The organism is Rhizobium sp. WW_1, from assembly GCF_003610155.1.
Taxonomy (GTDB): Bacteria; Pseudomonadota; Alphaproteobacteria; order Rhizobiales; family Rhizobiaceae; genus Rhizobium; species Rhizobium tropici_A.
Genome location: NZ_RAIN01000021.1, coordinates 1 through 103784 on the forward strand (window position 1 = coordinate 1; position 103784 = coordinate 103784).

103 protein-coding genes and 2 pseudogenes are annotated in these 103784 nt (G+C 59.0%); 64 read left to right on the plus strand and 41 right to left on the minus strand.

What is annotated here, in order from left to right; all coding sequences use genetic code 11:
- Positions 1–82 precede the first annotated feature (82 nt).
- Both BJ928_RS33310 and BJ928_RS33315 read left to right on the plus strand, forming a co-directional pair.
- Positions 83–505 carry an ABC-three component system middle component 2 gene (locus tag BJ928_RS33310; RefSeq protein ID WP_052227965.1) on the plus strand — a complete coding sequence of 141 codons (423 nt, stop codon included), beginning with the start codon at positions 83–85 and terminating at the stop codon, positions 503–505.
- Positions 505–2352, plus strand: coding sequence for an AAA family ATPase (locus BJ928_RS33315; RefSeq protein ID WP_047636071.1), 1848 nt, complete (start codon positions 505–507; stop codon positions 2350–2352). Before BJ928_RS33310 ends, BJ928_RS33315 begins: the two co-directional genes overlap by 1 nt.
- Positions 2353–2477: 125 nt before the next feature.
- Here BJ928_RS33315 and BJ928_RS33320 read toward each other — a convergent pair whose 3' ends face one another.
- The 3 genes from BJ928_RS33320 to BJ928_RS33330 form a co-directional block, all read right to left on the minus strand.
- The gene (locus BJ928_RS33320) at positions 2478–3005 is read right to left on the minus strand and encodes a hypothetical protein (RefSeq protein ID WP_047636070.1); all 528 of its coding nucleotides are present in this window, start codon (positions 3003–3005) and stop codon (positions 2478–2480) included.
- The gene (locus BJ928_RS33325; protein WP_015633362.1) at positions 3002–3280 is read right to left on the minus strand and encodes a DUF1778 domain-containing protein; all 279 of its coding nucleotides are present in this window, start codon (positions 3278–3280) and stop codon (positions 3002–3004) included. The genes BJ928_RS33320 and BJ928_RS33325 overlap by 4 nt, the downstream gene beginning before the upstream one ends.
- A gap of 93 nt (positions 3281–3373) precedes the next feature.
- A complete protein-coding gene (locus BJ928_RS33330) occupies positions 3374–4231 on the minus strand; it encodes a hypothetical protein (RefSeq protein ID WP_245432695.1) in 858 nt (285 codons plus the stop codon).
- Between the two features lie 324 nt (positions 4232–4555).
- Between BJ928_RS33330 and BJ928_RS33335 the strand changes: the two genes are divergently transcribed.
- On the plus strand, positions 4556–5662 hold the full coding sequence (locus BJ928_RS33335; RefSeq protein ID WP_052227964.1) for a DUF4062 domain-containing protein: 1107 nt from the start codon (positions 4556–4558) through the stop codon (positions 5660–5662).
- 304 nt (positions 5663–5966) lie between these two features.
- Here BJ928_RS33335 and BJ928_RS33340 read toward each other — a convergent pair whose 3' ends face one another.
- The gene (locus BJ928_RS33340) at positions 5967–7103 is read right to left on the minus strand and encodes an RHE_PE00001 family protein (RefSeq protein ID WP_052227963.1); all 1137 of its coding nucleotides are present in this window, start codon (positions 7101–7103) and stop codon (positions 5967–5969) included.
- A 510-nt stretch (positions 7104–7613) separates the two neighbouring features.
- On the opposite strand from BJ928_RS33340, the gene BJ928_RS33345 reads away from it, so the two are divergent.
- Positions 7614–8531, plus strand: coding sequence for a recombinase family protein (locus tag BJ928_RS33345; protein ID WP_047636069.1), 918 nt, complete (start codon positions 7614–7616; stop codon positions 8529–8531).
- A 74-nt stretch (positions 8532–8605) separates the two neighbouring features.
- Here the strand turns inward: BJ928_RS33345 and BJ928_RS33350 are convergent, their stop codons facing one another.
- From BJ928_RS33350 to blh, 5 genes are read right to left on the minus strand one after another with little or no spacing between them, the layout of a single operon-like run.
- Positions 8606–9388, minus strand: a complete 783-nt coding sequence (locus BJ928_RS33350; protein WP_183079491.1) for a sulfite exporter TauE/SafE family protein — start codon at positions 9386–9388, stop codon at positions 8606–8608.
- Complete coding sequence (locus tag BJ928_RS33355; RefSeq protein WP_047636067.1) at positions 9385–9816, minus strand: YeeE/YedE family protein; 432 nt, start codon at positions 9814–9816, stop codon at positions 9385–9387. Before BJ928_RS33355 ends, BJ928_RS33350 begins: the two co-directional genes overlap by 4 nt.
- On the minus strand, positions 9813–10223 hold the full coding sequence (locus BJ928_RS33360) for a YeeE/YedE family protein (protein WP_047636066.1): 411 nt from the start codon (positions 10221–10223) through the stop codon (positions 9813–9815). Before BJ928_RS33360 ends, BJ928_RS33355 begins: the two co-directional genes overlap by 4 nt.
- Complete coding sequence (gene bigR, locus BJ928_RS33365) at positions 10220–10567, minus strand: sulfite-sensing transcriptional repressor BigR (protein WP_112636353.1); 348 nt, start codon at positions 10565–10567, stop codon at positions 10220–10222. Before bigR ends, BJ928_RS33360 begins: the two co-directional genes overlap by 4 nt.
- A complete protein-coding gene (gene blh / locus BJ928_RS33370; protein ID WP_047636078.1) occupies positions 10558–11856 on the minus strand; it encodes a bifunctional sulfur transferase/dioxygenase Blh in 1299 nt (432 codons plus the stop codon). The genes bigR and blh overlap by 10 nt, the downstream gene beginning before the upstream one ends.
- 173 nt (positions 11857–12029) lie before the next feature.
- Here blh and BJ928_RS39530 point away from each other — a divergent pair.
- Positions 12030–12317, plus strand: a pseudogene (locus BJ928_RS39530) (recombinase family protein); the annotation flags it as partial.
- On the opposite strand, the gene BJ928_RS39535 reads toward BJ928_RS39530, so the two are convergent.
- The 3 genes from BJ928_RS39535 to BJ928_RS33390 all read right to left on the minus strand — a co-directional run bounded on the left by BJ928_RS39535 (position 12304) and on the right by BJ928_RS33390 (position 15670).
- On the minus strand, positions 12304–12816 hold the full coding sequence (locus BJ928_RS39535) for a hypothetical protein (RefSeq protein ID WP_236774530.1): 513 nt from the start codon (positions 12814–12816) through the stop codon (positions 12304–12306). The pseudogene BJ928_RS39530 and the gene BJ928_RS39535 sit on opposite strands and share 14 nt — an antisense overlap.
- A gap of 548 nt (positions 12817–13364) precedes the next feature.
- Positions 13365–14282 carry a TniB family NTP-binding protein gene (locus tag BJ928_RS33385; protein ID WP_244509911.1) on the minus strand — a complete coding sequence of 306 codons (918 nt, stop codon included), beginning with the start codon at positions 14280–14282 and terminating at the stop codon, positions 13365–13367.
- Positions 14279–15670: a transposase family protein gene (locus BJ928_RS33390; RefSeq protein ID WP_245432697.1), complete on the minus strand. Its 1392-nt coding sequence runs from the start codon at positions 15668–15670 to the stop codon at positions 14279–14281. Before BJ928_RS33390 ends, BJ928_RS33385 begins: the two co-directional genes overlap by 4 nt.
- Before the next feature lie 572 nt (positions 15671–16242).
- Here BJ928_RS33390 and BJ928_RS33395 point away from each other — a divergent pair.
- The 6 genes from BJ928_RS33395 (at position 16243) to BJ928_RS33420 (ending at position 21231) form a co-directional block, all read left to right on the plus strand.
- Positions 16243–16506, plus strand: coding sequence for a PepSY domain-containing protein (locus tag BJ928_RS33395; protein ID WP_047636060.1), 264 nt, complete (start codon positions 16243–16245; stop codon positions 16504–16506).
- 3 nt (positions 16507–16509) lie between these two features.
- Complete coding sequence (locus tag BJ928_RS33400) at positions 16510–17076, plus strand: cytochrome b/b6 domain-containing protein (RefSeq protein WP_047636059.1); 567 nt, start codon at positions 16510–16512, stop codon at positions 17074–17076.
- Positions 17073–17750 carry a response regulator transcription factor gene (locus BJ928_RS33405; RefSeq protein ID WP_047636058.1) on the plus strand — a complete coding sequence of 226 codons (678 nt, stop codon included), beginning with the start codon at positions 17073–17075 and terminating at the stop codon, positions 17748–17750. The genes BJ928_RS33400 and BJ928_RS33405 overlap by 4 nt, the downstream gene beginning before the upstream one ends.
- A complete protein-coding gene (locus tag BJ928_RS33410) occupies positions 17747–19063 on the plus strand; it encodes an ATP-binding protein (protein ID WP_047636057.1) in 1317 nt (438 codons plus the stop codon). The genes BJ928_RS33405 and BJ928_RS33410 overlap by 4 nt, the downstream gene beginning before the upstream one ends.
- 89 nt (positions 19064–19152) lie before the next feature.
- Positions 19153–19842 carry a VIT family protein gene (locus tag BJ928_RS33415; protein WP_047636056.1) on the plus strand — a complete coding sequence of 230 codons (690 nt, stop codon included), beginning with the start codon at positions 19153–19155 and terminating at the stop codon, positions 19840–19842.
- A gap of 243 nt (positions 19843–20085) precedes the next feature.
- The gene (locus BJ928_RS33420) at positions 20086–21231 is read left to right on the plus strand and encodes a tyrosine-type recombinase/integrase (protein ID WP_047636055.1); all 1146 of its coding nucleotides are present in this window, start codon (positions 20086–20088) and stop codon (positions 21229–21231) included.
- A gap of 144 nt (positions 21232–21375) precedes the next feature.
- On the opposite strand, the gene BJ928_RS39005 is transcribed toward BJ928_RS33420, so the two are convergent.
- Entirely contained in the window at positions 21376–21663 is a 288-nt protein-coding gene (locus BJ928_RS39005; RefSeq protein ID WP_168600371.1) for a hypothetical protein, read from the minus strand.
- Between BJ928_RS39005 and repA the strand changes: the two genes are divergently transcribed.
- The 3 genes from repA to repC all read left to right on the plus strand — a co-directional run bounded on the left by repA (position 21608) and on the right by repC (position 25209).
- Complete coding sequence (gene repA / locus BJ928_RS33425) at positions 21608–22822, plus strand: plasmid partitioning protein RepA (RefSeq protein ID WP_047636054.1); 1215 nt, start codon at positions 21608–21610, stop codon at positions 22820–22822. The genes BJ928_RS39005 and repA overlap by 56 nt on opposite strands.
- The gene (gene repB, locus BJ928_RS33430; RefSeq protein ID WP_047636053.1) at positions 22819–23808 is read left to right on the plus strand and encodes a plasmid partitioning protein RepB; all 990 of its coding nucleotides are present in this window, start codon (positions 22819–22821) and stop codon (positions 23806–23808) included. Before repA ends, repB begins: the two co-directional genes overlap by 4 nt.
- A 186-nt stretch (positions 23809–23994) precedes the next feature.
- Positions 23995–25209, plus strand: coding sequence for a plasmid replication protein RepC (gene repC, locus BJ928_RS33435; RefSeq protein WP_047636052.1), 1215 nt, complete (start codon positions 23995–23997; stop codon positions 25207–25209).
- Positions 25210–26512: 1303 nt separating this feature from the next.
- On the opposite strand, the gene BJ928_RS33445 is transcribed toward repC, so the two are convergent.
- The 3 genes from BJ928_RS33445 to BJ928_RS33455 all read right to left on the minus strand — a co-directional run bounded on the left by BJ928_RS33445 (position 26513) and on the right by BJ928_RS33455 (position 30835).
- A complete protein-coding gene (locus BJ928_RS33445; protein WP_077472856.1) occupies positions 26513–27823 on the minus strand; it encodes a hypothetical protein in 1311 nt (436 codons plus the stop codon).
- 157 nt (positions 27824–27980) lie between these two features.
- Positions 27981–30176 carry a hypothetical protein gene (locus BJ928_RS33450; RefSeq protein WP_068391584.1) on the minus strand — a complete coding sequence of 732 codons (2196 nt, stop codon included), beginning with the start codon at positions 30174–30176 and terminating at the stop codon, positions 27981–27983.
- 2 nt (positions 30177–30178) lie between these two features.
- The gene (locus tag BJ928_RS33455) at positions 30179–30835 is read right to left on the minus strand and encodes a helix-turn-helix domain-containing protein (RefSeq protein ID WP_047636049.1); all 657 of its coding nucleotides are present in this window, start codon (positions 30833–30835) and stop codon (positions 30179–30181) included.
- Between the two features lie 161 nt (positions 30836–30996).
- Here BJ928_RS33455 and BJ928_RS33460 point away from each other — a divergent pair, with 161 nt between their 5' ends.
- The 14 genes from BJ928_RS33460 to BJ928_RS33530 all read left to right on the plus strand — a co-directional run bounded on the left by BJ928_RS33460 (position 30997) and on the right by BJ928_RS33530 (position 46859).
- Complete coding sequence (locus tag BJ928_RS33460; protein ID WP_047636048.1) at positions 30997–31455, plus strand: transposase; 459 nt, start codon at positions 30997–30999, stop codon at positions 31453–31455.
- A 74-nt stretch (positions 31456–31529) separates the two neighbouring features.
- Positions 31530–32117: a hypothetical protein gene (locus BJ928_RS33465; protein WP_047636047.1), complete on the plus strand. Its 588-nt coding sequence runs from the start codon at positions 31530–31532 to the stop codon at positions 32115–32117.
- 225 nt (positions 32118–32342) lie between these two features.
- Entirely contained in the window at positions 32343–33092 is a 750-nt protein-coding gene (locus tag BJ928_RS33470; RefSeq protein ID WP_047636046.1) for a sulfite exporter TauE/SafE family protein, read from the plus strand.
- Positions 33093–33452: 360 nt separating this feature from the next.
- Positions 33453–35573, plus strand: coding sequence for a ParB/RepB/Spo0J family partition protein (locus tag BJ928_RS33475; RefSeq protein ID WP_047636045.1), 2121 nt, complete (start codon positions 33453–33455; stop codon positions 35571–35573).
- A 103-nt stretch (positions 35574–35676) separates the two neighbouring features.
- Positions 35677–36333 (plus strand): hypothetical protein, encoded by a 657-nt coding sequence (locus BJ928_RS33480; protein ID WP_047636044.1) that lies wholly within the window; start codon positions 35677–35679, stop codon positions 36331–36333.
- A 76-nt stretch (positions 36334–36409) separates the two neighbouring features.
- Positions 36410–37600: a hypothetical protein gene (locus BJ928_RS33485; protein ID WP_047636043.1), complete on the plus strand. Its 1191-nt coding sequence runs from the start codon at positions 36410–36412 to the stop codon at positions 37598–37600.
- 106 nt (positions 37601–37706) lie between these two features.
- Entirely contained in the window at positions 37707–37961 is a 255-nt protein-coding gene (locus BJ928_RS33490; RefSeq protein ID WP_047636042.1) for a DUF6117 family protein, read from the plus strand.
- A gap of 133 nt (positions 37962–38094) precedes the next feature.
- Entirely contained in the window at positions 38095–42513 is a 4419-nt protein-coding gene (locus BJ928_RS33495; RefSeq protein ID WP_047636041.1) for a bifunctional class I SAM-dependent methyltransferase/DEAD/DEAH box helicase, read from the plus strand.
- Between the two features lie 12 nt (positions 42514–42525).
- Entirely contained in the window at positions 42526–43575 is a 1050-nt protein-coding gene (locus BJ928_RS33500; protein WP_047636040.1) for a toprim domain-containing protein, read from the plus strand.
- A gap of 317 nt (positions 43576–43892) precedes the next feature.
- Positions 43893–44834 (plus strand): DUF2493 domain-containing protein, encoded by a 942-nt coding sequence (locus tag BJ928_RS33510; RefSeq protein ID WP_047636039.1) that lies wholly within the window; start codon positions 43893–43895, stop codon positions 44832–44834.
- A gap of 63 nt (positions 44835–44897) precedes the next feature.
- A complete protein-coding gene (locus BJ928_RS33515) occupies positions 44898–45158 on the plus strand; it encodes a type II toxin-antitoxin system prevent-host-death family antitoxin (RefSeq protein WP_047636077.1) in 261 nt (86 codons plus the stop codon).
- A complete protein-coding gene (locus tag BJ928_RS33520; RefSeq protein WP_047636038.1) occupies positions 45148–45567 on the plus strand; it encodes a hypothetical protein in 420 nt (139 codons plus the stop codon). Before BJ928_RS33515 ends, BJ928_RS33520 begins: the two co-directional genes overlap by 11 nt.
- A 579-nt stretch (positions 45568–46146) precedes the next feature.
- Positions 46147–46470 carry a DUF736 family protein gene (locus tag BJ928_RS33525; protein ID WP_047636037.1) on the plus strand — a complete coding sequence of 108 codons (324 nt, stop codon included), beginning with the start codon at positions 46147–46149 and terminating at the stop codon, positions 46468–46470.
- 56 nt (positions 46471–46526) lie between these two features.
- Positions 46527–46859 (plus strand): hypothetical protein, encoded by a 333-nt coding sequence (locus BJ928_RS33530; RefSeq protein ID WP_047636036.1) that lies wholly within the window; start codon positions 46527–46529, stop codon positions 46857–46859.
- Between the two features lie 64 nt (positions 46860–46923).
- Here the strand turns inward: BJ928_RS33530 and BJ928_RS33535 are convergent, their stop codons facing one another.
- Positions 46924–47217, minus strand: a complete 294-nt coding sequence (locus BJ928_RS33535) for an HU family DNA-binding protein (protein WP_275507241.1) — start codon at positions 47215–47217, stop codon at positions 46924–46926.
- A gap of 380 nt (positions 47218–47597) precedes the next feature.
- On the opposite strand from BJ928_RS33535, the gene BJ928_RS39010 reads away from it, so the two are divergent.
- Positions 47598–47762 (plus strand): hypothetical protein, encoded by a 165-nt coding sequence (locus BJ928_RS39010; protein ID WP_168600508.1) that lies wholly within the window; start codon positions 47598–47600, stop codon positions 47760–47762.
- Between the two features lie 95 nt (positions 47763–47857).
- Here the strand turns inward: BJ928_RS39010 and BJ928_RS33545 are convergent, their stop codons facing one another.
- Positions 47858–48127, minus strand: a complete 270-nt coding sequence (locus BJ928_RS33545) for a WGR domain-containing protein (RefSeq protein ID WP_047636034.1) — start codon at positions 48125–48127, stop codon at positions 47858–47860.
- 501 nt (positions 48128–48628) lie between these two features.
- Here BJ928_RS33545 and BJ928_RS33550 point away from each other — a divergent pair.
- From BJ928_RS33550 to BJ928_RS33630, 16 genes are all read left to right on the plus strand, one after another.
- Positions 48629–49111, plus strand: a complete 483-nt coding sequence (locus BJ928_RS33550) for a hypothetical protein (protein ID WP_047636033.1) — start codon at positions 48629–48631, stop codon at positions 49109–49111.
- Positions 49112–50581: 1470 nt separating this feature from the next.
- Positions 50582–51364 carry a hypothetical protein gene (locus tag BJ928_RS33555; RefSeq protein WP_244509913.1) on the plus strand — a complete coding sequence of 261 codons (783 nt, stop codon included), beginning with the start codon at positions 50582–50584 and terminating at the stop codon, positions 51362–51364.
- A gap of 11 nt (positions 51365–51375) precedes the next feature.
- On the plus strand, positions 51376–51831 hold the full coding sequence (locus BJ928_RS33560; protein WP_047636032.1) for a hypothetical protein: 456 nt from the start codon (positions 51376–51378) through the stop codon (positions 51829–51831).
- A gap of 136 nt (positions 51832–51967) precedes the next feature.
- Positions 51968–53116 carry a transglycosylase SLT domain-containing protein gene (locus BJ928_RS33565; RefSeq protein ID WP_047636031.1) on the plus strand — a complete coding sequence of 383 codons (1149 nt, stop codon included), beginning with the start codon at positions 51968–51970 and terminating at the stop codon, positions 53114–53116.
- Positions 53113–53484, plus strand: a complete 372-nt coding sequence (locus tag BJ928_RS33570) for a TrbC/VirB2 family protein (RefSeq protein WP_047636030.1) — start codon at positions 53113–53115, stop codon at positions 53482–53484. The genes BJ928_RS33565 and BJ928_RS33570 overlap by 4 nt, the downstream gene beginning before the upstream one ends.
- Before the next feature lie 2 nt (positions 53485–53486).
- Positions 53487–53810: a VirB3 family type IV secretion system protein gene (locus tag BJ928_RS33575; protein ID WP_244509917.1), complete on the plus strand. Its 324-nt coding sequence runs from the start codon at positions 53487–53489 to the stop codon at positions 53808–53810.
- Positions 53811–53813: 3 nt separating this feature from the next.
- The gene (locus BJ928_RS33580) at positions 53814–56333 is read left to right on the plus strand and encodes a VirB4 family type IV secretion/conjugal transfer ATPase (protein WP_047636028.1); all 2520 of its coding nucleotides are present in this window, start codon (positions 53814–53816) and stop codon (positions 56331–56333) included.
- On the plus strand, positions 56311–57483 hold the full coding sequence (locus BJ928_RS33585) for a lytic transglycosylase domain-containing protein (protein ID WP_047636027.1): 1173 nt from the start codon (positions 56311–56313) through the stop codon (positions 57481–57483). The genes BJ928_RS33580 and BJ928_RS33585 overlap by 23 nt, the downstream gene beginning before the upstream one ends.
- 22 nt (positions 57484–57505) lie before the next feature.
- Positions 57506–58297, plus strand: coding sequence for a hypothetical protein (locus BJ928_RS33590; RefSeq protein ID WP_047636026.1), 792 nt, complete (start codon positions 57506–57508; stop codon positions 58295–58297).
- Between the two features lie 214 nt (positions 58298–58511).
- Complete coding sequence (locus tag BJ928_RS33600) at positions 58512–59585, plus strand: type IV secretion system protein (protein ID WP_047636025.1); 1074 nt, start codon at positions 58512–58514, stop codon at positions 59583–59585.
- Positions 59586–59639: 54 nt separating this feature from the next.
- Complete coding sequence (locus tag BJ928_RS33605) at positions 59640–60374, plus strand: type IV secretion system protein (protein WP_047636024.1); 735 nt, start codon at positions 59640–59642, stop codon at positions 60372–60374.
- A 17-nt stretch (positions 60375–60391) separates the two neighbouring features.
- Positions 60392–61204 (plus strand): TrbG/VirB9 family P-type conjugative transfer protein, encoded by an 813-nt coding sequence (locus BJ928_RS33610; protein ID WP_244509919.1) that lies wholly within the window; start codon positions 60392–60394, stop codon positions 61202–61204.
- Between the two features lie 9 nt (positions 61205–61213).
- A complete protein-coding gene (virB10, locus tag BJ928_RS33615; RefSeq protein ID WP_047636022.1) occupies positions 61214–62548 on the plus strand; it encodes a type IV secretion system protein VirB10 in 1335 nt (444 codons plus the stop codon).
- A complete protein-coding gene (gene virB11, locus BJ928_RS33620; protein WP_047636021.1) occupies positions 62545–63594 on the plus strand; it encodes a P-type DNA transfer ATPase VirB11 in 1050 nt (349 codons plus the stop codon). Before virB10 ends, virB11 begins: the two co-directional genes overlap by 4 nt.
- Positions 63563–66361 carry a type IV secretory system conjugative DNA transfer family protein gene (locus BJ928_RS33625; protein WP_047636020.1) on the plus strand — a complete coding sequence of 933 codons (2799 nt, stop codon included), beginning with the start codon at positions 63563–63565 and terminating at the stop codon, positions 66359–66361. Before virB11 ends, BJ928_RS33625 begins: the two co-directional genes overlap by 32 nt.
- Positions 66362–66450: 89 nt before the next feature.
- Positions 66451–66801 carry a hypothetical protein gene (locus BJ928_RS33630; RefSeq protein ID WP_047636019.1) on the plus strand — a complete coding sequence of 117 codons (351 nt, stop codon included), beginning with the start codon at positions 66451–66453 and terminating at the stop codon, positions 66799–66801.
- Positions 66802–66859: 58 nt separating this feature from the next.
- Here the strand turns inward: BJ928_RS33630 and BJ928_RS33635 are convergent, their stop codons facing one another.
- On the minus strand, positions 66860–68206 hold the full coding sequence (locus BJ928_RS33635) for a hypothetical protein (protein ID WP_047636018.1): 1347 nt from the start codon (positions 68204–68206) through the stop codon (positions 66860–66862).
- 9 nt (positions 68207–68215) lie between these two features.
- The gene (locus BJ928_RS33640) at positions 68216–68509 is read right to left on the minus strand and encodes a hypothetical protein (protein WP_047636017.1); all 294 of its coding nucleotides are present in this window, start codon (positions 68507–68509) and stop codon (positions 68216–68218) included.
- Positions 68510–68898: 389 nt separating this feature from the next.
- Here BJ928_RS33640 and BJ928_RS33645 point away from each other — a divergent pair, with 389 nt between their 5' ends.
- Positions 68899–69240 carry a helix-turn-helix transcriptional regulator gene (locus BJ928_RS33645; RefSeq protein ID WP_047636016.1) on the plus strand — a complete coding sequence of 114 codons (342 nt, stop codon included), beginning with the start codon at positions 68899–68901 and terminating at the stop codon, positions 69238–69240.
- Between the two features lie 31 nt (positions 69241–69271).
- Here BJ928_RS33645 and BJ928_RS33650 read toward each other — a convergent pair whose 3' ends face one another.
- The 6 genes from BJ928_RS33650 to BJ928_RS33675 all read right to left on the minus strand — a co-directional run bounded on the left by BJ928_RS33650 (position 69272) and on the right by BJ928_RS33675 (position 72480).
- Complete coding sequence (locus tag BJ928_RS33650) at positions 69272–69841, minus strand: hypothetical protein (protein ID WP_245432699.1); 570 nt, start codon at positions 69839–69841, stop codon at positions 69272–69274.
- Positions 69838–70209: a hypothetical protein gene (locus tag BJ928_RS33655; RefSeq protein ID WP_047636015.1), complete on the minus strand. Its 372-nt coding sequence runs from the start codon at positions 70207–70209 to the stop codon at positions 69838–69840. Before BJ928_RS33655 ends, BJ928_RS33650 begins: the two co-directional genes overlap by 4 nt.
- A gap of 8 nt (positions 70210–70217) precedes the next feature.
- Complete coding sequence (locus BJ928_RS33660) at positions 70218–70529, minus strand: hypothetical protein (protein WP_047636014.1); 312 nt, start codon at positions 70527–70529, stop codon at positions 70218–70220.
- Complete coding sequence (locus BJ928_RS33665) at positions 70530–71153, minus strand: thermonuclease family protein (protein ID WP_047636013.1); 624 nt, start codon at positions 71151–71153, stop codon at positions 70530–70532.
- Positions 71150–71731, minus strand: coding sequence for a thermonuclease family protein (locus tag BJ928_RS33670; protein ID WP_244509921.1), 582 nt, complete (start codon positions 71729–71731; stop codon positions 71150–71152). The genes BJ928_RS33665 and BJ928_RS33670 overlap by 4 nt, the downstream gene beginning before the upstream one ends.
- Before the next feature lie 68 nt (positions 71732–71799).
- Positions 71800–72480, minus strand: coding sequence for a thermonuclease family protein (locus tag BJ928_RS33675; protein WP_047636073.1), 681 nt, complete (start codon positions 72478–72480; stop codon positions 71800–71802).
- Between the two features lie 128 nt (positions 72481–72608).
- Between BJ928_RS33675 and BJ928_RS33680 the strand changes: the two genes are divergently transcribed.
- The 5 genes from BJ928_RS33680 to BJ928_RS33700 are packed head-to-tail and all read left to right on the plus strand — an operon-like array spanning position 72609 to position 76549.
- Positions 72609–73007, plus strand: coding sequence for a hypothetical protein (locus tag BJ928_RS33680; protein ID WP_047636011.1), 399 nt, complete (start codon positions 72609–72611; stop codon positions 73005–73007).
- 7 nt (positions 73008–73014) lie between these two features.
- Positions 73015–73764 (plus strand): ParA family protein, encoded by a 750-nt coding sequence (locus BJ928_RS33685; RefSeq protein ID WP_047636010.1) that lies wholly within the window; start codon positions 73015–73017, stop codon positions 73762–73764.
- Positions 73765–73769: 5 nt separating this feature from the next.
- A complete protein-coding gene (locus BJ928_RS33690) occupies positions 73770–74168 on the plus strand; it encodes a hypothetical protein (protein ID WP_047636009.1) in 399 nt (132 codons plus the stop codon).
- Between the two features lie 4 nt (positions 74169–74172).
- Entirely contained in the window at positions 74173–74565 is a 393-nt protein-coding gene (locus BJ928_RS33695; RefSeq protein WP_047636008.1) for a hypothetical protein, read from the plus strand.
- Positions 74531–76549, plus strand: coding sequence for a hypothetical protein (locus BJ928_RS33700; protein WP_047636007.1), 2019 nt, complete (start codon positions 74531–74533; stop codon positions 76547–76549). Before BJ928_RS33695 ends, BJ928_RS33700 begins: the two co-directional genes overlap by 35 nt.
- Positions 76550–76610: 61 nt before the next feature.
- On the opposite strand, the gene BJ928_RS33705 is transcribed toward BJ928_RS33700, so the two are convergent.
- The 7 genes and pseudogenes from BJ928_RS33705 to BJ928_RS33735 form a co-directional block, all read right to left on the minus strand.
- A complete protein-coding gene (locus BJ928_RS33705) occupies positions 76611–77195 on the minus strand; it encodes a hypothetical protein (RefSeq protein ID WP_047636006.1) in 585 nt (194 codons plus the stop codon).
- 401 nt (positions 77196–77596) lie between these two features.
- A complete protein-coding gene (locus tag BJ928_RS33710; RefSeq protein ID WP_047636005.1) occupies positions 77597–78610 on the minus strand; it encodes an alpha/beta hydrolase family protein in 1014 nt (337 codons plus the stop codon).
- Complete coding sequence (locus tag BJ928_RS33715) at positions 78600–80192, minus strand: hypothetical protein (RefSeq protein WP_047636004.1); 1593 nt, start codon at positions 80190–80192, stop codon at positions 78600–78602. The genes BJ928_RS33710 and BJ928_RS33715 overlap by 11 nt, the downstream gene beginning before the upstream one ends.
- A gap of 497 nt (positions 80193–80689) precedes the next feature.
- Complete coding sequence (locus BJ928_RS33720) at positions 80690–81466, minus strand: L-iditol 2-dehydrogenase (RefSeq protein WP_047636003.1); 777 nt, start codon at positions 81464–81466, stop codon at positions 80690–80692.
- Complete coding sequence (locus BJ928_RS33725; protein ID WP_047636002.1) at positions 81463–82461, minus strand: ABC transporter ATP-binding protein; 999 nt, start codon at positions 82459–82461, stop codon at positions 81463–81465. Before BJ928_RS33725 ends, BJ928_RS33720 begins: the two co-directional genes overlap by 4 nt.
- A gap of 18 nt (positions 82462–82479) precedes the next feature.
- Positions 82480–83310, minus strand: a complete 831-nt coding sequence (locus BJ928_RS33730) for a carbohydrate ABC transporter permease (protein WP_047636001.1) — start codon at positions 83308–83310, stop codon at positions 82480–82482.
- 1 nt (position 83311) lies between these two features.
- Positions 83312–83963: pseudogene (locus tag BJ928_RS33735) on the minus strand (sugar ABC transporter permease); the annotation flags it as partial.
- 36 nt (positions 83964–83999) lie between these two features.
- Between BJ928_RS33735 and BJ928_RS33740 the strand changes: the two are divergent.
- Both BJ928_RS33740 and BJ928_RS33745 read left to right on the plus strand, forming a co-directional pair.
- Positions 84000–84578 carry a response regulator gene (locus tag BJ928_RS33740; protein WP_077472831.1) on the plus strand — a complete coding sequence of 193 codons (579 nt, stop codon included), beginning with the start codon at positions 84000–84002 and terminating at the stop codon, positions 84576–84578.
- A 185-nt stretch (positions 84579–84763) separates the two neighbouring features.
- Complete coding sequence (locus BJ928_RS33745; protein ID WP_077472830.1) at positions 84764–84964, plus strand: hypothetical protein; 201 nt, start codon at positions 84764–84766, stop codon at positions 84962–84964.
- 43 nt (positions 84965–85007) lie between these two features.
- Here BJ928_RS33745 and BJ928_RS33750 read toward each other — a convergent pair whose 3' ends face one another.
- From BJ928_RS33750 to BJ928_RS33770, 5 genes are all read right to left on the minus strand, one after another.
- On the minus strand, positions 85008–85523 hold the full coding sequence (locus BJ928_RS33750) for a fasciclin domain-containing protein (protein ID WP_052228077.1): 516 nt from the start codon (positions 85521–85523) through the stop codon (positions 85008–85010).
- Positions 85524–85853: 330 nt separating this feature from the next.
- Entirely contained in the window at positions 85854–86417 is a 564-nt protein-coding gene (locus BJ928_RS33755) for a cupin domain-containing protein (RefSeq protein WP_343287084.1), read from the minus strand.
- A gap of 761 nt (positions 86418–87178) precedes the next feature.
- Positions 87179–87550, minus strand: a complete 372-nt coding sequence (locus tag BJ928_RS33760; RefSeq protein ID WP_047637028.1) for a response regulator — start codon at positions 87548–87550, stop codon at positions 87179–87181.
- 94 nt (positions 87551–87644) lie between these two features.
- The gene (locus BJ928_RS33765) at positions 87645–88562 is read right to left on the minus strand and encodes a DUF6671 family protein (protein ID WP_077472829.1); all 918 of its coding nucleotides are present in this window, start codon (positions 88560–88562) and stop codon (positions 87645–87647) included.
- 66 nt (positions 88563–88628) lie between these two features.
- Entirely contained in the window at positions 88629–89558 is a 930-nt protein-coding gene (locus BJ928_RS33770) for a LysR family transcriptional regulator (RefSeq protein ID WP_052228075.1), read from the minus strand.
- A gap of 123 nt (positions 89559–89681) precedes the next feature.
- Here BJ928_RS33770 and BJ928_RS33775 point away from each other — a divergent pair, with 123 nt between their 5' ends.
- Genes BJ928_RS33775 through BJ928_RS33785 form a run of 3 tightly spaced genes read left to right on the plus strand, consistent with a single transcriptional unit; the run spans position 89682 to position 94008 of the window.
- Positions 89682–91265, plus strand: coding sequence for a proton-conducting transporter membrane subunit (locus BJ928_RS33775; protein WP_047637035.1), 1584 nt, complete (start codon positions 89682–89684; stop codon positions 91263–91265).
- Between the two features lie 4 nt (positions 91266–91269).
- The gene (locus tag BJ928_RS33780; RefSeq protein ID WP_120296781.1) at positions 91270–93687 is read left to right on the plus strand and encodes a DUF2309 domain-containing protein; all 2418 of its coding nucleotides are present in this window, start codon (positions 91270–91272) and stop codon (positions 93685–93687) included.
- A gap of 27 nt (positions 93688–93714) precedes the next feature.
- Positions 93715–94008 (plus strand): EAL domain-containing protein, encoded by a 294-nt coding sequence (locus tag BJ928_RS33785; RefSeq protein ID WP_077472828.1) that lies wholly within the window; start codon positions 93715–93717, stop codon positions 94006–94008.
- Here BJ928_RS33785 and BJ928_RS33790 read toward each other — a convergent pair.
- Entirely contained in the window at positions 94005–94922 is a 918-nt protein-coding gene (locus tag BJ928_RS33790) for a LysR family transcriptional regulator (RefSeq protein ID WP_158008788.1), read from the minus strand. The genes BJ928_RS33785 and BJ928_RS33790 overlap by 4 nt on opposite strands.
- A gap of 213 nt (positions 94923–95135) precedes the next feature.
- Here BJ928_RS33790 and BJ928_RS33795 point away from each other — a divergent pair, with 213 nt between their 5' ends.
- From BJ928_RS33795 to BJ928_RS33830, 8 genes are all read left to right on the plus strand, one after another.
- On the plus strand, positions 95136–96101 hold the full coding sequence (locus BJ928_RS33795; protein ID WP_047637025.1) for a CocE/NonD family hydrolase: 966 nt from the start codon (positions 95136–95138) through the stop codon (positions 96099–96101).
- Between the two features lie 2 nt (positions 96102–96103).
- On the plus strand, positions 96104–96604 hold the full coding sequence (locus BJ928_RS33800) for an ester cyclase (RefSeq protein WP_052228074.1): 501 nt from the start codon (positions 96104–96106) through the stop codon (positions 96602–96604).
- A 20-nt stretch (positions 96605–96624) separates the two neighbouring features.
- Positions 96625–97014: a class I SAM-dependent methyltransferase gene (locus BJ928_RS33805; protein WP_183079493.1), complete on the plus strand. Its 390-nt coding sequence runs from the start codon at positions 96625–96627 to the stop codon at positions 97012–97014.
- Positions 97015–97884, plus strand: coding sequence for an NAD(P)H-binding protein (locus BJ928_RS33810; protein WP_047637021.1), 870 nt, complete (start codon positions 97015–97017; stop codon positions 97882–97884).
- Positions 97885–97933: 49 nt separating this feature from the next.
- Positions 97934–98212: a response regulator gene (locus BJ928_RS33815; RefSeq protein WP_158008786.1), complete on the plus strand. Its 279-nt coding sequence runs from the start codon at positions 97934–97936 to the stop codon at positions 98210–98212.
- 799 nt (positions 98213–99011) lie between these two features.
- Positions 99012–99347, plus strand: a complete 336-nt coding sequence (locus BJ928_RS39830; RefSeq protein WP_348628277.1) for a DUF488 domain-containing protein — start codon at positions 99012–99014, stop codon at positions 99345–99347.
- The gene (locus tag BJ928_RS39835; RefSeq protein ID WP_343287085.1) at positions 99344–99598 is read left to right on the plus strand and encodes a DUF488 domain-containing protein; all 255 of its coding nucleotides are present in this window, start codon (positions 99344–99346) and stop codon (positions 99596–99598) included. Before BJ928_RS39830 ends, BJ928_RS39835 begins: the two co-directional genes overlap by 4 nt.
- Before the next feature lie 146 nt (positions 99599–99744).
- Positions 99745–100500, plus strand: a complete 756-nt coding sequence (locus BJ928_RS33830; protein ID WP_047637017.1) for a ZIP family zinc transporter — start codon at positions 99745–99747, stop codon at positions 100498–100500.
- Positions 100501–100532: 32 nt separating this feature from the next.
- Here the strand turns inward: BJ928_RS33830 and BJ928_RS33835 are convergent, their stop codons facing one another.
- Both BJ928_RS33835 and BJ928_RS33840 read right to left on the minus strand, forming a co-directional pair.
- Positions 100533–102371 (minus strand): glycoside hydrolase family 15 protein, encoded by a 1839-nt coding sequence (locus BJ928_RS33835; protein ID WP_047637016.1) that lies wholly within the window; start codon positions 102369–102371, stop codon positions 100533–100535.
- A gap of 3 nt (positions 102372–102374) precedes the next feature.
- Positions 102375–103157, minus strand: coding sequence for a glucose 1-dehydrogenase (locus BJ928_RS33840; RefSeq protein WP_047637013.1), 783 nt, complete (start codon positions 103155–103157; stop codon positions 102375–102377).
- Positions 103158–103784 lie beyond the last annotated feature (627 nt).

Consider the following 103784-nt stretch of genomic DNA (forward strand, 5'->3'; position numbering starts at 1 on the left):
GCGCCAGATGTACGGAAGAGCAAAACTCGATCTCCTGCAGGCGCGGTTGATCGGTGCGTCGTAGACCTGCACAGCAGCAAATGTGCGTCAGAGCCCGCATTTCCCCCGGGCGGTAGATCTGAACCGGCTGACCGCCATGGATTATCTTGTCGTGCGAACGAGTGTCCTCGACGGACCAGCGGACCTGCATCCCCCGACGCCGATCATGTCACCCGTCACGCAGGTCCGAAGAAAGTCTGTTCAATCTGCCGTGGCGCTGATGATGTCCCGAGGGCTAGTCGAGCAGGTTATCGATGAAAGCGGGATCCTGTTCCAGGCTGGAGACAATGCGGAGTTTTTTGTCACCGCGCTTCAAACGCCATATCTCCGACAATTGTACGAGCGCGCCGAATGGCTCGCAGGTTACTTCCAGAACTGCGATGATGAAGCTTTTGACGATCTGATGCGCAATCTTCTCACCAACTGGGTCTCTGAATTTCAAGACGAAGCATCCGGACCGACATAATGACATATTCAGGCTTCCAGATCCGTCACCTTTGCTTTCACGGCTCGGGAAAAGAACCGGCGGTCGTTTCGTTTCAGTCCGGCCTTAATGTCGTCTATGGGGCTTCCGACACAGGGAAGTCCTATATTGTCGAAGCGATAGATTTTATGCTCGGCGGCAAGGCCCCTCTTCCCGATATCCCGCAGGCGAACGGCTATGATCGCGTACTGCTCGCGATTGCTTTCGACGACGGATCGGAAACGACGTTGCTTCGAAGCATGGCCGGTGGACAGTTCCAGGCCTTCGAGGGTCTGCATACGTCGATCCCGGATGCTGAGGGGACTCCCCTTGGTGAAATTCACAACGAGCGCGATGAAACGAACCTCTCGTCGTTTCTTCTTTCCAAGATCGGCCTTTCAAACAAGCGGATCAAAAAGAATGCTAAGGATGAAACGCAGGCGCTGAGCTTCCGAAACATTGCGCGGCTGGCGATCGTCAACGAGGAGGAGATCATCCAGAAGCGTTCGCCCCTGTCCGATGGGAACTATACGGCGAATACGGCAAATACGTCCGTCTTCACGATGTTGTTGACCGGCGTTGATGACACAGCGCTCCTGTCACGCAAAAGCACGTCCGCCGAAGACCAGAAGCGACTGGCCCAAATCGATCTTCTCGATCAGCTGATCGCGGATGCTCAAAAACGTATCACGACAATATCCGGCTCACGCGACGAACTGTCTGATCAGGAGGAGCGGCTTACGAGAGCGATGGACAATCGCGCCGAACAGCTCGCCTTCACCGAGGAAAAATTCAAGGCGATCTCCTCCAGAAGGCGGGCCATCATCCAAAAGCTCGAGATTACCAACGATCGATACACGGAAATTGCCACTCTGCTTGACCGCTTCAATCTTCTACGGGAGCACTACATTTCGGACTATGAGCGCCTCTTAGGTATCCGCGAGGCGGGTAGCTTTTTTTCGGTTCTCCAACAGGAGGTCTGCCCCACATGCGGTGCTTCGCCCGACCATCACGATCCCAGTGCGGTCTGCCACGGCGATGTAGCGGTGACCGTCGCAGCAGCCGAGGCGGAGATGCAAAAAATCGAATCGCGGCAATCCGAGCTGACGACTACAATTGCCGCGTTGAACGCGGAGGCGCAATCAATTCGGAAATCGCTTCCCCATATGAGGAATTCACTGAGCGAACTCTCAATTGAGATCGAGACCGTTGTATCACCTGACCTTAGAAGACAACGCGCAACATACAAGGAGCTCGCGGACAAGGGCGCGAACGTACGCGAAGCGCTCGGTCTATTTAGCAATCTGAATGATCTCACAACTCGCAAGGCCAACCTGGAACGGCAGAACGAAGGGGGGACAGGCGATGCCACGTCCAACAATCGCCTGACAAATACCGTGGCGGCCCCGTTCGCGGAACGTGTTGAAAGCGTGCTCCGGCAATGGGGTTTCCCTGCGGTCGAGCATGTGCACTTCGACACAACCGCCAAAGATCTTGTGGTGTCCGGGAAAGCGAGAACGTCCTACGGAAAAGGGCTCAGGGCCATTACGCAGTCGGCGTTCACGATTTCTCTTATGCAATATTGCGCCGACAATGATCTGCCTCACCCCGGGATCGTTGTGCTTGACTCTCCTCTGCTATCTTACCGCGAGCCCGACGGTGCAGAGGATGATCTCAGCGACACTAATCTAAATGGGAACTTTTACAGATACCTTCTCGGCCTCGACAGGGACCGACAAGCCATCATCGTTGAGAACATGGATCCGCCGTCCGATGTCGAACTCGGCAATCGGGTCATTCATTTCTCCGGAATGGCTGACGAAGGCCGCTTCGGCCTTTTTCCTCTCTAGCCGGGCCGCCGCAGGCGCCGGCTCGCCATATGGTCATTGGTGGTACAGCTTATCCTCAAGATGATCATCACGATGCGATAGTTCGTAATGCGGCGAAATCAATCGTGTTCCCGCGCCTTAAGGGATCATAGGAGACCTTTGGCACGCAAGTCGGCCGCGAAGGAGATAAGCGGCATTACGAGAGTTAGCGGCTTGTCCTTCAAAGGTTCGGCACCATAGGAAGCGTACCAGTTGGCGGCTCGCTCGCTTTTGGCATCGATGATCAGTAGAAGTCCCCCGCCCTCACCTGCAAGTCGCAGGCAGCGGAGCGCTGCGGCGGCTAGGAGCCGGCCTCCCAGTCCCTGGCCGGCAACCGTGCGGTCGGTAGCCAGTCGAGCAAGCCTGAAGCCCGGCACATCATGGCGGGCAAGACCGCGTGTCATTGCATCAGGCACAGTCGCATGATCGACTGCCGAAGGCGCGATTGTATAGAACCCAAGAATACGGCCGGGCACTGCGTCGTCGATAGCACAGAAGGTCTTCGAGGCATTCTGTTCATGGCTTTGTCGGGCAAAGCGGAGCAGGAACTCGTTCATCTGGGCGTCGCCGCAATCGAAGACTGCCCGACCGTGAGACTTAGCGATCGGTTCCTCATGCCATGCAGGTAAAGTCATAGGCTGCCAGGCAAACCGGCAATCGCCGCGCGCAGCTTGGCGTTAGGTTTAGGCGGATTTTCCAGAAGCTCAAGAATGCGAAGATGATCGCGCTTCGACACTTTTATCGTCTCGGCTTCCTCGATCACAGCCTCTGCTTCTCGCAGGGCGGATTGCGTCACGAAATCCGTCAGATCGGTATTACGAAGCGCCGCAGCGCGCACAAGTTTAGCCTTGGCCGTGGCAGGCACCCTCAAACTCATACGCTCACTGTTCTCGTTTGCTATGCTGGGCACGTCAGCCTCCATCTTTTGACGGAATATAGGCTAAAGTCTTCTCGTTGTCAATCATGTGCGCCTTCAAGGCGTACAGGTCACTCGCGCGCATTTCTATATGTCCTTCGCTTGCCTCAGGGCGTGAAGAACATTGGGATCACTGGTCAGTTGTTCAGCGATTTGCAGACCATCGCGAACGCCTTCAGGAGAAACCGGGGTCCGATTTCGACAATTGATGCCCAGTACGGACGCAAAGTCTGCAGATAGTCCAAGCCTTGGATGCGACCAATTGATCGCTTCGCCAAGCGTAATCCAGTCCAAATCTAGTCGATCGAAAATCGCCAGATCGACGTAGAAATTTGCACCCGCAATCCCGCCTGCCTTTCCCGACGACTCGGCGACATAGGCCTTGGTGAAGGCAAAGTTCGCCTGGAGTTGTGGGATGATGTCAAAGGTAGGTCGCACTGATGCCGCTTCACGAACGGCCTGCTCCGAGTTGATCCGACCCTCCTCCAATCGGGCGAGTATGGATCGTAACTGGCTAGCCGAGGCATCCATGCCCGCCCGCCTCCCGCGCATGCGAAATCCGCAAGCCAACACCATGCGGGCGCCAGGATGTCCAGCGGCGGTTTCGAAGTCTTTGATTTCGCTGAACAGGCCCCAGGAGCGTACCAGGAAATCGTACGTTACCGAAGGCGATCTCAGCGAAAGATCGCGGTAGGCGACCGCTCCATCGTTCATGACCAGCGTCGGAAAATGGCGCGCACTGTGGCTTGCGACGATTTTATGAAAACCGCGGAGCCGCCGCAACGCCTCCTTTGATTTGGCGTGAAGCGGATTGAAATCCGCAGCTGCAATCATGCCACCATAACCCAGCAGATCAATCCAACATGCGATGGAGACTTGGAACGGATATGACGCACTTTTACCGACGAGCGGTTGCGCGATTGGTCCGGCTACCATGGATTCCATATCGACCTGTTTCCATGTCACTTTTGGCCGCTCTCCTTCAGGACTGATCGATCATCGTGTGCTGTTTCGATGGCCCGAACATGCAGGATTCTGTCATAGCCAGATACATTTTTTTCAGAGCGAGCGCCGTATCGGGGCTGATAAACATGGGACTTCGATATATTTCCTGAAGATACCCGCCGACTCGCTCCAGTTCGGTTCGGACCAGCGCACCGGGGAAGCTGTGGAGTACTGCGTGCCGCGTAGCCACCTTTACCTGCAGTCATGGACCTTTTCGACGGACACAACTAATGTTTTACCCCGTTGGCCTCAGAGGAACCAAACGTGCACGACAAGCGGTATCAGGTCTTCATCAGTTCGACATTTCAGGATCTCCGCGAAGAGCGCCGCGCGGTACAGGATGTAATCATAAGCATGGGGGACTTTCCTGTGCAAATGGAGTCCTTTCCAGCCGCCGACGAAGATCAGTTCGAGTTTATCAAGTCCCTGATCGACAAGTGTGACTACTACGTCCTTATCATCGCGGGACGTTACGGCAGCCCGGCCGAAGACGGCATCAGCTATACCCACAAAGAGTTTCGATATGCCGTGGAGAAAGGTGTCCCTGTTCTGGTGATGCTTCACGGAGAACCGGGAAAGATCCCGGCCGAGAAGCTCGAGCCAGCTGATGCGGGACGGCAATTTCTGAAAGATTTCATCAAGGAGGCTGAGCACAAGCGCCTGCGGAAGACTTGGACGACACTCGGCGATCTTAAGTTGGCTGTTCGTGAGGCCCTAGATCACGCGAAGGCGACCAAGCCGCGTGTAGGCTGGATTCGAGGAGACGCTGTCGCAAGTATCGACACGCTTGAGGAATTGAATGAGGTCCGCAAAGAAAATGAAAAATTCCGTGTTGCGCTGGGAAATCTCAGCGTAGAGATACCGCTTCCCAAGTTACCGAACGCCGATGAGCTAATTACTCTGACGCTACTTCCGTTGACCTCGAGCAATGACAAGAAGCGCGGGAGCTCCGCCAAAATCCAGGGGTCCTGGATATCCTTCTTTCCCTTATTCTTCTCCAATCTCGACGTCTCCACGAACGACTGGAATGGGGAGTATTATTTCAACATCGATCACGACGACTCATGCATAATGATCGCGTCGGCAATCGCGGGAGAGTTGGCGACAGTCGACACGACTGGCTGCTTCAAAATCTCGCGGAGCACACTTGAACGTTTGATCTCCTATTACACAGAGGCCGGACTGATGATCGCCAATGGTAACGAGGGAACCACTCCCTTCACGGAGACGGCACAGCGCCTGGCACGACGTCACCATGTCGTCGGAAGCGCATCGCCGTTCGCGATCATTGAGGGCGAAGTTACCGTCACGACGATCGGATCCACGGGCGGAAACTTTTCGAGAGATCTGGACGACGATATCCCGTTCTAGCGCCGATTCCTACGATCAACCTTGGGCGGACGGCATTCTGTATTCGCAGTGATGCGGCAGGACATAACAGAGAAATTAGGTCGTGGCCGGATCAGCTTCGACGTCGCAGCGAAAGTTGGCCAATATGTAATCAAGGTTTCGGAGGCTGGTCAGGATTTCCGCCTTCCCTCCCTTTCATAGAGGAAAGAGGACTGCCCGAGAAGCCTTGCGAAGCCTCGGTGAACGACCATCTCGGCTGAAATATTGGGATTGAACCCTGCGAGCCTGGGACGCGGATCCGCGGAGGACGCAGCTTTTTCAGCGCTCAGAGTATCCCCCACGCCCGAAACCTCCCCCGCCCGGTCATCTCGCGCAGGCCAAGCTCCGAGACGATCCGCCGCGCCGCCTGCGGCGTGACCTCGAGCGTTTTCGCCACCATCCCGGCTGAAACAAGCGGCTTTGCCATGACGAGCTCCACCAGTTCCGGCAATCTCGATGACGTCCGTCGCCCTTCCAGTTTCCGCTCGAACAATTTTCGCGCGAGCGTCAGCCGATCGTGCTCTTTCAGGCCAATCTCGGCGGCCGCCAAAAGACCGTGGGCAATGGCGAGCAGTCGGGTTTCCCGGTCGCGGTGGCGGCGCCGATTGACGGGAATGGTTTTGAGGCCGAGATTGATGGCGGCGAGATGCGCGCCGGTCGTGACGTCGGCCTGGCGAAGGATCGAGGCCGCAAACAGCCGGCCGAGCCATGGTGCGTGCTGAAGGACCGAAATCTCGTTCCAGGCATCGAGGGCGACGATCGCCTGCAGCACTGTTGGCATATCTTGAGCCTGCCGCAGCACGCCGCGCCATTCGTCGAGCCGGGCATCCTCGTCCCAGTCGAGATCATAGATCATCGGATCTTTGTCTTGGCCACCGGCGCGGCCGGGACGCGTCGCGTTTTCGATCGCCGCCTCCGATCGGGCGAGCACTGCATCGATGGCGGCAAGATCAACACCGGGAACATTTTCGACGTCTTCGACATCCTCCCCCTCCGGATACTTCACCGCGGCCGCCGGCGGAATGACGCCGGCCGCTTCCATCGCCTCGGCGCCGGTCGCAGTGATGTCCGACGTTTGTCGCAGAATTCTGATACCCTCTGGCGATAACGCCCAATCTGGCGACTGCGCAACAATGCGCCGGCGGGTGCGCAGCACGTCGCGGGCAATGGTGAGTTCGTGGGTTGGGGTGCGGATATCGCGGGTGGCATCGTGGAGGACGAGGTCTTCGAGATGGACGAGCTCGCCGTCGATCCACAGCGAGGCGCAGGCGTCGGCGAAATTCTGGCGTTCGAGGAAGCCGGCGCCGACCGGTGAACGGGCGATGCGCTCGTCGAGACGGGTAAGCGCGACACCGGCGTCGAAAGCCGGCGGCATCAGGGCTGTCATGCTGATTCTCGCGAGATCGTAAGCCATTGAAATCATGGTAAATGATTTGCTAAAGGAACTCTAGTACAATATTACTGTTCCTCACATGGTATGATTGTTAGGTGCGGCTCTAACCATCGATAAGTACCCCTTATCGATGGTAGATTGATTTCGCGGCGCAAATCAGATGTCGGTCGGCCTGAATGAGCGGAAACGCTTGGTTTTCCGGCCTTTCAGGCAGCTTTCGGCGAGGATCGGCGGAATAGCGGTGGATACAAGAGCCTCGGCGAGGGGCACTCTTCTCTCAGGCCAGCGCGGATTTCTCTGCAATCCCTCCCTCGGTCAGCGCTTCTTACCCCTCCCCTCCCCCGAACGCCCTAGTTTCCGGCATTTCCGCCAAGGATGGCCGCCAGGGTGCGTTTCACGCCGATTGCTGCCGGATGCCCGTTCGACATTGGATTTCGTGTCTGGCGGGGCTGCATTTGCCCGATAAAACACGCTTGCAACTGTTCATTTTCTCACGCATTCATTATCTGTACAGAGCACCGGAAAATTGGGCGAGAAACCATGGCAAAACGGCAAGCCGCCAAACCGTCGCCGGCCACCAGACGTCTTATCGGTTATGCACGCGTCTCCACCGACGATCAGGTCCATGACGCACAGATGGACGAGTTGCGCGCGGCCGGCTGCGAGCGGATATTTCAGGAGCACGGATCCGGCGCATCACGGGCCCGGCCGGTTCTGACCAGACTGCTCGGCGAGCTCGCCGCTGGCGACGTGCTCGTCGTCGTCCGGCTGGATCGCCTCGCTCGTTCGGTCAGTCATCTCTTGCAAGTGATCGAGGATCTTGAAGAGCGCGGCGTCCATTTCCGATCGATCCGCGATCCGATCGACACGTCCACACCGCAGGGCATGTTCTCCCTCCAGGTTCTCGGCGCCGTCGCACAGCTTGAACGGGCGCTGATCGCCGAACGGACCAAGGCAGGTATCAAGGCCGCGAAAGCACGTGGCAAGTTGCCGGGCAACCCCGGACTGCGAGAGCGGCGGCCAGAGGCAATCAAGGCGGTGTCGAAGGCACGAGAAAAACTCTATCTCGACGAGCTGATCTCGTCCGCGCAGACCTGGCTGCCGATGGTGCGACAGCTCCGCCCGCAACATAGCTGGGACAACGTTGTACGGGTTCTCAATCGCCGCGGCCATGACTGGACGGTGGAACGCCTGCGCCGCGCGGTTCATCGGATGGTTCGCGAAAAGCTCGCGGACCCCGAATTGTTGGCCCGCTCTCCCCGTCGGCCGGTCGACGATCACCAGATGAAGCTCGTTGCGGCAATCGCTATCGCGGATCCGAGCTTGTCACTGCGCGACATTGCCGGACAGTTGGATCAGATGGGAGAGCGTCCGGTTCGCGGCGGCCGGAAATGGCAGCCCTCGTCAGTAAAAGCGCTCATGGACGAGGCATTTCGCTTCGGGCTTCTTCGGGACTGACGGATCCTTGATGGTGCTACGTCACCGCGTTGGGCTCCGCAACGCCGCACGAACGCGTCATTGTAGGCGCAGCATCACCCTGCAGTCCTGGATGCCACGCTCCGGTAGAAGATGTAACCTGCGACGACAAAGATGAGCACCGCAAACAGTCGGTTGAGTATGTTCTTGTAGGCGCTCAGACGCGTTGCCAGTGTCAAGCCGAGGAGGCCGCCTGCGATGCCGCCACCGATGAACTCTGCGGCAAGCCACCAGTCCACCAGTCCGGACGCGGCATAGTTCAGCGCGGTTGCCAATCCGAAGGCGCCGACGGATAGGAGCGAAGTGCCGATCGCGTTGATCATCGGCATGCCGGTCGCCAGCATCAGAGCCGGCACGATCAGGAAGCCTCCGCCGATCCCGAAGAAGCCTGACGCCGCTCCGGCGGCCAGCGCTACGGCGGCTGTGATAAAGCACATCCTAAGGTCGACCGGCCGGTTTTCGGCCGACGTCGGCTTCCTGGGCTTGAGCATCAGGACGCCGACGACGACCATCAGAATTCCAAACAGGAAGATCAGCCGGTCTCCGTCCATCGCCTTACCGAGGCTTGAGCCCGCCAGCGCGCCAAGGACGCCGAGCGCCGAAAAAACCGCGGCGCAGCGCCACCACACGTGCCCCTTCATGGCGTGGCTCGCGAAGTTGGCGAAGGCGTTGACGGAGACTGCAAGCGCGCCGGTTCCGATGGCCACGTGCGGCTGCGCGACGCCGACGACGTAAAGAAGGAGCGGGGTCGCCAGGATCGAGCCGCCGCCACCGAGAAGGCCGAGCATGAAGCCGACGATCCCGCCGGAACCGACGGCCAGTAGAATGGAGTCACTCATGTCCTTCTGCTCCAAACCCGGTCGTAGAATGTCATGCCGATTAGCATGGCGACCACGAACAGCAGCGTCTGTGGAATACCGACCGACATAGAGGCGACGGCCGGGCCGGGACAGAAGCCGCCGATCCCCCAGCCGAGACCGAACAGGGCCGAGCCGATGACCAGCGGCACGTCAATCTTCCGGTTCGTGGGCACGTGGAAGGTGTCGTCGAAGACGGGACGGCGCAATCGCTTCATCACTTTTACTCCGATGAAGGCCACGGCGACGGCGCCGCCTAGGACGAAGGCAAGGCTTGGATCCCAGTTTCCGAAGACGTCGAGGAAGCCCTGGACGCGAACCGGATTGAGCATGCCCGAAAGCGACAGTCCGAAACCAAAGACGATGCCAGAGGCGAGGGCGGCGCCGAACTGAAAGATGTTTCTGTTCATAATCCGATACCTCGTAGAACGGTGACTGCGATAATCCCGGTCGATAGGAAGGTGGCGACAGCAACCATCGATCGCGGAGAAAGGCGGGCAAGCCCCAGCACGCCGTGGCCGCTAGTGCAGCCGGATCCCATGCGCGAGCCAAAGCCGACCAGCAGTCCGGCGACGATTATCAGCGGCCAGCCCGCTGTAATCTCGACGGTCGGCCATCCACCGGCGAGCAGCAGGTAGACGAGCGGCCCGAGCACGAGGCCAAGCACGAACGCAAGATTGGTGATCAGGCCGATACCTTGGGCAAGGCGGCCGACGATGCCGCTGATGCCGGCGATCCGGCCGTTCAGAAGCAGGAGCATGACCGCGGAGGCGCCGATCAGCATGCCGCCGCTCAGCGACTGGAGATAGATGGTCATGTCGCTTCCTTTACACAGAAGATGTCATAGAGGGCGGAGACCAGTTGCGCGGCCTTCTCCTCGGTCAGTCGGTAGTAGATCTGCTTTCCGTCCCGCCGGGTGTCGACAATGCCGGAGTTTCGCAGCACGGTCAGATGCTGCGAAAGATGCGGCTGATGGATGTCGAGCTTTTCCTCAAGCACGCCGACCGAGAACTCGCCCTCGACCAGCGTGCACACGATCAACAGCCGGGCCTGGTGAGACAACGTCTTCAGGAGATCGGCAACCTCGCCGGCCCGGCCGGCCATCTGGGCGGGAGAGAGCTGCACCTTCATCACGTTCTCTGAGTTGGTGCTCATTCCCATGCGGCTCCCTGCAATGCGTCGAGCGGAAACTTGAGGTAGCGCATGCCATTCGCTTCCGGTTCAGGCAGACGACCGCCCTGGATGTTCACCTGCAGGGCATGCAGGATAAGCTTCGGCATGGGCAGCGTCTTGTCGCGCTTCGTCCGGAGCGCCACGAACTGCTCTTCGGTCACGCCGGCAAGATGCGGGTTGGACTTCTTCTGCTCGGCCACCGTACTCTCCCAGCGCGGAGCGCGACCTTCCGGCTGGTAGTCGTGTCCGGTGAAGATGCGGGTCTCGTCCGGAAGAGCAAGGATGTCCTGGATCGACTTCCAAAGGATGCGGGCGTCGCCACCGGGGAAGTCGGCGCGCGCCGTGCCGCTGTCAGGCATGAACAGGGTGTCGTGGACGAAAGCTGCGTCTCCGACCACATAGGTGATCGAAGCGAGCGTATGGCCTGGCGAGAACATCACCTTGGCGTCGATGGTTCCGATCTTGAACATCTCTCCATGCGCGAACAGCCGATCCCATTGCGCGCCGTCGGTGGCGAGCTCGGGCCAGTTGTAGATGCCCTTCCAGAGCTTCTGAACATCGACAACACGTTCGCCTATTGCGGTTCTGGCACCGGTCTTCTCCTTGAGATACTGGGCTGCGGAGAAATGATCGGCGTGAGGATGGGTGTCGAGGATCCACTCGACCGTCAGGTCATTCTCCTTGACGTAGTCGAGGATCGCGTCGGCATTGATGGTGCCAGTGGCTCCCGCCTTCTCATCGAAATCGAGAACGGGATCGATGATGGCGCAGCTGCCGGTTGCGGGATCGGACACCACATACTGGACGCTCCAGGTGCGCTTGTCGAAGAAGCCCTTCACATGCGGTCGGCTTGCCGCGTTCTGCTTGAGCCAAGCCGCAGCGGAACTGACGTCAAAGCCGTGGGCACGTCCGAATGCAGCGACCTCTTCGGCAGCCATCCGCCCGTCCAGAACCTCACCGATCAAGTACAGGCTGAGAGATCTCGTGCCCGACTTGCAGTGCGCGAAAACCGGTCCTTCGGAGGCATCAAGCGCCTTCTGGAACGCGCGCACGTCCGCTTCGGTGACAGTGCCGAGCGTGACCGGAACGAAGGAGTAGGAGAGGCCGCAATGTTCGGCTGCTTGGCGTTCGGCCTCCGATCCCGGCTGTGTCGCGTCCTCAGCGTCCGGGCGGTTGTTGATGAGCATAGCAAATCCCCTGTCCCTCAGGGACCTGATGTCGTCGACGCTCGGCTGCGGCGAGACCGACAGCTTCTCAGAAATCTTAATGATAGACATGGCTGGCTCCGAAGTCAGATGAAACATTATACATTCTAATATAACGTATATTGTGAATGTTTCAAGCGCGCCCTGTGATCCCGCCGTTGCAGCGGGCTCAGGACCAAAAAAGGCCCCTCGCCTCCCCGCGTCCATCGTCGCGATCAACAATACGGCGTGGCGTAGCTAGCCGCCATGACTGGATGAAGGAACGCCTGCGCTATGCGGTGCATCGGATGGTCCGCGAGAAGCGGGCCGACCCCAAGCTTTTGGCGCGCTCGCTCCGTCGCGCCCCGTAAGATCACCTGATTAAGCTCGTTGCGGCGATTGCCATTGCTGATCCCGGCCCGCCGCTGCGCGATATTGCCGCCCAGCTTGATCAGATGGGAGAGCGGCCGGCGCGCGGTGGGCGCAAATGGCAGCCTTCCTCTGTTCGCCACCTGCTGGACGAAGCACATCGATTTGGCCTCATTCGTCATTGAGGGCGCGGAGCATCAGCCTGCCGATTGCCCGGTTTCTTGCGCGCCCCGCTTTGGACGGCAGAGATTTCCAGCCTTCGCTTTCAACAATGCCGCGAGCGAGCTGCCGGTATTCGGTTTCCGCACGGAGATTTAGGACAGACGCGGCCAGCCTTTGAGGAGGCGCCTGATGATACGCTCGGACCGGCCCGCGCTCGAATTGGCGGAAGGCTTCACGGAGAGAGGCAGAGAGTAGAGGATCCGTGGCGGTCTCCTCAAAGAGGAGGTCGGCTATGGCCGTAATGGTCACGGCCCGCCATGCTGGTGGAAGGCTGGCGAGCGCCGCCGCCCCTGCTGTAACTGACGGTCGCTGGCCATATGGCAGCGGTAAGCCCAGCGCGGTGATAAAGGGCATCCCTTCCGGCTGAGGCGACCAGAGGAATCGGCTTGCCGTCTCGATACGCTCAAACCGCGGTCCGCCCTTGCCGATGGCCTCGCCGATAAGCGAGGCGACCTGCAGCAAGTCTGTTTGATCGCGGCGCTGGAACCTCCTCGCCGAGATAACAGCATCGCATTCACGGCAAAACAGTCTGGCGAGGCCGGCAGGCGTAGACCGAAACTGAAACAGCCCGCTGCGGAAACATCCGCCGCAGTTGATCTCGAGCCCAGTCTTGTGCCGGGGGCAGACCACGGCCTCGACACATGCCCAGGACCGTCGGCAATAGTGGTCCCTCCCCTCCTCGGCATCCTCGTCAAGGCATGTCGGACAAACGCCTCGGTGCGCGGGTTCGCTGACAAATGACGCCCTGCTGCGCCGGGTATTCTGCAGAGACAGTCGCTCTACATCTGCTTGCTTCAGGCGACAGGCTAACGCCCATAAACGGGCCGCCGATGGTTCGGTCGGGATGTCATCGCTGAGGAGATGCGGCTTGGAGACGTCCCAAGCACCACGTATCCAGTTCTCGATCTGCCGGGGCGAGCTGGAGTAATGGCTCGCTACACGCCAACGCCAACAGCTGAGAAGTTCATCCTCATAGGGCCGTGGGGCGATCGCCAGCAGCCGCACCGGTCTCACGGGATTGCACGGCGCTGCAGGCGCGTTTCACTGCGCCGCGCCATCGCGACCAAAGGTAGGACAAGGTTGTCGGCGTCGAAGCTCTCCAAGATAATCCTCTCGTTCCCATTCCGGACCGCTTCGACCGCAACAGTCTCGATGAGGCGAAAAATTCGCACCGTAACGCCGTCGGTCATATCGAGCACCTTGCGGCGCACTGCTGCGGTCCCGAGCTGTGATGGCTCACGCAGAGGCAGTATGCTCCCGAGACTTGCGAGCAATTGGGCAAGCTGCTGCGTATTGGACCAGCGCTTCAGGTGAAGGGCTTCAAACCTTTCGGCAAGCTGCGGATCCGTCAACAGCGCCTGTCGGGCAAGATCGGTCCCGGCGCAGATCAACGGGACTTTCAGATCATTCGCCAGAAAGCGAATGACGTTGAGGAAGACTCGTTGCTGCCGATATGTCCCCGTCAACATGGCATGGATCTCATCGATGATCAGCATCCGTACACCCATCCTCCGCATCAGGGTTCGGCACGTAGTCTTCAGTCGGTAAGTTGCGTCTCCACTTGGGCCCGGTGCACTCAGTGCATTGAGGAGCTCACCGTAGACATCGCGTTCGACGGGTTCGGCTGGCATCTGCATTGCCACGACCGGCATGTTCGTCACCCCGGTTCCACGATCGAAGACGGGCTGATGATTGCGAAGAAACTTTCTGATGATTTTTGTCTTTCCCATGCCGGTATCGCCGTAGAGAAGCAGACAGGGCATTCGGTCCCGCGGCGGATAGGAGAGCAGATCCTCAAGCCGCGTCAGCGCAGCTTTTGCATCGGCTGTCTCCAACCAGCGATCGGCACGGATCCAGGCGACCCGTTCTTCGATCCCCATCTCGGCATACTGGCGATAGGCTGGTAGGATATGGGGGTCCTCCGTCACGACCATTCCTCCACCGACAACGGTGCCAGATCGGAGAAATTGTCCTCGTCGGCATCATCTATTGTCTCCACATGCTGCCGGTCGGTCGCCGCCAGCGCTCGCGACCGTCTCTCGGCTCCCCGGCGGATGCTCCGTGTTTGGCGGCCTGCCACCTCGACAATTTGTCGCTGGGCTTCGATGGTCTCGAAGATTAGATGCTCATCGACCGATTGCAGACCACGAGCCCTCAAAGCGGCGACGGCCTGCCGGTGCTCGCCGAGCGTGATCCGCGGCCGGCTGAGGTCTGCAAACCGAACCGGCCAGCTTTCGCCGTTTGGCCCGTCGACGAACACGCAGGAAATGTCGCGAGGATCGTAACGGACCCGCATCTTGTCCGGAACACCGGTCAACGGGCTCAGGACATCATCCCAATATCTGAGGCCGAACAGGTGCAGTCCGTCGCGACGTATGATGCGTTCCTCGAACGGCAGGAAATCCAGAACGAAACGGTGTTCGTCATAGGGAAGCCGCAGAGGCTCCCGACGCGAGAGGACGGCATCTTCCCAGGCCAACCGAGGCGGAATTTTTAGCGCCCGGTGGATATCAGCGTGATGGCGGCCGATGATCTCAAGGGTGAGCCACCGCTCCAGCTCGTCAAAAGTCATGACTGCATGCTTTTGGGGATTGTAATCGCCACAAGAGCCAATATCGCTCGACGTTGAACCGGGCAGAAAGTGAACGGCGCCCATCATGGTGCCGATAAGCCGCTCGATGTGACCGCCGTAATGTGGGCGAGCAACTGGTCGATGGATGAGATTGATGCCGTGCTCGGCCGCTCCCCACGCCAGCGCTTTTCCCCGAAACTCCCGAGCATTATCGAGATGGATGGCGGTGGGCAGACCGTGGACGGGCCAGTCGCCAGCCGCGTTTCGCTCCGCGAGCCACGATGTCTTCGGCAAAACCATGTGCCGGATGGCCAAGGCGACCGACGTTGACGATGGATGTTCAAGGCTCAGGTAGAAGCCGGCCACCATGCGGCTGGCGACATCGATCGCCAACGTCAGCCAGGGACGCTGCAATGGTTGGCGGTTTACAGCGTCGACAACGAAGAGATCGACCAAGGTATGATCGATCTGAACGACCTCCATCGCGGCTCCGGCTGAGTACTCATCGGTAACGGGTTTGTATTGCTGACGGGCGACGCTGGCCCCCTCTCGGGCCTTGGCCAGCTTCTTCTGGTCGGAGCGATCGATGCGAACCTTCACGGCTTTCCAGGAAGGTGCAGGTATGTCTCGCTGACGGCAAATGACGCGGACATGATCATGAACGGCGGTGATCGTCGGCCGCTCACGACGGCAATAGGTTTCCTGGATGGCGCAGGTGACGGCATCTTCCTGTTCCGATGACAAGAGCCGCCTCCCCTTCTCTGGCCCGGGCGTTTCATCCAGCAATGAGGAGGTGACCGGTTTTCGCCGGAATTGGGCGAGCAGCTGATAGAACCTTGTTGGCTTGAGGCCCAACTCCCTGCACGCGGCAAGTCTGTCCGGAGCGGTCAACTTCTTTTCGAAAGCGATGGGCCGGATGACGGCTTCGCGATTAACCGCCTTTTGCCAAGCGGCCTCTCTGACAAGCATCCTGTCGGGTGTCTGCGCCATTGGAACCTCCTAGCCGAGCTATCAGCTCGGCCACGATCAATCGCTGCACCTAGCAGAATGCCCCGCAACGATGACAGTCAGAAGACACATCGAGTTTGCCATGCACCACTTCTGCGATGAGAAACGGCAGATCACGGCATGGCACTGGCCAGCCACCACGCAGCACGTGATTTTTGCGCCTCATCGAGAGATTGGCGACGTGGCTGCTGTGCCAATGTGCGGATTGGGCGGCTCATCACCAAGTACATGGCCGTACAGCAAACAGACAGGAAACCGCCGCTATCCATCGGTCGTCGCCCGACCGGGTGTAACCAAAGGATCGAAACATGCTGAAACTCATCGCCACAGTCGCAGTCATCGCAGCAACGCCGGCACTGGCCTTCGCTAGCCCGAGCTGCACCAAGGAACCCAAGTCCAAGTGGATGACCGAAGACGCCATGAAGGCCAAGATCGACGCGCTCGGCTACAAGGTCAAGACGTTCGAGGTCACGGGCAACTGCTACGAAATCTACGGCAAGGACAAGGATGGCAAGCGCGCCGAGGTCTATTTCAACCCTGTCTCCGGCGACATTGTCCAGAAGGGTGATTGATCGATGACCGCCATCCGTTCAAGACCGGGGGGCGGCTCGCCCTCCAACAGTGGCCAGCAGGACATAAAGGTCTGGGACCCGGTGGTCAGGATTTTTCACTGGACCATCGTGACTGCCTGCATGCTCAACCTCTTCATCCTTGAAGAAGGAAAATACTGGCATCGCATGACGGGCTATGTTGTCGCGGCCGCCATTGCCGTGCGGATGATCTGGGGCTTCGTCGGCACCCGACATGCAAGGTTCTCCGACTTCTTCCCGACCCCCCGCAGGTTGAAAAATCAGCTTCGGGCTATCGTCAGCAGAAACGAGAAGCGCTATCTCGGCCACAATCCCTTGGCCTCGGTCATGATGCTCCTCCTGATGGCGCTTCTGGCGACGACCGCTCTGACTGGATGGATGACGACGCTCGATGCTTTCTGGGGAGAGAAGTGGCTTGAGCAATTGCACGGCACGATTGCCAACAGCATTATGGTGCTCGCCTTCATCCACGCCGGCGCAGCCATCGTGGAGAGCTGGAGGCATCGGGAAAACCTGGTGTGGTCTATGGTAACAGGTCGAAAGAAGGCATGAGAATTCTGCTGATCGAGGATAGCGCCCGGCTTCGCGAACTCGTTTGCGAGCTCGTGCGCAAGGAGGGTTGGAAGATCGACGCCTTCGGAACCGCCGAAGAAGGACGCTTCGCTCTTCGGGAGAATGGGTATGACCTTCTTCTCCTCGATCTCGGCCTGCCTGACGAAGATGGCATTCCCGTCCTTAAATCCTTGAGGTCTGCCGGCATACAAACGCCGGTCCTCGTGCTGACGGCCAGGGCTGCGATCGACGAGCGAATATCCGGTCTCGATGCGGGCGCGGACGATTACCTGACGAAACCGTTTCACAATGGGGAGCTCACCGCCCGCATACGGGCCCTGATCCGTCGATCGCCCAGCACCGCGATGCCCGTCCTGGAATTCGCCGCGCTGACGCTCGATGTCGCGTCGCGACAAGTCTTCTGCGCGGGCAACGAGATCGCGCTCACTCCGTCGGAGAAAGGACTGCTCGAACTCCTGATGCGTAATGGCGGGAAGGTCGTTTCCAAGTCCAAGATAGAGCACGCCTTCTCCGAGTTCGGCGACGAGAGGAGCAGCAACGCCGTCGAGCTGGCGGCATCCCGTCTGCGCAAGAAACTCGAAAGCCACCCGACGCGCGCGTCGATCGAAACGATACGGGGCGTTGGCTACCTGATGCGCGAGGTTCGGGATTGAGCCGCCTGCGTCCGACACTTGGAGCCATTCTGGCACGTCGCATCGCCTTCTTCGCGGTGCTGGCCATGCTCCTGCAACTCGCCAACGTCTTTGCGGACTACTACTGGAATGTCGGCGAGCTCTCACGGCTTTTCGTGGAACAAGAGACCGAGCGCCTCGCATCCGGAATCACGATCGACAACGGCTTGGTCAACTACAGTTTGCCTGACAGCGTGAAGGATCGCTATCGAAACGAGAGCACGGGCTATGTCGCCCGGATACGCGACGCTGACGGAACGCTGGTCTTCGAATCCTGTGACAGGGCATGTCAGGATCATTTCCTCCCGCGCGACGTTAACCCGCCGGACTTCTGGCTGCGATCGATCAAACCGGGCAAACCGCTTTCGCTCGTCGGTGGACGGGCGTTCATGATTGGCGAACGGCGCTTCCTGGTCGACATCGCGACGATCGACGATACCGCCGACGTCATGTCCGATGTCCTCTGGAACGAAGTGCTGGAGCACATGATCGTGCCGATGAGCATTCTGCTGCTATTGGTGTTCGGCGGAACCTTGTTTGCAATACGACAGGCCCTGCGGCCGGTGCGCGCGGCCGCCGACGCCGCCGACCGCATCGATCCCCTGGATTCGCGGTCGCATCTGGACCCCTCGGATATGCCGCGAGAGATTGCCCATCTCGCCACTGCGGTCAATCAGGCGTTCGAACGCGTGGGCGAACTGATGACCTCACAGAAGGTGCTGACGTCGGGGATTGCCCACGAAATCCGGACGCCGCTCGCTGCGCTGAAGCTCGAACTCGGCCAGATCGATCATCCACGCGCGAGGAAAGCGGAGGCTGACCTCGATGATCTCGTGCGTTTCGTCGCGCAGATCACGGCACTCGCACGACTGGACAGCGTCGACCACGGCATGTTCGAGGATATCGACCTGGTCGCGTTGTCATCGTCCGTGGTCGAACAGCTGGCTCCGTGGGTGTACGATAACGAACACACGCTGGAACTCTTACCAGATGTCACAAGCAGTCATGTGAGGGGAGCGCCATCTCTCTTGAGAGATGCTCTGCGCAATCTGATCGAGAATGCGGTTCGGCACACCCCGGATCACTCGGTGATCTCCTTGAAGGTCGGTGAAAGAAGCATCACGATCGAGGATCGTTATCCACCGTCAACGACGCGGGCTCCCGGTATAACGCGCTCGCACGACGGGCTTGGCATAGGGCTGAGGATTGTTGGCCGCATCGCCGAACTTCATGGAGCTTCTCTGATCAGGTCGGAAGCGTCTTCGGGCCAAACCTTCGAGATCAGATTTTCGTAGCGGCACACGACAGTATGTCAAAATTAGAATGCTTCTAAAATAACGCGAACATTCGCGGTTCTCCCTCGTCGCAAGGAAGGCTGGTAGCAATGACCCACAGTGAACGACATTCGATAGATCGCATTGGCTGGTTGCGCGCCGCCGTCTTGGGCGCAAACGACGGGATCATCTCCACCGCCAGCCTTATGGTCGGGATCGCCTCCGCTTCGCCGACAGCAAATGAGGTTATCGTCGCCGGATTCGCCGGGCTTGCAGCCGGCGCGATGGCCATGGCAGCTGGTGAATATGTCTCCGTCAGCTCACAGTCGGATACCGAGGCCGCAGACCTCGCGCGCGAGAAACGTGAACTCGAAGACGCCCCCGAACTCGAACTTCAGGAGCTGGCAAGCATCTACCAAGCCCGTGGTGTGTCGCCGGAATTGTCGCTTGAGGTGGCGCGGCAGTTGACCGCCCATGACGCGCTGGGCGCACATGCCCGCGATGAACTCGGTATCACCGACACATCCACCGCCCGTCCGGTACAAGCTGCGTTGACGTCAGCCGCAACATTCGCGACCGGCGCGGCCATTCCACTGCTCACCGCCATTCTGGCACCTGGCGGTTCAATACATCTGGCCATTCCGGCAGTGTCGCTTGTCGCCTTGGCTCTACTTGGTGCTCTCAGCGCACGCGCCGGGGGTGCCAACGTTCCGAAGCCGGCATTCCGAGTGGCTTTCTGGGGAGCGCTTGCGATGGTGACCACGGGCATCGTCGGCGCGCTGATCGGCAAGGCAATCTAAAAAACAACGTGATCGCCATACGCATCTTCAGCAAGGATGTCTGTTCAGACAATAGGCGTCCTTGTGTGGCGTCTTACGCCGTATGGTTAACGGTTGAATGATGAACATGTCCACACATCGCGCATTCCGGCGAATCCGGAAGATTCCAATGATCCTGGCAGGGAATAAGCTGTAACATTCCAACGGAATTGATTCTGCTCAATCAAGCGGATCGACACTCGGTGTGCCCGATCAGGAGCCAAAATGCCGCCATCGCAGAAATCCGCCGTCCAACGCCGATCGGAAGAACTCGACAACATTGCCGCCGTCCTGCCGCTAGAACGGCGCGACGAGCTCGCGGAGTTGTTGACCGACCAGGATGTCGAGACGCTGCGCCATCTCGTCAACCAAGGCATGGGCGACAACACACTCAGAGCGCTGACCTCCGATCTCGCTTACCTCGAGGCCTGGGGACTGGCGGCCACCGGAAAATCACTGCCCTGGCCGGCGCCCGAGGCGCTGCTGCTCAAATTCGTCGCGCAACATTTGTGGGATCCGGAAAAGCGGGCAGTCGATCTCGATCATGGCATGCCGCCCGACGTCGCCGACAATCTGCGCCGGCAGGGTTTCTTGAAATCGACCGGCCCGCATGCGCCGGCAACCGTGCGCCGTCGCCTGGCCAACTGGTCGACACTGACGAAATGGCGCGGCCTCGAAGGCGCCTTCGCCTCCCCTGCCCTCAAATCCGCCATTCGCCTTGCCGTGCGCGCGGTCCCGCGGACCCGAAAGCGGAAGAGCGCCAAGGCCGTCACAGGCGACGTTCTGGCAAAGCTGCTGGCGACGTGCTCAACGGACAGCCTGCGTGATGTCCGCGACCGAGCAATTCTCATGGTCGCCTTTGCCTCCGGCGGCCGCCGACGCAGTGAAGTTGCCGCTTTACGCGTCGAGCAGTTGACAGTCGAGCCGCCTGTCGAGGCGCCCGAGGGCCCTCCCCTCCCCTCACTCGCCATCCATCTCGGCCGAACCAAAAACACGACGGGCGAGCAGGATGACGTCGTCTACCTCACAGGTCGGCCTGTCGAGGCGTTGAAGGCCTGGCTGGCGGCGGCGAAGATCGACAAGGGCAGCGTCTTCAGGGGAATCGGGCGCTGGGGTACTGTTTCGCGACGGGCGATCGATCCGCAGTCGGTCAATGCGATCATCAAGCAGCGGGTGGAACTGGCTGGATTAGAGCGTGGGGAGTTTTCCGCACACGGATTGCGGTCTGGATATTTGACCGAAGCCGCCAATCGGGGCATTTCTCTTCCGGAGGCGATGGAGCAATCTCGTCATCGTTCGGTGCAGCAGGCGTCGAGTTATTACAACAGCGCTACCCGACGGACCGGGCGCGCGGCCCGATTGTTCTCGTAGTCATTTGTTTTGTCGGTATTGCTATCCGCGGCGCCTTTGAAGTCGAATAAGGTTGTGGGCTGGACACGCCACCGCACTGAGTCGCTCGGTTCTCCACCCGAAAGCAAGCTCCGACGCAGGAAAACGAGGCATGCGCCTGTATTCTCAACTGCTTTTTGCGAGGACTTTCGGATGTGCGCCTAAATACGTCAAACGCTTGTTTCGCTTGGAATTTGCGGGTGAAGAGAGCCGATTTTCCTTTAAGACCAGCAGGTTCGTTAAGAATTCGTTTACCATAAATAGCTTGCCCGCACGCCAGAATCGGGGCTTATTGCAACAGCGGTGTAAATCGGTTTTGGCCGCCCCAAAGCGCTGTTGTGAAATATCGGGCTGAAAAATGAAGCGAACGGCTGAGAAAAAATTGGCGGCACAGGAGACGTTGGTCGAACTCATCGAACGGCACTCCTCTGCGCTTGCAGCGCAGCTTCAAGCTCATCACCTGAGCACTTTCCCACCGGTTGCCGAGAAAGGGATTCGGCATTTCCAGCCATCAGAAGCTGCCAAGCTCGTGGGTGTCAAGGAGGTCTACCTTCGTCAGGTATCGAACGATATCGAAGATCTTGAGGTGAGCACGACGGCGGGCGGCCGCCGTTCGTATTCGGTCGAAGACATCGACAAGATCCGCAGGCATCTCGATCGTGTCGGCCGCGCTGACAGGCGGTATCTTCCGCACCGACGCGATGGCGAAGCGCTACAAGTTATATCAGTCATGAACTTCAAGGGTGGCTCCGGCAAAACCACAACGGCGGCGCACCTGGCGCAGTATCTGGGATTGCGGGGGTACCGGGTTCTTGCTCTCGATCTGGATCCGCAGGCGAGCCTGTCGGCGCTCTTCGGCAACCAGCCCGAACTGGATGTCGGTTCCAACGAAACCATGTACGGCGCGATCCGATATGATGACGAGCGCCGGCCCGTCCAGGAGATCATCCGTTCGACATACATTCCCGATCTCCACCTGATCCCGGGAAATCTGGAGCTTATGGAATTTGAGCACGATACCCCGCGCGCGCTGATGAAGCGCCAAGTAGGCGATGTGATGTTCTTCGACCGGGTTCGCCAGGTTTTGGACGAGGTTGAAAGCAACTACGATGTGGTTGTCATCGACTGCCCGCCGCAGCTTGGCTATCTCACGCTGTCCGCCCTCACCGCGGCGACGTCGGTGATAGTGACGGTTCATCCCCAGATGCTGGACGTTATGTCGATGAACCAGTTCCTGGCGATGGTGGCTGAGCTCCTTCGGGAGGTGGCCACAGCGGGGGGAAACGTCGACTTTTCGTGGATGCGCTACCTGATTACGCGCTTTGAGCCTGCCGATGGGCCGCAGAACCAGATGGTGGGCTATTTGCGGTCGATCTTTGGTTCCCACGTCTTAAATTTCCCAATGCTCAAGACGACGGCCGTTTCTGATGCCGGACTGACCAACCAGACCCTTTACGAGGTCGAGAGAGGTCAGTTTACGCGCAGCACATACGACCGTGCCCTCGAGGCGATGAACAACGTCAATGAGGAAATCGAAACCCTGATCAAGAAATCCTGGGGGAGAGCCGCATGAGCCGGAAGAACCTTCTAAACCTCGTACAGGTCGATGCTGCGCGTCCGGCAAAGACACAGGGCCGCCCGCTGCTTTCAACGTCTGTGCAGTCTGACGAATCCTCGGCGGACAACAAGCTTGTCAAGCAGGTCGGGTCCACGATCCGTGAGGAGAAGGCCCGTCAGGCCCGTGCAGATGAGATCGAGCGGCGACTTGCAGAGGGCCAGACTGTGATCGAGATCGACCCCGGCGAGGTCGAGCCTTCCTTTGTGCAAGACCGCATGCCCGGCGATATCGACGGGCTGATTAGTTCGATTAAGGAGCAAGGCCAGCAGGTGCCTATTCTTGTCCGCCCGCACCCGGACCAGGCCGGCCGCTATCAAGTGGCGTTTGGTCACCGTCGGCTTCGCGCCGTTCAGGCGCTTAAACGCCCGGTCAAGGCAATCGTTCGCGATTTGACGGATGAGCAACTCGTTGTGGCGCAGGGACAGGAGAACAACGAGCGCGAGGATCTCACTTATATCGAGAAAGCCCTCTTTGCCGACAATTTGCAGCAGCGCTTTTCCAGGGACGTCATCATGTCGGCCCTGTCTGTCTATAAGAGCGATCTATCTTACATGCTGTCTGTCGTGGTCAGGATCCCCCGGGATCTAATCAATGCAATCGGTGCCGCCCCGGGTGTGGGGCGCCGAAGCTGGGTTGAGCTCGCAGACCTGCTTGCCAAGGACGGATCGCTCGATTCGGCCAAGCTGTTTCTCGAATCGGCGGAAACTAAGGCCCTCCCCTCTGAGGCACGCTTCAAGGCTGTTGTCGCGCACTTGAAACCGCGGCCAGCTCGAGCGGCTGTTGACGTGTGGACCGCCGACGACGGAAAGCGCCTTGCGAGAGTGCTGAACACGGACGGGAAACTGGAAATCGCCATCGACAGGAAAGAAGCGCCTGAGTTTGCCGCGCTCGTCCTGGAGAAGCTTGAAAAACTGTATCGCGAGCACCGCTCAGCGAAATAGCACGCTGGATCAACAAGCCACGGAGTCAAAACCGCAAAAGAAAAGAGCCCCCTCAACGTCGCCGTCGTGGAAGCCCTTATCTGTTCTGTAGCAAGACAGAGAATCGCATTTCCATGAATCTTCGTCAAGAGTCTCGGCGCCATTTTGGTGAGCTCATTTTTTTTGCCTTCTGAAAGGTGAAAGACGATGCATACGGGAAATGTGACGACGCCGTTTGGGCGGCGGTCGATGACGCTTGCCCTCGTGAAGCGGCAACTGGCTGCGAACGAGATCAAGCCTGGTAAGTCTGTCGAAAAGTGGAAAGTGTTCCGAGATGTTGCTGAGGCCCGGGAAACGCTTGGCCTTCAGGATCGCAGCGTCGCCATCCTGGATGCGCTTCTAACGTTCCTTCCGACCAATGAACTGCGCCAGGACGGACAGATGATTGTCTTTCCTTCGAATGCTCAGCTGACACTGCGCGCCCACGGCATTGCTGGGGCCACGCTTCGGCGCCATCTCGCAATCCTCGTCGACGCCGGTCTGATTGTGCGAAAAGACAGCGCCAACGGAAAGAGATTTGCGCGGAAGGATCGTGACGGCGATATCGAAACGGCCTTCGGCTTCGACCTGTCTCCGCTTCTGGCGCGGGCTGATGAACTTGCTTTGATGGCGCAGGAGGTCGTGGCTGCCCGTGTTGCGTTCAGAAGGGCAAAGGAGACACTAACAATATGCCGAAGGGACGTTCGTAAACTGATCAGCGCGGCTATCGAGGAAGGCGCGGAGGGCGATTGGCAAGCAATCGAGGACATTTATCTCAATCTAATAGCTCGCCTCCCCCGCACACCGTCGCAGGCAGACGTCGGTAACGTGCTCAGCGAAATGCAGTTGCTTTATGCTGAAGTGCTTAGGCGTCTGAATATTCACGAGGAAATCGAAATTAATAGCACCAATGATGCTCATAATGAGCGCCACATACAGAATTCAAAACCCGAATCCATCCGTGAACTTGAACCTCGCTCTGAAAAAGAGCAGGGGGCGAGGTCTGGTGGAGTTGATTTGCCCTCGCGTCTGGCGACCACATCCTTTCCGTTGAGCGTTGTGCTAAAGGCGTGCCCGCAGATTTGCGACTATGGACAAGGCGGTGTGGTGGGAGGCTGGCGTGATCTGATGTTGGCTGCCGTTGTTGTCAGATCGATGTTGGGTGTGAGCCCATCGGCTTATCAAGATGCTTGCGATGTGATGGGGCCGGAAAATGCGGCAATCGCGATCGCCTGTATTCTCGAGAGGGCGAACTTTATCACCTCGCCTGGTGGCTACTTGCGCGATTTGACCGGGCGCTGGGAACGAGGAGAGTTTTCGCTCGGCCCGATGGTCATGGCGCAGCTGAAGGTGAACAGTGGGGCAGCAGTTAGACGCGCCTAGCTGCTGCCCGGAGTTTTAGTCGCGCCTCTTTTATCTCGCGTCAATTTTAAGCCGTTTGATGCGTGTTCCCGCCGTTCCGGGAGTGGCCTCGCCAAATTCGTCTCGGGGTGATTGTCCCTCAAGGGTGCAGGGCATTCGGTGTCGAGCCGGATCCGGGCGGTGATATAGAAATGCGGAATTGGTCGGTGTTTCAAGATGGGCGTAGACACGAGGTGTCGAGGTTGTTCGGTGGGAGTCTAACAAGGCGTATGCAGACATCTGAGCCTTGAACATATTGGTGCATGCGCGACGATCATTGGAACTCCCGATCGCCGCCAGAATAGGGGTTCGACGCCACCGATCGGAGAGGCACCTGGGCAGCGTAAAGAGGTGAGGGCAGGCCCACTTCTGCGGTGTGAAGTTAGGCGCGCCTAACTTGCCTGTGTCAGTGGCGCGCGCAACATGGATTCGACCTCTGCTCGCCGGTCATCCTTTAACATGGCTCGATCATTGCCAGCTAGGGCACCAAGACAGGGTGCGAGATTTGGGGCAGGCTAACGGGCGACCTTGAAGCGTACACATGATGGGTGGCTACGAGTTAGGCGCGCCTAACTTCAAACGTGTCGACGCGCGCAGCGGTGCGAAAAATCTAGTGGGGTGCCGGACCGGGAGTTCTTTTTCGTGAAAGCAGGGCGGCGCGGAGTATTCCATTTTTGCTTGGTATTATAGCCGCGACATTGTCATCAACGATAGCAGGCGAGGGTGGTCCTTTGTCCCGCTTCAAGGTCATAAAGCGCTCCTGCGCCAGCATTCGGTCAGCTGCAGAGACCGGCTCAACCACTCACCTTCTAAATCATAACGCATGGCGTTTGGCTGGGCGCTCGCGAAATAGTACCGCTTTGAATGGACATACGCAGCGACTGCGCGTCTCAGGACAGTCGTTCCAACGCGGGGATTCAAGCGGCTTTTGAGATCTTCGAACAAGCCGCTGTCGTTTGGCATTTAACTGTAAGAATGCGCCCGTTCCGGCAGCTCATGGCACTTAATCTGAGATTCGCCAGTTGGTTTTTCGGCGCTTGACGCTCTCCGATTCCGAAATAGCGTTCTGTAATATTTCGCATTTTCCGATGAAGCTTGGCCATCGGTGGTCATCTTTTTCCAGGTGGTGAATCTCACACTAAGTGCCAAATCGAACCGGCGAATCTCAGATTAAGTGCCTGATCTCAATTTAAGTGCCGCGCTATCTTGTTGAATTATTGGATGCGGAGTCTTGCGATTAAATGCAAAACGACATTACCAAAGCGAGGCCGTCGCGTTCGCGGGTTCAGCTTTCCTCGACCAGCTTGTGTTTTTTCCAGGTTCTCGGGTTCCATTCGACCAGCATATGATGGCCTAAGGCTGGCCCGCCCGTTTCAAGGTGCAGAGCACGCATCTCGACCGATCCATCGAAGCAGAAGCCGGTGCGGACGGCGTTCGGTCCGGTTTCAGTGAGGTTCTGCTTACCGAGACTGCGAACCTCGAGGGTGGCAGAACAGCTGACGACAACACGCGAGCCGGTCTTGCGACCAATTTCAACGGCGCGACGGTATTCCCACCGACCGAATACGAGGCCCACATCCAGGACCGGCGTCAAGATCCAGTCGGGTTGTGCATGCAGCGCAGCGTCTCCGCCCGGCGTCTGTTGCTCAAGATCTTCGCAAATCAGCACCATCACCCGCCCAAGTCCGAGGATGTCGCAAAGCACCAATTCGCTTCCGGTGGCGCAATCTTCCATGTGCGAGTCATCGTCGTGACCGTCTGCGCGGGGTAGGGCGCACTGCTTCATACGGGGCGCGGCCATGTTGAACGCATTCAGCTTGCGTTGACGAAACAGGACTTCGCCGGCACCCGTCATGACAACGGCCTCATTGAACGGCCTGTCGAGCCCTTTTGACCTCTCTTCGGAAGGGCCGCTTCCCGTCAGTACCAACGAGTGACCTAAGCGGGCCGCCCGGCGCAACGTTTCGGCAAGGCCCATAACCGCTGAGCTGGTGGCGACGAGTTCAGGCAAGACAACGAGGCCCGCTCCCTTATCCAACAGAGCCGAGACTTCGTTTTCGATCCTGACGTCCGTAATCGACGAACGCGGCACCGTGTCCAGAAACGCTTTATGGCGTCGGTCCGACACCGAAAATTCGAAGTCGTCACGATCCTCGGCAATTGGCGCAAGGCCCACTTTTTGAGCCGCGTCGTGCGAAACATAGATTTGACTTGGCGGCGGCGCCATCGGCCGCAATTTGAAACTTTTCTGCAGGTCAGGAACGAAGCTCAGAAAGGAAAACTGATGAGCGAGCGCAACCCCACTTTGTTCTAATCCCTTTGTCCGCTCCTTGCCCGGCATCAACAGGCCTTTGGGAAGGACGAAGCCTTTGCCAGACAACTCGGCATAGGCGCCTGTCATCGTCCGCTCCGCCCGCATCGCCGCCAACATCTGTCCACCTGCCGATGAGCGGCCAGGGAGCCGCGTCTTGATAGAGGGATGGATGCGCATCGCTACCTGGTCGAGGGCGCACATCACCACAAAGGCACGTTCATGGGGCGTGTCGACCTCACAGCTGAACGCCACCAACCGGCGGCCAAGATAGTCGGTTACCATGGCTGGAACGTCTGCAGTTGACGCTCCCTCCAAGAGCTCGACGAGCCGCCCGAATTCAGCTGCGTGCCGTCCGGACCATGGGGCAAGCGTCGCCTCAGCCTCATAGGGTTCGACGATTTGCCACAATTCCGCGAATAGTTGTCCCGGTTTCATGACGTCAGATCGGCTTGCGGATGAAGGTTTGCAGCAGGGGGACAAGTTGCGAGAAGTCCGTTCCGTCATGTCGCATCTTGTCGGTCAGCGCTCGCATGGCCGGAACGAAGGTTGAGGCGCCTTGTTCATCACTCCTGGTCAGCGTTGACAACAGTTCATTGAAATACAGATCGCCATGCTCCGAGCTTGCGATCGCCCGTTGAAAAAGACCGAGCGCTTGCTCCGTCAGCGGTGCGCCGCTGCGGATATTCGACAGCAGTGTCTCCATTGCCTCGTGTTCCCGGCCGGCATCGAGAAGGATCTCTGCTTCTTGGAGCGCCACTCTCGGGAGCGACTGGAAATCGGCTGAGGTGCTTTTAATACGGAAAAGCGCTTCGTCGAATTGGCCGCGACGCCGATACAATTCCGACTGGCACAGGAACAGCTCATCCTGGACGCGGTCCCGTCCGCCATCTGCCGGCAGAAGTCGGTCGGCGTGCAGTAATACCTGACCTGAAACTTTTTCAAAACGCTCATCCCCGATCTCCATCGCGACCTTGAGGCGCGTGATAAGGATCTCTATGATCTCGCCGAGATCCCTGTCGCGGGCGGTGGAGGTTTGCGAAAGAAGTTTGACCGCTGCGACGATCGCGCGCTCGGCGCCACTTCCGTCACCTCTTTCGAGAAGCTTGCTGGCCAGCAGACGCTGGGTTCTCGCCGGTTCGATCTCGTTGCCAACGGGTAGAGCGCGTCTCCCAATTGCGCGATAGATCTCGGCTATCTCCTTGTACGTCTCGATGACCTCGTCGGCGCGGCCCAAAGTGTCGAGAATTGCGGCCTGACGGTCGAGCAGTCGCGCGTGACGCCATTTTGCGATCGGCGATTTTTCTGCCCGCCACAGGCGCTCAGCATTGCGGCTCAAGCCGAGGGCTTTCTCGAACTCGCCATTGCGCTGCAGCAAGCCGGCGATATCGTCAAGGATCAGTGCATATCGCGTCGCATACGTGGTTGGTTCCTCGTTGTAGGCGCGGCGGGCAAGTTGTTCCGCTGTTTCGGCGAAGGTTGCTCCGGTTCGGAACGAAAGCCGGTTGTCGCGCCGCAGGACGAAACTCAATGCGGCTTCGGCAAGCGACATCAGCCATTCGGGCCTTTCACCATCGTCTGCGACCGCATTGTCCAACCAGAACTGGACCTGGCTCCAGGCGTCCAAAGTCGGTTGGTCGCTGATGGCTCGCAGGTCAAACAGCCGGGGATCGTCGAATGCGGCGCGGCGCCAGTATGATGATAGAACGTCTGCATCGACTGGCCGAATGCCTATTTTAGTAGAGCCGGTAATCCGGCGGGCCAGGTCGTGCATGGCATCTAGGAGAGACCCTCTTTCATCTGGGTACTCTTCAAAGACAGCAAGCTTCTCTTCGAAAGCGCACCACGGATAATTGCGCACTTCCGCCCGCCGGAGACTTTGCTCGACCTTGCGCGGTCCGCCCTCGATAAGGTCGATGAACCGCTGCGCGGTGTGACGTCGCGCCGCCTCGACAGTCGAACGTTCCTCGACCCGGCTGGGTACAAACTCCATTTTAAGCGCCGGTTTCTTCTGACTTTTGCGCGCCTCCTTGATCGAACGCGCGATCGCAGCCGTCCCCTCGATACTTTGACGGTTGTAGACAAGGCAAAGGACGAGAGCGTCGGGGAGCTGTGAGGTGCAAATACCGGCGGTATCGGCAACACCCGTTCGACTGTCGATTAGAACATGGGTGTAGCGGTTTCGAGCCCACTTCAGAATGGCATTGATAAACGGCTCACCGTCGAAACGTTGATAGAAACCGTTCCAGTCGAGACCGCCAACCTTGTGGCTATAATGCTCGTCCTGGCGACCGGCGCCGATAAAGTCCAGACAACCTGATCCCTTCAATGGCAGATCAAGAGGCTGGACGATGTCGCTGCAGTCGCCGAGCTTGAATCTGTCCTTGCGATCCGGCTGCGCGTTGAGTTGCTCGAGATAGTCCCAAACGCGGTCGATCAGGCCATTGCTTTCGCCCTGATCCGGGTCGCTTAGGAACGGATGAAAATAGCGGTGCAACCCTGGTGCTTCCAGATCCCAATCGATCGCAAGCACTCTTTCATCGTTCGAAGCCAGTGCCCAGGCGACGTTTGCCAGCGTCATGCTGCGCCCACTTCCGCCCTTGTAAGAGTAGAAGGTCGTAACCTGTGACTTTGCCATGGCTAACCTGTCGCACTTATTCTGGGAACCTCAGCCGTGCGCACATCGGGCGGGGTGGGCCGGTTGTCGAGGCTGAATCCGAGATTGACAATCTTGCTCTGGGCCAATGGCGCGCGGCGCGCAGCCTCGACACCTTCATCGACAACCAGCCGGCCGACAGGCGTCAGAGCGTTGTAAAGGTTCCGTCCGTGTCGATGGCTGGTGACCATCTCCATCGCCCGCAGTTCGTCCAGCAGACGCGAAATATATCCTTTGTCCTGGCCAAGTGCTGCGGCGATCTCGGTGTTGCGTAGAGATTTTACGGCCAGCATATCAAGAATGCGCGCGAACGGCTGCTGCTTTGCCTTCTTGATCGCGTCCTCGTCAGCTGTGGCTGACGCTGCATACCCCATGATATCCAAGGCCGCTGCCAGCCGCCCGGCAGCGTAATCCGGGGACAAACGATCAGCCCGGATCTTGCTTCGCAACGTGCTGAGCGCTCCTGTTGCTGCTTCGACACCTTGGCGTAACACCGGAGCCGCCGCAGTGGGCAGGACGTCAGCGACAGTCTCCATTGAGGCATTGAGAGCCAAGTCAACTCTCTCGGCAACTGTTTTGAAATCGTCTTTTGCGATTAGATCTCTTACGATATCGAAGCTATTCCACAAGGGGTTACGCATGATGAGCTTCTCCTGTTATGTTACAGATAGGGGTAGTCAACGATTTTGTCAACGGTGACTGCCGCGGGTGTTTCATGCTGGTGTAAAAGGCCGTGGACCAGGCGACGTTGACTCTTTCCCGCGCCTGGCCGAAAACGCATGCAACGATGCGAGGATCAACGATGATCGAAGACGACGTTCTGACACAACCGGATAGCGCCGAGACCAAAGCTGAAGTCGAGAAGACGAAAGTGACCGGACGCGGCAAACGGTCGAGCCCCAACAAGGCTGCGGCGGGCAAGGTTGCCAGCAGCGTTCAGAAGAGCGACAAGCCGAAGGCACGAGGCTTGAGTGACACGGACAAGCTTGAGAAGATCAGGCAGATCGAGGTAGCCGTCGCCGGCGGGGCAACCCTGAAAGATGCCGTGGGTGCGGCCTCGATCTCCGACCAAACCTATTATACATGGAAGAAAGCCGTCGCCGCACCAACGTCTGGGACGTCGTCCAGCCCAGTTGCTGTTGACGACGAGTTTGCCGAATTCATTCAGCTCGAGGAAGAGAATCGCCGACTGCGCAAACTGCTTGGCGAAAAACTCCGCACCGAAAACGCCGAACTGCGCAAGCGGCTCGGGATCACCTGATCAACTTGGTTTTGACGATGACGCTGCGCGGGACAGGATTTACTGGCCGCCGCTGTCGATGAAATTGACGAATTATGAAAATACCACAACGGCCCTTCGTGGTCGAATACAAGGCGAACAGGCGGCAAACCCAGACGCGACCTTCTTCCATTTGGGGCAGCCTTGATCTGCAGGCTGTGGCCCGACAGGTCGAGGCCGACGGGATTTTGCCTGATACCGGACATTCGGTTGCGAGGCCGACAGTCAACGACCCAAAACCGGCTGAAACCCCCGTCCCGTCGCCGGATCTCCTTGCCATACCCGAACATAATCCCCAGGGACCTGCTGCTGGCATCCTACCCGAGGGAATTGGCGCGGCGAAGCAGGAGCTTTCATCAGAGGCTGCGGCAACCGAGAAGTCCGTGCCGCCGACGCCGCGGCATGTGCGCACTCCCGCTGCGTCGAGGCGGACCGTCGTTGCCTCGGTGCAGACTGAGCCTGCATCGATCCCGGCGATGACCCCCGTCAACGATCGCCGGGCGGGCCTACCACCAGACAACCACATGGATGACCTCAACGCACTCGACGCAGAAAACCGCCGCCTGAAACGTCTCCTGATGGCCAAGCTCCGTGACGAAAATCGGGCACTTCAGACGATGTTGTGCCGGTTCGATACCGAATGAAGAAGGCGCTGGGCGAAAGCGGTTTTTTTGCCATTTGAGTGAGGTTGGTCGGCGCATCTCAGGCAAGCTCCCCGACGTCTCCTGTTGCGAAGCGTCGCATTCATCCGTGCATGGACTGTTCTTGCGGGCGCGGCAGCGATCTGGTTAGAAGGTGATCCATAGGATCGTCGCCTTTGCCTCGAAGACGAAGGCGGATGGTCGCATCGCCCGGGGTTTTTTCCGACCATGTTCGATCTTTTGCTGCTTTTCGTGGCTGGCTTCCTCGCCGGCAGTATGAACGCGCTGGCCGGTGGCGGTTCGTTCGTGTCGTTGCCCGCCCTGATCTCCGTTGGCGTCCCGTCCGTGATCGCAAACGCGACCAGCACCTTCGCTCTCTTTCCGGGAGGCTTGGCAAGCTCCTGGGTCTATCGTGAGGGCGTAAGAGATGTATGCGGTGTCGGGGTCAAGCCGATTGCAGTTGCCACCATCACAGGCGGTGTCACCGGCAGTATCCTTTTGCTTTTAACGCCCACGACGACATTCGACGTCATGCTGCCATGGCTCTTGCTCATCGCCACGTCCATGCTCATTCTCGGACCCAAGCTCGGCATTCGGCTGCAACGGGCAAAACGCTCGCAGACCGCGCTTGTCTTGCCGATCCAATTACTGCTTGGCATCTATGGCGGCTATTTCGGCGGAGCGGTGGGACTGATGATGCTCGCCGCGTGGAGCCTGCTTGGCGGCGGTGATATCAAAAGTCTCAATCCGACCCGCATGGTCATGGTGACCGCCGCAAATGCGGTGGCTGTGATCGTCTTTGTGCTGGCCGGCGCAATCGCCTGGCAACAATGCCTGCCGATGATTGCGGGTGCCTTTGCGGGTGGCTGGAGCGGAGCCCATCTCGGGCGCAGGCTGCCGGCGCCGATTGTCCGGGCTATCACCGTCGTGGTTGCCCTCCTGACCACCGTCATTTTCTTTGCAAGAGCCTACCTCTAGTCGACCAAGGGCTGGCTGCAGACGCTGTTGAAAAATAATCGAGGGACTCCGTTATCGACGCGTCGCGTTCCGGCGTCCGGTAAGCCGGGAATACGATCGATTTCCAGCAGGCCATTGAGACCGAGTGACTGGTATTGAAATGGCGTTTGGCACTTCTGTGGTTGCCGCCCGCGGCAGCCTTCACCCGAAAGGCTTCCATCCACGCAATATTGCCGGATCTTGGCCGAACGAGAAGCTTCGCCGGTGGAAGGGACGGTGGGGCATGGAGAAGGGGGTAGAGGGAGAGGAGGGAGGTGAAAGCTGTGACGGATTGAGAGGGTTGGAGAGAGGCTCCGCCCGGTCCGTCATGGAGAAATTGACATGGCTCAGGCTATGGAGAAAATCACCCTCAGTGCAGCTCGGGATATTCCCTTCAACAAGCTGGTGCTCAGCCAGCAGAACGTCCGCAAGATCAAGGTGGGCGTCTCGATCGAGGATCTGGCGGAAGACATCGCTCATCGCGGGCTGCTCACCAGCCTCAACGTCCGTCCCGAACTCGACGGCGACGGCAACGAGACCGGAATCTATCGTATTCCTGCCGGCGGTCGTCGCTATCGCGCCCTTGAACGCCTTGTCGTGCAGAAGCGTCTGGCAAAGACTGCGGGTGTCCCGTGCATCGTCAGTAAGGGCGAAACGCTCGAGGTAGAGGACTCGCTCGCCGAAAACGTCCAACGCGTCAGCCTACATCCGCTCGATCAGTTCCGCGCCTTTCAGACCCTGCGCGAGCAGGGCCTCGGGGAGGAGGAGATTGCGTCGCGCTTCTTCGTCTCGGTAGCCACCGTCAAGCAGCGCCTACGGCTGGCTTCCGTCTCGACGCGGCTTCTCGATCTCTATGCCGATGACGAGATGACGCTGGAGCAAATCATGGCTTTCTCAATTGCGAACGATCACGTTCGCCAGGAGCAGGTCTGGGACACGATCTCGCGCTCGCATAGCCGCGAGCCGTATTACATTCGCAGGCTGCTGACCGAAACCGCAATCCGTGCCAGCGACCGCCGCGCCGTCTACGTCGGCACTGAATCTTACGAGGCCGCCGGCGGTGTGACCATGCGCGATCTGTTCGACCAAGATCAGGGCGGTTGGCTGCAGGATCCGGCGCTCCTGGAGCAGCTCGTAATGGATAAGCTCAAGGCTGACGCCGAGGCGATCCGGGTGAACGAAGGCTGGAAATGGGTCGAAGCCGCCTTCGATTTTCCCTACGGCCACACGTCCGGTCTGCGCCGCTTCTACGGCGAGCAGGCCGAAATGACGGAAGACGAACTGGCCCGCTTTGACGCAACCCGTGCGGAATACGACAAGCTGGACGCAGAGTATGCGGAGGCGGACGAGTACTCGGAAGCGACCGAACAGAAACTAGAGGAGCTTGGTGCCGAGCTCGACCGGCTCAACGACCGCCCTTACGTGTTCGACCCGCAGGAGGTCGCCCGCGGCGGTGTCTTCGTTTCGCTCGGCGCCGGTGGTGAGCTCAAGATCGAGCGCGGTTTCGTTCGGCCGGTAGACGAACCACAGGCCGTGGGAAGTTCAACCGAAGATGTCGGCGGCGATATCACAGATCATGGTAGCGACCCGTCGTCTCCCAGCGGCGACGGCGTTCAGGCGGACGACGAGGACGAAACGCTCAAGCCGCTTCCCGACCGCTTGGTTCTCGATCTGACAGCGGCGCGCACGGTTGCTTTGCGCAATGCGCTGGCGAACAATCCGGTCATCGCCTTCATCGCGGTTCTGCACGCGTTCGTCCTGAAGATCTTCTACGTCTACGGCTCGGATTCATGCGTGGAGGTAACGCTGCAAAGCGCCCGCTTCAGCCAGACTCCCGGCCTCGGCAATACGGTATGGGCGAAGGAGATTGAGCAGCGGCATGAAGGCTGGGGCCAGGATCTTCCCAAGGATCCGAATGATCTCTGGGAGTTCCTGATCAAGCTCGACGAGGTCAGCCGGCAGGCTCTGTTTGGCCATTGCGCTTCGCTGTCGGTCAACGCGGTCATCGAACCCTGGAACAAGCGGACCCGGGCGATCGCCCATGCTGACCAGCTGGCCCGCTCGATTGGTTTCGACATGGTGGGGGCCGGCTGGACACCGACAGCCGACAACTATCTCGGTCGCGTCACCAAGGCCCGCATCCTGCAGGCGGTCCGAGAAGCCAAGGGTGACCAGGCGGCGGAGCTGATCGGCCATCTCAAGAAGACCGATATGGCCCGCGAGGCCGAACGACTGATGACAGGTTGCGGCTGGTTACCGGAACCGCTTCGCATGACGATCGGGGAAGGCACGATCGAAAGCGACGCTGTCGCAGATAGTGCCGTCCAGCCCGAGGTGGTTGAGCCTGTATTCGAAGCTTCAGACCTGCCGGCCTTCCTGCTCGATGAGCCAGGAACATCGAACGATAACGCCGGCGATACGGAGAATGAGATTGACGGCGGGCACCTCGCCGCCGCCGAATAGATTCATAAGCATCGCATCCGCTGACCCGATCGCCTTTGCGGTCGGGTCTTCTTTGCAACCAGCCCGGCCCCCGTGCCGGGTTTTTCCGTTTCAGGAGGCACCAATGCCCGACTTCACGATTGAGACCACCTACCACCTGCCGGTCTTCCGGCATCGCACTTACGCGGCTGACACACTGGACGCGGCGTGCCGTGCTGCTATCGAGGATGACAGTTGGGATATCGCCGAGAAGGATTTCGATTCCTCGGGACCAATTCATATCACCGGCATCTGGAACGGCGCACATGCGGCCTATGCGGGTCCGCCCATCCAGGTCCCGCAGCAATTCGAAGAGCCTGTCCAGCGCCGGGCGCGTCATTTCGAGATCCTGCTCGGACTATTGAAGATCCTGTTCGATGACGTCCGTGCGGCCCGGCCACCGTCGCTCGATTGGCTCGCGCGATCTGCCTGGGCGATTGCCAGAGGAGAAGCCATTCTCGCCGGAGACCCGGATCCTGAAGAGCCGGTCGACCCGCCAAAGCCGTCCCACGTCCTGGTCAGGCTTCAAGAGGATGGTGTGCGCGACGCAATCACGGCGGTGCTCGAAGTCGATCCGAGTTTCAAAGCTGTAGGGCGGGAGGCCGTGACCGACGACGAGGTCCACGCCGCATGCCTGTCCATCGCCACCACGATGGATTTTTCCGACGTGGTGGGAAGCGCCGAATTCCAGGCCGCGCTCTCGGCGATCCGCTCGGCGCATCGTCGACTGACCTCCGATTAATCCTTCTTCTTCCCCAGACATCCCTCAACCTCGCCCGGCCACCGCGCCTGGGTTTCGTCTTATGGAGACAATCCAAATGAACTCCCTTGCTTCCACTAACCAGCCCGCTTCCTCCGGCTTCAAGGTCGATATCTCCCGCGGTGAACGCATCGGACGTGTCTCGTCGGAATGGTTCTCGCGCCCCGACGACGAGCGGTTCCTGTCGCTGACCGAACTCCACGATACCGTTCGATCCCGCGCCGACCGCGCGCATGCACGAACCCTCGAAAGCGCCGCGATCCGCGTCGAGGCGACACGCGACAACGCCGAACGGCTCGAACTCCTCGTCCCTGGTCAGCGCCAGCCGATTGCACCGACCCATTGGAGTTACGGTCAGCTCTGCAGCCTCGTGGGCGCACCCGCCACCTATATGCGCCAGTTACCGGCGCCACTCGCTGCCATCAACCTGCAGCATGGCCTGCTCAATCACCGCGCCGAATTGGTCAAGACGTTAGAATTGGACGATGGTCGGGTTGAACTGCGGGCCGTCACCGGACCGGAATATGGCCGCATCTGGGACCACGAACTGGTCTCGGCAGTGATGAAGATTGCGGGCAATGGGACCGGCGACACGATGTGGAAAGTGCCGGGGGTGCTCGATTGGGCGACCATGACCCACAATCCCTTCGTCGATATCACCAAGGACACCACGACGCTTTATGCCAGCGACCGGGACGTTTTCCTGTTCCTGGTCGACGACACCCATCCGATCGAGGCCGGCCGGTTGCCGAATGGCGAGCCAGATCTCTACTTTCGCGGCTTCTATGCCTGGAATTCCGAGGTCGGCTCGAAAACGCTCGGCATCGCCTCCTTCTATCTGCGAGCGGTCTGCGCCAATCGAAACCTCTGGGGCACGGAGAATTTCGAGGAGATCACCATCCGCCACTCGAAATTTGCCGCCCAGCGGTTCGCGCATGAGGCAGCGCCCGCGCTGACCAGCTTTGCCAATTCGTCGCCTGCGCCATTCATTGCCGGCATCAAAGCGGCACGGGAGCGGATCGTCGCGCGAAAGGATGACGATCGCGAAACCTTCCTGCGCCGGCGTGGATTTTCGAAAGGCGAGACCGGCAAGGTGATCGACATGGTGCTGTCGGAGGAGGGGCGGCCGCCGGAATCGATCTTCGATTTCGTCCAGGGCATTACGGCGCTCGCCCGCACCAAGACCAATCAGGACACGCGCCTGGAGCTCGAAGGCAAAGCAAAGAAGCTGCTCGAAAGCGCCGCCTGACATGTTCATGCGCGCCTGGCTCAGACCCGGCCGCGTCTGCGAACCCGATCGTCGTCATCCCAGAGCCCGGTCAAGTGCCGGGCCTCATTTTGTCTGGAGCACCCCAATGGCTATCCCCAATCATGCCCGTACAAACTTCGACACGCTGCTGCGCGCCGCGTCCGATGGCAATCTTGCTCTCATGGAATGCCTTGATGCCGCGACACGCGAGCCGCGTTACGTGCTCTGCGCCGTCGGCCGCAGTGACGGCGAATACGTCTTCACGCCATTCGGCCATCTCGCCGACGGCAATCCCTACGACGCCTATCTGCCGCCGGACCCAAAAGATCCCGCTGGCTTCATCGTAGGTCCGACCACCTAGACGCTGACGATCGCCGGCATCCTTCAATCTGCGATCATTTCCCACACCCTCACGCCGCAAGTTCTCCTCCTCCCGAAATTCGGAAGAGAGCACTTGGTCAGACCCATTCCCCTCTCATTCGGAGCCTCGACCGATGAATATCATCTCGCATCCTCACACCGTTTCCACCTCTCCGCGTCTTGAGACCAAAACCCGCGCTGACGCACTTATAGGTGCTGCCGGTCGAATCACGTCGCTTCTGGAGCAAGGTAAAGTCGTCACCACAGGCGACCTGCGACAGATCATGATCGAGGCCCTCCGCGGCAGCGACGCCGAGGGCCTCTGGCTCTGGAAAGACGCCTACGAGGCGACCGAGGTCGCTCAGGTCCTGTTTCTCCGCAAGTTCGGCGCGGCGATCATCGCGCGCGTCCATGCGCCGCAGTCGGCGCTTACGATGCTGACGAAGGTGGCAAGGCTCGTGCCGACCCATAGCCGACGCTCCGAGGAGAGCCAGGCGCTGCAGCAACTCTCGACGCCGATGCCACTCGCGTATGTGGCGTCCCGCGCCGCGGGCATCATGGCCGACGATATCGTTCTCGAGCCGTCTGCCGGAACCGGCCTGCTGGCGATCTTCGCCGAGCTCGCAGACGCGCGTCTGGCGCTCAACGAGTATGCGGTCGTGCGCCGCTCATTGCTCGAACAGCTCTTCGCCGGTGTCTCGGTCTCGCAGCACGATGCCGCCCATATCGACGACTATCTCGATGATGCTGTCCGGCCGACCGTCGTGTTGATGAATCCGCCATTCTCTGCGGTTATTCATGTCGAAGGCCGCGTCGCTGACGCCGCCTGGCGGCATCTGACCTCAGCCTTCGCGCGTCTTGCGCCCGGTGGCCGGCTTGTTGCGATCACCGGTTCAAGCCTCACCCCCGACAATCCTGCGTGGCGCGACGACTTCGTCCGGCTGCAGGGGCATGGCACGGTCCTGTTCACCGCGGCGATCGACGGCAGCATCTATGCCCGCCATGGCACGACGACCGAAACGCGCCTTACCGTCATCGACAAAGTTCCGGCAGACGACCCGAAGAGGCTTGTCGCCTCGAAGGGCGTCGCCTCCGATCTGGAAACGTTGCTTGCCTGGATTGAAGGGCTTTCACCGCGCTTGCCGTCGATGGAGACGAACGTCGCTAGCACCCTTCGAACGGTTGCAGTTCGAAAGGGCGCAGGAACTATGCGTTCGCCGGCCGTCACGGCTCCCCTGCATCGCCCAGCCGCCGCCGGTCAGGTTTCTCACATTCCGACGGTCCGCTCGTTGCCTGTCGATGACGAGATTATCGAGCTCAACTACGAATTGCGGGATGCTGTGGCGAAGGACGAGGCGGGCGCAGCCGATGGCATCTACGAGCCCTATCGGCTGCAGGCGATCCACATCCGCGGCACCCAGCCTCACCCCGACAGGCTGGTCGAATCCGTGGCCATGGCCTCGGTCGCGCCCCCGAAGCCAAGCTATCGCCCGCAACTGCCGAAGCGGATCGTCTCCAGCGGCGATCTTTCCGATGCCCAGCTCGAGAGCGTCATCTATGCCGGCGAAGCTCATTCCGGCTATCTCGCCGGCCATTGGATCGTCGACGCCTCCTTCGACAATCTGAAGGCCGTCGCACCCGACACGGAGCATGCCGTTCGTTTTCGCCGGGGATGGTTTCTCGGTGATGGCACGGGCGCGGGAAAAGGCCGCCAGGTCGCGGGCATCATTCTCGACAACTGGCTGAAGGGCCGCCGTCGCCACGTCTGGATTTCCAAGTCAGACAAGCTGATCGAGGACGCGCAGCGCGACTGGAGCGCGCTCGGGCAGGAAAAGCTCTTGGTGACGCCGCTGTCCCGCTTCCGGCAGGGCAAGCCGGTCAAGCTGGAGGAAGGCATCCTGTTCACGACTTTTGCGACGTTGCGCACCGATGAACGCGAGGGCCGGCGATCGCGCGTGCAGCAGATCGTCGACTGGCTCGGCGCCGACTTCGATGGTGTTATCGTCTTCGACGAAGGCCATGCCATGGCCAATGCCGCCGGCGGCAAGACCGAGCGCGGCGACAAGGCGGCATCGCAACAGGGCAGGGCGGGTCTTCGCCTGCAGCGCGCCCTGCCGAGCGCCCGCGTCGTCTATGTCTCGGCGACCGGCGCATCGGAAGTCGAATCGCTCGCCTATGCCGAACGGCTCGGTCTCTGGGGCAGCAGCGACTTCCCCTTCCCGACGCGCTCCGAGTTCATTGCCGCGATTGAAGACGGGGGAGTCGCCGCCATGGAGGTGCTGGCCCGTGACCTCAAGGCGATGGGTCTCTATGCGTCGCGTTCACTCTCCTTCGAGGGTGTCGAATACGAAATCCTCGAACACGAGCTCACCGAGGAACAGGTGCGCATCTACGATTCCTATGCTGAGGCGTTCCAGGTGATCCACAACCATCTGGACGCTGCCATGGAGGCCTCGGGCATCACTGGTGCGACCAGCGCGGCCGGCAAATCCGTCACGCTGAACAAAAATGCCAAGGCTGCTGCGCGTTCAGCCTTCGAAAGCTCCAAGCAGCGCTTCTTCAATCATCTCCTGACCTCGATGAAGACGCCGGCTCTTCTCAGAACGACTGCAGCAGACCTGGAGGACGGACATGCGGCCATCGTCCAGCTCGTTTCAACCGGGGCAGCGCTGACCGAGCGCCGGCTGGCACAGATCCCGACCGAGGAATGGGGCGATCTGCAGGTCGACGTGACGCCGCGGGAATATGTCATCGACTACCTGATGCACTCCTTCCCCGTGCAGCTCTTCGAGGAATTTTCCGACGCTGACGGCAATCTCAGCTCCCGGCCCGTGCACGACGCCGACGGCAACCCTGTGATCTGCCGCGAGGCAGAACGGCGCCGGGACGAGCTCGTCGAAACGTTGGGCAGCCTGCCGGCGATCCCGACCGCTCTTGATCAGATCGTCCAGCACTTCGGAACGAGCCAGGTCGCCGAGATCACCGGTCGCTCCCGCCGCATCGTCCGCCGCGAGGACAGCAGCTCTATTGGCCGCTATGCCGTGCAGAACCGGCCGGGCAGCGCCAATCTCGACGAGGCTCGCGCCTTCATGGATGACGAGAAAGGCATTCTTGTCTTCAGCGACGCCGGCGGGACCGGTAGATCCTACCATGCGGATCTTGCCGCCAAGAACAAGCGCCTGCGTCTTCACAATCTTCTCGAAGCGGGATGGCGCGCCGACGTGGCGATCCAGGGTCTCGGGCGCAGCCATCGCACCAATCAGAAACAGCCGCCGCGCTTCCGGATGATCGCCACCAACGTCAAGGCAGAGCGGCGCTTTCTGTCGACCATTGCCCGGCGTCTCGACACGCTTGGCGCCATCACCCGGGGCCAGCGCCAAACCGGCGGGCAGGGGATGTTCCGCAGCGAAGACAATCTCGAATCCCAATATGCCCGCGACGCGCTGCGGCAGTTCTATGGGTTGCTGCAGGCCGGCAGGATTGAAGGCTGCTCGCTTGACAGGTTCGAGAGCATCACCGGCCTGTCGCTGACGTCGGAAGAGGGCGGGCTGAAGAATGAGTTGCCGCCCATCCAGACATTCCTCAATCGCATGCTGGCGCTGACCATCGCGATGCAGAACGTGCTGTTCGAGGCCTTCGAGCAGTTGCTAGCCGCGTGCATCGAAGGGGCGATCGCCGCCGGGATCTACGACAAGGGCCTGGAGACGATCGCCGCCGACAGCATGACGGTCACTGAGCGCCGGCTGATCTATACACATCCGGTCACCGGCGCGCAGTCGCACCTGCTGACGATCGAGCGGAGGGATCGCAATGCGCCGATGCTGCTTCATGATGTGCTGACTCTCTTCAGGCAGGATCCACGCGCCAAGCTGATGATCAACGGCAAGTCGGGCCGGCCAGCGGTGATGGTGCCGACCCGCTCGATCATGCTGGACGACGGTTCTGTTCAGGCGCGCGTCTCACTGATCCGGCCGATGGACGAGCTGCGCTTCGAAGTCCGGCAGCTCGAAGAGACGTCCTGGGAGGGGGCTGACGAACAGGTCTTCGCCCTTGCCTGGGAGGCCGAAGTCGCGGCCGTGCCGGAATTCTCGACATCGGTAATGCATATCGTCAGCGGACTGCTCCTGCCGATCTGGAAACTGCTGCCGCAGGATTTCTGCCGCGTGCGGCGCCTGCAGACGGATGACGGTGAGCGCATCGTCGGCCGTGTCGTCGCGCCGGATCGTTTGGCCGGCCTTTGCCGCAACTTCGGGATCGACCAGACCATGGTGATCGCCCCGGAGCAAGCATGGGCGGCACTGATCGACGGATCCTCGTTCATCGGTCTTGCCGGCGACATGACGCTCCGCCGGGTGCGTGTGATGAACGAGTACCGCGTCGAGCTCATCGGCTTCATCGACGGCATGCGTGACTGGCTGCGGTCGGTCGGCCTGTTCTCCGAGATGATCAGTTGGAAGCTGCGTTTCTTCGTGCCGATCACTGACGAGGGGCCGGGCATTCTGTCGAAGCTGATGCAGCGTCACCGCCTCATCGACATTGCGCGCCGGTCGTAACGGAGGCCTGCCATGCTTTCCGCCTCCGATCTGGCGGACCGTCTCGCGCAAAACGCCGAGTCGGTCTGCTGCCACTATCTCTCCGCCGGCCGCCGGGCCGGCAATTACTGGCTCGTCGGCGACGTCGCCAACAACAAGGGCCGGTCTCTTTACGTGCATCTGATCGGCCCGCGCGCCGGCCGCTGGACGGACGCGGCGACCGGCCAGTTCGGCGATCTGCTCGATCTTGTCCGCGAGACCTGTGGCCTCGTCGATTTCCGCGACGTTGCCGAGGAGGCGCGTCATTTTCTCAGTCTGCCCCACCCCGAACCGGTGTCGGCCCGCAGGACCCGCGGCGGTGATGCCTCTCCGGTCGAGCGGCCGACGGCTGAACGGGCACGGCGGCTGTTTCGAATGACGCAGCCGTTGGCGGGTACGCTCGCAGACACCTATCTGCGTGAACGTGGTATTCTGCGGGCATCCACCCATGGCGCGCTCCGTTTCCACCCGTCCTGCTACTATCGCGATCTCGTGACGGGCCGGACGACCAGTTATCCGGCATTGGTCGCAGCCGTGACGGACGCCGCCGGAGCGATCACCGGCGTCCACCGCACCTATTTGTCCTCGGGGCTCGACCCGGATGGGGTCGGCAAGGCCAAGTTGGACGATCCCCGCCGCGCGCTGGGCGGGCTGCTCGGCAATGGCGTTCGCTTCCGCTTTCCGGTAAATGCGCCTGTGCCGGTCCTGGCGGCGGGCGAAGGCCTCGAAACCATGCTGTCGCTCTCGCATGTGCTGCCCGGCATGCCGATGGCGGCGGCGCTCACGGCCAATCACCTCGCTGCCTTCCGCTTCCCGCCCGGATGCCTGCGCATCTATATCGCGGCCGACGCTGATGCGGCGGGCCGGCATGGGATCGAGGGATTGAGCAGACGGGCTCAGGAGTGCGGGGTCCTGCCGCTGGTGCTGTCGCCCGAACTTGGCGACTTCAACGAGGATCTGCGCTGGCTGGGTCCCGACCGGCTGACCGCCAGCCTGCGGGCTCAACTCACCCCGGAAGACGCGATGGCTTATCTGCCCGCATGAGGCCGGAAGGGGCCGGTGGGCGGGGCCGGCGGCTTTGGTGAAGCACGGTCCGAGGATGCCTCCTGGGTGGGCGCGCCCGCGGGCCTGCCGAGAGGCGACCCTTACCACGCGGGCCTCCGGGCCTTCAGCGGGTCAGTCGGGTTTCTTCCCCTGCCGGTCGCAGGGCGACTCGGCATTCCTCGCGAAGCAAGAAACCCTTCTTCCGCCGCCCGGCGCTTCGCTGGGCCGCTGCGCTTTGCTTGCGGTTCCGGCCTCGGCCCGCGTGACCGGGTTGCCGTCAGGCCGCGAGAGGCGCGGCCCAGCGAACGGAGATCATCATGAACCTGATCCTTAACCCCGACGATACCTTCGAGCCCCACCACGCTTCGTCTCCCACCGACCGCTTCATCTATGAGATGCAGGTCTTCGGCTATCGCCCCTTCCAGGACGAGCCCGATCCACGGCCATTGCCGGAGGAGCCGCAAGTCCAGTCGGCCATCACCGCGATCTTCGACGGCTTCACCGAAATGCTCGGCGACACCCGGCTGGAGCCCGATCTCGAAGACCTGTTCTGGTCGATCCCCAACCTCTTCCATCGCGCCGGCGAGCGCATCCAGCGCGAACTCGACCGCAACGAGGAGGCGCAGCGTACCGGCCAGCGCGCGCAGGACGGCTCGGAGGTGAAGAGCGTCGAACTCGAACGCCTCATTGCCGAAGGCATCACGCTCTTGGAGCGCCGTAACGCGTTCGAGTTCATGCGCGACTATTCGGCCGACCTGTTCGAGGCACAGACCGGTTCGTCCTGGCGTCCGCGCACCGGCTCCAAGGTCAACCACGCCAACATGACGGCGGCGATGATCGATAGCAGAGATTTCCTGTCCGCCCGTCGCCGCGCCGAGACCGAGGTGCTGATCCCGGCCGGCACCAAGATCGCGTTTTCTGGCGGTATGGACTATAACGACCACGAACTGATCTGGGCGAAGCTCGACCAGGCGCATGCCAAGCACCCTGATATGGTGCTGCTGCACGGCGGCTCTCCGAAGGGCGCCGAGCGCATCGCCGCCTGCTGGGCCGAGGCCCGCAAGGTGACGCAGATCACCTTCAAGCCGAACTGGACGAAACACGCCAAGGCCGCGCCCTTCCGGCGAAACGACGACATGCTCTCCGTCATGCCGGCTGGCGTCATCGTGTTTCCCGGCTCGGGTATATCAGGCAACCTCGCCGACAAGGCACGTCGCCTTGGTATCCCGGTCTGGCAGAAGACAGGAGACGGCGCGTGAGCGCCATTTCTTGAAAATATGGAAAACATGGAGTATATGGAAACCGAAGCGGAGACCATATCGATGAAGCAGTTCACGACAGGCGATCTCAACAAACAAGTCGGCGACGTCACCGATGCGGCAAGCCGCGAGCCGGTCGTTCTCACCCGTCACAACAAGCCGCGTTTTGTGCTGATGAGCTACGAGCATTATGAGCGCATGCGCACCGGTGGCGATCCGCGCCGTGCCTATCATATCTCTGAAATGCCCAACGAGCATGTCGCACTGTTCGACGAGGCGCTCGATCGGTTGGCGCGCGGCGAAGGCTACGACGATGAGCCGTGAATTCCGCCCCGGTGAGGTCATCTCCTATCCCTATCTCTGGGCATGGCAGCAGCAGCGCGGCGAGACCGAGGGGCGCAAGCAGCGCCCGGTCTGCGTCGTCATCGCGATCCGTGGCACTAGCGACGGAAACACGCATCTGGCGCTTCTGGCCATCACCACCCAGCCGCCGCAGGCAGGCCGGAGCGCTCTCGAAATCCCTGATATCGAGCGCAAGCGCGCCGGCCTTGGCGACTTGAAGCAGAGCTGGATCATGGTCGACGAGTACAACTACGATATCGTCGAGCGCTCCTGGTACATCGAGCCCGATCAGGACATCCTCGGCCGCTTCAGCAAGTCCTTCATGGTGAAGATTGCCGGCATGTTCGCTGAGGCGCGGAGCCGATCCGGCCGAGTCAACCGCCTCGATTGAGGCGTGCCGGCATCCCGGGTGTGTCTTCCGCCGTTGGGTATCGCTGGCGCGCCGTCGATGCTCAATGCCGACCCTGGCAGCGTCGGCTGGCAGGCTGCCGGCCGTTCTCGACCGATCTTGGCACCTCTCCATCACCGGACGCCGGAGCAACGCCCCGAAATCATGCCCGGTCACCCACAAGAGCTTCAGTGCAACTGAAGTCCCGTCAGGGTGGATGGCAATTCGAATGCAGCGTTGACCGAAGCGGTCTGTGCAGACGGCGATAGGCTAGGTCGGGCGGATCAGACGCATCTAGTTCAGCCCATTGACAGCGAGAGTGCATTGACCTGAACGCCGGCAATGCCCGACACGAGCGCTGCACGTCCGGCGGGCCGCAAACCGGTCGCCACGACAGGACTCCCGCCGACGTCGCACTCAGAGACCATTCCCGTTCTTCATGTCGCCTTTCTAAGGGACCGGCCGCGACCAGCGTCAACCCGCAAGGGGTTCCCCTGCGCTGCGCTCCGGTGACGCCTGCGGCGCGGCCCCTTCTTCGGGCGCCATCGGGAATGGTCCCGATGCAACGAAGGAGACACCACCATGGCTACCACGATCGCAACCCTCACCGAAAAGACCGACGGCACACTCGAAGGCATCTTCGCCACCATCCGCGTCAACGCCCCGATCGCCCTCGTCCCGAACGCCAACAAGGCGAGCGAGGAAGCCCCGGACTACCGCATCATCCACCGCAAGACCGGCTTCGAGATCGGCGCAGGCTGGAACCGCATCTCCCGCCAGACCGGCGAGGAGTACATCTCTACGAAGCTCGAAGCACCCGAAATCGGCGTGATCTTCGGCAACGTCGCCCCCGCCCCCGGTGGCGAGCCCGGCAAGAAGGTCATCCTCTGGAACAGCCCGGCCTGAACCGGACCGCCGGCCCCGAAATCGGGGCCGGCGTCCTCATTCCAAAGGAGGCCGCCATGAGCCGCTACACGATCACTGTCACCCGAACCGCATCCCGCCACGCTGACCCGGATGCCACTATCGGCTACGACCGCCCGCTTCAGACGTTCTTCCTCCAAGCATTTCCGGACGCGGATGGCGAGGATCTTGAACTCTGGCTGGGCAGGGAGTTCCGGGAGTTCGAAACACTGTCGCAACTGAGGACCGCGGCAATCGCACGCGGTTTCGACTTCATACCCTTGGCGTCCGGCATTCTTCACAAGCTGCTGGACGACCATGCCCGCGAAGCGCATCACGCGGTCAGCGACACGATCATCCAGGATCTCCTTGAGCGGACGTCCGCGCGCTGATGCAAATTCAGAACGGAAATAGCCCGGCACGGCGCCGGACTATTTTTTTGCTTGTCTGGCAAGATTACTTGTTCAGCGCATCCTTGAGAGCCTTGGCTGGCGTGAACGCCAGTTTTTTCGCGGCGGCAACCTTGATCGTCGCGCCAGTCGCGGGATTGCGAGCCTCGCGCTCCGGCGTTTCTTTGACTTTAAACTTGCCGAAGCCGGGGAGGGAGGTCTCGTTGCCGGCCACCGCCGCCGCGGTGATCGAGGCGATGACCGCCTCGACGATGGCTTTTCCCTGAACCTTTGTAAGGCGGTGCTCGCCTGCAATCTTGTCGGCGATTTCATTGGTGGTGGTCATTTCATGTCTCCGCATCGTGTTTGACCCGGAATCCCTGCCATCGCCATCAGGAACTGTCATCGACACGCTGCTGCAAATGGCCGGAAACTCCGGGATCTCCACAGTTATTCACGTGCGACAGGTCAGATGACCCGAAGACGGGCATCGAGCCCGCCTTCGGTTTCGGGTGCGATACGGAGAGGAAATGTCTGCTCAGTCCGTCCGAGGATGTCATGGGTGCATGACGGCATCAAGGACGAGCGGTGCCCCCAATTTTGCCTCCGCTCCGGTTCCCTGCGCTCCGACAAAATCGGCTCCCCCACTCGCCGGCTCCGCCGGTCGCTGGCGCGATCCTTGACCCCGCCACGCCCCCATGACCGCGCGCGTCGTCTTTCACAAACGTCAAGGAGACGACGATGCTTCTGGAACAATACATTGAAGAGCTTTGCCTCGAACTGCGCGAAGCAATCGACCCGGCCGAACGCCGCGAAATCGAATCCGAGCTGGAGCTAGCACGCGCCGAACTGGCCGTGATCACCGCAGAGCAGGAAGGCGCAATCGACGCCGAGCCACCCTTCTGAGGGAGGCCTTTGCCATGTCGCCTGGTGTGATGCGCCGGGTCGACCGGCGCGTCACGCCCGAAGCATCGCTTGGCCGTCCCTCCATCCGTCATCGATCAAGCAATCACCTCTCGCGGTAAACGTGATCTCGGGCCGTAGCCGCGCCTCCGCTTCTGCCGCAGGAGTTGGAGGAAGAGCCCAACCGCTTCCTCTTCCGTCTCGAAATGATGGATCAGTCTTTGGCCTCTGGCACCGATGCGGCCCCATCGGCGGATCAGACAGGCTTCGCCGAACAGGTTGTGCTCGATCGACATCGCATAGTAGCGCGCCATGTTCTTCCTGGCGTCCGTGCGTTCGACATAGAGCTGGTAGCGCTGCGCGATCATGGAACACAGAATCGGACACGGAACTCTTTGCGTCCAACGACATATTTGAATCGGCCGGTGTTGATTGATTCACGGCGATGATGATTGGTGGATGACCCGGGCGAGCCGCTTGCGGCGGACGGTGCTATTCACTTTCGCTCACGGAGTCCGCAGGCGGTCTCCGCCCATTCGGGTCACGCCCCTCTCGCGGTTGCCGCGCCCTAGCGCGATTGTCGGGCGTCAGGGGAAGCGGAAAGACTGCAGGGCCGGCTGCGCTCGGCAAGCGGTCACGGCGCCTGCCGGCGCCGTGGTCTATCTCTCTCTGACTTCCTATTGTCGCATTCGCCCCGGCGGCCTCAAGGACATCGCGGCCCCTCCAATTTTTCCGCCGCGCCGCTGACGCGACACGACGAAAAAATCGGTTCCTCCGCTCGCCGCCGCTGGCGGTCGCTAATCGCGATCCTTGACCCCTTGGGTCGCCAATGCGGGCGCCTTTTCGTCAGAACGAAAAGGAGGCTTCTTATGTCTGATTTCAACTTTCTCATGTTCTATGCCAAGCTCGCTGGCTTCAAGCTTCTCGTGAGCGCAAACCGTATCGGTTGCGAGGATGAATTCTCAAAGACGCTCCACGACCGCCTGCTGGCCGGTCTCGATGCAGCGATCGACTCGACGCGCCACATCATGGATCTGCAGCGCGAGCTGCTTTCTGGAGATGATCCAGACGGCATGATCTCGTGCGAGCTTCAAGGTGCGGAAGAAATCCTCGCCCGCTGCAGGATTGTCCTGCTGGATGAGTTGGAGATCGATTTCGACACCCACGAATATCGGGTCGACGGCGGCGAGTGGTATAACGCACTGTCGGCAGACTGCGACGGCATCGAGATCAGCTATCCGACGACCGTCTCTGTGAGCGATACGGAGATCGGTCCCCTCGCTACGATCATCCGTGATATTGCGCGCGAGACCGGCATCGCCATCAGCGTTGCGCGCGTCGTCTACGATTGAGGTTGCAGGGCGAGAGGCGGCGGAGCCGCCTCTCGCCTTTCGTCTTTTGCGTTGGCTTGACCGCTTGCAGGCATCGAGCCTGCGCACGGTTTTGAGGAGAAAGACTTGCCGCCTCTCCCCTCAAACTCCCCTCTCCCTGTGGTGCGGGTCGAGACCCGCCCGGCCTTTCGGGCCGGTTAAGCGGACGCTGCCGCGACTTCCCCAAACAAGACGGAGAGGACGAGTACCTTGCGCTACGCCCTCATGCTTCGGGCATTCGCTCCAGGTGCTCGTCCTCTCCTGCGGGGCGCTCGCCGTCTCATCGTTCGCATGTCGTTGATACCCGTCACCTCCGGTGACGGTTCTCTCGACTGCTCACGACGACGGCTCGCTTCAGCATCTTCTAACCAATCGGCCTGGCCACCGTGCTGTTCCTCGGGCGCGGATCACAGGCCATAGCCTGTGATCGCTGTTGCTTTGTCTGACGACTCGCAACAGCATCGGCGCCTCGGGCACGGTGGCCAGGCCGATTGGTTAGAAGATGGCAGGATAGGCTATTGGTATACCATTAGCCGTTTCGCCCGAGGGGCGATCGCCTCAAAGGCGAGCGAGGGTTTCCCGGTCTTTCATTTCTCAAACGAAACAAGGCCATGAGGGAGAGACGTCGAGCCGGTAGGAGGGGAGGCTGGGAGCCGGCTCTTTGGGGCAAGAGTCTCCGGCCGCTGTGAAATGCAGCAGCATCTAGGAGATCAGGCGCTTGCGCTAATCGGCGAATGGGCGAACCCGTCGATAGGTGGTTCGCCGATTGGACCGGCTTGCGAATGTGCGAATAGGCGAATCCGTGCATATGTGAATAGGTGCGTCACCGTTTGGGCGTATCGGTACGTCGGCGAATGAGTGGAGCAGTGATTGGGCCATCGGGTGAAACGGCAGATCGGCGAAGCAGCAAATCCGTGAAATGGTGAGACACCGATCCGGCGAATGCGTGTTTAGGCGATCCCGTTAATCAGCGAATCGGTGAATACGCAGATCGCTCAATGGGTGTTTGCGTGGGCGCGCGATTGGGCGGCTCAGCGAACAGCTCATTCTGCGAACAGGCATTTGAGCGATCCGGCGCATCGGTGAATGAGGGATTCACCCATTTCGCGAAACGGTGAAAGCGCGTCCCCGCGGTCTGCGTCTTTGGACATTCCCTCAATTGGCAAGGTTATAATCGCAATCCTGGTTGCTGCGGTTTTCGCAACAACCAAGACGGCGACAACATGACTTCGGCAACGCCTCTATTGAAACCGTCAGCGTTAGCGGGGCCAACTGAGCGACGTGATCAACCGAGCATCTACATATCTACCACGGACCCCGACATGTCTAAGTATCAGGCTTTTTCCCGCTTGAGCAAGCCATCTGCTACTGATAAAATTATACCGGAGTATAAGTTATTCATTCGGTCAAAGCTGCGGACCAGGCGGTATTCAGTTTCTTCAAGAATGGGGTTTGACACTGATACACAATCGATCCCTCCTGACGAAAGAATGGTACAAGGTGCCATTTTCAGCGGACTGCCCGGGCTGTGGTGCACAGACGCGGTCCGCCGCTGTCGTGGTTGGCCCTTCGAGTTTGTTGGGTGACGCAGGGTCCGCGCCGGGATGCGAAATACTGGTGAAGTCCCACGGGCCACTTGATGCATTCGCATTCGTCGAGGCGCTGGGCGGCCAGACCGAAAATGTTGAGCGATCCGTCGTCAATCGCTTCCATAGCGCCTTCGCTTTTCTGGGCGGCCAATTGACATCGATTTGCGAACACTGCGCAGAAAATCTTCCACCCGCTGCAATCCGCTCCGCGGTCATGAACGGCTTTGTTCGACTTGGCCAAGAGCGCCTTCTAGTGAATGAGCGCTTGCTACTCTTTGCCTCTGACGCGGTGCTGACGGAGTTTTGTGGGGAGACCTCTATAGAGGAAAGCGCAATGCGCGATCCGGATTATGCACTCTTGCTAGTCTGCGACACGGAAAGCGAAATCGGCGAAACCGGCACGATCGAACTCTGGCATAGCGTTGCACGTGATGACTACACCATCGTGGTCAAAGGCCACGAGGGCCGCGAGATGTTGCGCGACGCCTTCAACGATGACCTGAAGGACGTCGTGACAACCATCTTCGACCTCGGTTTGATGCTCACCCAGCTTCACCTAGCTCAGCCATCCTCACCCTATTGCGGGCTTGCCCGCGATCTTTTTCTCGAAGCCCTCGAAAATGCCGGTTATCGGCAGGCAAGCTAGAAAGCAACACTATGCGGACTTTCACGAAGCTCTTCGGATCTCTGGCGGCGATTACTGTGCTGGCCGGATGTGCTCATCAGGTTGAGGGGCCGCGACCACAGCCGCGGGCGCCGTTTGCGTATCTCAGCCTCACAGCTTGCAAAGCCTATCGGGACAACATCGTCGAATGCGTGCTGGAATATGGCACCGAATTCGGACGCCAGCGTCTTGGTCCCGTCCAGGAGAGGGGCCTGTCGATTGCCGACGATGGCCAACGCTACCAAGTCGAGTCCTGCTATCAGGTGACGAGGATACAACCGGAATTGCCCAATTTCGTGTGCCGAATCTCTGTCGCCCGATCAGGTGCGGATGCTGGTTCGGTCCTGGTCAAGGGCGGGACGGCCGTACGTCTCGCCCGCATTTTGGGTGACCGCGAACAGCTCCAGTATCGCTGGAACCCAGACAAATGGTCACGCCTACGCGATTGATTCTTCTCGGGAAACCGTCGCTCCTACCTTTTGCCACGACGGCATAATTACACTCCAGTTAAATTTTTGGGTTGATTTCCGTGGAGGAATGCAGTTCAAATTCTTATACCGCAGTATAATTTGCACTGGTTCAGCCATGGAACGCGTCCCGCTTTCGCCTGAAAACAGACCGCACAACACACGGTCGCGAAGCGCACTGTGGATCGCCGGAACATCGGCCTTATTACTTACAGGTTTTGCCTCCGGCTCAGACGACAGCAGCGGTCATATTAGTTCGGGAATATCGCCACAGGTCGATCATCGTTCGAGCGGCATTGAGCCGAAGGCGGACAAGGTCGCGGTCCTACCGCCACCAAATCCGGCGTCATCTGGTTTTGTTGCTTCGTCGCAGGATGTGCCGACGATCGATTCCACCAACTTCGACGAGCGATTTAACGGACCGATCGTTGAAGATCTGTTCCGATCCAGCGCTGCCCCCTTGGATGTGATCGAAGGGTCGGACAGGGCTGGGCGATCATCCGGAGATGCGGCTGGCAGCACGAATGCACGGCGCGACAGCGCCGTGCATTCGCTTATCAGCGTCTACGCGCACGATCAGTCGTCCGGTCCTCCGATCAACGACCCGGCAACTGACCCTCAGATCGATGTCAGCGCGACGCCGACACAGGCCCGTCCCAGTCTTCTATCCGGAGTCCCGGAGGGCTATGCCAGGCTCGCACTGACAATCGCCGGAAAGGAGGACGTTGACCCGAATTGGGTGCTTTCGGTCATGCGAGCCGAGAATGCCAGTTTCGATCCACGCCTCGTCAGCCCCGCCGGCGCCGTCGGATTGATGCAGGTTATGCCGCGGATCGGTGATGCTTTCGGTGCGACTGATCTGACCGATCCCGAACAGAACATCCGCGCGGGCACGCGGTTTCTTCGCGTTCTGATCGCCAAGTACAGAAATCCTGTGCTGGTCGCTGCCGCCTATAATGCAGGCGAGCCCAACGTGGACCTTCGCCATTCCCTGCCGTTGATCCGCGAAACCGCCGACTACGTCACCCGTGTCGTCGGGTATTACACCGGCACAGCGGCCACGCCGATTGTCTCGCCCACAACCCGAACTTCGGCGAATGTTTCCAGCTCGCCGCGCCACAGTGGGCCTGCCGAGCGGGCAAAATCCCCCATGCTTGTTTTCTCAGCCGCAACGCCGATCCCGCCAGACGTTCGTCCTCAACATGAGGAGGAGCGGAAGAACACCGGTGGGCCGGTCAAAATTGTCAAGGAAGAGGTGTTTAGATGAATCCGATCGCGTTGGCAGTCCAGACGGCCATTCTCTACAGCAGCGTTGCCTGGTCCTCCATGGCCAGGCGAAAATGGCTCGGCAACGCCGCTATCGTGGTTGCCGCGAGCTTGATCCTGCTCATCAGTCAATACGAGCCGGCAGCGGCGCAAAACCTCGATCGTCTGCAACAGGCGGCAGATCGCCTGGTGCAGTTCTTCACCGGCCCGTTCGGTCGATCTGTCGGAGCAATCGCTTTCATCGGCATGTTTCTCGCCGCTGCCTTCGGATACTGGTCCTGGGGCGCCCTCCTGCGCGTCGCCGGTTGCCTTGCCGGCATGTTTGCCGCAGCCGAGCTCGTCGACTTCCTCGCCGGCGGGGGAGCATGACCATGGCGGCAGGAAACGACGCTGACGGTGGTGACGACTATATCGAATCCTATCCCGTCATCCTCGCGCTGACCCGCCCGCCGACGGTCATGGGGATTCCCTACACCTATTTCCTCGCTGAGTGCTTCGTCTCGCTGATGGCCTTCATGATCCTTGGATCCATCCTCTGGTTTCCGGTCTCGTTCGTCGTCCTGCACGGCATTCTCTATGTGCTCACCGTCAAGCTCGACCTCTGGTTCTTCGAGATTGTCGGACGCCTCAGCATGTGTGGCGTCAACCCGCTTGGCCGGAAGCTCGGTGGTGGCGTCAGAACCTACGGGGTGTGAGCGATGAACACGATGGCGAGATCGCTGAAAGGCAGTCTATCGAAGGGTTGGGAAATTTTCGCGGATCGCCGTGTCGCAACCCACGTCCCTTTCTATGTGCCGATCGAAAACGGCATCATTCGCCTGAAGAACGACTGCCTCGTCTCGACCCTGAAGCTCACCGGCTTTTCTTTCGAGACCGCCGATATCGAAACGATCAACATGCTGCAGCGGCAGCGTAACGCCGGCTTCCGTGCGATCTCCTCGATCGGCAGCTTCGCACTCTATACGCATGTGGTCAGACGTAAGGTCGCGCCGTCGTTGCCGTCCGTCTTCGCCGATCCCTTTATGCAGCGCCTCGATCACGTTTATCAGGCCAGCATCTCGAAGAACGAGATGTTCGTGAACGACACTTATGTTTCCCTCGTCGTGCGCCCAATGTTCCGGAAGGGCTCGGCGCTTTCCCGCCTCATGGGCGCCGGCGGCACGATCGTGCGCAAGGAACAATTCCGGGCAATGCGCGACAAGCTGATCGAGGCGACGCGGGCACTGGAGAAATCGCTTTCCGTCTATGCCCCGAAGGTTCTGCGCGACGTGCAACGCATACAGGTTGACGTCGGCGACAACAGGACGATCTTCCGCGACGTCTCAGAAGACATGGTGATTGACGAAGCAGCCCGCAAAGTCTGGTTCTCCGAACAATGCGAGTTCTTTTATACGCTCCTCAATGGCGGACGCGTCCGGCCGATCCGGCTTGGAAACATTCCGATCGACGAGATGTTGCCGGCCCGCAGGACATCGATCGGCAACCGCGTCATTCACCTGCAAGGCGACAGATCGGACGACGATCGTTACGCGGCGATGGTCTCTCTTAAAGAATATCCGCCAGAGACCGGTGCCGGTATGCTCGACTATGTCCTTAAACTGCCATTCGAGCTGGTGCTGACCCAGTCGATGTCCTTTGTCGACGATATGACGGCGCGTAGCCGGATCGAACGGCTGGACCGCCAGATGACGAAGGCCGACGAAGGCGGATCGAGTGTTCAGGCCAACCTTGACATCGCTCGGGACGAACTTGCCCGCAAACGGGTCGCTTTCACCGAGCATCATCTCACCGTGATGCCGATCGCGAAAACCACAGCCCAGCTTGACGACGCGGTCGCCCTGATCGGCAACGAACTTGGCGCACTCGGCGCCTCCTATGTCCGCGAGGACCTGAATGCGGAGCCCGCCTACTGGGCGCAACTGCCTGGCAACCAGGCCTACATCGCGCGCCGCGCACTGATCTCAACGCTGAACTGCGCCGGCTTAAGCAGCTTTCACGCCTATCCCTATGGCAAACCCGACGGCAACCACTGGGGGCCGGCGATCACGATCTTCGAGACGACGTCAGGCACGCCCTTCTTCTTCAACTTCCACCAGGGTGACGTCGGGCACACGACCGTTTTCGGCCCGACCGGGTCGGGTAAGACCGTCATCATGTCCTTTCTTATCCTGCAGGCCTACCGCGTTAGTCCCCACCTGAAGACGATCGTCTTCGACAAGGATCGCGGCCTCGACATCATGGTGCGGGCGGCGGGCGGAACCTACATGACGCTGGAGCCCGGCCAGCCGTCAGGTTGGAACCCGCTGCTGCTCGAGGATACTGAGGAGAACTGCGTTTTCCTCTACGGGCTCCTGAGCTTCATGCTGAAGCCGTCTAAGGAAGGCGAAAGCCTGACGCCGCAAGAAGAATCAATCATCCGCAATGCGATCAAATCCGTCCTCAAGACGAAGGACAGGTCGTACCGCCGTCTTTCGTCGTTGCGCGCACTGCTCGCCGGCAGCGAGAGGACCGAGGGCAGCCTGATCGCCCGGCTCGACAAATGGGTCGACAAGGGGCCTTACGCCTGGCTCTTCGACAATGCCGAGGACAATCTTGATATCTCGCGACCGATGATCGGCTTCGACATGACGTCGATCCTCGACGATCCGACGGTGCGCACCGCAGCCCTTCTCTACATGTTTCACCGGCTGGACGAGATCTACGACGGCAGGGCGCCGATCATCAATCTGATGGATGAAGCCTGGAAGCTGCTCGACGACGACGAGTTCAAGCGCACCATGAAGGACTACTTCAAAACCATCCGAAAGCGGAACGGTCTCGTCATCTTCGGCACGCAGTCGGCCGACGATGTGGTGCGCTCCAGCGTCAGCCGGACGATCATCGAACAGACATCGACGAACATCTTCTTTGCCAATCCGAAGGCGGATGAAGGCTCCTACATGGATCACTTTGGCCTGTCGCGGGCAGAGTTCGAATGGGTGAAGAACGGCGATCCGAGCTCGCGTTTCATGCTGATCAAGCAGGCAAAGAACAGCGTGATCGCCCGCGTGGACATGTCTCACATGCCGGACTTCATCAAGGTGCTGTCCGGTCGCGAGGAGACGGTCCGCGAGGTGGAGATGCTGCTCGACGAATATGGCGACGATCCAAAAAACTGGCTGTCGAAATTCTGCGACTGGGATGGGGTGGCGGTCGATGAGCAACGCAAAGCGTCTTGAGAGAGCCGCGGCCGGCGCTTTCGCCATCGTCGCACTTTTCGCCGGAACCGCGGGCCATGCGCAGCTACCGGTGATCGACAACGCTCGGCAAAAGATCCAGCAGGCGACCCTGAACTGGTATCAGTCCTATCAGGCCGATACTCGCAAGGTCAAAGGTGCCTCGGGCGGCACGACCGATAGCTTCGCGCCCGGTCAGGGTTCGGGGGCGCCCGCCGATTGCTCGGCCGACGGCATGGGTGGAAACGCTGCACCGGCTGCGCCAGCCCAGCGGACGCCGAGCCAGCAGGAAGTCGCCAGCATGGTCGAAGAGGAGGCGATCCGGCAGGGTGTCGATCCGAATTTCGCACTGGCGATCGCCGAGCAGGAGTCCCGCTTCCGCCAATCGGCACGGTCGGCGGTCGGCGCCACCGGTGTCATGCAACTGATGCCGGGTACCGCCGCGCAGCTCGGCGTCAACCCCTATGACACGCGCGACAATATTCGCGGCGGCGTCAAATACATCAAGCAGCTCCAGGGGATGTTCGGCGACCGCTACGACCTGATCGCCGCCGGCTACAATGCCGGCCCCTATCGGCTGTCGCTGCAGAACGGCCAGATTCCCAACATTCCGGAGACCCAGGACTACGTCAAAAAGGTCTCTGCTTATTATGCCCGCAACAAGGCTCAGAATGGCGATCGGACGCCAACGGAGGCCCCAACCGAGACCGAAACCGCCAGCTACGGGAATGGCTGCGGCGAGCAGTTGAAGAAGGCCGTCGACCGCAACACGCAGGCGCAGGTCGAGCGAGGTTCGGTGTGGAACGATCTGCTTGGAAAATCCATCGCAGCGAACCAGCAATATCTCCAGCGCCTGCAGGCGGGGCTGCAATCGTCGTCGGCAAGCCTGCGCGGCAGTGGTGGTGGAAATTCCGGAGATCACGACGGCTCGCTTGTCATGGCCGAGATTCGGTGCCCGACCAACATCATCGACACCGGTGGCACGCGCTGTTTTGCCGTGCCGACCTCTGCCACCACCGAACAAATCCAGCGCTGGCTGTCCGACCTGCAGGATGAGGCGCGCAGCAATGGCACGGTTGCGACCTTCACGGCGATGCAGGATCCAGCACTCGGCCTCGTCACGGTCGTCGATTCCCGGCCGACAGCAAACTGAACAACGAAGTGAGGTTAGGCATATGAAGACAGCAGTGATCGCACCGGCATTCGCCATCCTACTCGTCTCACACGCACATGCGCAGGTCCCCGTCAAAGATTCGGAGAACATCTCCATCAGTCAGGACATTAAGCGCCTGTCCTCCGAGATCCAGCAGGACACCTCCGTCGTCAAAGACAACACGACGAAAACCCTTCAAGCGATCACCGGAGACCGGACGCAGGATGCCAGCCAGTTTGCAAAGCTCGCGACCGGCAATGGCTTCAGCATGGGACAGGCGCCAGACTTTAGCACGGTGCTATCGAGCAACGCCGCAGTGTTCGGTGGGATCGGCGGCCAGTTCCAGAACACCGCAGCCAAACTGATCAACGGCCTCAACCTCGTGAAGATGGTGGTCGATACCGTCAAGGGCGGCGAACTCTCGGGCGCAAACCAGGCCTATTCGCAGGGGATCAATGCCCTGACGACGCTGACGGCCCTTACCGACGCGATGAACAGCGCCACGAAAGATCGGCAGAACTCGTTCATGCAGGCCACACAGCAGATCGGAACGGCGAAGGATCTGAAAGGGGCCTTGGAGGAGAACACCCAGATGGTGCTTCAGGGCAACCAGACCGCCAACGAGGCTGTCGGCTCGCTGAACAACCAGGTCATGCTCCTGAACCAGCAGTACAAGGCAGCCCTTGCAACGTCGTCGCAGAACCTCAAGACCTTCGCCCCGCTTCCCGACAGCGTGATGCGTGACGGTGCGACGCAGACGCAAGGCGCTTCGGTTCGCGATCAGCTGAAGGCCCTTGAGGATCAAAACCAGTGAGGGCGTTTCTTGTCTTGATGTTCACCGGTGCAGTGCTCGCCGGTTGCGCCGGAAAGTACGAGCAGCTCGCGAAATGCTCGGCTGACGAAAACCCTGTGCCGGCACTCGGTTTCGTATCCGAGCCCACGACCACGGCCGTTGAGAATGCGGTCGCGGGCGCCGTCAAGCACGATTGCGGCCCGATGCGACCGGTCAATAATTTTCAGGATGACACATGGATCCCGTCAGCTACGCAATAAATTTCTATGGCGACGCGCTTCGATATTTCGACAAGATCAACGAGGCCTCTCTGGAAAGGGCCTGGGGGCTGTTTGCCGAAAACAGCAACCTCGTTTCCGGCATCCTCGCGATATTCCTGATCCTCTATTTCCTCTGGGGCGCGCTCGGACTGTCTAGCGTTTCGCTTCAGGACATGGCGATCACAGCATTCAAGATCACGCTTGCCTATGCCCTCATCATGTCCTGGGCGCTCTTCTACGACAATATCGGCCAGTTCGTGCTGTCGGCGCCCCAGGATCTGGGATCCGCGATATCTTCAGCGATGGGTGGGCAATCGGCCGGAACGGACATCGCCCAGCAAGTCGCCAGCATGTCGCGAAAAGTCTACGACTTTGCCATGCAGCTCTTCAATTCCTACGAGTCCGGATGGCTGCCGAATGTGACAGGCGCCGTCGTCGTCTTTATCGTGCTGGTCTTCGGACTGCTGCCGATGCTGCTGATCCTCACAGGCGTCACGCTCTTTGCCAAGATGATCACCGCCGTCATGCTTGCAATCGGTCCGATCGCCATTCTCTGCTATTTCTTCGGCATTACCCGCTTTGTCTTCGACGCCTGGGTGAGGGGCGTTGCCTACGGCATGTTCATGCTGCTCTTTACCTATATCATGGCCGGGCTGTCGTTCGGATTCCTGATCGGCATGATGGATACGATCAACGGCGACATGGCCACCAAGGAGAACGCACTGGCGATCGTGCTCGCCATGGTGCTCTACCTCGCGCTGATCTCCTATTTCATCTTCCAGGTACCGGATTTCGCCCGGACCTTCGCCTACGGCGCGGCCTTCTCCAGCGTTCCGGGCGGGGGTGGCGTGGACACGGCCTACAATACCGCGCGCAGGCGCCTCTCCTCCAGTAATTCCCGCGCCGGCCAGGCTGCGGCAATAGCACTTAGCACGCTAGCCGGCCCAAGGGGCGCCGTGACGGCCGCGGCACTTGCGGGTCGCGGCAGTGTCGCGGGCGCCGGCGCTCTCGGCCGTATGCTTACCAATCGCCGTCGCAACAGCGAATGAGGCTGTGGCGACGAGGATCAGAGATTTACTCATTGCGACTTCGAGGTTTGAGATTTGGCATTGTTCAAAAGGCAATTGAAGCCGGCGCCGGCCGATCGTGTCCCCGGCCCGCAAGACATCTACGATCAACACCTCTCATGGGGGGAGAAGAACCGCTCGCTGCGGACATTGATCGGTCTCATCCTGCTGGTCTTTGCAGTGGCAGGCTGGATCGTCGCGGGCGTTCTGTCCTTTTCCGTTGCGCAGCTCTTTCCGCTCGTTCGAACCGAGGTCGTGCCGCTGATCGTCGACAAGAACACCGGCTACATGGAGACAGTGACGACGCTCGACAAGGACCGCTCGAACGTCTCCGAAATCCAGGCCGTTCGCGCCTCGTTTGTGGGTAACTACGTCATCCGCCGCGAGACCTACGATCCCCGCTATCTCTCCGAAAACTTCGACATGATCGCCCTCTGGTCGGATCCCGATGCGGCAGCCTTCAAGGATTATTCGGAGTGGATGAACCCTTCCAATCCGAGAGGCCCGGTCAAGACCATGGGAACGACTGGCGAGATCCGGCCGGAAATCCTGTCGGTCAATCCGCTCAACGCCTCGACCATGTCAGTGCGCTTCGAGACGAGAGAGCGGGAGCGGGGAGGCGAGGTCGTCAATCGGTGGTCCGCGACGGTTCGCTACCGGCAGATCAATCTGCCTGCCAGCAATCGGGTTAGGCTCTATAACCCGCTCGGCTTCGTGGTCACCGAATATGTGAAAGTTCCTGAAACCATGCCTTCGGGGCTCGTTCAATGAGTCGGAGGATGGCTGGAATGATCATGTCACTGCTCCTGGCAACATCATCGGCGCAGGCCGAGCTCATTGCCCGGCCTGGCAGGCTCGATCCTCGGGTGCGGACCTTGCCCTATTCGGCCGAGCAGGTCTTCGTCGTGACCGGCACTTACGGGATGGTGACGACCATCCTGTTCGGTGCCGATGAGGAGATCACGCAGGTCGTCGCCGGTGACACGGTCTCCTGGCAGATACTCACATCGGCTGACAGGCGCTCCCTCACCCTGAAGCCGATGGAAAAAGACGCGCCGACCAACCTCTCGGTCGTGACCACAAAGCGCACCTATTCGTTCGATCTGGAGGTGAACGAGAGCAAGGCCATCCAGAACCAGACCTTCAAGCTGCAGTTCATGTACCCAGAAGACGCTGGTTTAAAGGGCACGGCCGAGCTTTGGAAGCAGGCGCAGGACGCCGAGCGCAATCCCAACATCAAGAACATCCGCCGTGACAAGGTCAATTACGACTATGGCTTCAAGGGCAGCGATACCGCCAAGCCACTGTGGGTGTTCGACGACGGCCTGAAGACCTTCATGAAATTCACCGGCGATGTGCCGGCGATCTTTATCGTCGATAACAAACGGCGGGAGAGCCTCGTCAATTATCGCCGTGAGGCGGACTACATCGTCATCGACACGGTCTCGCGGCAGTGGACGCTGCGCTACGGCACCGAGAACGAGACCTGCCTGTTCAATCTCAAGACCGCTCCAGCCGATGTGCCGGCGCCGATAGAGGGAGCGGTGGCGCCCAAGCGGCTGGGCTCGGCGGGCGTCAGCGCCGCATCAAAATCACGATAGGGAGGCACGATGTCTGATCCGAACTATCACTCCATCGAAAACGACACAGCGATTGGCGGGCAGGTGAGGCGCTCGGGCATCGGGCTGATGCGGCCGGTCGCCGTGGTGGCGGCGATCGCCGGCATCGGCGTCGTTCTCTATTTCCTGTTTTCCGGCGGGGAGCGGGAACCGACAGTCGACAACACCCCACGGGAAGAGTTCCGTCCGGTCCAGGCGCCGAGAAACGAAGGTTTCAATCCGCCGGCGCCGCCGCCCTTGCCGACTGTCCAGGTGCCCGAGGCGCCACCTCCGCCACCACCCCCTCCGCCGGCCCCTGTGATCCCGGCCCCGGTCCAGATCGCGCCGCCGGTCGATGTCGATTGCTCAAGGGGAAACAACCCGGACAATCCAAAATGCATCGAGCTCGCCCGGCAGGCTAAGCTTCTCGAGCGCGTGCGCTCTACAGCCGTTGTCTTCGATCAGTCCGAACAAACGAACGGTGCAGCACGGGCTTCGTCCGATACTTCAGGAGCTGGTCTGTTCGGGGCGAACAGCACGGCCGGAGCATCTACGGCGATTGGGGACACTGGCGGGGCGGTCGATGGTGATCGCGCCTTTCTGAAAGCGATGGGTGGCCAGGGGGTGGAGGTCTCGGTCGCCGCCGAGAACCGCCGTATCGATGCCTGGATCCCGCAGGGCACGATGATCCGCGGCACGCTGGAGACGGCGGTCAATTCCGACCTTGCCGGCATGGTGAAGGCGATCGTCCGAGAGGATGTCTATTCCTTCGACGGCCGGCGCATCCTGATACCCGCCGGCTCCTCGCTGATCGGCGACTACAAGTCTGGTGTGGAACGCGGCCAGGAACGCCTGTTCATCGTCTGGACGCGCATGATCCGCGGCGACGGCGTTTCGGTCCAGCTCGGCTCCTACGGTACGGACCGTCTCGGCCGCTCCGGCATGACAGGTGTCGTCGATCGGAAATATTGGGAGCGGTTCGGACCGCCGGCGCTCCTGACCATGATCGGCGGGGTGACGCAATACATTGCCCAGCTCGGTCAGAAACAGGATCGCAACATCACGATCGTCAATACGGACGGAACCGTGACCAGCATTCCCCAGGATAACGGCACCACGTCACAGGATCGCGCGCGCGAGATCGCCTCCGAGACCATCGCATCGGGCATCCAGCAATTGGCGACCGAGGCCTTCCAGGATACGCGCAACATCAAGCCGACGATCCATATTGCTCAGGGCTCCGATATTACGGTGTTCGTGACGCGGGACCTTGATTTCTCGGATCTCTATCCGGACCCGGTGCGCGAAGAGTTCGACCGCTTGCGCAGAAAGAAGGCCGCCAAATGAACGCGCGCCTGTCGATCTCCGCCGAACAGCATTTTCTCTCCGAGGCGCTCGAACCCATCCGACCTTTTCTCGACGATCCCGTGGTGGTCGAGATTTCTTGCCAGCGCAGCAACGAAATCTGGCTCGAGCGGATCGGCCAGCTCAGCATGATCAGGCAAGAGATCGATGGGCTTGATCAGGAGGCGATCCGCCATATGGCGTCCCGCGCTGCCTCGTTCACCAAGCAGACCGTCAATGCCGAACGTCCGCTGCTCTCGGCGACGCTCACCGACGGCGAGCGCGTCCAGTTCGTGCTCAATCCGACGTCGGCCACTGGTCACGCCTTTTCCATCCGCAAGCAATTCATCCGACGCTTCGACCTCGACGATTACGAGAGAGCCGGAGCTTTCCGCTTCACCAAGGTGACGGGAGACGACTATATCGATGATGTCGATATCGAGTTATCGCGCCTGCTGCGGGCCGGAAGGACGCGCGCGTTTCTGGAGCTCGCGGCGATCAACCATCGCAGCATGTTGATCTCGGGCGGCACGTCCACCGGCAAAACGACATTCCTCAATACGATGCTGACGGCGATCCCGGACCATGAGCGTTTTATCCTGATGCAGGACACGGCCGAGCTTGAACCGCGCCAGGAAAACGTCGTCTCGCTGCTCGTCTCGAAAGGCGGCCAGGGCGAGGCGCGAGTCACGATGACCGACCTTCTGGCCTCTGCACTGCGCCTCAGGCCCGACCGGATCTTCATGGGCGAACTACGCGGCGACGAGGCTTTCGACTTCCTGAACGCGATCAACACCGGTCATCCGGGATCGATGTCGACCATCCACGCGAATTCTCCGCATCATGCCTTCAACCGGCTGTCGACCCTGGTGCTCAACAGCAATGTTCGCATGGAGCGCGACGACATCATCCGCTACATCCGCTCGATCATCCCGATCGTGGTCCAGTTGAAGAAGAGCGATGCTGCCGGCGGCCGCGGTGTCAGCGAGATCTATTTTGCAGACGAGGTGGACGAAGATGGCAAGCGTATCCACGGGCGCAGAGGCTGAACGCCCGAAGTGGACGAAGTTTCAGGAGGTCTCGGCCTTCACATTCCCGGTCGCCGTTCTCGGCGCCGTGCTGATATGGCTGCTGTTCTTCACGCTGATCTACGACCTGTACGTCACATCCTTCGGGTCGACCTCCTATTACGACTACATTGCGCAGGCCCGCGTTCTCGACAGTATTGCCTACACATGGTCGGTCATCCGCGCGCGAAACACCGTCGGACTCTCGATCTTGGCTCTAGTCCTGGCCTCGCCGTTTCTGTTTTTCCTTTTGTGCTTGTGGATGCTCAAAGGCGGCAGGGCGCTGTCGCGCAAGATCCTCTACCTCCTGCATATCCGGTCGATGTTCACCTTGATCGCGCATACCGCACTCATCTTCGCGGCTGCTTATGCCGCCGTGATCGTCTACGGCGTTGTCTTCTATCTCGTCGCAAGCAGAGCTGGTGGGTATGCCGCTATCGCCGATTATTATGGGGCCCATCTCGCGGCGATGTATCAGGTCCCCTTTGGAGCCACCGACGCGGCCGGTACGTTTCAGCGGCCGTCACGCCAGATAGTGCTTGCGGCGCTCGCCGGTCTGGCCGCGGCGGGAGCGCTGGTTGGGTTTCCGATTGGGGCGGCGATCCAGAAACGCCAGCGCATGATCATGGGCAAGGCGCGGCTGGCGACCCTGAAAGATGCCGCCGATTTCCGGCTGCGCGATAAGCACGGGATTGTGCTCGGTCTCAAGCAGGGCCTTCTTCTGCGCAACGATGGCGACCAGCATGTTATGGTCATCGGCTCGCCGGGACAGGGCAAGTCGCGCGGCTTCGTCATTCCGACGATGATGAGCTTCAAGGGATCGCAGATGGTCCTCGACATGAGCGGCGAGCTGTTCGAGGAGACGTCGGGCTATCTGAAGGACCGGGGCTACGAGATTTTCCTGCTGGCACCAGGATCCAAATTTACAGACGGTTACAATCCACTCGACCTGATCAGTGCCGATCCCAACCAGCGGATCACCGACCTGCAGAAACTGACGCAGATGTTGCTGCCGGAGCGCCTGCGGTCCGATTCCTCCGACTTCTGGGAGGAGAGTGCCAGAATTCTGCTCACGGCGATGCTCGGCTTCGTGCTTGAATGCCCTGATACCCGCAAGTCGCTGAGCGAACTCTACCGCATTCTCAATTCGATGTCGGACGAGCGGAAGGCGATCATCCAGCTGCTGGAAAACTACGAGGCGGTCCTTTCCGACCAGACCCGCATGCAGCTCACGAAGTTTGCCGGCCGGCACGAAAAACTCGGGGAAGGTATCGCGGCGGAGATCGTTGCCAAGCTCAATTTCTTACAGAACCCTCTCGTGGAGGCGCTGACCTCGATTACCACGATCCCGATCGACACGATCAGAACGCGAAAATTGGTGATCTTCATCCAGGCTGACTGGAACGCGATGCAGATCTACGAGCGACTGATCTCGATGTTCATCCAGCAGATGGCCGACAAGCTCGTGCAGATGGGACCGCTACGCAATGGCGAGCACGAAGTGCTGATGATGCTCGACGAGTTCGGCAATGGCGGCCGCATAGACACCGTGCTGACTCTTGCGCCGCTGATCCGCAAGAACGGCGTTCGCTTCGTCTTCATCCTGCAGGACGGTGCCCAGCTCGAGCGGCTTTACCAGCGCTCTGGCCAGAAGATTCTGATGGGAGCTTCGACGATCAAGCTGTTCATGAACTTCCAGAACCAGGAGGACGCGGCCGCCGTCTCAGCCGCCGCCGGAAGGACGACGGAGTGGGTAGAGCAGTCCTCCTATTCCCATCGGCATGGTCGCAGGCAACGATCGATCTCGAAGGTGCCGGTGTCGGTCGACCTTCTTCCCGTCAACACGTTGATGATGATGAAGCCGGAGGAAGCGATCCTTCAGGTCACCGGCATGCCGCTCATGCGCATCATGAAGCTCGACTCGGGTGGCGAGCGGATGTTTTCGAAGGTTCAGAAGTTCAAGCCAGTAATCAGGCCCTGCATGGAGCCGGTCGAGTGGACGATCGCTGATAGCGAGGCCGTCTGGCCCGGCGCGCCAGCGCCTGAAACAACGCCGTTCGCAAGAACGGCGAGCCAATTGTCGGGCGCCGGAATGGACGTCGATTTGGGTGCCATCGAGCGACCCCGGGAGGCACAGAGCGTCCGCTTCATCGTCAAGGAGGGCGTACGTCATGTCTATATCTCGTCGCTCGATGAACTTCGTCAGCGTCTGGATCTCGACGAAACGCGCGAAGCCGGCGTCTCGGAGGACGAGCCTCGGGAGGAAAACCAGAAAGCTGAGCAGAACAAGCGACCCGGTACGACGGCCAATCCCCCAGCAACGCGCCCAGCTGCGCGCGGTTCCGGTCCCATGGAGGTCGAGAACGTCCGTATCGAGATAGATCAGGCGAAGCTGGATCGTAATGTCTATCAGGGATCTCCACGACCTCGACATCGGCTTGATCGCACTTCGGATATCCAAGACGAGGCTGGAACTTCCCCTGGATCGGTCCTCCTGCGGCGACAGGAGGTCCGGGGCGCATTCGGAGCGGACATCAAGGCCTTGAACGACGCAATTTTTGAGCAGGCTGACGCGGGCTCGCTCGACCCGATGGAGTTGAACGCCGATGTCGAGCTCTTGATCGGAACCCTCTCCGGACGCTTGGCTGAGGACAGTTCGAAGGCATTTCTGCGCGAATTTGCCAATCTTGCTCGCGATCCGCTGCGCGAAGACAGCGCGCGACATGACGACGCCGACCGGGTTGAATAGGCGGTAAGTGCCGAAATGGGGAATACGCGCCTGAGATTGGGATGGGACATTTGCCAGTTTTAATTTGGGCTGACGGAAGGAGAAGATGCATGGCCGAAATCAGATACCTCGCAAATCGAAATTTCTATAAAGACGACGGTTTCGAACGGATTGTCGCGGCAGCCAAGGCTAACGCCGGCCGCTGGCTGATGATCAAGGAGCGTGTCGTGGAGAAGCGCGCTATCAAGGCACAACTTTTACGCCGGGGAGTAGGTGTAGATGAGGACCACCTGTTTCCGACGGACCTGACGCCGACGATCGCCGAACTCGCGGAAGGGCTTGTGTCCGCCATATTCGGCAGCTGCCCACCGGAGATACGATCCCGTGCTCAGGTGGCTCTGATCGAGGCAGCGGAATCCGAGCTTGATGGCGAGTGGGCACACCCATCCCGGGGCGCCTGAGAGCCGCCCAAGATATTTCTACCACGTGGATCATCGACCCGGCGTTCCGCCGCAAGTTTCAGCGATCTCCTAACTTGTCGACGACCCACGCCTGCAGCCGCCGCCCAGTATTTTCAGAATTCGGTCCGGTAAGGTCCTCCGGAAAAATGCCGAAGATTGGCCCGAGGTGCTTCATTCGCGGAATGGTTTTTTCCTTGGCCTCCCGATATTCCTCCGTCTCCATCCCGAAGGCCTCAACGAGGAGTCTGCGCGGTGGGTGATCTCTATATGCAATTTCCAAGACGAAGTCTGGTCTGCAAAGACCTATGGGCGTTTCCGACGCGAAGAGTGGCTTGATAATGGAGATCCGGAGTTCTGGCGCAGCGTCGAAGAGCGATTGCTGAAGCCAGAATAGCAGATGGGAAACGTCACGCTCAAATCCGGACTCGACGGGGAAAAGCGTATCGCCGTTGTAGACCGGCTGGGCGTAGGCCTGCACAGCCCGAGCCGGGCCTTCATCGTCTTCCTGAAAATCCACGTTCAGAAGGGTCAGAAATGGCCCTCGACTTGCCGGATCGCCGCGGAGCGGCTGTCGAACCTTCGCAAGGATGTCCATTGTTCGCGAGGAAGATGCTGGCATGATCGCCTGCGTGGATACGCTGGTTGAGAACAGCAGCATGAACCCGGTGCGGCGAAGTCCTTCAAGCCAGTCGGGGCGGGAGGTCGCAAGCAACCGTTGCCAACGGCTGTCGGGATTCCAATAGTCCGCAGCCCAGGTCGATAGAAGCGCATTTAGTGTCCAGGTCCTGAGCACCCTGAGTTCCCTCGCGGCCGAGCGCAGCCGGGCGAGCTGATTGCCGAGTTTGAGATCGGGCTCGTCCTGTAGCGGCGGGACCACGTTGGTGCCCGCCTTCTCGAGCATTCGCCACAGGATGCCTCCGAGTCGTGATGGCCGGTCGTTTCGTTCTGTCGACCGGGAGGGATCTTGACCTGAGACATCGGCAAGGCGGATGGGAATGGCGGGAAGTGCATCGATGTAGGTGCGATCCGATCTCGGCAGTGGGCGAAGATGAAAGCTACGATCGAAGAGGGCGGGGTCGGCGTCCTTGTCGACATGGAATGGACAGGATGGCGCGTGATTTGGTCGCTTGTCGTGTCGGCCGGGGACCTCATCCTTCGCGGTTAGCCGTCGCAGGGTAAACGTGCGTTCCTGCTGGATCGGGGCAAGTAGCGGCTGGTGTCGCCCGCCCAGACAGTCGCATTCGATCCAGCCATTCATAACCTTGACGCGCCGGATAATCGCAAGCGCGATCACCTCGTCGTCGTTGGAGGCAGCGTTGCCGTACCATGCCCGTAACGCGACCGCCTCGCGGTCGCTCAGTTCAGACAACACATGGGTCGAGCTGTTGCGGACCACGATACGCATGGTTTGCCGTCAATATCCGATCGACCAAAGGCTGAAGCCGAGATATCCGACACCCGCGGCACCAGCGACGGCGATGGCCGTCTCCGCCCAACCGCGAATGTCCCAAAAGCTGCCTTTCCCTGTGCGAGCACCTTCAATCGCAACGGACAGGAAGATGTAGGAGGGGATGACCATCGCATAGCCCAGGGTCAGACTATCTCTAAAGGCCACCCGAGCAGCGACGAATGCGAGTGCCAGGAACAGGGCCGCTATTCCTAACCGCCGCGTGTCAAACCGATAGCCAAACCGCTCGAGCCACACCATCAGTTTTCTCCCTTTGATAGAACCGACAAAAATTTAACCGCAGTTAAAGTTTGGCGCAATTGGAGATTGGTGTACAAACACGGGGAAACATCAATAACAGCGGGAAGCAGGGCCTGACTGGAGCATCCTTCTCGCGGCGTGCAATCGGTCTCTTGCACCGGCTGTCGGCCGCGGTGTATTGAGCGTAACGGACTTGTGAACAGTCGCATGCTAGAGATGAACAACAACCGTTTGCGCTTACCTTCTTGGTCTCAGAATAACGTCATGCATCGAATGAGCGGTAGAACTCTGAAATATTCAAGCAGCTGTCGGCGCGCTCTCGCTTCCCCTTATCGGCGCCTACCGTACGGCGACGCGTTCATGGACCCTCCGGGTGAGGATATCATTCGATGACGCGGGTGAGGGACGATGGCGCTGATCAGCTTTCGAACATGGTTGACCTGAAGTCGCTCTCCTTTCAGGAGCGGCTCGCCATCGGTCTGATGCGATTGAAGGCCCAGCGCCGGTTGACGAACAAGGACCTGGCCGAGCAGCTCGGCGTGTCGGAAGCCTATATGTCTCAGGTCACCCGCGGCATGCGGGATGTCAAGCTGTCGACCCTCGACAAGATGCAGCGCGAGTGGAATGTCACGATCGAGGATTTGTTCAGGGTTTCGGACAGTGACCTTGCTCGGATAGCGGCATGGCGAGCCCGTCGCAGGAAAAAGAAAGCCACTGACGAGCCGACGTAAGTTCTGGCGCGTGACACGCATTCGACGCGGGCTAGTGATTCAGGTTGAACCAGAACCTTTGCTTCACGCCTTGTTCGTCAGGAATATCGAAGAAATAGGGATCCGCGCGGCGCGGCCGCCGCGTCGCGATCTGCTCAGTGCAGCTATCGCCTCGATCGCCGAAGGTCCGCCGTATCACGGCTCCCCTTAGGTCGGCGTCAGAAGCGCGCTGACCGGCAGACCGGCAAATATCGACGGTCTTGATGCATTGATCGGGCTCGCCTCCCCCGCCGTTGTTTCCTTGCGAGCTATAGCCCACCGTCGTTCCTACCGGGCAGTCTTCGTAGGTTTCGTGACCCGGCTTGCCGGCATTGGCCTCATGGCAGATTGGCCACGAAAACCCCGGCTCCTTCATGGCCGCAATGAGCTTTGTCATGGGCGGAACGCAGTAGGGAACCCCGTGCCAAGACGGGTTCTGCGACGCCGCGCAAAGGAGAACTTGGCATCCCCAGGATGCATCCTCGGCATTCGCCGGGGTCGCCGATGGCGCAGAGGCCGAACTAACTATGATTGCGGCCAATATCAGCGTCGGTCTCATTGTTCGCTCCTTCAGATTGTTCATTGAATCTGCGTCCAGGCGCCGTCAATTTTCGCAAAGGAAAGGACGCCCGGTTGCCTGGCCCCGGCAAATGACCCCGTCGTCGTTGTAATGATGCCAGCGCACGTCACACCCGGCGCGGCTTGACGCGGTTTGCATTCAGAAATCCGCATTGACCGCCCCGACTTCGCAATTGCGGCGCTCGCCTCATCGTCGTTGGGAGCGTCACCGCTCGTCTTCTGTAGCGCTTCGTCTTTTAGCCGGGTGATCTCGTGTTCGAGATCGATCTCCTGGCCGCTCTTCCTCACTTCGTTGATCGCATAGCCGCCGAATGCGCCTAACAGGAAGGCGATTACCGCCGCTAGGACCGCGCCACCGGAAAGCTTGTTCATCGCCAGCTTCAGTATCCCTCGATCCCAAGGCGTTTCAGGATGGCGGCCGGATCGGTCTCGCAGTCTCTCTTCCACTCACTATGCTTTGCACAGGCATAGGCGTACTGGCTGAGATCGGCTGATGAGAGATCGGCAAGCCTGTTGCCGACAGCTTTCCACCGTTGCACCTCGGCAGGATCGCAACCCGCCCCTCCGGCTCCGCAAAAGCCGGGATCGCGCTGCTCGATCTGCTTCTGTGTGGCGCCGTCCTGCGCGATCGCTACCGAAGCGGAGCCGGACATCAATATGAGCGCTACAGCGGTTCCAATAATGCGGTTCATTCAACCTCCATGTGCTTCATTAGGTGTCAGTGACTTGGCGGGGCCCACGGGCAAGGGCAGGGGCAAGTCGCCGTCAGGTTCCAGTGAAGAGGCCCTCGATTTGTCCCCGGTCGCCACCGACGCGGTGTAGAGCCAAGGAGGAAGAAGATCCGGCGACGACCAGACGCCGTATCCGAGGCCGCGGGCCTTCCTCTCGATATCGAAATAGGCGGGGACCTGAGGTTCGCCGCGGTAGTTGAACGCGTAGCCAATGCCTTCTGCAATAGCCGTGGCGGCGAGGTTCGTCTCACCAACAAAGCAGTGCGCGAGGACCAGACCGTTCGCGTCGCGAGCAATGGGTGCGCAGTTGACGTCCTGCCCAAGTGTGCGGAGGATCATCCAGGCCCGCGAAACTTGACCTGCCGGCCAGTCGACGCCATCGCTTGTTGCTGTTTGTTCGAGGCGAGGGGCTTCGTATCCTGCAAGCCGCACGGTTTGTCCGCTCTTCCTGAATTCAAAGGTTGTGGCGTCCACGACCTGGACTTTTCCGAAGATCTGCCGGGGGATATCGGCCGGTCTGTTTTGCGCCGAAGCGGCGGTCGCCGTCATCATCATCAGCAACATCGACAATGATGCACCTCTCATCGCTGCGCTCCCGCTTGGCCGGCCAGGACTGCGACGGGATGAGGCATGTCGGAGTAGGCCCAAAGGCCTGCGCGTGCCGATCTTGCACTTTCTTCAGCCACCCTGTAGCCGGGAACGATCAAATGGCCGCTGGTGTCGACGGCGGCGAATCCCCACCCCTCGGCAATCATATAGGTCGCCAGATCATAACGCCGCTGGCCTGATGTCGTTTGGCAGGCCACCACAGCATTGTTTTGGTCGAGATCCTTGATCGTCGCGCAGACGGGCTTCGTGTCCTTGATCAATGCCTGTGCCATGATCAGATTGAGCTCTCCGCAGTCCCTGATGACGCCGGGAGAAATCGTGACAGAGGTTCCGCGGAGACACGTTTGCAGGCCGTAAAGACGATATCGCCGCCCGGCGGAAAGCCAGGTGTCGCCGGTTTCGAATTGCGCTTGCACCGGAAACGGGACAAATTGGGTTCGATCGCTTTCTTGGCTGCCTGCGGTAGTACCTTCGCTCTTAAGCGCCTGAATAGGGATGATCGGCGCCTGGAGGCGAGGAGGTTCTGGGTGGCTCGTCCCGGCGAGCATCGGCATGATCGATATGCCTGCAAAGAGGCCGGAAGCTGCGAGCGTGGACATCAACATCAGGAACCTCATCGCGATCAGTTCATGGAAGGATTGGCGCGATAGCGCTCACCGTAGGGATGCGTGAAGTGGGCGTTCGCCCAGATTCCAGTCTTTGTTCTCTTCGCGTTTTCCTCTGCCTGCGCATATTCCGGGAATATCGCGCGGCCGGCACGGTCACGGGCAGCAAACGCCAATCCCTTGGCGATAAGCACCTCCGAAAGCGATTGTGCGTCGCCGTCCTTCACGAAAAAGCACTCGGCAAAGCGCACAGTCGGCGTGCCTGTGTTTTGCCCGAGGAAATGGCACGGAAATGCGTTGCCAGCGACCGCCTTGGCTTCGCCGAGCGTGGCGGTCAAACCGGCGAGTGAAACCATCGCGCATGTCGTCCGCAGGCCAGCGAATTCCACCTCTTCGACCGAGAGACAGCCTTGGACACCCGCCAGTTTGACGATGGTCCCATCGGAGGCAAGAAACGCGCTCCCGCTCAGGGCGCCCTCAGGCATGATCGTTTGCAGGTCGAGCCGCTCGACTATCGATGAGGTATCGAGGATTGTTTCGGGAGGAGGGATCAGATCGCGCCCCTCTGCGTAAGCCTTCTGATAGGAGTTGACGACTCTCGAAGCAGCATCGTCCTCCGCGGCAATCGCCAGGGCGTCCTGCGTGCATGCAATGGTGCAAAAAAGGAGGCGAGTAAGCCGCCGCGCGCCGGGGTTCATGCGTGAATCCGTCATCAATTGGCTGTCGCGAAGCATGCACAAAATTATACTGCAGTGCAAGTCTGGAAATACCGCGAGGATTGCGATATGTTTGGTCTGACACTCAAATGTGCGCACGGAGAAGGTAGATGTCAGCACATCGAAAGGCCATCAGGGTCGTGACTTTTCCCTTCAGGGCAATGTGGTTTCTGGTCTTAGTCGCCAACCTTCTGGTCGTCACGGCTGCCTGTGTGGTGATCGCCGCCTTCCTGGCCTACGGCCTTGCGCTGACGCTATCTTACCTCTTGCTACCGACGGAATGGACGCGGGCGCTCTGGCAATGGGCGGCGGACCTTTACGAGCAGTCCCACTGGTTCAAAGGCGCGACAATCACCTTCTTCGTGCTCCTTTTCCTGCCGATCCTGAAGTTCTGGCCGGGGAGCGATCCCAAGGCAGATGCAGCCCGGGAGCGCGAAGCCAACAGGCTCAACGATGATCTGGTCGCGGCCCGCCAGCAGGCGCAGAGCCAAGCGAATCTTCGAGGCTGAGGGCTCCATGACAGGAAAACCACTTTCGCTCGCGATCTCGACCTTCAAGGGTGGCGCCGGCAAATCAACCTTGAACGTCAATCTTGCAGCCGAGTTCGCCCAGCAGGGCCACAGGACACTGCTCATCGATTGCGACGAGCAGGAATCGTCGACGCGGTGGTACAATGTCTCCATAAAACGGGGATTGCTCCCCACCGACGGCACGCTGCTGCATCTGCGGGTCGCGCCGGATGACCGGTTTGCAGATCGCCTCGCGGAGGCACCTGCGGCGGATATTCGAATCTACGATGTCGGCGGATACGTTCACCAGCGGGCAATCGAGGTCTATCACGAATGCGATGCAGTCCTCATTCCTGTCATACCCGAACCGACGGCCGCGACTTCAGCCATCAAGGTGGCGACGATCCTCAAGGAGATTTCCAGGAAGCGGGTGCAGGGTCCAATTCCATATGCGGCGATCTGGAACTACGTGGACATGATCGCCCTCAAGCACAATCGCTCCCTTCCGGAAGTCCATGCCATCCTGACAAGCGGCCGAATTCCGATGGTCGACACGGTCATTCGGAAGAGCAATCATTTCAGCGATGTCGGCGCCGGCTTCGGGTCGCTCTATTCCAAGCTCGCCAGCATCGAGAACAATCCGACGCTGACGCCGTCGGCCAAGCGGCGCGCCTCAGAAAGCGTGCTTGACGCGATAGATCTCGTAAAAAAGATCAATAACGAGTTCATCGGCCTTCTGCAGGCGGAGGCTGCCTGAGCGCGATGTCGAGGGAAAGAACGCCGGCTGGCAATATTCTCGCCCTTGCCCGATCGAGAGAGGATCAGGCGAGGGACGTGGAGGAGGATGCGACCTCCTACATGCCGACAAGCCTCGATCTCGACAAGCTGATGCCGGAGGATCCTCCCCAGGCGCAGGAGCCGAGCGTCAATACGGAGCCAAGGTCAAAGCTCGGCCGTCCTCCAGCCAGAAGAGAAATTCCGGAAGAGCAGGCGATAGAAGCCGACGAAATTACGGGATCCGTGAAGAGGAAGCGTATTTCCCTCTACCTCGACGATGACGTGCTGACGAAGATTTTCCGCGTATCGCTGGAACGGCATGAGCAGCTCTCATCGGCGACCCACAGACTGATCCTCGAAGCGCTGAAGGCGAGGGGGCTGTAGGCAGATGCGCGAACCGGCCGTCATGTTCCGTCTACCGGCCCATGTCCTGAGCAACGTGGAGCTGCTTGCCGGCCGGCTCGATATTTCCGTCAATCTTGTCGCAAAGCTCATCGTCACCAGGGAGATTATGCATATACCTGCGATCCTCGAAGAGCACGAACGGCAGCTGGCAAACATGCACCAGTTCCTCCGCGAGCTCGCCTTCCGGAACGAGGAGTTTCTGTCGGAAGAGCGCGACCAAGCCATCCTCGCCGCCGCCATCATGACCAAGCTGGGCGAGGTGATGGCCGCCGTGGATTCGATCCGCGATGCAGCCTTTGTGAGACCATCCACTTTTATCGCCGACCTGATCAGGAAACACGATGAACGACCTCTCCAGAAGTCGCTCGGGGTCTAAGCCTGAAGGCCGCAGACTACCGAGCTATTTCGACCTCATCGAGGATGAGCTTCGACGCCGCGGCGGCGGTGGCGGTGGAACCAAAAAGGCGCCGGTGAGGGCAAAGGTGGGGGTCCCCTCGGTTGGGCGGAACGCCGGCGCGGCGACAGCCTTAAGTCGGGCGAGTGGCAATAACGCCGTCGTCGTCAAGGTGTTGTCGTATGGAGCAGGTGCGGCCTCGGCTCGCAACGTGCTTGCCTATCAAAGCAAGGAGGAAAAGGCACATGATCAGGATGGCCGTGAGGTCACCGATCTTAGCGAAGAAGTCCGATCCTGGGAGCGGGAGTTCGGAAACAGGAAAGGAAGCAAGGACGTTTTACGGTTGACCTATGAGCTGGAGAGTACCGACCGGGAACACGTTGCCCGCGCATTGAGTTCGCTTGCGTCCGACGGGTTCCGCGATGTTGGTGATTCCGATCGGACCTACGCGTTCAGCGTTAGCGAGGGCGTAAAGGGACAAACCCGTCTGAACCTGGCGCTGGTGATCGCGCACGAGAAAAGGGACCGATCCGATCGGGGCAGCCAGAATCGCATAGCCGCCGAAATGGATGACGTGCACGCGATCGATGCGCGTGTGGACAGAGCATTGCGGATGGAAGGAGTGGCGCCAGTCTCGCGCTATCCGGTGGAGTTTTCGAGCGGTCCGAAGGGGCTGGCCGCGACGCTCCATGCGATGCAGCGGCAAGGCGCGGAGGTCACGCTTTCGACGAAGGCCCACATCGAGGAGCGCCCGGGCAGGAGCGGCCGCTATTATCAAGCCACGGACCGGCGCGAGATGACGACAAGCGATCATAAGCAGCTTACGGTCGAGAGTAAGATAGTCGCCGCGCTGATGCAGACCCGTCAGCCGCGCGATTTCATGCATCTGTTGTTGTCGGGCCCAGCCAATGTCGACCGTGACCGATTTGTCCTGGCTGGTCGTGACTTTCTAAAAGAGCAGTTCTCCGGCCACCGATATGCCTATGCTGTCCACAATCGCAACGACCTTGAGAAGCATCCGCATCTGCATGTGATCGTCGCGCTACGCAATGCCAGCGGCAAGATGCTCAACCCCAATATCCGCGACTTCACCGAGTGGCGCACCCGCTTCGCCGAAAAGGCGCGGGAGCGCGGAATAGCGATTGATCGTCAAAAGCGTGTCGAGCGTGCTGGTCCACCGCCCATCAAACGATGGGAATGGGAGATGTTTCACCGCATGGGCGCGACAGCACCCACGAATGTTGTCGACAAGGTGATCTCCAAGCTTCGCGACACGCCCACCGCGCCGAAGCTGGAAGACGCGAGGAAGCGGTTTGATCAGACCCGACACTCAGTTGGGCGCGCCATCCAAATGCTGGAAGGCATTGCTAAGGACCGAAGTGCACCGAGCACGGCGCGGGAACTGAGCCACGATCTGTCGCTCGGCCTGCAGCGCGAATACCGTCGGTTGGAAGTAGCCGTGCGCGACGGACATGATCCTACCAGAATGAAAGGAGAAGAACACATGCTGCGATCCACACCCATCAGTGCTGCTCAGTCGAAAGCGGCGAAGGAGATGCTGGCGACCACTGCCCTCAGCGTTGCGGCAAAGATTGCCAATCCCGCCGATCGGCTGCTCTTCGAGCAAGCGACCAATGTCATCGGCAAGGTCGTCGGGCTGCAACTCGACTCTCGTGTAACCAAGAATCGAGATCGCGCAGAGGTCGGTAAGGCGAAACGCTCTTCGGATAGCTTGGAAACGAAGTCTGCGACTGGTCGCGACCACGTAGCGGAGCAGGGACTCGATAACAAGACTTCGAGCAACCGTACCGTCGATCAATCCCGCATAGCACGCTCAAATGCCGACCACGATAGCTCTGAGAAAAATCGCACGGAACGCCAAGGTAATCAACGGCGTGACCGCGATCAGTCAAAATCGATCAAACTTCGCCCACCACAGTATAAGGATCGGGATCGAAGCCGGTAGCTGAATGGCCTGCGTGAGCAAGGCCGCTTTTGTAGAACTGGCCCTGATGCCGAAATGAGACTTACGGCAGTTTCAAAGCGTGCTTGATCGTCGTTTTAAGCCAGACCATTGTGGCCTGCGTATCGATGTCGGAGGAGCCAGCGGCACTTGATCCTGGATAAAGAATTTCCGTGAAAACAGGCGTCTTTTTGCTGAAACGAGAGAAATTTCCTTTGCGCACCACGACCGTCATCGTCGGATCGACTTCATACCATTCAGTCAGTTTCAATATCACATCGAGGTCAGAGGTCGAGGGCCAGTGCCGGGTTTGACCCTGGCTCGGTGAATGGATCGCCTCCATCCAGAAGTCGGGTACGGCGCCCGAGACCTTCAGAAGATCGTCGAGCAACCGCGTAAGCGTTGCACTATCAATGCGTGCGCTACGATCGAATGGGGAAGCCGTATGGTACGAAATGAACCCGAAGCGGATGTTGATGTCGCGCAACTCCTGAAGCATTGCCAGGAATCTTGTGTCGATATCTCCCAGCGTCTGGTCTCCAAACTCCGGCCTGTGCCGTAGCAGCAAGTCATCACGCTCAAAAATGACTAAGCCAACTGAACCCTCTCGTCTTTGAATGCCGCGATCGTCGAGTACGACCGTCTCCATAGCTGCTCTCATACCGGCTTCGCTTCCTTCAAACGCTGCAATCCGCAGTCGGTGGCCGTGTAACATTGGGTTAGTCCGAACCGCGACTGAGTTGCGAGACGCCTTCCAGTTTTTGATAATTGATAAAAACGACGATTACCGCAGATTGCACGATATGATGCGAAACCAACCGAAACGAAACGAAATGGCGCCAGCAAGTCCTTGTTAATATTTTCGAATTTTTACAGAGACGGCTCGGGGAAGATTTCCTTTTTTTGGGCCTCGAGTCTGGCCCCAGATGAAATTCTTGGCTTCCGGGCTTGGCAGGAAATTCTCCGGGTAAGGGGATTGTCCAAAGTACATGCAAAGACGGGTCGCTAAAACCAACCGGCTCATGTACGTGGGCGTCTCGACGTCTCAATCTATGATGTAGCGGCGCGCGACAAAAAACGCTTCAGGCTCCAACCTGCCAAGAAAATGTACGGGGGCGTCGCGAGCGAATAGTGACCGCAGTTCAGCTTCAGAACGCTCGGCTTCGCTCCTGCTTGTTGCAGTTTTCGGATGAAGCTTTTGGTTAGCGCGGGCAACACTACTTTGTCTCTTGTTGCGAAGACCACGTGAAGCGCGAGTTCGGGCCGTGCCAATTTGTGCGCGAAATTCTCCAAATTCAGCGGACCCCATGCCCTCCGCAGATCCGTGAGTCCAATGGCCGGTTCTAAGCTCTCGCGGATCGAGCGCGTCGCGCGTCCAGTCCAAACCATGTCTGCAAGACTTCCAGCCGTCAAAAACAGCGAAGCTTTCGATACGGCCGGTTCATGCGCTGCGATCAGACCCGCCACCCACGAACCCAGACTCATGCCAAGAACCGAGATCTCTCCGTAGCCTTCGCTCTTCAGCCACCGGATGAGTTTCCGCCCATCCCATACAGCCTGCCTTACAGATTGGATCGTGCGGCCGAGATTTGAGCTGAGCATATAATCGGCGTACAGCGCGCCGGGTCGGCTGCGTTCGAAATGATAGGGCATAGCAATCTCCACGACCGTGATCCCACGTTTCGAGAAGAATCCGGCGATCTGGCGTTGTCGGGCGCGGGCATTCCAATGATGGAAAATGACCAGAACCTGATCGCGCGAGCCACTTTCGGTGAGTTTTGCCCAAACGGTGTTGTTCTCGTCCACGTCGGTGGCGATCTCCGAAGGGAACGTGAGCCACCCGTCGTGCCTTTCAAACCCTTGCACGCTCCGTCCCGGCTCATCGTAAAAGCTTGGATCGGACACAGCGTGGTCCGCAAGGACACAAAACTCCTCGAGAGAGTCTGCCTCCTCCGCACCGGGGAAGGCGCGGCCGGAGTCGAGGATGAAATCCGTCGCTTCCTTAACTTCTTCACCGCGTTGGGCTCGACGTTCGTCCCAACGATCCAGCCACCTATGATACACCCTGATTGCTCTCCGATTTGCGCGATCGCGGCAGCCCGAACTCTGGATCAAAGAGGCCGTATGTCGCAACCAGCACTCCCGCGATGAGAATGATTGAAAAGCCGTCAAAGGCATCGATCAACAAATAAGTGGCGAAGAGCAGGCCAACGACCGCCGACATCTTCCACAAAGCCTCACGGAACCGCGCTCCGACGTTCAGGCGGATGGAGCCGTAAAGAAAGACGACACACGCCGAAATGGCGACAAGGAGACTGCTGTAGTGCGTCGGCATTCTGTAGCCGAAGGTGTTGGCGGCGTGATGGTCACGATATACGACCGAAAACAAATCGTGGACTATCCAGGTTACAATATCCGCTCCGTCCGAGCTCAGGTATGAGCTTTGAACTTTCATACATATGGCAACGAGGATACCAACGATGGTGCACCGGAAAATTCCCCGCATGACTCTGATGCGGACTACGCAGTCTGGATGATGCTCCCCTCCAAGCAGCGGCATCAATCCTTCTTCTATTCTCCAGAAATCGTGGATGATCGTGTGGAGCAAAATAAGACCCGCGAAGAACAGATAGAAGCAGAGGCACATGTACAGGTACGCGAGCCCAGTGAAAACGATCTCCACCGGCACTGATATGAGATCAGGTTGTACGTTTGCCACCGTGCCCCAACTCGTGGCGTAGTCGCCACCACCTTGCAACAGTGGGATCAAGCACACGCCAATCCATTGAAAAACACCGGCGAATATCACGCAAATCACGAAAACCGCCGCGTACGAGTAAGAATAAGCCTGGACGTTGCGCGCCCAGGAGACCTTGCGTTCAAACCTGTTTGTTTGCGCCAACAGCCTGTAGCGCGCGTCCTGTTTCCAAAGGAGTAGCAGCTCTGTCACAAACGAAAAAAATAGCGGTAAAAGTATCATGAACAGGAACGTCCAGTTCGGAGCCCACAGGAAGCCGACCTGCTTTACGACCCCATCTGGCCGACTATATGTAACGCTGTGTATCCCCACGATGTACGACAAAAATCCGAGGGCAGAGGCGCCAGCGAATGTGGACGCGGGGAGGTTCAAGGGAGATCCGCTACCAAAAAGCGCCTCCGTTCGTTGGGCCAAGCTGAGGCCTTTTTTTTGCGGAACGCGCTCGTCGTCTTGTCCCTCGGCGTCCGCAGGCTGCATCTGAATTTGCCCGGTCACCGGGCCGGGATCTGCAGCAGAAGTCGCTTTCTTTAAACCTCGTCTCTTGGCAGTGAGACGAGCTTGAGCCGCGCTAAGCTCCAGGAGCCATTCGCTCGTCGCTTCCCTATCATCGCAGCCGAAGATCCGAGCCAACCAGTTGATATTGGAAGGGCTGATCCCCTTGTCGTTCTCTTGAAACCATAGTTGGACCGTGCGTAAATCGACTCCGGCCCGATTGGAGTCGATCTGCGTAATCGCCTCTGCCAGGAGCTCCGGAGTCCATGGCCCCTGTGGAAAGCCGTCAATGCCGACCGGACGGCCCGCACCCACAGCAGCTAACTGCTTAAACAGTTCTTTGAAGTCGCTGCCGTCCTTGGGCGGAGCGACAAATATCTTCCCGTTCTTTTCCAATGGTTCAGACGCTCAAATGTGTTCAGTTTTCCCATATGCACAGCGGGCCCTCCGCCTTGTGATGCCCTTCCGATCGGTGCCGTGGAGTCCCTTCTCGTCCTCATCGAAGCAATGGGGAAACTGCCACAGACGACTCCTCGTCCGTCAGAGCGAAGTCGGCGCTGCTTGGTGACAGCTTTATATACCGAGAATGTCCGGGCGAAAAGAAAAAAGCAGCTCCTGCGTGTGTAGGATGCGCAGAAGGTTGGTGCGAAAATAGTAAATAAAGTGTGATTAAATAACGGCTTAAGAGAAAGCGGAGCGCCCGTACCGCCAAGAAATAAGCGGCCAATACTTCAATCAGGAATTGAATCGCATAATCCAGTTTATGGAACTCGTCGCATTATGAAGACCCTCTTGGAATCATGGTATCCTGGAGCGCTCCCCATTGGACTAACAGGTTCGGCTAGGCGATCAACGTGTTTGGAGGGCCGCGATCTGAACGCCAACGAGCTTCATCAAGTGGTCCAGTTCCCACCATCCACATTATAAGTTTGGCCAACAATATAATCGGCTTCCTGACTTGCCAAGAACACGGCCATTCCTACCAAATCTTGTGCGGTGCCCATGCGGCCGAATGACACTGCCGCGCCAACCATCTTTTTCTTTTCTCCTAAAGGTCGATTCTCGTACTTGGCAAACAGAGCATCTACGCCGTCCCAATGCTCTCCATCGACGACGCCTGGTGCAATCGCATTGACGTTGATACCAAATTTTATGAGGTCCAGCCCTGCCGATTGTGTGAAACTAATGATTGCGGCCTTGGTCGCACAGTAAACGGCGACCAACGCCTCACCCCTCCTCCCCGCTTGGCTAGCCATATTGATGATCTTTCCCCCACGTCCTCGCACAATCATAGATCTCGCCGCCGATTGCATTGTAAACAGCGACCCGCCCACGTTAATCGCAAACAATTTCTCGAAGCTTGGACGTGTTATATCGACGATCGGAGCAAGATCGAAAATTGCTGCGTTATTGATTAGGATATCGATTCCGCCAGTATTGTCGTCAACGGCGTGGATGGCCGCTTCGATCGAGGATTGATCTGTCACATCCATCTTAACCGGATACGCCCGCTGACCAATATCACGTGCTGTTTCGGTTGCTTTTTTGATGTCGATATCCGCGATTGCAACTGTGGCTCCTTCACGCGCGTAGGCTTCGGCGAAGGCGCGGCCAATACCTCTCGCGGATCCAGTTATCAATGCGGATTTCCCTTCAAGGCGTCCGTTCATTGCTTAAGTCCTTCCTCGTTAAATTTGTGAATGAGCGTCTTGTCCGGCGTCAGGTAGACGGTGTCGCCCGCCTTGGCCGCGAACTCGCCACCGCCACGTGCCGTCACCGGGCCAATGCCATCGACGTCGATATGCAGGAACGTATCGGAGCCAAGATGCTCGGCGACCGTGACCCTGCCCTTCCACTCACCGCTCTCGTTCGACAGCATCACATGCTCCGGACGAATGCCGATCGTGTGCGCGCCGAGCTGTGCTGCCGTCTGGCCCTTGACGAAATTCATCTTCGGCGAGCCGATGAAGCCGGCGACGAAGAGATTGCGCGGGTTCTTGTAGAGCTCCAGCGGCGAGCCGACCTGCTCGATATTGCCCTTATTCAGCACCACGATCTTGTCGGCCATGGTCATGGCTTCCACCTGGTCGTGGGTGACGTAGATCATCGTGGTCTTAAGCTGCTGGTGCAGCTCGCTGATCTCGATGCGCATATTGACGCGCAGCGCGGCATCGAGGTTCGACAGCGGTTCGTCGAACAGGAAGGCCGACGGCTGGCGGACGATCGCGCGGCCGATGGCGACGCGCTGGCGCTGGCCACCCGAAAGCTGGCGCGGCTTGCGCTCCAGATAGTCGGTGAGGTTGAGCACCCGCGCGGCATCCGAGACCTTCTTGTCGATCTCGGCCTTGTCCATACCCGCCATCTTCAGCGGGAAGGCGATGTTGTTGCGCACGCTCATATGCGGATAGAGCGCATAGGACTGGAACACCATCGCCAGGCCACGCTCGGACGGCGCCTTTTCGGTGGCATCCTTGCCGTCGATGACGATCTTACCGGCGGAGACATCCTCAAGCCCGGCGATCAGCCGGAGCAGCGTGGACTTGCCGCAGCCCGACGGGCCGACGAAGACGACGAATTCGCCGTCCTGGATATCGAGATCGATCGAAGGGATGACCTTGGCTTCGCCGAAGACCTTCGAGACTTTCTGAAGGGTAATGCTGCCCATGTTTCTCTCCCTGTCGTCTTATTTCACCGCGCCGAACGTCAGGCCGCGGACGAGTTGCTTCTGCGAGAACCAGCCGAGGATCAGGATCGGGGCAATCGCCATTGTCGAGGCTGCCGAAAGCTTTGCATAGAACAGGCCTTCGGGGCTGGAATAGGAAGCGATGAAGGCCGTCAGCGGCGCCGCCTTGGAGGCGGAGAGGTTGAGGGTCCAGAAGGCTTCGTTCCAGGCAAGGATGATGTTGAGCAGCAGCGTCGAAGCGATGCCCGGCACCGCCATCGGCGTCAGCACATAGATGATTTCCTTGGCGAGCGAGGCGCCGTCCATGCGGGCGGCCTCGAGAATTTCGCCAGGGATTTCCTTGAAGTAGGTGTAGAGCATCCAGACGATGATCGGCAGGTTGATCAGCGTCAGCACGATCACCAGACCCAGACGGCTGTCGAGCAGGCCGGTATTGCGGAACATCAGGTAGATCGGGATGAGCGCGCCGACAGGCGGCATCATCTTCGTCGACAACATCCACATCAGGACATCCTTGGTGCGCTTGGTCGGCGAGAACGCCATGGCCCAGGCAGCCGGGATGGCGATGATCAGGCCGATCAGCGTCGAGCCGAAGGAGATGATCACCGAGTTCATGAAGTGAGCCAGATAGTTCGAGCGGCTCTGTACTTCCGCATAGTTCTCGGTCGTCCAGTGGAAGAACAGGAACTGCGGCGGCGAGGCGATCGCATCGGCTTCCGACTTGAAGCTGGTCAGAAAGGTCCAGAGGATCGGGAAGAAGATCAGGATCCCGAGCGTCCAGGCAATCGCGGTCATGATGACCTTGCGCTGTGTGGTGACTTTGCGAGCCATCTTACGCCTCCAGATTCTTGCCGACGAGGCGGACAAGGAAGATCGCGACGATATTGGCGAGGATGACAGCGACGATACCGCCTGCCGAAGCACCGCCGATATCGAACTGCAGAAGCGCCTGCACATAGACAAGATAGGTCAAGTTGGTGCTCTGCGTGCCGGGACCGCCATTGGTGGTGACCAGGATTTCGGCGAAGACCGACAGCAGGAAGATCGTCTGGATCAGGATGACCACGGTGATGGCGCGGGCCATGTGCGGCAGCACGATATAGATGAATTTCGAGACAACGCCGGCGCCGTCCATCTCGGCGGCTTCCTGCTGCTCTTCGTCGAGCGACTGCAAGGCCGTCAGCATGATCAGCGTCGCGAAGGGCAGCCACTGCCAGGCAACGATCAGGATGATCGAGAACAGCGGCGCATTCGCCAGCCAGTCATAGGGCTGCAATCCGAGCGCCTTGGCGAGATGCGCGAAGAGCCCGTTGACCGGGTTCATGAACATGTTCTTCCAGACAAGCGCAGCGACCGTCGGCATGACGAAGAACGGCGCGATCACCAGGATGCGGACGATGCCCTGCCCATAGATTATCCTGGTTCAGCAAGATCGCGAAGGCGATGCCCCCAATAACCGTGATCAACAACACACCGAGCACCATCGGCTGCAGCCCCAAGGGCGTCCGTAGGAGGAAGCAATGGAAAGAACACCCGATCGGCCCATATCACATGTTGAAACTACGGAACTGACAAGTCTGAACGCACTCTTGGTAGACGACGACCACGTTTTCGCGCATCGACTTGGCAAGGCTCTACAAGAGCGTGGTTTGAATGTCGAAATCTGCACAACAATCGAGAGAGCGGGCGCCGTAATCAATCGCGGTTGCCTCGATATACTGATAACTGATCTGCGCATCGGCGACGACAGCGGTCTTGAACTCGTGAAGCTTTGCAAGGAAGTATCGCCCAACACCAAGTCGCTTGTGCTTACTGGATACGGCCACGTCGGCGCTGTTGTATCCGCGGTGAAACTTGGTGCGACCGAGTTCTTAAGCAAACCCGCGGATGTGGATGAGATTTTAGAGGTGCTTGGAGTTTACCCTCAACTGAGCCAAACGGAGGCGCCATGCCTAAAGTCCGCAGAACGGGTCCGCTGGGAACACATCAACAGCGTGTTTACTGACACCGGGAACAACATGTCGTTGACGGCGCGGCTTTTGCGTCTGCATCGACGGACTTTGCAACGGCTGCTATCCCGCGGTCCACCAAAGGAATGATTGCTGACCCTATAAATCTCCTTCAGATTTGATCCAAGGATCGAGCATTCCGTAACAAGGCAGTTCCATTGCAAAGCCCCACAGCGATGGAACCGGCTCCGTACCCCAGGAGCTGACGCGGATCGATATCGGGTCCGCGTGGGCCGGCGGCCATTCCGCCGGCCCTTTCTGGAAAGAGGTTATCAATGAACTATGAAGACGGAATGACTGTATTTTATGATCCAGTCTCAAAGACCGTGATCGTCGCTTTCCGTGGAAAAACCACGATATTGAAAGGGCCTTTTGAAAGTCTCCGCGCTGGCGTTGCTGCCGGTGAAGATTTATGCGCAGAGCTCGGCTGGCGTTCGAACACAAGTGATGCAGAAAAAAGTGATGACGTAACTTAATTTGAAAGATTGCCGGGCCGATAACTCGGCGCGGCGCTTCCCGTCACATCTTGGGAAGGAGAACTTTATCGACGACGTGGATAACGCCGTTCGACTGCTTGACGTCAGCGATCGTCACGGTAGCAGTTCCTCCCGCCTCGTCGGTGAGCGTGATCTTGCCCATGTTTTCCTTGGCCTTCAAAACACAGCCACCGACGGTCTTGATGTCATGTTCGCCGCCATCATTCTTGATCATCCCGGCGAGGGTGCTGGCCATCGCATCAGCTGCGACCACGTGGCAAGTCAGAATTTTCGTGAGCTTGTCCTTGTTTTCGGGCTTGAGAAGCCTCTCGACGGTCCCTTTGGGAAGCGCATCAAAGGCGTTGTTGGTCGGAGCGAACACGGCAAACGGCCCCTTCCCTTCAAGCGTCGACACCAGGCCTGCAGCCTTGACGGCAGCGACGAGCGTCGTGTGATCCTTCGAATTCACGGCGTTTTCGATGATGTTCTTGTCCTCGAACATCGCGGCGCCACCGACCTTAGGGTTGGCGGCATACGCAGCCAAGCTGCCCGTCATCATGCTGACCAACGCGACTGCCGAAACTACTAGAAAAACTTCATAATCATCTCCTCTCAATGCCTGCCTCTTGGCTCGGTAGGGCATTCTACGAATGACAGCCGCTCCGGTTCAAAAATCTAAGAAAAATCGTGCAAAAAGCTTGTGAGCACGTTCGCGATTTTGGATCGATAATACTGAGCGTTAGATCCCGAGGATTGGCTGTATCAACCGCAAAAACCTGCTCTTGAATCGTAGCGGCGCCTCGGTAACGGCAAGACAAATGCAGTCTTTGCCCGCATCAGCCTTTGGTTGATGCATCAAGCTGTCGTCACCCATCTCGACATCACCTCGCTAAAATGTCGAAACCTCGTCGCTGAAGCTTCCTTCAAGCACCAGCTTTAATTCCACGCCACGGTGAGAATGCTCCGGGACCGGCTGACCGGCAGGAATCTTGAGCAGTCGCACTGTCGTTGTTTCGTCGCCGGTCGGTATCAGCATTTGGGCAGCGCCGCGCCCGAGCTGGCGCCACCTTAGGCCGCCGGCTGCGTCGATATAGCTCCTCAATGGTTCCGCGTATGTCTGATCCGTGGCAGACCGCTTTTTGACTGGCACAACGTTGTCGATCTGGCCCGCATCGATTTTCGCTTTCAGGCTTTCCCAGCTTTGCGAGAGGTCGGCTTCATCAACGGTTTCATTCTCAATGAAGTAACCGCCAACACTTTCGCCGGCGCGACCGTTGAGTGCGCTACGCCAAAGCGTTCCCGCCATGAACGAGGCGATAATTGCTCCATAAGCTAGGAATGCGCGCTGCGCTTCAAATTGCGGGGCGATAAATGAAGCGAGTATGAGCAACCAAAACGGTAACGTTCCCAAATACGTCAAGACAATTTTCAGTACACGCTGCTTTTTGCTCATCCTACTGACCCAATATGCTGTTAGGGGCCCTAGCCAGCACCAGCGCGCTAACATGGGCCGCCGCCTTCACTGCGAGCATCGGGTTGAGTTGCGCCAGCTTTGAAGCGTCACTAACGCACGAGATCTCAGCAGCACTTCTCACCGGATTGCTGCGCCACTCGGCCTGCCCGATCATTGCCGCTGCAGGACGGCGGGTATTGCACACCGCGACTATATTGGTTCGAACGCCACCCTCGCCTACCGAGCGACAGCCATTAAAGCGAATTACAAGATCAGTGCTATCGATTGCACCCACTTTGCCGCGCGAAAATAAGCCGTTTCCAACTGTCAAGATTGTTCGCGCCTTTTCATCGCTCCGAGAATACAAGCGCGTTTACGAGGTCATCGCGAAACAGATCAAAAAGTGGGGATCTGATCTGCCGGAAATTTGATCCGGCCGCTGTCATTATGCACTCCATGCTGACAACCGGAGAGTTCTTCGATCAGACTGCGGGCGTTGCGTCATAATTTCCGATAGCGTTCAATAGCTGAACGCTTGAAGCGTTTTTGCCAGGACGTGAAACGGGCGATTCCGTTGATGGCGTTGCATCACTGTATAAGCTGAACGGCGTTGTCCACAGTGAATGCTCGTGCCGCGTAGCTCCAACATGCGACGCCTGATATAGACCGCGAACACCAACATGCACCCGGCAGCGATCTTCAAAAAAACTCATCCTGACGCCAGTCTCCGATTAGACGACTTCATCATCTCTCGGCCCAGATCAAAACCTCTCATTTATGAGCTGTGAAATAGCCGTCAAAATTTGTACATCGGCGAAGGGCTTTACGATCATCAAGCTGTTCGGAACGCCGTTGGCAGACCACTCGGAACTGCTGTCGCCAGTCATGTAAACAATAGGCATGTCGGGCACGAGTTCCCTGGCTCTGTGGGCGACATCCCAGCCACTCGGACCAGTATGTCTAATATCCGTGAGAACACCGTTGAAACGCTCCGCGCCCTTGTTGAGTTCTTCCATTGCTCGCGCACCGCTGTTGGTAACGACCACCTGAAAGCCACCATCAATCAAAGCCTCCTCCAGAACGATATGCAGCACGACCTCATCTTCAACAAGAAGCAAAAGAATTTCGGACATAAGATTTCCTTATGGCGAGAGTGGACGGTCGGGGCAATCAAAGGGCATGGCCCTCGCATCGCTCTCAGAAGCGTAAGATGTCTCTGCACGGTGACTAAGGGTTGCAGGAAGGACAGAACGTCGGATCCGCTTCCGCGCCGATTGATCGTTCAACAAGCTGCTCGGCATGGCAGGCCACGCAACTCATGACATCGTGGGACGGCAGTTGCGTTTGGCAGCCACAAGCACTGCAGCAAAGTTCGTCTCTGGTTCCCACCCAGCCCCACCCCGGATGATTGCACACCGGACACAGGGTCGTAAGTCGCTTCGCAAAACGTTCGCCGAGTTTAGCGATGACAACCATACGTCGCGGGTTCATGAACGCCCGCATATCAGTCTGGAGGCGAGCTTGCGCAGTTGGCGACAGAGAGATCGCGCGCCTCGTCGCATCGAGCAACGTCGACTGGTCTCGTATGCCTTTAGCTAGGATGAGTTCTGCGCCAATCGCGCTTACAACAAGAGCCTGATCAGGAAAGTCGATGGCTCGAAGAAAGTCCTCTGCATCAGCGATTTCTTTTATATCCCGATGGGCGAAACTGGGAGTTTCGTCGATCATCATATCGATAATATCAAGGCCTGAGCGCGTATCATGCCACACAAGAAGTTCACGACCTGCCGGAATAAATGGGACAAACGGATGTGGGCCGTAAGATCCCTCACTTCCAATACCAATGGTCAGGCCGGTCAACTGCGCAGCGGCTCTTGCCTTTGCTCTGGCGGCATCCAGCATGGTGCCCTGTCTTTTCGTTTCGCCAGTGAATGTGCCAAAAGCATCTGTATCCAAGTCGTTCGGGACGACGAGATCAACGCCGATATTGGCAAAGGATGGCAATAGGGCAGCAGCTTTTCCATGCATCGTTCCGAGCGCTGCTTGGGACGCGAGGGATGAACAGATTGGCGACGTGAGCTTAGACGCGGCATCAACTTCTCTCGCTCGATAATTTTCTGTCTGGAACAAACCCAGAGATTTCATTTAGCCCGCTCCAACCAACTTGAATGGTGACTTTTCTAGCGCGCAAAATTCTTTGTTAAAAATACATTATATCGGCGATAATGTTCTCTTTTGTAGAACGCTCTCGCTCGCTGCAAAGCTTGCACCTTTTGAGTTGATGAGCTGCGATATCAGAGGGTTCGGGAAACGACGTTTCACGGTCACTGCGTAAAAAGACTCGATCAGTCCGGGCAACGCATCGAATTCGATCAGCGTGCCGACCTCCAGTTCTCCTTTGACGACAATCGGCGGAAGAACCGCAAGACCAGCTCCTTCGCGGGCTAAAAGACGCATCATCGCCATGTCGTCCACTTCTGCTGCAATCTGCGGCGTGATGCCGAGTCGTGAGACGAGTGCCTCGAACTGCGAGCGTACGCCGCTTTCCAGCGTCGGGAGGATAACGGGGTATTCCCTGAGAAGTTCCGCAAGGCCTGCGTCAGGTTTTCCGTAGGACGGTTTGCCGATCAAGCTTACCCGTTGCTGGTAGAGCTGCTGGGCGATGAAGGGTGTTACAGAATCCGTTCTTGGCGCCTGGTTCAAGAGGACGATGTCAAGGTTTAGTGCTTCGAGCGCGCCCAGCAACTCGCTAGTGCTGCCGGAACGCAAGATCATATCGACATCCGAGCGCCCGAGGATGGGGCGCAGGAACTCCATCTGGAAGTTGCGCGACAGCGTCGCGAGCGCGCCGATGCGAATTGCGCGGCGGATCCTGCCGGTTTCCTTCAATGTCTCGACCAATTCCTCGCCGGCCGCGAAGATCGTGTCGGCATGGTCGAGCGCGATGCGACCTGCCTCGGTCACATAGAGTTGTCGGCCACGACGTTCGAACAGTGCGTGGCCGAGGCGCTCTTCCAATTGCTTTATCTGGGTCGACAGCGCTGATTGCGACAGGTTCAGCCGTTCGGCGGTGCGAGTCAGGTTGCCGTCATGAGCGACGGCACGAAAATAGCGGAGATGATGATAATTGAGCTCAAGCATACTTCTATTTTATAGAACGAAATTGCAGAAACAATGAATTTTTATCAGCGGCACACAGCTGATAACACCTCCGTCAGATCGACGCCGCTTTCCAAAAATGTCGGCCCCAACTGGAGATCGCTCATGATTGTTAGTCTGCCGCTGATAGCGCCGATGCTTCTCGCCGTTGCGTCCGTGTATTGTTTCCTGGCACCGGGCCTTCGTCCCCGCGTTGCAATTTGCATTGCAGAGCTGTCGGCCATCGGCTCCTTCGGAGTTGCTGTCTTGTCCTGCATTGTTTTGGCTCTGCACGGCCCAGAAACCAGCCCGCCGATCGGCTTCAGCTACTTCACGTTCGCATCCCGGCTCGATCTCGTCAGTCTAGTGATGCTTCTGCTCGTCTCCTTCATCGGCTGGGTCGTACTGCGTTACGCCGGTACCTTCCTCGACGGGGAGGCACGACAAGGTCCATTCACTGGCTGGATGACCGCGACGCTCGCTGCCGTTCTTTTCCTCGTGCAATCCGGCACGCTGATGCAGCTTGTTGTCGGTTGGGTAGCTTCTAGCCTGTTTTTGCACCAACTCCTGTTATTCTACCCGGAGCGAATCGCTGCCCAGCGAGCGGCCCGCAACAAGTTCATCGTTTCGCGGATGGGTGACCTTGCTCTGGTTGGCGCCATGGTGTTGCTCGTCGTCACCTTCGGAACCGCAGATATTGCGACGATCCTAACTGCTGCGCGGGAGGGCGAAGGTCTGCCATTGACCATAGGTGCTGCTGCGCTGCTCGCGATCGCCGCGCTTGTCAAATCCGCGCAATTTCCGACCCATGGCTGGCTGACGGAAGTGATGGAAACGCCAACCCCGGTCTCCGCGCTGCTGCATGCCGGTGTGGTCAACGGCGGCGGCTTCCTGCTCATCCGCTTTGCCGACGTCCTGCTGCAGGCACCGATCGTGCTTGCTGTACTGGTCATGGTCGGGGGCTTCACAGCAGTCTTCGGTAGTCTTGTCATGCTCACCCAGTCGGCGGTCAAAACTTCCCTTGCCTGGTCGACTGTCGCGCAGATGGGCTTCATGATCCTGCAATGCGGTCTGGCGCTGTTCCCGATCGCGCTTCTTCACATCGTGGCCCACTCGCTTTACAAGGCCCATGCTTTTCTATCGTCCGGCTCCGCGATTGAAACAGTCTCTTCGATCAGGCGTCCCGGCCCTGTCACAGTTCCCAGTGCTAAAGCTGTCGGTCGCGCTTTCTTGGCAGCACTCGCCATCTATGCTGTGATTGGGCTGCTCTTTGGTTTCGCAGGCAAGCCACCGCAGGCGCTGGCACTCGGTGCGATCCTGATATTCGGTGTCGCCTATCTCATCGCCCAAGGCCTTGCGGACGCGGCGCCGCGTGCTCTGACCTGGCGAACGTCACTGTACGCAATCGCAGCAGCCACGGCCTATTTCGCACTCCAGCGGATCGCCGACGACCTGATGCTCGGCACGCTGCCGGCAACACCGCAGCCCGGTCCGCTCGAGTGGACACTGATGCTGCTTGCCGTCGTCACCTTCGGCGTGGTGGCGGTGGCCCAGTCGCTGTTCCCGCTCTGGGCCTATCATCCGGCGGCGGCGGGCCTCAGGGTCCATCTCGCCAACGGGCTCTATATCAATGCCCTCTTCGACCGCCTGCTCGGCGGCTGGGCTCTCTCGCGTTCCGCCTCGCCAACCCCAGCTTTCGAGAAGGAGTAAACCGATGAACGAGATGACCACGATCGACACATTGCATGGCGAAGCCCTGGCGCTGGCTGCAGATCAAGCGGTGCGGGCCATCCCGCCAGCCTGGCCACTCACGGCGACGGTCGCCGTCAACCCTTTCCTCGGTCAGGTGACCGAAACGCTCGAACAGACGGCTGCCCAAATCGCTCGGATCGCCGGCGTGCGGCTTGCGCTGCCGCGCAAGCACTATGTGCAGAAGATCGAAAGCGGTGAGATCATCGACGAGGATCTCTTTGCAGCGCTCGAGTCATACCCGCTCTCCAATCGCATTGACCTCTTAGACCTTAAAGCCATGGTTTTCGAGGAAGCGCAACCGATCGCTGCTCTGCCCACCGTCGCCGAACTCGCAGCAAGTGCTACGGGGAAAGACTGGCCGGGGCTCATTTCCGACCGGATTGGGACCTTTGCTGCCGGTTTCTTCGATAAGGGCCAGGCACTCTGGGCCGCTTCCCGGCGCAACGGCCTCTATGCCGCGTGGCGTGCGTTCGCGACCCATGACCTGACGCCGGAAATCCTTGGCCTCAAGGGCTTTGGGCCGCATGTGGCGGACACGCCGGAAACGCCGCATGCGGCCATCGAGCGGGCGGCCGTTTCGCTTGGTCTCGGTGCGGAGCCCGGAACCTATTTCCACCAGCTGCTGCTCACACTCGGCGGCTGGGCGCAATTTGCGCGTCACATCCAGTTCAAGGCGGACATCGAGGGTCGGACGGATACGACGGGGCTCGAACTGCTGGCGATCCGGCTTGTCTTCGAAGAGGCGCTTTATGCGCGTCACAAGGCTGACATCGAGCGCGAGTGGCAGCAGGTACGGCGCACCCATGTAGAGCCTATCACCCCCGATTTTGACACCATCATCGATGGGTTGCTGCAGGTGGCTGCCGAGCGCGCAGCGCAGCGTAAGCTCGCTGTGACGCTTGCTGCACCCTCGACAATCAAGGTTGCCGATTTGCGGCCGGTTCTGCAGGCCGCCTTCTGCATCGACGTGCGCTCTGAAGTCTTCAGGCGCTCGCTCGAAAGTGTCGATCCGGGAATTCGGACGCTCGGTTTTGCCGGCTTCTTCGGTCTCGGCGCAAGCCACAAGGGTTTTGCCTCCGACGTCTCCGAACACCGTCTGCCGGTCCTGCTGAAGCCATCCGTCTTCAGCTGCAGTGCCGTCATTCACGATCAGGATGCCGACCAACAGGCGCGGTTTAGCGCCCGTGCGGTTCGGGCCTGGGGCCGGTTCAAGCTGGCCGCCGTTTCCTCCTTTGCTTTCGTCGAGGCGATGGGCCCCGTTTATGCCGGCAAGCTCGTGCGCGACGGTCTGGGCTTTGGCAATGGCAAAGGTCCGGATAAAGCTAAGTCCCGCTTTGCCCCCAGCCTCGACCTCGACACCCGGGCCGATATTGCTGAAACAGTACTCAAGGCCATGTCGCTCACCGAAGATTTTGGCCGCTTCGTACTGATCTCCGGGCATGGCGCCAACGTGGTCAATAATCCATACGCCAGCGCCTTCCATTGCGGTGCCTGCGGCGGCTATGCGGGCGACGTCAATGCCCGTCTGCTGGCTGACCTGCTGAACGATCGCGCGGTGCGCGAGCAGCTTGCAGCCAATGGCATCGCCGTCCCGTCAGACACCGTCTTCCTCGGCGGCCTGCATGACACGACGACCGATACGATTACACTGTTCGAGGACGACCTTGAGAACGCCATCGCGCCTGAAAATATCGGTCTGATCCGGCATTGGCTGGCCCAGGCAGGCAGCCTGACGCGGGCGGAGAGGTCGAGACGTTTGCCGCGAGGGACGGCAGGCAGCGTGATCGATCGCAGCCGGGACTGGTCAGAAGTTCGCCCGGAACTCGGTCTCGCGGGCTGCGGCGCCTTCATAGCTGCACCGCGTGCACGAACTGCGGGTCGGTCACTTGAAGGCAGGGCATTCCTGCATGACTATGTCTGGCGCAAGGACGAGGGCTTCAAGATCCTTGAGCTCATTCTCACGGCCCCCGTCGTCGTCGCGAGCTGGATCAGCCTGCAATATTTCGGCTCCACGGTCGCGCCGTCGCTCTTCGGGGCGGGCAACAAGCTGCTGCACAATGTCGTCGGCGGCATTGGAGTGGTCGAGGGCAATGGCGGAAACCTGCGCGCCGGCCTTCCTTGGCAGTCGGTGCATGACGGTGTGGATTTCGTCCACGAGCCACTTCGCCTGACCGTGGCCATCGAGGCACCGAAAGAGGCGATCACCGACATCCTCAAGCGACATCCGCAGGTTCGTGCCCTTTTCGACAATGGATGGCTTAGCCTCTTTACGCTCGACGACCAGGGGGAGATGGTCTGGCGGTATGCAGGCGGGCTCGACTGGCGAGACGAGTGTCAGCAGGACACTAAACATTACGCGCATGCGAATGCCATCGTCTGACTGTCCTGACGTCGATCAGCCAAGGGCGTGTTCTCGCCAGGAGATTTTATTCCGATCGCAGAAAAGCGCGGCATGATGTCCGATATCGGCCGATGGGTAATTGACAGGTCTTGTTGCCAGCTCAACCAGTGGCGCAACACGGGTTATGACTTTACCGGCCATCTAGCCGTGAACGTTGCAGCCGCGCAGTTGGAAAACGAGAAGGTTCTACAGCACATTCTGTCGTCAATGGAGCGGCACCAAATTGCGCCGGGTACGATTCAAGTTGAAATTACCGAAAGTAGCATGAAAAATGCGGGGCGAACGGCGCTTGCTACTTAACTGCGTGAGATTGCAATAAGCTGCTGACGAAGCCAAAGGGATCCCGCATCGCTTTGCGTTCTTGCGTGCCAGAGCATCTGATAGCCAAAGCCTTCGATTTCGAGCGGTGGCCGGAAGCTTATTAACCGGTGGGCTGATGCCAGCTCACGGGCTGCTCTTTCGGGAAACGTGAGGACGAAATCGGTTTTGGCAGTAATCACCGCTGCGGTTGCAAAATAAGGCAGCCACATGGCTATCCGGCGGGTTCGTCCGAGTGCAGCGAGCCGATCGTCCATTTCGCCTGTGCGACCGCCAAAAACGCTGACGAGAATGTGGGGGTAGTCAAGAAAAGCATCGAGATCTAATCGGCCGTTGTTGAGGCGATCTTGAAGCGAATGACCTTCTCGCACGAACGAAATATAAGTTTCCCCAAAGAGCCTCGCCCGCTGCAAATCGTCGGGCACCGGTTCATCGCTATAGAGAACGATATCCACATCGCCGTTGGAGGCGCGACGGAATGCCTCTTGAGAGAACGGCAGCACTTCAATGCCGGCGTTGGGCGCTTCTGCGGCAAACACAGTTGCTAGCGACGGCAAGAGTGCGATGGCGCCATAGTCAGTGGTGGCGATGCGAAAGATGCGATCGCTCGTTTTGGCAGAAAACTCCTGCGCGCCGAGCAGGTCGTCGATATCATGCAGTAATTTGGTAATCGAGTCCGCCAAGGCTTCCGCCCTTGGCGTCGCAAGTACCCCTCCTGCGCCCTTTATGAATAATTGATCCTCGAAAACAATACGAAGCCGGCCGATGGCTCGGCTAACTGCCGGCTGGCTCATGTTGAGCTTTTGGGCGGCAAGAGTGACGTTCCGCGTCTGCAGAACTGCCCGCAAAACGATGAGCAAGTTGAGGTCAAGACGACGTAATTCGCTTAATGACATAGTATATATCCGCATCATGCATTGGACAAATAATTCAATCTTCTCCATTTTTTGTCGAGTGTTTCAAGCGGAAAGTGAGGACGCATGCCAGATGATAGCACCCATAACGCCCTGCGGCGGAGGGTCTTGCAGGCGATGGCGGCTTTGCCTGTCGCGGCCTCGGGACCCCTTGCCCTCTTTCCGGTAAAAGCGAGAGCAGAAGGATCTTCGAGCATGACAAGCATTGCTTCCATGGCGTCCAGTGCGGGCGTCTACCAAACCGAGCGCGTCAGTTTTGAAAGCGCCGGAGTACCGCTGATTGGTCTCCTGTTTACGCCGACAGCCACGCAATCTCCGATGCCCGGCGTCGTTGTCGTTGGGCCATTCGGGTTCGTCAAAGAGCAATCGCCAATGGAATATGCGACGAGACTTGCCCGCGACGGCTTTGCCACGCTGATTTTTGATCCCCGTTTCGGCGGCGAAAGCGGTGGAGAACCTCGCCGTTATGAGAGTCCCACGGCAAAAATCGCGGACATCAAGTCCGCGATCTCTTTTCTCGCAGCACGCCCGGAAATTCTCAAGGATGGAGTCTTCGCGCTCGGAATCTGCCAAGGATCCTCGGAGATGATCGCAGCAGTTTCGGACGATGCTAGGATCAAAGCTCTAGCGACAGTTTCTGGCCAGTATCTCTACAGAGAGAATCTGGAAGGGTTCTTTGGCGGCGGCGGGCCGACACTTGACGAGCGCATCGCCCGTGGTCAGGCTGCGAAGGATAAATTCGAGGCAAATGGCGAGATCGACTACATGCCGGTGGTGAGTGTAGACGACAAGAGCGTGGGTCTACCGTGGCCCGAGATTCATAATTGGTATCATCCTTGGACGACATCGAAGTGGGGCGAACCCAGTCGCTGGGAAAATCGCTACACCACCATGAGCGACGCCGAGGTATGGACCTTCGATGTCGATGCCTATGCCGTCAAACTGCAGTTGCCGACGCTGATGGTCCACGGCGAACGATCAGACGGCTTTGTCGTAGCGGTACAGCACGTGTTCGATAATGTGCCGGCCAAAGACAAAAAACTCGTCATCCTCGAAGGGGTGTTTCACACCCGATTCTACGACGATCCGCTGGTAATCGAACCAACTGCGGCCGAAGTCGCGAAATGGTTCAAGTCCAATGCCAAGTCTGAGCGAGGTTGATTATGCGCAGGATTTCTATTGTGTGGGCGGTTTTTGCCTTCATCGTTGCGCCTGCTCACGCGGCCGAATTCTGTCAGAAACCGGGGACGCCGTTGGAGAACATCACCTTGGTGAAGGGCTTTTATGAAGCCTTCAACATTCCTTCGAAACCGATGCTCGATAGGGTTCTCGCAGATGATTGGGTTGATATACCGCTGGCGTCGGGCCAAGGTCCAGGCCGCGACGGTATGAAAGCTGCGCTCGACGGGTTCCTCGCATCCTTCCCGGATTTCCACGTCAAGAATGAAGACTTTATCGCCAATGGCGACAAGGTTGTCGTTCGGTCGACCATCACCGCAACGCAGCATGGTGTCTTCGCCGGTGTCCCCGCAACGGGGAAAGCCCTCAAAATCACGGCGATTGACATACACAAAATCTGCAACGGTCGGGTCTTAGAGACTTGGCACGTCGAAGATTGGCTTAGCGCCCTATTCCAGATTGGCGCGATGCCGCCGAAATTGTAACCAGACTAGTGGACGAGCCATTGGACCCCTACCAGAATATTCTCGATGCGACGGCGCGACACCGAAGTCATCATCATTGCAAGGCGTATCCTTTTGGAGACGGTGCCTCCTTCGGCGATCGGGTCACCGTGCACCATGGAGCCTTTGAGGATGTCCTGCCGCGTCTCGCCTCTGGGTATGACATTGCTTTCTTCGATGGTTTTGCTCCCTCACTTCAGGATTTGGACTTACTGGCTTCGTTGCTCCGCATCGGCGGAATTTTGATCAGCGCTAATCTTGGGCTTAGCGGCCGCGAAACTGCTGCGTATCGTGAGATGATCTGCGACCCTGAAAATTGGATGACGAGTTTGATGGCAGAGGGCGGACGAACTGCTGTCAGCGTCAAACTCAGGACTGGAAAGGGACCGTAGATGTACGTGATCACAGGGGCTAATGGACAGACCGGTTCCGCAGCAGTGCGTCATTTACTCAAAAAAGGCGCCCCAGTTAAGGCAATCGTGCGCAAGCCAGAGCAAGTGGCGCGTTGGACCGAAGCTGGCGCCGAGGTTGCTGTCGTCGATCTACTTGACACAGATGCGCTCGCTGAGGTGTTCCGTGGTGCAAATGGCGTCTATCTAATGAACCCACCCGCATACGGCGAATTGGACATCTTTGCGTACTCTGCGCGGGTACACGCATCGCTAATCGCTGCAGCTGAGAATGCTGCCATATCACATGTGGTTGCATTGTCATCGGTGGGTGCTCAGCACACCGATGGCACGGGCAATATCAAGACGACCCACGATCTGGAGCGTCGGCTAGCGCGATCCAAAGTCCCGGCTACAATCGTGCGCGCCGCGAATTTTATGGAGAATTGGAGTTGGTCGCTTAAGCGTGTTGCCTCGGAGGGGATTCTTACATCGATGTTCTCGCCTGTTTCGAGGCGCCTGCCAATGGTTTCCGTTGCGGACATTGGGAGAGTTGCAGGTGAACAGCTGCTGGCCAGTACTGAAGCGCCGCCGCTGATCGAACTTCATGGACCGACGGATTATTCGCCCAACGACGCCGCCGCCGGCCTTAGCGAGTTCGTCGGTCGTCCAGTCCAGGCCGTTGTAGTGCCAACTAATCAATGGGACGCCATCTTCAGCGAGACAGGGTTCTCACCGAACGCGGTTGAGGCCTTCTGTGAAATGTATCGCGGCTTTAACAACGGCCACGTCGCGTTTGAGGGCCGTGGCGTTACAATTCGGGGTGAGACGACACTTTTGGATGCGATACGCAACCTGCTAGATCGTAGCTAGGTGTCTCCAGAGGGGTATATTGCCATCAGGCGCAAAGCCTTAAACAAGGGTGATACTGAGTCAAAACCCCAGTTTAAAGCATGTTCTTTCGGATGTTATGATGCCCCAGATGTCTGGTCTTCAACTTGCTGACCAACTAAAAGCCGATCATCCCGATATTTCGATTGTCCTCATGACTGGCTACAGTGACGCCTTGGAGGGTGGCTTGCAGACGGAAACACCTGTTGTCAAAAAACCGTTTGCGGTAGAGGAGCTTGGCCCGGCCTTTGCTGCAGCAGAGAAGCTGAACAGCAGTGCAAAAAAGATTATACCGCTGCATCCAAACTAACGATGGTATATGTGGCATGGTGGAGGTCTGCGTCGAACGGTAGCCGACGCTATAGCAGCCTACAGATCGTCAGGCTGCGGGCATGCGGCGGCTTCGATGAGAGCGATGAACCGTGTCTGGAGGGACACGGACAGTCTCTGAAAGCGCTCAGCAGCCGGAACTCTAGCCCGCTCGCGGTATTGCCCTAACGGGAGGACTCTTTCCACTTCCTACTGCTTCCTGCTCGCCAAGACAATACTTTAGAGGCAGGCCAAACGGTTCCGCTACCCTTAACGAGGCGACTGCGCTCATCCTATTCGAGCCCTGTTCGTATTTCTGAACCTGCTGAAATAAAACACCAAGTCTCTCTGCCAAAGCGATCTGCGACCAACCCTGGTTCCCCCTTGCCGATTTGACAAGCGATCCGACGGATCGGTCGACATCCGTGCTCTTCCGTTTGCTGCGAACACTTTCCCTTTGTCCTGTAGTCAACTTTTCCGTCAATTGCAGCTGCCTGGCGCCCCCCGGCCGCAACATGCAGCAGGCTCGCACCGTATGCTGAGCAGCGCAAGTAGCAGACCATCAGGATGAAAACTGGCACCACAGTTGCGAGCGTTGAGGAGTTCGCTCACAGTCCTCCATATGCTGCAACTTCGAGTAACCGAGAGTTTTTCGCTGCGCCGCTCCTCCATAAGGTGCATTGAACCACAGTTGCTCATTCAGCGTTGAATGAAGGAGCGCGTCTGTGAAGTTCGGAAGCCGACTTAGAAAACACGAGGAAAGCGGATTAAGCAGCGCGAAGACGAACATGAGGAACACCATGACTGACCTATTGCCTGAACGTCTCCCGTTTTACACGATCGGGCACTCGAGCCGATCCTTACAAGAGTTCATCGATTTACTGAGCGGGCAACGGGTGGGATGCGTCGTCGATGTGCGCAAGATCCCGATGTCGCGGACAAATCCTCAGTTCAATTCGGATATTCTATCGGAAGCACTACTGCATCGCCAGATAGCGTATCGCCGATTGGACGCACTAGGCGGCCTCCGGTCGAAGGCGCATACGATACCTTTCGAGTTGAACGCCTCTGGAAGAACAGAAGCTTTCACAACTATGCTGACTATGCGCTCTCCCACACATTTCACGAAGGACTGAATGAGCTCGTCGAGGAAGGGGAACGCCGGGTATGCGCTATTATGTGCTCCGAGGCGGTGTGGTGGCGCTGCCATCGCCGCTTGATCGCGGATAATCTCCTTGCACGCGAAGAAACTGTATTCCACATCATGGGATCCCGCATCTATCCCGCAAGCTTGACTCCAGGAGCGCTGGTGCATCGCGATTACAGGGTAACATACCCCAAAACGACGTACGTTGTTGAAGATTTGGATTGTTCGTCTCAGCCGTGATGAGCGCATCCGCTTCGACGCAGTTCCTAAGACCAGTTTCTGCTTTTCGCGCGCCGGCTCTCGGCTTTGCATGATCAAAAGCGCGGAACCGATCGTCCTTGATCAAGTTCTTCGTTATCGCCTAAGTGAAGGGATTTAAGGTGCCAATGTATCTACAAGCCGGCCTGTGGGGTCTTGTGAGCGGATCGGCCCTCATCATAGGAGCGGTTGTTCCGTTTCTTGCTAGCCTGCCCCAGCGTATAATCGCCGCAGTCATGGCAATCGGTTCAGGAGTTTTAATCTCCGCTGTTGCTTTCGAGTTGATGGACGAGGCGTTTGCTCGCGGAGGATTCGATTCGACCGCCTTCGGTTTTCTACTCGGCGCGGCGATATACACAGCAGCGAACGTGTTTTTAAACCGACGTGGTGCCCGTCACCGAAAGCGCTCCGGGCATCACGAAGAACAAAAGCAGCAGAACGCCGTGGATGGTTCGGGCATGGCGATCGCGATCGGCGCACTCCTCGACGGCATCCCGGAGTCGGTGGTGATCGGTGTGAGCCTAATTGGCGCTTCCGGCGTGAGTTTGGTGACAGTAGCCGCAATTTTCCTGTCGAATGTTCCAGAAGCCCTGGCGAGCTCAGCTGGCATGCGTCGTGCCGGCAGATCCGCGATCTACATCTTCTGTGTATGGGGATGTATAGCTCTCGCCTCTGGATTAGCGGCCCTGGTCGGGAACGTAACTCTCGCGGGAGCAAGTCCAGACGTTATCGCTGGAACGACAGCTTTGGCCGCTGGCGCCATACTCGCAATGATAGCAGACACGATGATTCCAGAGGCCTTTGCGGAGACGCACGAGTATGCGGGATTGATCACCGTCGTCGGCTTCCTGTGCGCCTTTGTGCTATCAAAACTCGGAGGATGACGTGAGCCTCATCTGGGCAACCATCGACATCATTATTTTAGCAGGCCTTTCCGTCCGTTTGGCGCGGTCTTGTTTACCCGTTGCTTTGCCGGGCCTTCGATGCTCGCCAGGTTATGTGCAGTGTTAATCAGGCTTATGTGAGAAAACGCCTGGGGGAAGTTTCCGAGCAGGCGGCCACTACCAGGGTCATATTCTTCGGCGAGAAGGCCCAGATCATTGCGCAGTCCAAGCAGCCGGCGAAACATTTCGCGTGCATCCTCGTGGCGCTCGCCAAGAACATAGGCGTCAGCGAGCCAAAAGCTGCACGCCAAGAACGCCCCTTCCCTGCCGCCGACACCGTCATCCGTTTCGCCGGTTGAGTAGCGCGCGACCAGCCCCCCATTCACAAGCTCCCGCTCTACGGCATGGAGCGTGCCTACGATGCGTGGGTCGTCGGCCGGAAGAAAGCCAAGCTGCGCCATAAGAAGGAGGCTTGCGTCAAGCGTGTCGCCGCCAAAATACTGGACAAAACTGTTTTTGCCCGCGTGGAAGCCGTTATCGCAAATATCGTCGTGGATTCGTTGCCGCAGCTGGCGCCAGCTCGAAACCGGCCCTTCAAGGTGGTATTTGTCGTGGCTAATGACCGCGCGGTCTAAGGCAGCCCAGGCCATTGCTCTGGAGTGAGTGAATAGTCGTGGCGGGCCACGAACTTCCCAAATTCCCCTGTCTGGTTCTTGCCACGTCGCGCCGAGGTGGCAAAGCAGGACCTTCTCAAGTCGCCATGCCTCTTCCTGAGGCTCCAACTCGGCCTCACGCGCAGCGTGAAGAGTTTCAATCAGCTCGCCAAAAACGTCTGTCTGCACTTGATTGGCGGCGTCATTGCCTATTCTGACCGGCCTACTGCCCTCATAACCCGAAAGCCAGGGCACCTCAAACTCAGGAAGCCATCGCTCTCCGGCAAGCCCGTACATGATCTGCAATTGTTGGGGTGAACCTGCGATCGCACGTAGCAACCATTGGCGCCAATCTTGCGCCTCTTCGCGGTAGCCGGAATTCAGCAGTGCGTAAAGGGTCAGGGCCGAGTCCCGTAACCAGCAGTAGCGGTAGTCCCAGTTACGTTGCCCGCCGATTGCTTCCGGCAAGGAGGTCGTCGGCGCCGCTACGATACCGCCCGTCGGCGCGTAGATCAGCATCTTCAGCGTAATGAGAGAGCGAACAACCGCGTCACGAAGGCCAACCGGCAGATAATTTGATGTTCCACTTCTGACCCATTCGCGCCACCAGCCCTTGGTCTGGTCGAGAAGCTCTCGGCGGTCGGCGATGAAATGAGGCTGCTCTTTAGAAGGATGATATGACAGGGTCATAGGTATGCTGTCGCAGGCTTTTACCCGGAAAATCGCTGTAGTCTTGAGGTCCTGCCCCTTTAAAGGCAGATCCGTAACAAGTTCGACGGCATGTGGCCCAACGATAGCGCTTAGTCCGTAGTCCTTTCGTCTCACCCAAGGAACAGCCTGACCGTTCTCAAACCGTAGCGTGAGTTCCATCTCCATTTCGACAATGCCGGAAACGCCGGTGACTATCCTGATGACGTCGGGGGAGCGATCAAGTGAAGGAACAGGCATGAAATCTGTGACCGTGACTACGCCAGTCTCTGTTTCAAACCGGCTTTCCAATATGCCAGTATCATGGAGGTAGCAGCGGCTGCAGCCTGAAAGCGCTTGGCGGGGCGCCACCTTCCATCTTCCATTGTCTGGCGTTCCAAGCAAAGCGGCAAAACAAGCCGGGGAGTCGAAGCGCGGTAGGCACAACCAGTCTATCGATCCATCGCGTCCAACCAAAGCTGCGGACAGCATGTTTCCGATCAAGCCATAATCTTCTATGCGGAGCGCCACCTTCTACCCACCGTGTGAAAAGGAGGGATAGTCTGTCATGCCGCCATCGATGAAAATCGTCGTGCCGGTGATGTATGCGGCGACATCGGAGGCGAGAATGACGGCCATGTTCGCGATATCTTGTGGCTCTCCAATCCGCCCAAGCGGAATTTTCGTCAGCAGATCCTCGTACTTTGTCTCGTCTTGCCATACCGACCGATTGATCGGCGTGCGAATTGCGCCGGGGGCGATACAGAGTACACGAACCCCAAAAGGAGCTGCTTCCTGGGCGAGGGACTTCGATAACATTGAGATGCCAGCTTTACTGGCCGTATAGGCGCTATAGCCTGTCCACGCTATCGTCTCGTGAACGCTCGACACGTTGAGGACCACGCCAGACCTTTGTTTAATCATCCGCTTCAACGCTGCTCTCGAGCATCGATATGTGCCTTTCAGGTTGATGTCGATGACAGCGTCCCAATAGACAACATCGGCCTCCCATCCAAGAGCATAGCTCCCGTCGACGCCTGCGTTGTTGATCAAGATGTCTATGCCACCCCACTTATCGTCCAAGGTCGAGAAGATGCGCTCCACGTCTTCGGAGCTGCTGATGTCACCCTTCAACGCCAGAGACGCCGCGCCGTGCGCCGAGAGCTCCACCGCCATCCGCCGCGCTTCATCGGGATCAACTAGATAATTTATAGCGACCCTCGCGCGATTTGCCGCGAAGCCCCGCGCGATCGCTGCCCCTATTCCAGAGTTGCCTCCTGTTACGAGGACGCGCTTGTTCGATAAGTCAATTTCCATGGTCTGAGCTTCTAAAGTTTTGGTGACGCTTCTTAAACGTGGACATGGCAATCATGTTCCTGCGACAGAACCGCCGCGGTAGCTTTACCCTTGTTATTCCGACGCGCTAAGACGAGCGCCCAAACACGAGGTCTGGCAATATTTAAGGCTGACGCGATTGCTGTAATGTAATCGTAATCCACTCTCCTTTGGGGTCGAAAAGATGAACGGTAAAGCCGCTAGCTATGGAGTGGCCGATGATGACCCCGACCGCCGCAAAATACAGCCACGTTCGTAAAGTTATGAATTCTGACACGATGATTTATGCCCTGCGAGCATCGCCGCTTACCTCGTGAGCGGAAACCTTAAGGGGGCTAAGGTGGCGCCGAACGGGCGCGACTACGTTTTTAGGAAAGCAGAAGCTGGACATCCATGTCGGGCATTCGAGCGGCAAAACGCTTCGAACTCGCGTGCGGGAGCGGTGCGATGCCGCTCCTTGTGCCTAAGGTGTTGATTTGCGCTGAGAGTTGACCCGGGATTTGCACTGAGAAGTGGCTCTGACGCACATTTGCTGCTGTGCAGGTCTACGACGCACCGATCAACCGCGCCTGCAGGAGATCGAGTTTTGCTCTTCCGTACATCTGGCGC

What these genes read in the sequence shown, in the direction of transcription:
- BJ928_RS33315 (WP_047636071.1), top strand. Translation starts at nt 505, where the DNA reads ATGACATATTCAGGCTTCCAGATCCGTCACCTTTGCTTTCACGGCTCG.
- BJ928_RS33320 (WP_047636070.1), bottom strand. Translation starts at nt 3,005, where the DNA reads ATGACTTTACCTGCATGGCATGAGGAACCGATCGCTAAGTCTCACGGT.
- BJ928_RS33330 (WP_245432695.1), bottom strand. Translation starts at nt 4,231, where the DNA reads ATGGAATCCATGGTAGCCGGACCAATCGCGCAACCGCTCGTCGGTAAA.
- BJ928_RS33340 (WP_052227963.1), bottom strand. Translation starts at nt 7,103, where the DNA reads ATGATTTCAATGGCTTACGATCTCGCGAGAATCAGCATGACAGCCCTG.
- BJ928_RS33345 (WP_047636069.1), top strand. Translation starts at nt 7,614, where the DNA reads ATGGCAAAACGGCAAGCCGCCAAACCGTCGCCGGCCACCAGACGTCTT.
- BJ928_RS33350 (WP_183079491.1), bottom strand. Translation starts at nt 9,388, where the DNA reads ATGAGTGACTCCATTCTACTGGCCGTCGGTTCCGGCGGGATCGTCGGC.
- BJ928_RS33355 (WP_047636067.1), bottom strand. Translation starts at nt 9,816, where the DNA reads ATGAACAGAAACATCTTTCAGTTCGGCGCCGCCCTCGCCTCTGGCATC.
- BJ928_RS33360 (WP_047636066.1), bottom strand. Translation starts at nt 10,223, where the DNA reads ATGACCATCTATCTCCAGTCGCTGAGCGGCGGCATGCTGATCGGCGCC.
- bigR (WP_112636353.1), bottom strand. Translation starts at nt 10,567, where the DNA reads ATGGGAATGAGCACCAACTCAGAGAACGTGATGAAGGTGCAGCTCTCT.
- blh (WP_047636078.1), bottom strand. Translation starts at nt 11,856, where the DNA reads ATGTCTATCATTAAGATTTCTGAGAAGCTGTCGGTCTCGCCGCAGCCG.
- BJ928_RS33395 (WP_047636060.1), top strand. Translation starts at nt 16,243, where the DNA reads ATGCTGAAACTCATCGCCACAGTCGCAGTCATCGCAGCAACGCCGGCA.
- BJ928_RS33400 (WP_047636059.1), top strand. Translation starts at nt 16,510, where the DNA reads ATGACCGCCATCCGTTCAAGACCGGGGGGCGGCTCGCCCTCCAACAGT.
- BJ928_RS33405 (WP_047636058.1), top strand. Translation starts at nt 17,073, where the DNA reads ATGAGAATTCTGCTGATCGAGGATAGCGCCCGGCTTCGCGAACTCGTT.
- BJ928_RS33415 (WP_047636056.1), top strand. Translation starts at nt 19,153, where the DNA reads ATGACCCACAGTGAACGACATTCGATAGATCGCATTGGCTGGTTGCGC.
- BJ928_RS33420 (WP_047636055.1), top strand. Translation starts at nt 20,086, where the DNA reads ATGCCGCCATCGCAGAAATCCGCCGTCCAACGCCGATCGGAAGAACTC.
- repA (WP_047636054.1), top strand. Translation starts at nt 21,608, where the DNA reads ATGAAGCGAACGGCTGAGAAAAAATTGGCGGCACAGGAGACGTTGGTC.
- BJ928_RS39005 (WP_168600371.1), bottom strand. Translation starts at nt 21,663, where the DNA reads ATGAGTTCGACCAACGTCTCCTGTGCCGCCAATTTTTTCTCAGCCGTT.
- repB (WP_047636053.1), top strand. Translation starts at nt 22,819, where the DNA reads ATGAGCCGGAAGAACCTTCTAAACCTCGTACAGGTCGATGCTGCGCGT.
- repC (WP_047636052.1), top strand. Translation starts at nt 23,995, where the DNA reads ATGCATACGGGAAATGTGACGACGCCGTTTGGGCGGCGGTCGATGACG.
- BJ928_RS33445 (WP_077472856.1), bottom strand. Translation starts at nt 27,823, where the DNA reads ATGGTAACCGACTATCTTGGCCGCCGGTTGGTGGCGTTCAGCTGTGAG.
- BJ928_RS33450 (WP_068391584.1), bottom strand. Translation starts at nt 30,176, where the DNA reads ATGGCAAAGTCACAGGTTACGACCTTCTACTCTTACAAGGGCGGAAGT.
- BJ928_RS33455 (WP_047636049.1), bottom strand. Translation starts at nt 30,835, where the DNA reads ATGCGTAACCCCTTGTGGAATAGCTTCGATATCGTAAGAGATCTAATC.
- BJ928_RS33460 (WP_047636048.1), top strand. Translation starts at nt 30,997, where the DNA reads ATGATCGAAGACGACGTTCTGACACAACCGGATAGCGCCGAGACCAAA.
- BJ928_RS33465 (WP_047636047.1), top strand. Translation starts at nt 31,530, where the DNA reads ATGAAAATACCACAACGGCCCTTCGTGGTCGAATACAAGGCGAACAGG.
- BJ928_RS33470 (WP_047636046.1), top strand. Translation starts at nt 32,343, where the DNA reads ATGTTCGATCTTTTGCTGCTTTTCGTGGCTGGCTTCCTCGCCGGCAGT.
- BJ928_RS33475 (WP_047636045.1), top strand. Translation starts at nt 33,453, where the DNA reads ATGGCTCAGGCTATGGAGAAAATCACCCTCAGTGCAGCTCGGGATATT.
- BJ928_RS33480 (WP_047636044.1), top strand. Translation starts at nt 35,677, where the DNA reads ATGCCCGACTTCACGATTGAGACCACCTACCACCTGCCGGTCTTCCGG.
- BJ928_RS33485 (WP_047636043.1), top strand. Translation starts at nt 36,410, where the DNA reads ATGAACTCCCTTGCTTCCACTAACCAGCCCGCTTCCTCCGGCTTCAAG.
- BJ928_RS33490 (WP_047636042.1), top strand. Translation starts at nt 37,707, where the DNA reads ATGGCTATCCCCAATCATGCCCGTACAAACTTCGACACGCTGCTGCGC.
- BJ928_RS33495 (WP_047636041.1), top strand. Translation starts at nt 38,095, where the DNA reads ATGAATATCATCTCGCATCCTCACACCGTTTCCACCTCTCCGCGTCTT.
- BJ928_RS33500 (WP_047636040.1), top strand. Translation starts at nt 42,526, where the DNA reads ATGCTTTCCGCCTCCGATCTGGCGGACCGTCTCGCGCAAAACGCCGAG.
- BJ928_RS33510 (WP_047636039.1), top strand. Translation starts at nt 43,893, where the DNA reads ATGAACCTGATCCTTAACCCCGACGATACCTTCGAGCCCCACCACGCT.
- BJ928_RS33515 (WP_047636077.1), top strand. Translation starts at nt 44,898, where the DNA reads ATGAAGCAGTTCACGACAGGCGATCTCAACAAACAAGTCGGCGACGTC.
- BJ928_RS33520 (WP_047636038.1), top strand. Translation starts at nt 45,148, where the DNA reads ATGAGCCGTGAATTCCGCCCCGGTGAGGTCATCTCCTATCCCTATCTC.
- BJ928_RS33525 (WP_047636037.1), top strand. Translation starts at nt 46,147, where the DNA reads ATGGCTACCACGATCGCAACCCTCACCGAAAAGACCGACGGCACACTC.
- BJ928_RS33530 (WP_047636036.1), top strand. Translation starts at nt 46,527, where the DNA reads ATGAGCCGCTACACGATCACTGTCACCCGAACCGCATCCCGCCACGCT.
- BJ928_RS33535 (WP_275507241.1), bottom strand. Translation starts at nt 47,217, where the DNA reads ATGCGGAGACATGAAATGACCACCACCAATGAAATCGCCGACAAGATT.
- BJ928_RS39010 (WP_168600508.1), top strand. Translation starts at nt 47,598, where the DNA reads ATGCTTCTGGAACAATACATTGAAGAGCTTTGCCTCGAACTGCGCGAA.
- BJ928_RS33545 (WP_047636034.1), bottom strand. Translation starts at nt 48,127, where the DNA reads ATGATCGCGCAGCGCTACCAGCTCTATGTCGAACGCACGGACGCCAGG.
- BJ928_RS33550 (WP_047636033.1), top strand. Translation starts at nt 48,629, where the DNA reads ATGTCTGATTTCAACTTTCTCATGTTCTATGCCAAGCTCGCTGGCTTC.
- BJ928_RS33560 (WP_047636032.1), top strand. Translation starts at nt 51,376, where the DNA reads ATGCGGACTTTCACGAAGCTCTTCGGATCTCTGGCGGCGATTACTGTG.
- BJ928_RS33565 (WP_047636031.1), top strand. Translation starts at nt 51,968, where the DNA reads ATGGAACGCGTCCCGCTTTCGCCTGAAAACAGACCGCACAACACACGG.
- BJ928_RS33570 (WP_047636030.1), top strand. Translation starts at nt 53,113, where the DNA reads ATGAATCCGATCGCGTTGGCAGTCCAGACGGCCATTCTCTACAGCAGC.
- BJ928_RS33575 (WP_244509917.1), top strand. Translation starts at nt 53,487, where the DNA reads ATGGCGGCAGGAAACGACGCTGACGGTGGTGACGACTATATCGAATCC.
- BJ928_RS33580 (WP_047636028.1), top strand. Translation starts at nt 53,814, where the DNA reads ATGAACACGATGGCGAGATCGCTGAAAGGCAGTCTATCGAAGGGTTGG.
- BJ928_RS33585 (WP_047636027.1), top strand. Translation starts at nt 56,311, where the DNA reads ATGAGCAACGCAAAGCGTCTTGAGAGAGCCGCGGCCGGCGCTTTCGCC.
- BJ928_RS33590 (WP_047636026.1), top strand. Translation starts at nt 57,506, where the DNA reads ATGAAGACAGCAGTGATCGCACCGGCATTCGCCATCCTACTCGTCTCA.
- BJ928_RS33600 (WP_047636025.1), top strand. Translation starts at nt 58,512, where the DNA reads ATGGATCCCGTCAGCTACGCAATAAATTTCTATGGCGACGCGCTTCGA.
- BJ928_RS33610 (WP_244509919.1), top strand. Translation starts at nt 60,392, where the DNA reads ATGATCATGTCACTGCTCCTGGCAACATCATCGGCGCAGGCCGAGCTC.
- virB10 (WP_047636022.1), top strand. Translation starts at nt 61,214, where the DNA reads ATGTCTGATCCGAACTATCACTCCATCGAAAACGACACAGCGATTGGC.
- virB11 (WP_047636021.1), top strand. Translation starts at nt 62,545, where the DNA reads ATGAACGCGCGCCTGTCGATCTCCGCCGAACAGCATTTTCTCTCCGAG.
- BJ928_RS33625 (WP_047636020.1), top strand. Translation starts at nt 63,563, where the DNA reads ATGGCAAGCGTATCCACGGGCGCAGAGGCTGAACGCCCGAAGTGGACG.
- BJ928_RS33630 (WP_047636019.1), top strand. Translation starts at nt 66,451, where the DNA reads ATGGCCGAAATCAGATACCTCGCAAATCGAAATTTCTATAAAGACGAC.
- BJ928_RS33635 (WP_047636018.1), bottom strand. Translation starts at nt 68,206, where the DNA reads ATGCGTATCGTGGTCCGCAACAGCTCGACCCATGTGTTGTCTGAACTG.
- BJ928_RS33640 (WP_047636017.1), bottom strand. Translation starts at nt 68,509, where the DNA reads ATGGTGTGGCTCGAGCGGTTTGGCTATCGGTTTGACACGCGGCGGTTA.
- BJ928_RS33645 (WP_047636016.1), top strand. Translation starts at nt 68,899, where the DNA reads ATGACGCGGGTGAGGGACGATGGCGCTGATCAGCTTTCGAACATGGTT.
- BJ928_RS33650 (WP_245432699.1), bottom strand. Translation starts at nt 69,841, where the DNA reads ATGAACAATCTGAAGGAGCGAACAATGAGACCGACGCTGATATTGGCC.
- BJ928_RS33655 (WP_047636015.1), bottom strand. Translation starts at nt 70,209, where the DNA reads ATGAACAAGCTTTCCGGTGGCGCGGTCCTAGCGGCGGTAATCGCCTTC.
- BJ928_RS33660 (WP_047636014.1), bottom strand. Translation starts at nt 70,529, where the DNA reads ATGAACCGCATTATTGGAACCGCTGTAGCGCTCATATTGATGTCCGGC.
- BJ928_RS33665 (WP_047636013.1), bottom strand. Translation starts at nt 71,153, where the DNA reads ATGAGAGGTGCATCATTGTCGATGTTGCTGATGATGATGACGGCGACC.
- BJ928_RS33670 (WP_244509921.1), bottom strand. Translation starts at nt 71,731, where the DNA reads ATGCCGATGCTCGCCGGGACGAGCCACCCAGAACCTCCTCGCCTCCAG.
- BJ928_RS33675 (WP_047636073.1), bottom strand. Translation starts at nt 72,480, where the DNA reads ATGAACCCCGGCGCGCGGCGGCTTACTCGCCTCCTTTTTTGCACCATT.
- BJ928_RS33680 (WP_047636011.1), top strand. Translation starts at nt 72,609, where the DNA reads ATGTCAGCACATCGAAAGGCCATCAGGGTCGTGACTTTTCCCTTCAGG.
- BJ928_RS33685 (WP_047636010.1), top strand. Translation starts at nt 73,015, where the DNA reads ATGACAGGAAAACCACTTTCGCTCGCGATCTCGACCTTCAAGGGTGGC.
- BJ928_RS33690 (WP_047636009.1), top strand. Translation starts at nt 73,770, where the DNA reads ATGTCGAGGGAAAGAACGCCGGCTGGCAATATTCTCGCCCTTGCCCGA.
- BJ928_RS33695 (WP_047636008.1), top strand. Translation starts at nt 74,173, where the DNA reads ATGCGCGAACCGGCCGTCATGTTCCGTCTACCGGCCCATGTCCTGAGC.
- BJ928_RS33700 (WP_047636007.1), top strand. Translation starts at nt 74,531, where the DNA reads ATGAACGACCTCTCCAGAAGTCGCTCGGGGTCTAAGCCTGAAGGCCGC.
- BJ928_RS33705 (WP_047636006.1), bottom strand. Translation starts at nt 77,195, where the DNA reads ATGGAGACGGTCGTACTCGACGATCGCGGCATTCAAAGACGAGAGGGT.
- BJ928_RS33720 (WP_047636003.1), bottom strand. Translation starts at nt 81,466, where the DNA reads ATGAACGGACGCCTTGAAGGGAAATCCGCATTGATAACTGGATCCGCG.
- BJ928_RS33725 (WP_047636002.1), bottom strand. Translation starts at nt 82,461, where the DNA reads ATGGGCAGCATTACCCTTCAGAAAGTCTCGAAGGTCTTCGGCGAAGCC.
- BJ928_RS33730 (WP_047636001.1), bottom strand. Translation starts at nt 83,310, where the DNA reads ATGGCTCGCAAAGTCACCACACAGCGCAAGGTCATCATGACCGCGATT.
- BJ928_RS33740 (WP_077472831.1), top strand. Translation starts at nt 84,000, where the DNA reads ATGGAAAGAACACCCGATCGGCCCATATCACATGTTGAAACTACGGAA.
- BJ928_RS33745 (WP_077472830.1), top strand. Translation starts at nt 84,764, where the DNA reads ATGAACTATGAAGACGGAATGACTGTATTTTATGATCCAGTCTCAAAG.
- BJ928_RS33750 (WP_052228077.1), bottom strand. Translation starts at nt 85,523, where the DNA reads ATGATGACGGGCAGCTTGGCTGCGTATGCCGCCAACCCTAAGGTCGGT.
- BJ928_RS33755 (WP_343287084.1), bottom strand. Translation starts at nt 86,417, where the DNA reads ATGAGCAAAAAGCAGCGTGTACTGAAAATTGTCTTGACGTATTTGGGA.
- BJ928_RS33760 (WP_047637028.1), bottom strand. Translation starts at nt 87,550, where the DNA reads ATGTCCGAAATTCTTTTGCTTCTTGTTGAAGATGAGGTCGTGCTGCAT.
- BJ928_RS33765 (WP_077472829.1), bottom strand. Translation starts at nt 88,562, where the DNA reads ATGAAATCTCTGGGTTTGTTCCAGACAGAAAATTATCGAGCGAGAGAA.
- BJ928_RS33770 (WP_052228075.1), bottom strand. Translation starts at nt 89,558, where the DNA reads ATGCTTGAGCTCAATTATCATCATCTCCGCTATTTTCGTGCCGTCGCT.
- BJ928_RS33775 (WP_047637035.1), top strand. Translation starts at nt 89,682, where the DNA reads ATGATTGTTAGTCTGCCGCTGATAGCGCCGATGCTTCTCGCCGTTGCG.
- BJ928_RS33780 (WP_120296781.1), top strand. Translation starts at nt 91,270, where the DNA reads ATGAACGAGATGACCACGATCGACACATTGCATGGCGAAGCCCTGGCG.
- BJ928_RS33790 (WP_158008788.1), bottom strand. Translation starts at nt 94,922, where the DNA reads ATGTCATTAAGCGAATTACGTCGTCTTGACCTCAACTTGCTCATCGTT.
- BJ928_RS33795 (WP_047637025.1), top strand. Translation starts at nt 95,136, where the DNA reads ATGACAAGCATTGCTTCCATGGCGTCCAGTGCGGGCGTCTACCAAACC.
- BJ928_RS33800 (WP_052228074.1), top strand. Translation starts at nt 96,104, where the DNA reads ATGCGCAGGATTTCTATTGTGTGGGCGGTTTTTGCCTTCATCGTTGCG.
- BJ928_RS33810 (WP_047637021.1), top strand. Translation starts at nt 97,015, where the DNA reads ATGTACGTGATCACAGGGGCTAATGGACAGACCGGTTCCGCAGCAGTG.
- BJ928_RS39830 (WP_348628277.1), top strand. Translation starts at nt 99,012, where the DNA reads ATGACTGACCTATTGCCTGAACGTCTCCCGTTTTACACGATCGGGCAC.
- BJ928_RS33830 (WP_047637017.1), top strand. Translation starts at nt 99,745, where the DNA reads ATGTATCTACAAGCCGGCCTGTGGGGTCTTGTGAGCGGATCGGCCCTC.
- BJ928_RS33840 (WP_047637013.1), bottom strand. Translation starts at nt 103,157, where the DNA reads ATGGAAATTGACTTATCGAACAAGCGCGTCCTCGTAACAGGAGGCAAC.